The following is a 115343-nucleotide window of genomic DNA, read 5'->3' on the forward strand; positions in this document are numbered from 1 at the left end:
AGCAATTGTCGGTGGATTGGCAATTCTCAACCGCAGATGCTCGCATCCGCCTCAACCGTCTTTACCCACAAATAGAAAACTGACAGACCACTAGAAATTCCCAGCCCTAAATCCTCAGTCCTCTTCAGAGGACTTTCGCTATTAGCCTGGGACTTCGAGTCCCAGGCGTTAGGGTGGGAAGTTGAAGAAATAGCCCTGACAATCTCCTCCGTCACGGGCAAATTAAACACACTCAAGCGTGCGAGAAACTTTTGTTCTTCCAATTCCAAGGCATCCAGCAGAGTTTGTGCCAAAATATCTTCACGGAATTTCTGCTCAGTCGCCTCCAGCCGATTCAATAATTCATCCGCCGCTATTCCTGGTTGCTGAATCACCTCTAACAACCACATCAGCAAGCGGGGATTACCATCAGCAATGTAGATAATCCTCTGAGTTTTTAACTGTTCCCTAACTTCCTTATCTAAGGGAAAGCAGATTTTATCAATATCACTGCGGCTCATCTGTTCCAGGCGTTCCAGGTGTAGGCGATGAGGTGGTAAGGTGTCTGAATTCAAATAGCGACAGGTGATAATCAGCCGACTCTCTGCGCTGTTGTCTACCAATGCCGCACAAATCGCCCCTAAAATTTCATAAGCTTCTGCCGTCATCCGCAGTGAGCCATTTTCAATATTAGCTATGGGGATATTTTGCTCAAAGTCATCCAGCACCAGCAGCAAGGGTTGGTTATGAACATTTTCAATCGCTGTAAAAAAGTTTTGCAACCGTCCTTTAAGAGACACCTTTGGTTCGTTCAAAAGTGCAGGCACATCTGCAAACCGCTCATATTTATTAGAAAGCTTATTCAGCAAACCTATCTCATCCAAAGGCCCAATCAACACGACTCGCGCAAAATTAGAACGCTGCATCTGCACCCGCGTACATAACCGCGCCGCCAGAGTACTTTTGCCCAGTCCCCCCATCCCGGCAATAAACACCCCGATTTGGTCGCTGGTTTCTTGCAAGGCCTTGAGACATCGTTGCAAAGGTCGTCTGCGTCCGACAAATTCAAACCGACTGGCAACTTTAACTTGATTATTCTCATCCAGAAATTCTTGCTCTGGCGCTGTAAACGTCAGCCTTTCACGATTTCTTGTTCTCAGGGCTGTCACTAGTTGGTTAATGGGGCGCGTATCCCGATACATCCGCAACAGATGCCAGTCGGTACATTCTTCATCAATCATCTTTTGCTGCGCCGCTTTGACTGCTGCTTCAACAGTTGCCCCCGTCGCCAAAGCTTGATAAAGTGCCTGTGCCGCTACAATACCCGTGCGGTCATACACCGGACGCGCCCAGCCTAAAACTATACCTGCTCCCGCCTTCACCAACGCTTGCGCCATTGAGGGTACTGTACCCTTGTTAGCAACCTGTCCTGTATGACATCCAGAGAGAAGAGTTACACGCGGCCAGCGTCCCCGAAAGGCTTTTGCTAAATCACTGACAGTAGTAAGTTGCATATTCCCCACCTCATCTTCAGTGATGAAGCAGGGGGTATTGTCTGCCAGCGTTGTACTTTTTGGCACCAAAGAGCCGTAATCTTTTTTGGTATAAATTATCCCGTGTCCCGTGAGGTGAAAGACATCAAAATAGTCTTCTGTGTAGGATTTCACCAAATTAGCTAATTCTGCAACCGAGCCGCTTTCCTCGACAATCAATGCCAAAGGCTGATCCTTAGTTGCTTGCAAAATGTTCGCTTCTTCCCGCTCAAACCCTAGTGGTGGAACTCTGGGATCTTCAGGAGAAGTCGCCATAAACAGCAACCGCAAGGGGCGATTTTGCACGCCAATCACTTGGGTTTGACGCTGCTGCACAGAACGCACTGGTAAAACGGAAAGATTCTGGCGTTCTATTAAAAACCCACTGCCATCATCTAGCAATTCCCAAGGCAAATGTGCCAATCCCAACGCTACACGTTCTGTTTCCGGGTTCAACCCCTGTGCTTCGCTGGTTTGAATCAAATCTAGATTAATCGTTTGCTCATCCGCCTCATTCAGCGCCTTTCTCAGCCATCCCTCATTACCATCCAGCCATTGATAAAGTTTCCGTCCCAACTGGGTGAGATAAGGTAGATGATCTCTTTGTTGAGCATAGTAATTTTGCTCGCACAAATCAATGAGTGCTGCCAACTCTGCTTTATCCAGGCGACGTAAGCCATAATCACAGCGCAGTTCAAAAGTTTGCTGTTGACCGAGGGCGAAGGTAAAGTTTAGGGGCATGGCTGACAGCAGGAGTTTCCAGAGTAACCTTCACCGTATTATCACCTTTTTCCTGAAATTATCGCCGATAAGCTGGTACAAATCGCGTGATTGGCGAGATACTGCATTGATGCGATCGCAGTTCAACTATAAAATCAGGATAGATGGGGGCAAATCTTTGCTGTTGTTAGGGCTGTGGCTATATTAATTGTTATATTTGTTCAGAACACAAGTCCATTCTGTCAGAACACAAATCTATTCTGTCAGAATACAAGTTCATTCTGCCAGAACACAAGTCCATTCTGTTAGAACACAAGTTCATTCTGTTAGAACACAAGTCCATTCTGTTAGAACACAAGTCCATTCTGTTAGAACACAAGTCTATTCTGCCAGAACACAAGTCTATTCTGAACGATTTCTTGTCTAGCATCGTGCAATTACTGAGCTAGCAAGCTAATCTTATTAAAAAAAATACCTATTTTTGTAAGCTTTACTGAACCGCTACATTGTCCCATTGAGACACTCTAGAAAGATAAAGTTTAGTAAAAAGCATAGATTGATGCCACGCAAACAAAGAAGCTCTTCCGTGCTAGAAAAAACCGAAAAGAGAGTAATCGGATTTAAATCGATTGATTCTAGCCTTGACTTTGGTGATTCTATCAGTTTAGACAATTTAATCCAGTTAACCGGACAACTCCGCAACCAGATCAACCAGTATAATATGATGCTAACTGCCCTTGATTCGGCAAAGGCAAAAATAGAAACCCTTGAAAAGAACATTTGCGAAACCTCAGAACGTTTAGTTAGTGGTGTGGTGTCGAAGTATGGCAAAGATAGCCGGGAATACGAGATGACAGGTGGGGTACGCAAAAGCGATGCCTGCGGCGGGCTACGCCTACGCATTCGTAAAGCCACTATTACCCGGTTAAAATCTACCGCAGACTCAAAAGCGGTTGCTACACAGACAATACAATGAGCGATAAGTAGGTATTATTACACCCGATACGGTTCGGATAAGATCCCCCCGCCTGGGTTGACCCCCTTAAAAAGGGGGTAAAGATCAAATTTAAATAGTAATTTTACTGGGGTTGTTAAATATTTACGTAAGTTAGTATACAGCATGATTGATAAGTAAATGCTGACATCTTTTCATTGTCTTAGACGGGATGAACACCGATGACATCTGAGAGCGATCGCCAAAAAGAACTTGAACACCGGGAACGTTTACTACGAGAACGAGAAGTTGAATTGCGACTCCGGGAAATGGAAACGAACCTCCATACTAACGATGCGGCTTTTCATCAAACTGTGAAGCATCAACCAGAAAATTCTCAGAAACCTTGGATGCAAAAAGTGATTCTGGGTGGAAAGCTGTTTGCTCTTGGTGTGGTAGCACTGGTTGCAGTGAGAATAGCCTCAGTGTTGGCTGGGTTTATTATTGTTGGTGCGCTGGGGTGGATGTCTTACAAATTATTTTTGGAATCTAAAAAACCTAATCTTTAATTAAGGTGTAAAATTTATGACAAATCAGGTATCAACTGACAGATTTATCCAAGATTTAGAGCGGGTTGCTCAAGTGCGATCGGAGATTTCTGTATGTTTGAGTAAACTGGCTGAAACAATTAATAAAGCTGAGTTAGCTGGAGATTCTTCATCAGGAAAACTCAGTTTAGAACGAGATATTGAAGATATTACTGTAGCTAGCAAAAACCTCCGTCAAGGTGTATTTCGCCTTTTGGTTTTGGGCGATATGAAACGGGGAAAAAGCACTTTTCTCAATGCCTTAATTGGTGAAAACTTATTACCGAGTGACGTTAATCCTTGTACCGCAGTATTAACAGTTTTACGCTATGGGCCAGAAAAGAAAGTTACCATTCATTTTAACGATGGTAAAAGTCCACAACAGCTAGATTTTCAGAACTTTAAATATAAATATACCATTGATCCGGCTGAAGCTAAAAAACTAGAGCAGGAGAAAAAACAAGCATTTCCCGATGTTGATTATGCAGTAGTAGAGTATCCCTTAACGCTATTAGAAAAGGGAATCGAAATTGTCGATAGCCCAGGATTGAATGATACAGAAGCGCGAAACGAATTATCTTTGGGTTATGTAAATAACTGCCATGCAATTTTGTTCGTGATGAGAGCTTCCCAACCTTGTACCTTGGGTGAGCGTCGCTACCTAGAAAATTATATCAAAGGTCGAGGATTGACGGTTTTCTTTTTAGTTAACGCTTGGGATCAGGTGCGGGAATCATTGATCGATCCTGATGATGTCGAAGAATTACAAGCATCTGAAAATAGATTGCGGCAAGTATTTCACGCGAATTTAGCAGAATATTGTACTGTAGAGGGTCAGAATATTTATGACGAACGTGTGTTTGAGCTTTCGTCAATTCAAGCACTCAGACGACGGCTGAAAAATCCCCAAGCTGATTTAGATGGGACTGGCTTTCCGAAGTTTATGGAAGCCCTTAATACTTTTCTTACCAGAGAACGTGCGATCGCAGAACTCCGTCAAGTCAGAACCTTAGCGAGACTTGCTTGCAATCATACCCGCGAAGCAGTTGCTAGACGTATACCATTACTTGACCAAGATGTAAATGAATTGAAAAAACGGATTGATTCAGTAGAACCAGAGTTTAACAAACTCACAGGTATTCGAGATCAATTCCAAAAAGAAATTATCAATACTAGAGACACTCAAGCAAGAACGATTTCCGAATCTTTTCGCAGCTACGTTTTAAATTTAGGTAACACCTTTGAAACCGACTTCTTACGCTATCAGCCAGAATTAAATCTGTTTGATTTTCTCAGTAGTGGTAAACGAGAAGCATTTAACACCGCACTGCAAAAAGCCTTTGAGCAATATATCACTGACAAATCTGCTGCTTGGACATTAACTGCTGAAAAGGATATTAATGCAGCTTTTAAAGAACTTTCTCGTAGTGCTTCACAATATGGCGCATCTTATAGTCAAATAACAGATCAAATAACAGAAAAGCTCACTGGACAAGACGTAAAGGTACATGCCACTACTACCACTGAAGAAGATAACTCTCCCGGCTGGGCAAAATGGGCAATGGGATTGTTATCACTCTCTAAAGGAAATCTTGCTGGCTTTGCACTAGCGGGGGCCGGATTTGATTGGAAAAATATCTTGTTAAACTACTTCACTGTAATTGGTATAGGTGGGATAATTACCGCAGTGACAGGGGTTTTACTTGGCCCAATCGGGTTTGCATTGCTAGGTTTAGGAGTAGGATTTTTACAAGCAGATCAAGCGCGTAAAGAGTTAGTTAAAACAGCGAAGAAAGAGTTAGTTAAACATTTACCCCAAGTCGCGCATGAGCAATCTCAGGTTGTATACAATGCTGTAAAAGAGTGTTTTGACTCTTACGAAAGAGAAGTGAGTAAGCGGATTAACGATGATATTGTATCTCGCAAATCTGAATTAGATAATTTAGTCAAGCAAAAACAAACCCGCGAAATCAATCGTGAGACTGAGTTTAACCGCTTAAAAAACTTACAAGAAGATGTAATAGCCCAGTTGCAAAAAATTGAGGCGGCGTATAGCAATTTATTAGCTTATTATAGCTAATAATATTTTATTCCACTCATCTTAGATAGAAGCTAAAAATGCTTATAGGGAGGCTATAAACTATGCCTACCCTAACTATAAGTCAATACGATTCACTTAACTGTTTCCTTCTTCTCTTCGCGCTCTTTGCGTCCTTTGCGGTTCGTTAAAATAATTGACTTTGGCAATTACGAACGAACCGCAAAGGCGCAAAGGACACAAAGAAATAAATAAAGTAACTTTGGTGCAACCTAATAAAAAATAATGGTGTCAGAAGTTTAGTCTTAATAAGCTTGCCTATAAACCAATAGGGTTCAGTTAAGCATTTTTTTCTTCTCTCTGTTCCCTCTGCGCCTCTGCGGTTCGTTAAAAAATTTGACCTTGATAAAGAGTTTTAGCCTTAACTAAACCGTATTAGTTAGCCTATAAACAGTAAATTGTTCACGACGATCTAAAATTTTATTATATGTTTAATTATGCCTGGCATAAACATAATAATGTGAGACGTTAGCCTCAACGATATGCATGACTAGCTAGAAGCTGAGAACGAGAACTATGCAACAACAGTATGAAAGTTATAAGGATTTAGCCGATTCTCTAAAATCCGCATCTGCATTACTTAATTTAGAACGCAAATCGCAACGGCATCAAGATATAATTACCATCTGCAATCATTTAGTTAACCCTAGTTTTCGGATTGCGGTATTTGGGCCTTTCAATCATGGCAAATCTACCTTGCTGAATGCCATGCTAGGAAATCGTACCTTACCGATTGATTTAATTCCTACCACAGGTGCTTCGATTACTGTCAAGTATGGCTCTGATGTGCGAACTCGTATTATATTAGTAAATGGTACAGAAATCTATCGCAGTGGCACAGAAGTTTTACAGCAATTTGCAATTCTTGATGGTAATAGGCAGATGCGAAAAGATGTAGCATCTGTAGAAGTTTTTTGTCCCCATCCTTTTCTGGAAACAGGTGTAGAGTTTCTCGATTTACCAGGAACAAATGATCGAGATGAACAAGATAATTTAGTTAGAGAACAACTTTTAAGCGCAGATTTAGTTATCCAATTATTAGATGCACGAAAGTTAATGACTTTGGGGGAGCGGGAAAACTTACGAGATTGGCTATTAGATCGCGGTATTAAAACAGTTATATTTGTTGCTAATTTTCTGAATTTGCTAGAACCCGACGAGCAAAAACAAGTTCAAAATCGCCTATTGTTTGTTGCAGAAAGCTTTCGAGCCGAATTACCTCCAGGTTTTAGTAATTTATATCGTGTTGATGGTTTACCAGCCTTAAGAGCCAGATTAAAAGGCGATGTTGCGGCTGCCAATAGTAGCGGTTTAGCAGCTTTTGAAACAGCTTTGCAAAATATTGTCGGGATTTTGCAACCAAATCGTGGTAGCGTTCGTTTGCCCAGAGTGGAAGCGATCGCTTCTCAAATCCAATTCTCATTAAAAGCTAAAATTGACCCGATTGCTATTGAAATCAAATCTTTTGATGACAAACAAAATACTAAAATTGAAATTAAACAAAAAGCAGCCGACTTAATTTATAAAGGTTTTGTTACTAGCGTAGGAGAATTACGCGATTGGCTAGCATTACCTAAATTACTCACAAAGTATCAAGCCGATGCGGCTGTGGCATTGGCAGAGAATAACTTCAAAAATTGGCAAACAAATATTCTTAAAAAAGACCTAACTCAGTTGCAATTTGCTGTGGTGAAATGGCTTTATCAAGCTTACGACTTTTTTCAAGAAGAACGACCACAAGATTTATTAATTCGTTTTCCTAGTGAACCACAAGTAATACTACCGCCAAAACCAAGTAATACTGATGATTTGAGTGAACCTGGTTCCATCGCTGTTGGTGGTGGTATTGGTTGGTTATTAGGTGGCCCAGTGGGTGCTGCTGTCGTCGGAAGTATTTCTTATTTGTTAAACAAGAATATCCAAAAACAAGACGAACAATTAGCAAAGGAATCTTATCATCAGGAAGTTGCTAAACTTTGTATAACTGCGGTTGAAGATTATTTATCTAATTTTAGCAGTAAAGGGTTATCAATTTTAGATGAATATGAACAAAAGGTTGATAAAGTAATTTGTTTTGAAGTCAGTCAAGAACCATTAGAAGTTACTAATAAACGTGAAAATTTACAGCAGTTACAAAATGGTTTTAATCATTTGCTACGAGAGTTAGAAAAGGTAAAAATCCTCTCAAATTATCAACCTTACAAAGAAATACCCAAATCCAACAACACTAAGAGAAAATATTTGCCACAGCCAAAAAGAGTTCAAACTTCTCCTGAAAAAGATACTGGTGTTAAGCGAGAACAGGAAAACCCTACTAAGAATACTGGGACAAGAGTAGAATCTGTTTCTCCACCACCGCCAAAAGCTTCTCCCTCTCCACGCAAAGAAGAGGTTGAGGCGAAATTTCGTGATTGGGAACTCAATGAGGAAATAGCGCGAATGAAAGCAGAGATGCGTAGCCCTAAGGCTTGTCAGACATCGCCTGGTTCTCAAACTGCTAAACAGCAAGATACAACTCAAAGCAACAAAGCACCAAATAAACCCAAAACCCAGACAGAAAAAGATAAGATTACTCGCGCCTACGGCATTTTAGGATTGCAAACAAATGCTTCTTTGGCTGAGGTAAAACAAGCTTATCGAACTTTAGTAAAAAAATGGCATCCAGATTTGTTTGTAAATCAGCCGCAACTGCTAAAACAAGCACAAGATAAAATGCACTTAGTTAATGAAGCGTATACAATTTTGAGTAATAAATAAACAACTAGATCCCCGACTTATTTGAGAAGTCAGGGATCTTTAGATTTCATCCTAATTTCATTTCTTGCTGCCTAAGAAGTAAATATAGAATTAGGAAACTAATAAATACGCTCAAGATTAATGTGCTGCTGAAAATGAGAAAAGGTGTACTGAGTTTTGTTCAAACATCAAATATGAGTCCTATATTCTTGAGTGAATTTACGGAAGTTACCTTCCCTTCTTCCATCTAAAAAGCATGGATCTCTATCACCACCCAATACCTACTGTGGGATATGCAATATTTAAAAACTTACTAATTTCTTGATAAGCTTTTCCATCATTTATCAACAATAAAATCAGAATCTCTTCTCTTGTATAGGGTTTTTATGCTCTTTTAGCATTTTTGGTAGCCGTTATTTCTGATCTTCAGAAAGATGGTTTTTTGCTGGCATAGGTGGCTGATAATACCATAGTTACTTAATCTACAATTATACAATCAATCTGCGTAACATCTTAAGCAATATTTTTCAAACATACCATAAGGGAAATCCTTAAGCAGATTAAGGATTTCCCTTATGGATTATTTTTGTATTCAAGGTTAATGTTATAAATGCTTGTTAAATTAATTTTTTTACATGTGTTACAACTTAAATCACTCTTAATAAGCTCTTGTCAGGGTGGTTTCTTAATTGCCTGACTCAAATACACTAGCAGAGTAAAATAGGTTATATTGACTCCTGCAAACCTTACTGCGCTTACTTCTTATGCGTTAGAACTAGATGGCTTTATACCAAGAGAAAATTCCTCTTGTCAAAAAATTTGCACTCAAATTTAATAATCTCTTAGTTTTAATAATTATGAAAAAATAACAGTATTTACTCTGATGATACCTGTAAAATAATCAGTCATTATTAGGTTTAAATATATCAATAATTACTCCATAGTATCGAGGAATAACTAGATAAATATGAGAAGGAGTCAGATCAGTTATTGTATTCACTCAAAGTGACACAAAAGGTAAAATTTATTTCAGATGCTTACTGACTCACTAGCGCTACAAAGCATCGCTTATTCAGTCGGACTGAATTCTGATCCAAGGTGGAGCCTCTTTGCGTCCTAATTCCTCTTTTTTGCAAATTTCAAGGAGAAGGGTGCGGTGAAAGAAGTCGTTATAGAAAACTCTATTATTAACCCAGTATCTTATAGACGAAAGATATTATACACTACTCTAAATATTATCTCTGAGCTAAGACCTTTAGCATTTGGGTTTGTTTTAGCAGCAGTGCTATGTAATTATCAGGAGGCCATCGCCCAAACCCCTAATTCTCAAATCTTACCGCCTGGTCGGTTAGAAGAAGTTCCTGTCACTCCCTTACCTATGGATGTGTTGCCGAAACCACCAGACAACAATCAATTGCTTCCTTTACCAACAATACCAGATCAGTTAATTCCGAGACAGGATGACTCTAATGCCAAATTTCGGGTCGATCGCGTTGAAGTAGTTGGTAGTACAGTTTTCAAACCAGAACAGTTTGCGACTGTTACAAAACCCTTTGTGGGAAGAGAACTGACATTTGCAGAATTATTACAAATCAAAGATGCAATCACCAAGCTCTACACCGATAACGGTTATGTCACCACAGGGGCATTGATTACACCGCAGATAGTAGAAGCTGGAACGATTAAAATTCAGGTGATTGAGGGCAGTCTGCAAGAAATCAAAATCATTGGTAACAGACGATTACGTAGTCAATACATTCGCGATCGCATCCAACTTGGTGCTGGCAAACCGTTGAATGTACCACACTTGCTAGAAAAACTACAACTACTCCGCCTCGATCCGCGAATTCAAAACCTGTCAGCTGAGTTGCAGACAGGCGTGCATCCGGGAACTAATGTGTTGCAAGTTGAGGTTAAAGAAGCAGAAACTTTTAAGCTGACAACAAGCCTGGATAATGGGCGATCGCCTAGTGTGGGCAGTTTTCGCCGGGGAATAGATTTGCAAGAAGCGAATTTATTAGGCTTGGGCGATACCCTGAGCGTAGGATACGCCAATACTGATGGTAGTAATAGCATTAATGCCAATTACACACTACCGATTAATGCCCACAATGGCACTATATCCTTTGGCTTTAGCCAGGGATGGAACCACGTAATTGAACAACCATTCAGCATCCTTGATATTCAGTCAAATAGCCGATCTTACGAATTGGGCTATCGGCAACCACTGGTGCAAAAACCAACCCAAGAATTGGCAATTGGATTGTCATTCTCGCGCCAGGAAAGCCAAACTGAGTTGGGTCTTGATAACATCGGGCCGTTTCGACTCTCCCCCGGTGCAGATGCCAATGGAAAAACCAATATTTCGGCTCTGCGCTTTTTTCAAGAATATACCCAGCGAAGTAACCAGTATGTCTTTGCGGCGCGATCGCAATTGAGTTTTGGTGTAGATTGGTTCGGTGCTAATGTTAGTGATACTGAACCAGATAGCCGCTTTTTCGCATGGCGAGGACAAGCGCAGTGGGTACGGCAATTAGCACCAGACACTCTATTTTTAGCCAGGGGCGATTTCCAATTAGCAGCAGATTCCTTAGTGCCTTTAGAGCAATTTGGTCTTGGTGGACAATTAAGTGTCCGGGGTTATCGCCAAGACGCATTACTCACAGATAATGGTCTGTTGTTTTCGGCAGAATTTCGAGTCCCCATTGTCCGCGCGAAGAAGATTGGTGGGGTGCTGCAACTTACACCCTTCATTGATGTGGGCAAAGGCTGGAATGTTAAGGGCGACAATCCATCACCGAGTACCCTTGTTAGTACTGGGTTGGGGCTGTTGTGGAAACAGGGTGATGACTTATCAGCCCGCCTAGATTGGGGCATTCCTTTAATATCAGTGGATGGTGAAAAGCGATCGCTCCAAGAAAATGGGTTGTACTTCTCGCTGCGTTATTCACCGTTTTAAAGCGATCAATAATCCCTCTATAGCAATCCGATAGCGAGTCAGACGCTCCTGCGTCGCTAACGCTGCGCTATCGAGCGTCTCTGATTTCTAAATCACTCTTAGAGGTAAGGGACTGGGGACTGGGGACTGGGAAGAAGGAATAAAGGTGTACTGAGTTTTGTTCAAAAATCAAATATGAGTCCTATATAAATACGAATTGTTCAGAAAGTTTTTAATTCAAAAAGCTCTCAGGGTATTGAGAGTCATGGGTTTAGGCAGTTGGAAATTTTGGTGAACTAAACAATGAAAACAACCTCTATTTGGCTGGGTATTCTAAATAGGATGATGCTTGTATCTTTGGGTACTGTACTCCTCTGGAGCAATTCGAGCAAAGCCCAGGTGACACCTGATAGCACTCTCAAAACCACCGTCTCCCAAAGTGGTAATAACTTCACAATCATCAATGGCAATCAGATCGGGAATAACTTGTTCCATAGCTTCAGCCAGTTCTCCTTGCCTACAGGTGGTTCTGCCTTCTTCAATAATGCCACCGATGTGCAAAACATCTTTGCCCGTGTTACAGGCGGTAGTGTGTCTAATATCGATGGATTAATCCGTGCCAATGGTAGCGCCAATTTATTCCTGCTCAACCCTGCGGGTATTTTGTTTGGGTCTAATGCTCAACTAAATATTGGTGGATCGTTTTTTGGAACAACTGCAACCAGCATCAAGTTCTCTGATGGAGTAGAGTTTAGTGCTACCAACACGACACCAGCCCCTTTGTTGACGATCAATGTGCCAGTTGGCTTGCAATTTGGTAGCAATTCAGGAGCCATTACCGTCCAAGGGTCAGGACACAATGCCCAATTAGGCGACTCACTTCAAGTTTCTGGATTAAGTCTTGGTACGAGAGGATTACAGTTGCAACCTGGAAAAACGCTAGCATTGCTAGGTGGGAATATTGCTTTAGATGGAGGATTGCTCTCCGCACCAGGAGGACAAATAGAACTGGGTAGCATCACTAACGGAAGCGTCGCCATCAATTCCATCCCTGAAGGATTTGCGCTGAGTTATCCTAATGCTTCAAGTTTTGGCGATATTCAGCTCACCCAACGAGCTTTAGCATCTACACGCGACCTCAGTGGGCAAAGGGGAGGAGCCATCCAAATTCAGGGTAAACAGGTCAGCATCCGAGATGGTTCACTGATATTAGTGCAAAATCGCAGCAACCAAACTGCTGGTAATATTGCAATCAATGCTACAGACTCCCTCCAGATTATCGGCAAGTCTCCTGATTTTAAAAGTTCCAGCAGTTTAATTAATGAAACTATATCCTCCGCTGCGGCAGGGAATATTATTGTTACCACCCCAAAATTGAATATTGATGGGGGTGGGTATATCTTCGACCGTACCTTTAGCACAGCGCCAGGTGGCAATATTGCAATCAATACTGATGAAATGCGGGTGAATGGTTTTGCATTTGGCGATCCTTCTCCTTTTCGAGCAGTCAGCCAGATATTAGCCGCTTCCTATGGGACTGGGAAAGGTGGAAATATTGCTATCTCCACTCAAAACCTGTCTATTTTAGCTGGCGGCAATATAGCAGCAAGACCCTACAGTTTGGGTAATGGCGGCGATCTCATCGTGAAGGCAGATACAATTCAGGTGACAAATGAGGGAGCGCCAATGGGTTTATATTTTAGTCTGTTGTCTACTGCCACATTTGGGTCTGGTAATGCAGGGGATTTAAAAATCGATACTCGCACACTGTCGGTTCAAGCTGGCGCTAGAGTGTCAGCTTCTAGCATAATTTTAGGAAATGCGGGTTCACTGACTATCAATGCGTCTGAATCAATCGATGTGAATGGTGTCAAAGATGCACAAAATCCCAGCTATATTGGTACAGCTGTTCGTCCTGTTGCTGGAGTTTCCAGCGCTACTTCAGGTAACACCACGATTAACACCCCAGTTCTTAACATCAGTAATGGTGCAACAGTTTTTGTCCAAAACCTTGGCTCTGGTAAAGCTGGTACCCTAAACATTCAAGCGAACACCTTACGACTCGACAATGGGGCCAGCATTTCAGCATCGACAAAAGCCGGTGGAGGTGGTAACACTAATTTGGAACTACGGGATCTACTACTGATGCGTCATGGCAGCTTGATCAGTGCAGAAGCAGGTAGCAGTGGTAATGGTGGCAATATCACACTTAATGCTCCGAACATTGTGGGTTTAGAAAACAGTGACATTATTGCTAATGCAGTCCAAGGAAAAGGTGGCAATATTCAAATCACTACCCAGGGAATTATTGGGCTGAAATATCGTCCTCAACTGACTCCAGAAAATGACATCACTGCCAGTTCACAGTTTGGGGTTAGCGGTACTGTTCAAGTTAATAATATTGGTGTCGATCCCAATTCTGGGTTAGTTGAACTACCAGCAAATGTCACCGATCCATCGCAGCAAATAGCTAGTGGTTGTTCTGCAAACCAAGGCAGTCGATTTGTCGCCACGGGACGGGGTGGTGTAGCGCAAAATCCCAATCAGCAAGTAACGAGCGATCGCACTTGGTCTGATACCCGTAATCTGACTGCATTCCAGAAAACGAGCAATGTTACCACTCAAACGCCTACATCCCCCGAAACTCTGATTCAAGCTACATCTTGGCATCGTAACGCCCAAGGCAAAATTGAGTTAGTTGGCGATAAATCTTCTACTCAGGTGCAACAGTCGTTAACCTGTGCTGCTGTTAATAAAGGTTAATTATATGATCCACAATGTCATTTATTTAGGGAACTCTAAATATAAATTACGTGAAGGAAGTTTTTAGTGATGAGAGCGATGTCTAACGACAAGCCACAAAGCGCCTACGCTTTTCTAATTATATTAACAACTGGGTTATTCACTCCAGGCATAATGCGACCGGCGATCGCCCAGGTAACTCCCGACAATACCTTGAATACCACCGTATCCCAAAGCGGTAATAACTTCACTATCATCAATGGTAGTGCTGCCAACAGTAACCTATTTCACAGTTTCCAGCAGTTTTCGGTTCCCACTGGCGGTTCGGCTACCTTTGATTTAGTGAACACACCCAACATTTCCACCATCTTTAGCCGTGTTACTGGCGGTAATATCTCTAACATTGATGGCTTAATTCAGACGATTAACAGCAACAACCCCGTTAGTCTGTTCTTGATCAACCCTAGTGGGATAATTTTTGGAGCCAATGCCAAACTGAACATCGGGGGTTCGTTTATTAGTACAACTGCCAACAATATTAAATTTGCCGATGGTATTGAGTTTAGCGCAACTAATTTCCAAGCTACCCCGTTGTTGAGCATCAATGTTCCCCTTGGATTGCAAATGGGTAGCAATCCGGCATCTATAACCGTTCAAGGCACAGGACACTCCTTGGACAATCCCGGTGGATCGATTCTTGTCACTCAAAATCCGAGTGCGACAGAATTGCGGGTACAGCCGGGAAAAACCCTAGCCTTGGTGGGTGGCAATCTGAATCTGAATGGAGCAACTCTGACCGCCAAGCAAGGGCAAGTAGAATTAGGCAGTGTGAGTAGTGCAGGATTGGTTAGTTTGCTCCCAACTGCACAGGGGTATAGTTTGGGATATGAAGATGGGCAAAAGTTTGGTGATATTCAGCTAGCAGAGCGATCGCTATTAGATATCAGCGGGGTAAATGCGGGTTCTGTGCAAATTCAGGGTAGGCAAATTCAATTCACCGATGGCTCTCTGGTGGTGGCACGAAATTTCGGCAATCTCCCTGGTGGTGACATTCGCCTTCAGGCTACAGAGGCGATTGATCTGATTGGCACAACAGCTGATGGCACAATTCGGAGCGGGGTGCGTACTGAAGCTGTGGGTATCGGAGCTAGTGGGAACATCAGTGTCATTACTCCCCGACTTACCCTTCAACAGGGAGGGGGGTTGAATAGCACTTCAGTTGGAGTAGCTCCCAGTGGCAATATCCACATTGATGCAACAGCAATTGAACTGTCTGGCTTCTCACCAATCAATCCAAATAGCGTTAGTACCCTTTCTACTTCTGGCTATGGTTCTGGGAACGTTGGCGATATCTCCGTCAATGCCAATAGTTTACTGCTCTCAAATGGTGCCGCACTAACTTCCGCTACCTTTGGCAGTGGCTCCAGTGGTAAAGTGGCAATTCGCACCAATCACACCACTGTCATAGGAGAAAGCCCCGCTGGACTATATAGCAACATTAGCTCAATCACTTTTGCGACCGGAAACGCCAAAACTTTGACCCTAGATACCGCCACGTTGCAAATTCTGGATGGCGGAGCAGTTGGGGCAACCACATTTTTTGCCGGTAATGGAGGAGATTTGAGCATTAACGCCACAGAATCCATCGAAATCAGCGGTCGCAGCCAGAGCAATAACAGCAGTATCAACTCGTCTAGCATTCTACTACCTCCACTACTGCGGCAGAAATTCCATCTACCGGATAAACTCACGGCAAATGCGGGTAATGTGAGCATTACCACGCCGAACCTGACGGTGACAGATGGCGGAACAGTCAGTGTTACTAGTCAAGGTAGTGGAAATGGAGGCAGTCTTAACATCACAGCCAATACGATCCGATTAGACCGTCAAGGAAGCATCCAGGCACAAACAGAATCAGGTAATGGAGGTAATATCGACTTACAAGTTGGGAACTTATTGCTGCTGCGTCACAATAGCGCGATCACAGCAACAGCAGGTGGTAATGGCGATGGAGGTAATATAAACATTAATGCACCCATCATCGCCGGAGTAGAAAACAGTGACATTATTGCTAATGCGATTAAAGGTCGGGGGGGCAATATTCAAATCACCACTCAAGGCATCTTTGGGCTAAAGTTGCGTGACCAACTCACTCCTGATAGTGACATTACTGCCAGTTCCCAATTTGGGGTAAGTGGCACAGTTCAAGTTAATACTATCGGTATTGATCCAAATTCGGGCTTAGTCGAACTACCTGCAAATGTTACCGATCCATCCCAGCAAATTGCTAGTGGCTGCGCGAGTAATCAAGGTAGTCGATTTGTCGCCACGGGACGGGGTGGCGTACCGCAAAATCCCAATCAGCAAGTGACGAGCGATCGCACTTGGGATGATATGCGCGACATCTCTGCGTACCGAAAAAAGAGTTCCGTCACTGCACAACTTCCAACCACCCCAGAAACTCTTATTCAAGCCACTGGTTGGGGACACAATGCTCAAGGCAAAATCGAGTTAGTTGCAAATCAACCTTCTACTCAGGTGCAACCATCTTTAACCTGTGCCGCACTTCCTAAGAAAAATTTAGGACAGATCCGCGACTTGTTGAAAAAGTCGCGGATCGCACAGCCGTGAATGGTTGCCGATTTATATAGAAGATCGAAATCAGAAGGTTGGGCAATATAAGCCCTTGTACTGTGATGTGAGTGATTTTTCAAAAGCTGTGATAAATCTTGGTAACTATCTATGATTTTCCAAATTAAACAAACTTCTTGGTTATATGTCAGTCTCAGTATTTTAAGTTTGTGTTTAGCATTTACCATTACACCTGTAAAAGCATCTGCACCAGTAACAACCACAGTTCTTTCTTCTCAACCTAGCAATTGGCTAGAGCAAGGACGGAATCTCTACCGTTCAGGACACTTTACAGAAGCAGTAACGATTTGGGAAACGGCAGCACGACAGTATCATAGCCAAGGCGATCGCCTAAACGAAGCCCTAAGCTTGAGCTACCTTTCACTGGTACAACAGGAATTGAATCAATGGGAAGCAGCCAGCCAATCTATTGAGCAAAGCTTGAAATTGTTGCAAACCTCTATTCCCTCTGCTGATGCAATTCTCTGGGCGCAGGCGCTCAATACCCAAGCAAATTTGCAATTGCACAATGGCAAAGCCGAAACTGCCCTTGAAAATTGGCAACAAGCTCAAAAATATTATGAACAAGCAGGCGACAAAATGGGCAGCTTGGGTAGTCAAATTAACCAGGCACAAGCTTTACAAAGTTTGGGATTTTATCGCCGTTCTAAACAGCAGTTGGAGGATCTCAATCAAAAGTTAAAAGCAATGCCAGATTCAGAAATTAAAGTGAGTGGGCTGCGATCGCTTGGTTTAGCTTTGCAAATAATTGGCGACTCTAGCAAGAGTCAACAGGTGTTAGAGGAAGGTTTGGCGATCGCTCGTAAAATTGAAACTACACCTCAGTTGAGTTCCATCTTACTCAGCTTAGGAAAAACCAGCGTTGATTTGCACCAGCCAGAGGTGGCATTAGATTACTTTCAACAAGCAGAACAGCTAACTACAAATCCAAGCGATCGCTTACAGGCGCGTTTAGCTCAGTTTAAGCTTTTCCTCGATTATGATAAGTCTGAGTTGGCTACCACACTCGCACCTCAGCTACTACAACAACTTGGAGAACTACCCCCTAGCCATACCTCTCTTTACGCAGCGATCCATTTTGTTGCCATCCTAAATCGACGGTCAAATCCTGACCAAATCTTACCACTGAAAGACCTGGCACAACTGATGGCAGTTACAGTCAAATCTGCACAAAAAATCCAAGATGCTCAAGCAGAAGCTTATGCACTGCATCAGTGGGGAAAACTCTATCGTCGGACAAAACAGTTATCACAAGCACAGGAATTAACTCAGAAATCCCTCAACATTGCGCGTCAACTCCAAGCTGACGAGATCATTGCTCAATCGGCTTGGCAGGTAGGACAGTTATATAAAGAACAAGGCGATCGCCCAGAAGCAATTAGTGCCTATACTGAAGCGGTCAAAGCTTTAAAGTCAATTCGGGGGGATTTAGTTGCTGTCAACCCCGATGTTCAGTTCTCTTTTCGTGAAAGTGTGGAGCCTGTTTACCGCGAACTGGTCGGTTTACTTTTAGATCGGCAACCAAGTCAGGCAGCACTAATGCAAGCCCGTGATTTAATTGAGGCATTGCAAGTTGCAGAACTCGATAACTTTTTCCGGGAAGCTTGTTTAGATAGAGCGCAGCAGATTGACCAAGTTGACCCCAGTGCAACTGTTATTTATCCGATTATCTTGCCAGATCGCCTCGCAATCATCCTCTCTAAAACCGGACAACCTTTGCGTTATTACGTAACACAAAAATCTCTTGCCGATATCGAACAAACTCTAGAAAAATTATTAGTTAGCTTCAATCCTGTCTCAGATTCGCAAGAGCGCGATCGCTTGTCCCAAGAAGTTTATAATTGGCTAATACGTCCGGCGGAAATGGATCAAGCCTTCAAAGATACCAAAACATTAGTATTTGTTTTAGATGGTCGATTACGTAATATACCTATAGCAGCTCTGTATGACGGTAAGCAATATCTGATCGAGAAGTATGCTATTGCCCTCTCACCAGGAATGCAATTAATGGCTGCGCGATCGCTCCAGCAAAATCATATTGGTGCGATCGTTGGTGGCATCAGTCAATCTCGTAATGGCTTTAGCGCTTTACCTGCCGTCGAATCGGAAGTTAAGCAAATATCAAGGACAATGCCATCTTCAACATTGCTAAATAAGCAATTCACCAGTCAAGCCCTGGCCGATAGCGTCAAATCTAGTAGTGCAGGTATTGTCCATCTAGCAACCCACGGACAGTTTAGCTCCCGCCTTGAAGATACCTTCCTACTAACTTGGGATGGAGAAGTCAACGTCAAGGAATTGTCCGAACTCCTCAAAAATCGGGGTAATGAGCCATCGAAAGCGATTGAGTTGCTAGTACTGAGTGCTTGTGATACAGCAGCAGGAGATGATCGCGCCGTTCTGGGACTAGCAGGACTGGCTGTCAAATCTGGTGCCCGCTCAACCATTGCCACTCTCTGGCCCGTCAAAGATAAAGCAGCCGAAATGCTGATGACGCGCTTCTATGACCAACTGCGACAGCCCAAAATCTCTAAAGCCGAAGCCCTGCGGCAAGCCCAAATTAGTCTGCTCCGCCAAACTGATTTCCACGATCCTTTCTTTTGGTCTGCCTTCGTTTTAGTTGGTAACTGGCTGTGAAGGAGTTAACAATTCAAAAATAAAAAATAAAAAGTAAAGAGGTCTGGACAAGAAAATTGAAATTTATTTTTTGCTCTCAACTCCATTTAAATCCCTCACGAAATCAGGGATTTGGTGAGGGATTTAAAGTGCAAGGTTCACTCTCAATACTGTTTGGTTAAGCCAAGAGATGCGATGAATCGCTATCTCTACAATCATGAATGAGTCTTTCATTTTGATGATAATTTATCGCATCTTTATAATCTCGAACTCTCATCAAAAAACCTTAACCGAACCGTATTGGCTTCACCCTATCTTCTGATATCTTGACCTCTTTTGGATCACGTAAATTTACCCATTAAATATCTAAATAAATGTCAGAATCATTACACCATAACCAGCAAAATTCATTTATTATATTTGTAGTAGGTATTGAAAGCTTTGGCTGTTAGCTGAACTGATTTTCCAAGCTGTTCCCACAATCAGAATAAATGTACTTAAATAGGTCAGCGTAAAGAATTATCGTTGGGATAAGGCAGGGAACAGGGGGCAGGAGGCTTAGGGAAAAAGGGTTTTAGCCTTGTTTACCTTTCTTCACACAGTTTGCTTTTATTAGACCGACTTACTTTGTATTACCATTTCTCGAAGGAAGCGCAACATCATGAAACGTCGATATTTAGCTAGTGCATTAAGCGTCATCGCTCTGCTTGCTAGTGGTACATGGAACAGTGCCTATGCTGTGACATTTACCCCACCAATCACCAATAGTACTCCCAGCCAAGCAACGGGAGGAGCTTCCCGTGGTAATTTTTTTATTCCTACTTCTGGTAAAGGCGCTCCCAGCCAAGCAACGGGAGGAGCTTCTAGAGGCAACCTCTTTACACCTATTGCAGGGAAGGGTACGCCTCAACAAGCAACAGGAGGAGCTTCCCGTGGTAGTTTGTTTACACCTACTTCTGGTAAAGGCACTCCTCAACAGGCTAGTGGGGGAGCTTCCCGCGTTGGTACTTACTACTTAAATCCTGCAACTACAGGATCGGCAGGCCCAGCAGCCCTAATCGCACTCCTACCGCAAAGCTTCTATGGCACAACTGTGTCTGAACGCCCTACAATTCTGGTATATCTCCCGACTTCTAATGCAGAAGAAGCTGTGTTTAGCCTCAAGGATGAAACTGGCAATACGCAGTATCAAATGACCATTCCTATTGCTCTCAAAGCTGGCGTGATCGCTGTAAAATTACCAGCTGATGCACCCACTTTAGCAGTTGGGAAAAACTACCATTGGTTCTTAGCTGTCAAAGTGGATGGACAACTCAGCCCAAGTACGCCTTATGTTGATGGTTGGATTCAACGCATCCAGCCTACAGCTGAACTGGCAACAGCGATGCAGCAGAAAGATGCTTTGAAGCGGGCGGCAGCTTTTGGTAAAAATGGAGTTTGGTATGACTGTGTGGAAACACTTGCAACCCTACATAATGCTCAACCGACAAATGTGACTCTTACCAAACAATGGGAAGAACTCCTTTCTTCAGTTAGCTTGAAGGAGATTATCACAGCCCCGTTATTCGCATCTGCTAACTAACAGCAATTTGGGTATGGGGCATTGAGCTAGGGGTATGGGGTTTAGTTATTTTCCCTAATCCCTGCTCCCCAGTCCCTAATCTCAGCTTCCCAGTCCCTAATCCCCAGTCACCATGTGGCGTAGATTCCAGACCTTTATCCAACGTACTCGTAGCGTTTTGATTATTACTCCCACTGTTGCTTTGACTGTCATTGTCGGGCAGTCATTGGGATTTTTCAATTTGCTTGAATGGAAAATTCGTGATGAATGGGTTCGTCAGCGATCGTTTCCGGCGATCGCAGATGAGATTGTGATTGTCACAATCGATGAGCGCGATATCCAATCAGTGCGTAAGTGGCCAATTCCAGATTCGGCATTAGCAAAATTACTAGAAAAGATTAAGGCGCAGCAACCCAGAGCCATCGGACTGGATCTCTATCGAGATTTACCGGAGGGAAGCGGACATGAAGAACTGGTCAAAATATTCCGTAACACTCCCAATTTAATCGGTGTTGAGAAAATCATCGGGGAGCGTGTCAATCCACCACCAGAATTGAAGAAACTCGATCAAGTTGGATTAGCAGACTTGGTGTTGGATGGCGATCGCTTTGTGCGTCGCGCCCTCCTGACGGCAGTTGATGCCAAAGAGCAAGGTACGCTCAAAGCTGGGCTGGCAACTCAGGTGGCGCTCAAGTATCTGGAAGCCGATAAGATCACCTTAGAAAGTATTGACCCCAAGCGGCAAAAGTTTCAGTTGGGCAAAGCAATTTACCTCCCACTGAACAATCAAGAAGCAGGCTACTCCGATGGTGATTTAGGCGGGTATCAAATTCTGCTCAATTGGCATGGAACAGATGCGGCATTTCGGACAGTTGCCATGCGCGATGTTTTAGCAGGACGAATTCCAGCCAAGATGATGCGCGATCGTATGGTGTTTATTGGCTCAACCGCCGCTAGTACCAATGACTTCTTTAATACACCCTTCAGTTCCTCTTGGATATCTACTCAAAAACCTACGCCTGGGGTTGTTGTCCATGCCAATATTGCCCATCAACTGGTACAAGGGGCAAAAACCGGCAAGGGAACCTTACACGGCGTTTCTAGCATAGCTGCGTCACTCTGGATTATTTTATGGTCTGCGATCGGTTCTAGTGGTAGTTGGCTCTTATCCAGTAGCAGACTACGGATTCCTGGCGGCAAAATTCTTTGGGCAACTATAGGCATCAGTGGCGCATATATCACGGGTGGCTATGGGATATTTTTGTCTGGCATTCTAATTCCAGTCACACCCGCTTTAGCCGCATTCATCAGCAGCGTGATTGCAACAACAAATGCCTATAAACAGAGGCAGTTAGAAAAAGCAAATCAGCAACTAGAAATTGCCAACGCTCAACTATTTGATTATTCCAAAACTCTGGAGTTCAAAGTTGAAGAGCGAACTCATGAACTGTTGGAGGCAAAGCAAGCTGCTGATGCTGCAAATGAAGCAAAGAGTGAGTTTCTGGCAAATATGAGCCACGAGCTACGCACACCGCTTAATGGCATCCTTGGTTTTGCCCAGGTGCTAGAAGTATCACCAAACATGACAGAGAAAAATCTGGAAGGAATCAGCATTATCTACCAATGTGGAACACATCTCCTGATGCTGATCAATGATATTCTCGACCTTTCAAAAATTGAAGCTCGTAAATTAGATTTGGTTGCGACTACTGTAAATTTGTCCACTTTCTTACATGGTGTCACTGAGATTTGCAGTATTCGAGCGAAACAGAAAGGGATTGCATTTAATATTTTAATCAGCGATCGCTTACCAGTTGCCATTGAAGTCGATGAAAAGCGGCTACGGCAAGTTTTGATCAACTTACTAGGCAATGCTATCAAATTCACAGACAACGGTAGCATAACGTTTAAAGTGGAGGTACTGGGGGCAGGGGACTGGGGACTGGGGACTAGGAACAGGGAAAATAACCAATACCCAATCCCCATTACCCCTTATCCCCAGAGGGGACCCCACCTTCCCCAATCCCCAACAATCAAGATTCGCTTCCAGATTGAAGATACAGGTATTGGGATGTCACCAGACCAACTAGAGAAAATCTTTTTGGCCTTTGAGCAAGTAGGTGAAGCTGGACGAAAATCTGAAGGTACTGGGTTGGGATTAGCAATCAGTCAAAGAATTGCGACATTAATGGGAAGCCAAATTCAAGTACAAAGTCACCTGGGTGAAGGTAGTCTTTTTTGGCTAGATTTGATTGTACCAGTACCAGTTTCCCATGACTGGCAGATAGAAGCTATGTTTACGCCGACTGTAGATGCAGCCCCAACTCACCAGAAAATCATCGGTATTCGGGGTAGTGGGCCTCAAATTCTCATTATCGATGATGATATTAACCATTGTTCGATGTTGGCTAATTTACTCCAAGGAATTGGCTGTCGAACCCTGGAAGCAAGTGACGGCAAACATGGGCTACAAATGGTAACTGATCATCACCCAGATGTAATTCTGCTGGATTTAGCCATGCCTAATATGGATGGCTTTGAGTTCATGGTTAACTTACAAGAAAATCCCCAAACCCATACTATTCCGATTATTGTCTCTAGTGCCAGTGTATTTGAAGAAAATCGGCAACGCAGTTTTGAAGCAGGGGCTACAGCATTTTTGCCAAAACCCCTACAAATTGATGAACTATTTAATGCACTGCGATCGCTGCTAAGAGTGCAGTGGATTTATGCTGAATCCACACCTCAAAAGTTATCTTACCAGCCCGAACAGAAAACCAATGCTGAATTGGTTCTGCCATCACAGGATGTTTTACAACAACTTTATCATCTGTCAATGATGGGAGATATTCCGACGATCGAAGGAATAATCAAAGAGTTAATTCAGCAAGATAGTCAGCTAATTCCCTTCGCAACTGAGTTAAGCCAATTTACTGTCAACTTCCAAACCGGAAAAATCCGTAAGTTCCTTAAAAATTTTGTAACAACTGAGTCACATCAATGATGCTTGAATCTTTCTTGAAGCCAATGCATATACTTTTGGTAGACGATAATCCCAACAATCTCAAAGTGCTATCAGAAGCCATTCAGAGATGTGGTTGGAAAACACTCATGGCAACCGATGGAGAATCCGCCATTGAACAAACAGAATACGCCATTCCCGATCTCATTCTCTTGGATGTGATGATGCCAGGTATTGATGGATTTGAAACTTGTCGTAGACTGAAAGCAAATTCCATCACTCAGAATATTCCGGTCATTTTTATGACTGCTTTGGCTGATGCGACAGACAAAGTTAAAGGACTAGAAATTGGTGCAGTTGACTATATTACCAAACCCTTTCAGCACGAAGAAGTCATTGCTCGATTAAAGTTACATCTAAACATCTCCGACCTTACCCGTACTCTAGAACAAAGAGTGCAAGAACGCACTGTAGAATTAAGCCAATCTCTACAACAATTACAACAAACCCAATTACAACTAATCCAGAGTGAGAAAATGTCTACTCTCGGACAACTTGTTGCAGGCATAGGTCATGAGATTAATAACCCAATTAGTTTTATTAGTGGAAATTGCTCTCATATTGAAGAATATGTGAAGGATCTCCTGCGTTTGGTGAATCTCCAACAGCAAAAGCTACCACATCCAGACCCAGAAATTGAAGAACTCGTTGAAGAAATTGACTTAGAGTATCTGGTTGAAGATTTACCAAAAATTCTGGGATCAATGCACCAGGGGATTAGTCGTCTCAAAGACATTAGCCTCTCTCTAAGAACCTTTGCTCGAGCTGATATCTCATCTATGATCGAGTTTCAGATTCACGAAGGCCTTGATAGTACCTTAATGCTCTTAAAACATCGATTACAAGATCAAGGAGAGCGCTCTAAAATCGAGATTGTCAAACAATATGGTGAGTTACCTCCAATTACTTGCTATCCCGGACAACTGAACCAGGTATTTATGAATATTATCGCCAATGCTATTGATGCATTTGATGACCTCCACCAAAACCACTCAGTTCAAGAGATTGTTGCTACTGTCCCTCACATCATTACGATCGCTACATCAGTTGAGCATCAGCAAAAAACTGTTACAATTTGCATCGAAGACAATGCTTTTGGTATGCCTCCTGAAGTGCAAGCTAGAATTTTTGAACCATCTTTTACAACTAAAGCTGTGGGCAAGGGAACTGGGCTAGGATTAGCTATCAGCTACCAAATTATTATTGATAAGCACAATGGACAAATCAACTGCTTGTCAACTTTTGGAAAAGGAACGAAGTTTATCATTACTCTGGGAATTTAAATATACGCTGCTGAAAATGAGAAACAGCCTGAATTAAATCAGCTTGAGATGGATAGCAAGTATGATCAGTTATATGCTCACGTAACCACTGCCAAAGATGTTCAACAGGCATAAAATCAGGACTATAGGCGGAAAGGGGCTTTCAACTTGGATGGGGTTTATATGAGACTTATGCAACTGCTATCTTTGAGGAATGGCTTTTTAGCATTAACCTTTAGTGCGATCGCTTCAGCCAGTGGGTTAATCACAGGTTGTACTAGTACTGCTTCCCAGAACCAAAGCCAAGCACTAAAGGCAACCGCTGCCAATGCTAACGAGAAGCAGATGATGAACCACGGTGGTGGCATGAATCACCGCATGGGAATGGATTTAGGCCCAGCCGATGCTAATTTTGATTTACGATTTATCGACGCGATGATACCGCACCATCAAGGGGCTGTGGAAATGGCGAATGTTGCACAGGTGAAATCAAAACGTCCTGAAATCAAAAAATTAGCAGACAATATCATCAAATCGCAAAAGCAAGAAATTACTCAAATGAAGCAGTGGCGACAAGCTTGGTATCCGAAGGCGGGAGATAAACCAATGGCTTATGACAGTCAAATGGGACATACAATGGAAATGTCATCTGACCAAATGCAAGCTATGATGATGAGTCAAAATTTGGGTGCGGCTGATGCTGAGTTTGATTTGCGCTTTATCAATGCGATGATTCCTCACCACCAAGGGGCTGTAACAATGGGGCAAGATGCCTTGGGTAAGTCTAAGCGCCCTGAAGTCAAGAAATTAGCCCAAGAAATTATTAAAGCCCAAGATATAGAAATTAAAGAAATGCAACAGTGGCGGAAAGCTTGGTACAACAAGTAATTCGTAATTCAGGATAGGTGTTTGGTTATTTCAGGAGAGCTAGGGTCGGGTCAATCTAAAATCCAAAATTGTCTGGCCAGTCTTGGCGCGAAGATTTTTTGAAATATTGTGTAGTACAAAAAGGTCGGCGAAGCAATTTTTTTCTAATGCTGGTTCCATTCTCCTCAAACACTATCAAATGCAATACTTGCTCTAGGAAACGCCGTTTGTCAAAAATACCTTGAATCAGCACCTCTAGTTCAGTTGTACCCTTGGCAGGAAAGTCCTCGCCATCAATGGTACGCCAGGGTAAAAACTCCTGCCAATCTGAGGTTAATGTACTGACTCGTGCCCGATTTCCATAAGTAATAGCTAGGAATATATTGTAGGAAAATAGCTTCGGTATTTGTTCGATGTAGGTCTGAATTCGCTGATAACCTTCTTTGAAAGTAGCCTGTTCATCACTGGGCTGACTTGAGACAATAACTGCCAAAGGTAAACCGTTGATAAAGACAACTACATCAGGATAGTGAGCATAATTCCCCTCAACTACAGTCAAGGGATGAATAGCTAGCCAATCATTGTTTAGTAGATTAGACGTATCAATGAGCGACACTGTGTCATGAACTATTTCTTCGTTACACAGGAATTCAACTTCCGCACCATTGGTCAATAATTTGTGAAAGCGACGGTTATTTTCCAGCAAGTCCGAACTCGGAATGCAAGTAACCTGATGAATAGCTGCGGCGATCGCTTCATCAGGTTTTTTTGGGTTAATTTTCTGCAAAGCCTGATGGAGGCGCTGATACAAAACCACGTCACTATAACCACTCCGCCCGATCTGGTGCTTACCCAAAGCAATATCTGGCTCTAATAAAACTGTATAGCCAATAACCTCGAACCAAGTAAGCAAAGATGGTGCGATCGCTTTGCCTGCCACAGGTATCCCTTCTCTACCCTCGTATCGCTGGCTTTTAAGTAGGGGTATCGCAGACTGTGTAAGGTAAAAACGGCGGCGAAGTTTTCTTGTAACACGACTCGCTTTGACAGTTATTTTTTTTAGCTGTGCTGGATTCATGAAAAAGCTTGTGCCTAGTTTATTGGCATTAGTTGGTATATTTTCGACGGAGTAAGTAAGTCGGCGTAAAAATTTGTCCTTGGGATAAGGCAGGAGGCAGAAGGCACGAAGGAAGAGGGTTTTAGTCTAGTTTATCTTTCTTCATATAGTTTGGTTTTATTGTGCCAGCTTACTCATACGACTTAATACTAACTATCAAAGCTGAACTCGATCGGCAAGATTGTATCCTGCACTACATATTACCAATAATATTGGTAGAAATGTAAATGTAATAGCATCGAGGCATGACAAATAACAAATCCCTCATTACTACCGCATAGTAATTTGAGGGATTTGCATTCTGTTATTTTCTGATAGTGACAAAAAAGGCTATTCTTTCTAGCTAATTGCCTTCTTTTTCTTCAAGCATCCTCCTAACAACCCAGCAGTTAATACTATTCCTCCAAGAGTAGATGGTTCAGGTACAGTAATAGTCACAGGTTTTACACTCACATTATCCAAGTATAAAGAACCATAGCTAGCTCTACCACCCAACTTTAACTCTGTAGATGATGTTGTCGCCACAAAATTTAAGTCATATTGTGTGAAAGGATTTCCAGCAACATTTGTAGTATTTATTCTATCAAAAACTTGATTTCCATTGACAAAGGCCTGAAATATATTATCAACTTGACTGCCATCTTCGTCTGTCCCTAAAAAGAAACTGAGATTATAGTTACTACCGATAGTTGTAGCCAAATTCTGGGATATATAAGCAGGATTTACAAATGAACCAATCGATAAACCTTGATTGCCACTATCATGCTGAGGAAAATTGTTAATTATAATCCCTGATGTATCAAATGGATCGCCAGATTTAATCCAGTCTGTAATATTAGGATTTGGAACATTGGGATTGTTAGGATCTACGAGAGGGTCGAGTTCAAAGCTTCCATTTCTAACAAGTTCTACTGCTTGTGCTGCGGTATTATAAATATTGGTAATCACCACAGTACTAGCTAAGGTAGTGGTAACACCAAAAACAATAATTGAGAGTTTTTTAGTTAACTTCATGAAACTTGACTCCAAATAATTTCAAATTATGATACTTCAAACAAGTTGATACTTACAGCCATTACTTTGTCAATTTGTAAAGCTAGTTTGAGGGTTTGTAGTAAGCACTTTAGGTCTTTTGAAGAAGAATTCAGAAGTCAGAATCAAGACGCGACGCTCGCTCGTTCTCCCTTGGCGTCTCCCCTTAGGAGAAGACTCGCTAACGCTGCGCTATTCAACAGTCATACAGAATTCAGAATGAATTCTGACTCCTGAATTCTGTTCGATAAAATAAAAGACTCAAGGTTCTTACTACCAATTAAACTTGACAGACTTCTGCATCAGGTTTAATCATCCCCATCATCGATTACTTCATCCCCATAGTTTTCTCCTTGATGCTCAGGTGTAGCTTTCACACTCACATCATCCAAATATAAAAACCCATACTTGGCTATAGAACCAAACTTGATCTCCGTTGATGTTGCTTTCGCTTTAAAATCTAAAGTGTATTGCGTGTAGGGTTGGTAAGGAGTATTCTTTTTCACAGAAACTTTTTTTCCACCTATAAAAACCTTAAATTTATTCTTCAGGTTAGGTGCCTCTTCTATGGATGAAAAATAGTAGGTAAGTTGGTAGTGTTGACCACGAACTGTAGGGATAGTCTGTGATATGTAGCTAATACCTGAAAATGAACCAAGCGATAAACCTTGATTACCAGTGTGAGGAAAATTGCTAATCGTAACACCTGATATATCTATCGGCTCACCGGATTTAACCCATCCTGTAAGATTTGAATTCACAATATTGGGATCGTTAGGATCTGCGAGAGGATCGGTTTCAAATCCCCCGTTGATAATCAGTTCTTGTCCTTCTGCTTGTGCCGCCGACTTATAAGTATTGGTAATTACAGCAGTATAAAGGAAGGCAGTGGTCAAACTGCAAACAATAATTGAGAGTTTTTTAGTGAACTTCACAAGACATGACTCCAAATAGTTCAAAATTCACGGCAATGACTACTTAATTGATTTACTTTCTGGTGATTAATTAAGGCGCAAGAAACCCATAATTATTTCTGAAGATATTCTGGGCAGTAGTACCAGTTAAGTAGGTAGAAAAACTTTGTGCTGTCGTTAAAACTGTAGTTCTGGTGAGTATACCCAGTGGATAGACAATCGGATCGCTCTCTGTTGTTAGGGCAGTTTCTACGACTCTTACCTTGTTAGAAATGGCAGCATCAGTCTTGTAAACGGCACCTGCATCGATAGTTTTATTTACGCCTCCAATCGTGACAGAAGCTTTGTTTTCAACAGCAGTTAAAACGTTACGCACATTGCTAGCAAGATATAATTTGGGGGTAAGAGTACTGAAAATACCTCGGCTAGTGAGAACTTGTTTGGTATAATTTCCTGCTGGCACAACTGGAGGAGTACCTGTGTAGTCACCTATGGCAACACCACTAATATTGGCATTGGTCAAACCATTGAAACTAGTGAGAGCAGCACTACCAGCACTAACAGGAGGTGTCGTAGGAGCAATTAAAACTAGACGATTTCTAACAATATTCTTACGGCTACCTGCAACCAATTTACTAGGGGTTGAATTCTGCAAGACATCTATTTGATCGGTGGCAGCAGAAATGAAAATATCTGCTGGCGCTCCTGCTTGTATTTGACTTAGTAAAGTACCAGAAGCACCAAATGTATAAACAATGTTGACGCTTGGGTTAGCAGTTTGGTATTGAGTTTTAATGGCATTCAGGGCGTTTGTTAAGCTGACAGCCGCATATACGTTAAGTGTGGTTACTGAGCTTGCTGGTGATAAGTTGACAAACTGAAAGCCTATTACCAGCATCAGGCTGGTAAATGCCGTAGCAATCCAAGCAATAAGTCTTCTTCTGTTCATGAAAGTTATAGTTGGGGGAAAATATTACCTAAAAGTCTGATTTTTGCCATACTTGACTGACGCACCGGTATGTGAAAAACCAGCCACAGAGATGGCAGAGGATATGGATGAATGGGAGTTAGAGAGGGGTTTAGCGTCAGTTCTACGCATAATAAACTCTTGGAAACAAACGGCCAATCACAATTGCTAAAAGCATTAGCAGTATAATGAGCGGTTTATTATTTCCAAGTAGAATTACACAAACAGCGAGTGAAATGTATTTAGTGATGAAATAATATCAGCTAAATATACTAGTTACCAACTTTTTTGGTTATGAAACCCTGACAAAAAGCTAGGGTAAGTACATATAAATCCTGAAAAAGCCCTGAATTCTTTATAGAGCATCGGTTATAGATAAAATCACCAGATAGCTTCTAAATATCTAAAATTCTCATTTATACCAACAAAATACTTTTAGCTATTGTTTTGTCTAACTTTTTTGGTAAAAGAAGTGGGGAGCATCTCACTTTTATAAAAACACGCCTGCCCTGGCGAATAGAATGAGACTGTTGGTCAATTCACGGTGGGTTAGACCCCCTATTAATTCGCCAACAGTCTCATAGAAATCGCCTGGTATATTTGCTAGTAAGCTAATCGGCATTCAAATTGCATAATCAGGGCGCTCATGTTGTCTACCCTACAAGATATTGAGGAAATTTTGATATGCAAATTAGATGTGTTTTAGCTTAAACAGCGATCGCATCCAGAAGTGCTTATAACTAATCCGCCCATACAATGCACACATAATTCTTTATTTGTATAAAAATATATTTAAACTTTTATAGTATCAATAAAAAAATTGATTTAACATACGCCTAATGATAGATAGATTTTATTAAAAAAACAGTTTAGATTTGTAACAAGTTACACAGAACTAGGTAAAACACATGGCCAACATAATTGACACTGCCACTAACAATGGTTCTTTCAAGACACTAATTACAGCAATCGAAGCGGCTGGTTTGGAAGATACACTGAAAGGCGCTGGCCCATTTACCGTCTTTGCACCTACTGATGCAGCGTTTAATAAGCTTCCAGCAGGTACAGTAGACGCATTACTGAAAGATCCTGCAAAACTCAAGAAAATCTTGACCTATCATGTTGTTTCAGGCAAAGTACTGGCTGCTGATGTCGCTAAATTGAAGACAGCTAAAACAGTTGAAGGTGCAGATGTCAAAATTGACGCTTCTAATGGCGTTAAAATAAATGATGCAAAAGTTACAACAGCAGATGTTGCTGCTGATAACGGTGTCATCCACGTAATTGATACAGTTTTGATTCCTGCATAAGCAAGCGTCAGAATAGCGAATGCTATTTCTGGGGCGGCGACTACCTATAGTCGTTTTTTAATTACAGTCTGGTTGGATGTTTTTTAGTAAATACCAACTACCAACAAATCCATCTAGACAGTATCTAGATGGATTTATTGTTTCATGCATGTAGAGACGTTGCAATTGCTAGTCTCTTTTGAGCTGTTGTACGGGGGCTTTACCCATCACATCGCGTAATCAAATTTTTAGTTTTGCCAAACCTAAGTAACGGATACCTTCGGGGGAAATATCAAAACGGCAAGGTAGTACTTCTAAACCGAGAGCGATCGCATCTCGTAATAATTTACCATATATAGGATCTGTGCGATCGCCAGGAGAGAACTCGATACAATCACCGCGATTGATAAAATAAAGCATCACTGCGCGAGTTAAAGGTAGTAGCGCCATTAGTTCTCGCAAGTGTTTTTGTCCTCTTGTAGTCTCCGTGTCTGGAAATAGGGCTAATCTTCCCTCAGACAAAGTTGTATTTTTCACTTCTAAATAAATCGGGCGTTCCTCATCACTCCCCGTCAAGAAAAAATCCACTCGACTTTTTTTGTCTAGTCCATAAACTACCTCGCCCTTGATTTGGCTATAGTCGCCCAATTCTGGGAAAAGGTGTTTCGCCAAAGCTAGCTTTACCACCCGATTGGGCAAAAACGTATTTATGCCTACCCAAGTTGGCTCGTTGTCATGTACCTGAATTAGTTCTAAAGTGTAAGCCAATTTGCGGTTAAGATTATCACTTTTGGAAAGCTGTACCGCACTTTGAGGAATCGATACTCCAGTCATAGGCCCTGTATTGGGACAATGTGCTGTCACTATCTCGCCAGAAGTCAGTTGAACATCTGCAAAAAATCGCTTGTAACGCTTGAGTAAAATACCAGAATACAAAGGTGGGTAACGGTAAAGCCAATCGATCATTATGGAACCTTGTTGCTGCTAGTAGATATATAGATATAGCAGCGATTGTTTCGGCTGACATTTAATTCTCAAACAATGTTAGCGCCATACCTCCGACGGGCTACGCTTACGCTCTCTTTTTCGGTGCGTTAACGGTAGGATAACGCACCTGATGACGCAAAAGTTACTTAGGTAAAACCTGCCGCAGCGCTGCTAAAAGTTGGTCAACACTTTCTTTACGACTATTAAAGCCCATCAATCCGACGCGCCAAACAAGACCCGCGAGTTCGCCAAGGCCACCGCCAATTTCAATATTATGTTCATTGAGTAACTGTCGTGCGATCGCTTTACCATCTACCCCGGCTGGAATACGGACAGTGGTCAACGTTGGTAGTCTATATTCTTGCTCAACATGCAAACTTAGTCCTAAGTTTTCCAACCCTTCCCAGAGATATTCTACGTTCTTTTGATGTCGCTGCCAGGAATTTGCTAACCCCTCTTCTGCCAGCAAGCGTAATGCTTCCCGCAATGCATAGTATAAATTAATCGGTGCTGTGTGGTGATAGGTGCGTTCAGTACCCCAATACTTGCCCAGTAACGACATATCTAAATACCAGTTTGCAACCTTTGTTTGGCGCTGTTGCAATTTCTCAACTGCACGCGCACTCATCGTAAAGGGAGAAGCACCTGGCGGGCAACCCAACCCTTTTTGACTGCAACTATAGGCTAAGTCAACTCCCCAAGCATCCAAAAATAAGGGGACACCACCCAAACTTGTCACCGTATCCACCAGCAGCAAAGTACCAAATTCACTGCACAAATCAGCTACTCCTTCCAACGGTTGACGTGCGCCGGTGGAAGTTTCAGCATGAACTAGAGCTAAGATAGCTGGACGATGAGTTTTTAAGGCAATTTGCAGTTCATCAAGGTTGAAGACTTGTCCCCAAGGTTTGGTAATAGTTCGCACATCAGCACCATAACGTCCAGCCATATCTACAAGGCGATTACCGAAGTAACCAGTTACACCAATTAAAACTACATCATCGGGTTCTACAGCATTGGCAATGGTTGCTTCCATTGCAGCCGTTCCCGTACCGCTAACTGCAATGGTGAGTGAATTTTCTGTTTGCCATACATAGCGTAGCAACGACTGAATTTCATCCATGAGTGCGAGAAAAGCTGGGTCAAGATGCCCAATAGGTGAGGTATTCATCGCTTGGAGAACTGTAGGATGGGCATTGGATGGTCCAGGCCCTAACAGTAGACGGGATGGGATTTCTAGCGGTGTGAGTTGCAAGCGTCCAGAGTCGTTAATTGAAATTGTTTGCGTCATAATCTGTCTTCGCCTAGACGATACTTACAGGATCATATAGGAATCCGATTTCATTCCTGAACTTACTTGTATAGAGAGGGAACGGGGAACAGGGAAGAGGGAAGAAGGGAATAGAGTGTACTGAGTTTTTTCACGCAATCAAATACAAATTCTATATGAACGAAAGGAATAGACATCTAAAGAATTGGCGTAGGGACAATACCCTGCGGGAAGCCGCTTCTCTACGAGACGCTCCGCGAATGCGTCTACATGAATTGTTCCTACAAAGGGTTTCAGGTAATGCTTATTTAATTTTCACTCCTATGTCTATCTATTAGATGTGTACTGAGTTTTTTATCAAAGATTTCAGGTACTTTCTATGCTCGAAACTTCTCAATCATCCTAAATGAAATTAGTGTATTTACTGAGGGAAAGGATTTATTTTATTCCTAGATTAAATGTAACTACCATGAATTACCTGCAAAAATTTTCATTTCTGCTCAATATCAGGGACTCACTATTAGACAACTATGAGAAAGCACACTGCTGTAAACAAAATATCTATAAATATTACTACTAACCCAAGCATCGACTTGTATCCTAATCGCCTAGTTTTTATTGACTCACAGGTTTATGACTATCAAAGCCTGGTAATGGGTGTATTACCAGATACCTCTGTTATCGTTTTGGATGCTAACCAAGATGGCATTGAGCAAATTAGTCAAGTACTGGAGTCTCATCAGGGAATTAATAGCTTGCATATTGTTTCCCACGGCGCACCTGGGTGCATCTATGTGGGCAATAGTCAACTTAACAACCAAACACTCAATCATTACGCAGCACAACTGATGGGTTGGGCAAATGCTTTGAGTGAAGATGCAGAACTACTGCTGTATGGTTGCAAAGTAGCTCAAACAGAGTCGGGTGTGTTGTTGATCAGATGTTTGAGCGAATTGACAGGTGCAGTAGTAGCGGCCTCTGATGACTTGACAGGGAATGCTGCATTAGGTGGTGACTGGGAACTGGAGGTTTCTACAGCGGCTATTATTCCTCATTTAGCATTTAGGCAAGAAGTAATAACAGCCTACACTTCAGTTCTATCCGTAGTTCTCGATGCCAGTTTTGATAGTGATGGCAAGGTCACTACTGACTTGGGCGGTGCTGATATTGCTAGAAGCATTGCCCTGCAACCTGATGGCAAGATTCTAGTAGCGGGAGTGAGTAGTAATAACTTTGCTGTGGTACGTTACAACAGCAATGGTAGTCTCGACACCAGCTTTGGTAGTGGTGGCAAGGTCACTACTGATATTGGTAATAAGACGAGCGATACCAGCTACAGCATTGCCCTGCAACCTGATGGCAAGATTCTAGTAGCGGGAGTGAGTGGTAATAACTTTGCTGTGGTACGTTACAACAGTGATGGTAGTCTTGATGCCAGCTTTGATACTGATGGCAAGGTCACTACTGACTTGGGCAGTACTGATGTAGCCTACAGTATTGCCCTGCAAGCTGATGGCAAGATTATCCTGGCAGGAAAGCGCGGTAATGACTTTGCTGTGGTGCGTTACAACACTAATGGTAGTCTCGACATCAGCTTTGGTAGTGCTGGCAAAGTTATTACTGATTTGGGCAATACTGATGTAGCCTACAGCGTTACTCTACAAGATGATGACAAAATTATTGTGGGAGGAGTGAGTAATAATAACTTTGCCCTAGTGCGTTACGACAGCGAAGGCGCTCTCGACAGCAGCTTTGGTAGTGCTGGCAAAGTTATTACTGATTTGGGCAATACTGATGTAGCCTATAGCGTTACTCTACAAGGTGATGGCAAGATTATCCTGGCGGGAAAGTGCGGTAATGACTTTGCCTTAACACGTTACAACAGCGATGGCAGCCTCGACACCAGCTTTGGTGGTACTGGCAAAGTTATTACTAATATTGGTAGTAATACTACTGATACCGCCTACAGCGTTAGCGTGCAAGCCAATGGCAAAATTATTGTAGCGGGTTCGAGTAGCGGTAACTTTGCTTTAGTACGTTACAACAGCGATGGTACTCTTGACAATGATTTCAACACTAATGGCATCATCACCACTGATATCGGCACAAAGACTGCTGATAATGCCTATGCTCTCACCCAACACGATGGTACGATAATAGTCGCGGGGGTCAGCGCCAATAACTTTGCTGTGGTACGGTATAGGGTTAATCAAAATCCAGTGCTAGTGAACGAAATAGCAGACAAAGAGACTCCAGAAGACATAAATTTCAACTTCACAATCTCAGATAGTTTCCAAGATCCAGATCAAGGAGACATTCTCACTTACACTGCCACTCTCGAAAACGGCGACTCTTTACCGAGTTGGTTGAGTTTTGATGCTAATACCAAAACCTTCAGTGGCACTCCCTTAAATGAAAATGTCGGTAGCTTAAATATTAAAGTTACCGTCAAGGATATTGCTCAAGCTCAAGCGAGTAATGTCTTTACATTGACAGTTACTAACACCAATGATGCGCCAGAGGTGGCGAATCAAATCACTGCTCAACAAGCAACAGAAGACACAGTTTTTAATTTCACAATCCCAGCCAACACCTTCATTGATGTCGATGCTGGAGACATTCTCACCTACACTGCCACTCTCGAAAACGGCGACTCTTTACCGAGTTGGTTGAGTTTTGATGCTAATACCAAAACCTTCAGTGGCACTCCCTTAAATGAAAATGTCGGTAGCTTAAATATTAAAGTTACTGCCACAGATAATGCTTTTGCCGAAGTCAGTGATGTTTTTACACTGACAGTTGCTAACACCAATGATGCGCCAGAGGTGGCGAATCAAATTGCAGATCCAGAAGCAAGAGAAGACACGGTTTTCAATTTCACTATCCCTGAAGACACATTCATTGATGTTGATGCTGGCGACACTCTCAATTACACTGCCACCTTGGAAAATGGTGACTCTTTACCCAGTTGGTTGAGTTTTGATGCTAATACCAAAACCTTCAGTGGCACTCCTTTAAATGAAAATGTGGGTAGCTTAAATATTAAAGTTACTGCCACAGATACTTCTTTTGCCGAAGCGAGTGATATTTTTAGACTGACAGTTGCTAACGCCAACAATTCGCCAGTCCTAGTGAATGAAATCGTAGACCAAGAAGCAACAGAAGACACGGTTTTCAATTTCACTATCCCTGAAGAAACCTTCATTGATGTTGATACTGGAGACACTCTCACCTATACTGCCACTCTCGAAAATGGTAACTCTCTACCGAGTTGGTTGAGTTTTAATGCTGATACTAAAACCTTCAGTGGCACTCCCTTAAATGCAGATGTGAATAACCTCAACATCAAAGTTACCGCTAGGGATATTTTTGGGGTTGAAGTCAGTGATGACTTTGCACTCACTATTAAGAACGTCAACGATGCCCCAGAGGTTGATTTGGCGATCGCTGACCAGAAAGCTATAGCAGAAACTACCTTTAACTTCACCATCCCTAAAAACACCTTTAGTGATGTGGATTTTGAAGATACCCTAACCTACACTGCTACCTTAGACAATGGCGATCCACTACCGAGTTGGTTAAGCTTCGATGCTAATGAGCTTACCTTCAGCGGCATTCCTACGAATAATAATGTGGGTAACTTGAACATCAAAGTTACCGCCATCGATTCGGCTTTTGCTGAAGTTAGTGATATATTTACACTGACAGTTGCTCAAAAGACTACTTCTAGCATTGAACCAACCAGCCTACTTACAAAAATTACAGGCGATATCTTTAATATTAAAAGTCAAGGTAGCGGTAAAAAAGCCAAACTCTCCGTCAAGATTAAAAGCAACACCTTTAAAGAAGTCAATGAATTGGGCGTATTTTTCGTTGATGATGCCGCAGGTACTATTGACGGTGTAGCTCCTGGTGCAGCAAATTATACCGAGTTAGCTCTGCAACGAGCAACGGTACTTTTCTCATCTCTTGCTAAACTACCCAATGGTTTTAATCCTACTGATCTGACAAGGCTTCTAGAATTAAACTCTGAGAGTAATCTGAGATTTTATTTAATACGTAACAGCACTACTCAGGCGGTGCTATCTGGGCAAACCTCATTTTCTCAGGTGCTTTTTTCCTCAGACACCAATGTAGATAATGAAGGATTCTCTCTCAACTTCCAGAACTTGGTTGTCAAGATTGAAGCAACAGACCAAGATCCACCTTTAGGTACGAGTCTTCAAGGAAAATATGAAGCCGAACTGATTGATTTACGGAATGTGACACAATTGGTGAAAGCCGAATTTATGGTTCATAGAGAAGCAACTTTTAACAACTTTGTCGGCTTTTATCAGGTAACTGATGAGAATGGTGGCATTGATACCAATGGCGATGGTAGAGCAGATGTACTTGTTGGACAGGCGGGTTATACTCAAGCAGCTATTAGTAACCGTGTCGCTGGTATTGACTTAAGTGTCGCTAACCAAGGTACAGGAACTTTTACAGGTGCTTTCCAACCTGGTGCTATTTTCGTACCATTTATCATCGTTAATGCTGGCCCTGATGCAATTCTCGATCGCAATCCCAATAACGATCCGCCAGTTTACTTCTCTTTCTTGGGCGCTAACAGTGACAAAGCAGATCATATTCGCCTGTTAAGCAATAATGTTTTTGGCTTTGAGGATTTGGCAAATGGTGGCGATCGCGATTACAACGATTTGATTGTCCGAGTTAATTTGAGTATTGCATAGATGGATGTATAGCCTGTAACTTTGATTGAGCAATGAATACAGGCTTTATTTTGGGAAAAATCTAGTTATATAGAGCGATCCATCAATATTTTAGTGAATCTGTCATTTGCCAGAAGATAGGATTACCACAAAGTATTACACTGGTTAAGACAAATGTATGACCTGCTCCCTGCTCCCTGCCCCCTTTCCTCTTCGTTGACAGTGTACTTATTCACTTACTCAGAACATAATTATGGTTTTTGCTGGCAAACGACCGAATAATTTAGGTATTAGCAACGGTAAATTAGCATCCTGCCCTAATTCCCCTAATTGCGTTTCTAGTCAGAGTGCAGATGCAGCCCACAAAATTGCACCACTGACTTTCACATCTACCCCAGAACAAGCAATTACTAATCTGAAAAAGATTATTCAGTCCTTACCAAGAACTAAAATCATTACCGAAAGCCAAAATTATTTGTATGCAGAATTTAAAAGTGCTTTACTGGGATTTGTAGATGATGTAGAGTTCTATCTAGACCGGAATGCAAATGTTATCCAAGTGCGTTCAGCTTCACGCTTAGGTCAGAGTGATTTGGGTGTTAATCGTCAACGAATAGAAACTATTAGAGCCAAGTTTAAATAATTCGTAGCTGTATATATAATGATTTGGTGTTGGTATTTCACCGAAAATTACGAATTAGTTCAACTCTGCGATCGCTATATTGTCATATTTGTGAAACTTAATTTATTTAAAAACTTTGATTCCCGCCCCCGACTAATCATTGCTGTCGGACTTGCTGTATTAGTTTCAGTAATCCTTCCCCAGTGGCTACACTTACCCACTCGGATTCTTTGCGCTTGGAACTCTGGTATTGACTTTTTCTTAGCCATAACTTGGTGGAAAATGACCAAGGCGAACCCGGAAAAAATTCGCCGTTATGCTGAGAGTGAATATGAAGGACATTTGGCTATATTCATGCTGGTGATTGCTGCGGCTTGTGCCAGTGTTTTAGCCATTGGTTTTTTACTAACTGATAAAAAAGGGTTGTCAACAATTCTGCTTATCCTACATGTCGTACTTTCAATTATGACCATTGTCGGTTCTTGGCTACTAGTGCATACGATGTTTGCAGTGCAATATGCACATAGCTATTACAAATATGTAAATCGTAATCATAGTCAAGAAATCACCGGAGGTTTAGATTTTCCTAATAACGATTATCCAGACTACTGGGAATTTTTATATTATTCTTTTGTAATTGGTATGACTAGCCAAGTTTCAGATGTGGAGACGAGATCGCGCGAGATGAGGCGCTTGACTCTATTACACAGTATATTATCCTTCTTTTTCAATACCACCATTTTAGCTATGAGTATTAATATCATTGCATCGCTGATTTAAAAATTGCTTGACTCAGCCAAAAATATGATTATTTTGTTCTCTTATTAGAGAAAGAGGAAATTAGATTGCAAGTTTTTTAGCATGAACTTAGATTGAGATAATATAGCAGTCCTATCTCCTTCTTCTCGTTTTGCAACAGTTAGCCAACACAAATTGGCAGGCGGATGTAGAACTCGCTGCCTTGACCTAACTCAGACTGCACCTCTAAACTGCCACCATGCTTATCAACGACGATTTGATGGGCGATCGCCAATCCCAATCCAGTTCCTTTGCCGACTTCTTTAGTGGTGAACAAGCGATCAAAAATTCTGGTTTTGACTGCCTCAGGTATCCCAGTGCCATTATCCTGAATCAGGATTAATACCTGGTTTTCCAAAACCTCTGTACGGATAATGATTTTTTGAGGATTGGCTTTGATCTCGTCAAAGGATCTGACTTGGGCGATTTCATCGAAGGCATCGATCGCATTTGCCAAGATGTTCATAAACACCTGATTTAACTGCCCTGCGTAGCATTCTACAAGTGGTAAATCGCCGTAGTTGGTAATTACTTGAATCTCTGGTCGCAGTTCATTAGCTTTGAGGCGGTGTTTGAGAATCAAAATTGTGCTGTCAATGCCATCGTGAAGGTTGAAAGCGACGGGGCGATCGGTGTCAGCGCGAGAAAAGGTTCTGAGACTAGTGCTAATAGACTTGATTCGCCTCACTCCTTCGGACATCGAGCCAATTAGCTTAGGTAGGTCTTCGCGGATGTAATCGAAATCAATGGTTTTAATCTCGTTTTGAATCGCAGCAGTGGGCTGTGGATATTCCTGTTGATAAAGGTGAACTAATCCAAAGATATCGTTGATATATTCTAGAGCAGGCTCGATATTGCCGCTCAAGAATCCAATGGGATTATTAATTTCATGGGCGACTCCTGCGACTAAGTTGCCGAGGGCAGATAGTTTTTCGCGTTGCACGAGTTGGATTTGTGAGGTCTTGAGTTCTGCCAATGCCTCAGAGAGTTGGTTTGTGCGCTCGACTACTTGCTGTTCTAAATAACGGCTTAAGCGATATAGTTTGGTTTGAGTTTTGACTCGTGCGAGGACTTCTTGCTCGGAAAAGGGTTTGGTAATGTAGTCTACGGCTCCCAATTCTAGAGCGCGGATTTTGTTCGCGGTATCCGAGAGTGCAGTCATAAAAATAATTGGGATATGGGAGGTGGCGGGGTTGCTTTTGAGGCGTTGACAGGTTTCAAAGCCGTCAATTCCCGGCATCATCACATCCAATAAAATCAGATCGAGTTCCTCGTTGAGCTGTGCTTGTTCGATCGCACTGAGTCCATCCAGAGCGATCGCCACTTCAAAGCCAGCGTCTTCTAGGGTTCTAGATATAATTTCCAAATTGGTGGGCGTATCATCCACAATCAAAATTAAGCCATTAGTCATTTACTTACTCCTGCCTCCAAATAGGCTTGGATTAACTGGTCAATCTGCTTTGGCTGGAATTTTTGAGCCAGTTTGATGATCTGTTGCGTAAAGGGTTGGTAAATGCGATCGCGTTGCTCTAACTCTTCCGCCATTTCGATGAGTTTTTTCAACCGTCCTTGTTGCACCAGTTTGAGAAGTTTTTGCAAGTCTTCTAGGGGTGGGACGCGATCGGCGGTCAATTGGGTATCAGCCGCGATCTCCGCAGTTTCTCGATTGCTTGGGATTTCATACTGCCAAACCAAATCTAAAAACTTTTCCAAAGTTGCGAATAACTCATCAGCATGGACGGGTTTGGGCAAGAAATCATTCCCGCCTGCATTAATGCTCATTTGGCGATCGATTTCTGCCACGGATGCGGAAGAGACGATTACCTTGTGATGCTGTAAATCGGCTGAACTGCGGAGTTGTTTCAACATCTCGAAGCCATCCATCACTGGCATAGCGAGATCGGTGACGATCAAATCAGGGTGGTGCTGTTGGGCTTGAACTAACCCCTCTTGGCCATTTTCCGCTTCCAGCAAGTTGAAACCCAAAGGCTCTAGTAGGTTCACAATCACCGACCGATTTTCCCAGCGATCGTCAATAACTAAAATGCTGCGTTTTTGCCCTTCGTAGCCAATGATTTGCTTGCCAGAGCCATGAACGTTTTGTTGCACCCAATCGGTGGCGATCGGTAATGCCACTTCAAAGAAAAACTCACTCCCCGCCCCAAGTTCACTCTTTAACTGAATTTGCCCACCCATAAGTTGGATGATGCTTTGGCTGATTGCTAGCCCTAAGCCAGTGCCTTCTGACTGACGCTTCTGATCCCCGACTTGTTCAAAGGGTTGGAAGAGTTGATGCACCTGATCGGCTGCAATACCAACTCCAGTATCGAGAATTTGAAATTTGATCCGGGAGATGGAAACATCTGTATTTGTCTCCAACACCTCAACTTTGAAAGTGACACAACCCTCGTCAGTAAATTTAATTGCGTTGCCTAGAAGGTTGAGCAAAACTTGGCGCAGACGTTTTTCGTCAGCCTCAATACCTGCGGGAAAGTTATCATCGGGCTGATAAACGAAGTCGATGCCTTTTTGGTCAGCCCGGACGCGACAAATTTCCACAATTCCTTGCAGGAATGAAGGAAAGTGGAGGGCTTTGGGGACGAGTTCGAGTTTGCGGGCTTCGATTTTAGACAAATCTAAAATGTCGTTGATCAGTGTCAGCAGATGAGAGCCGCACTGATGAATAATATTGACCCCATGACGTTCTTTATCGGGTAGAGATTTGGAGCGATTTAGAATTTGGGCATAGCCGAGAATGCCATTGAGCGGTGTACGTAGCTCATGGCTCATGTTGGCTAGGAATTCACTCTTGGCGTGGTTTGCACTGTCGGCTACTTCTTTCGCCTGTTGAAGTTCAACCGTGCGTTCGGCAACGCGATCTTCGAGTTCGGTGAAGGAGGTTTTGAGTTGGGTTGCCATTTGATTAAACGATCGCGCCAATGCTTCTAGTTCATTGATGCCTTTTACTTCTACGCTGCGATCGAGGTTTCCAGTGGCGATCGCTTCACTCGCTTGCTGTAATTTGAGGATGGGATCGGTAATCCAGCGTGAGGTATAGATACCCAACATGGTTGCCAAACCCAACGCACCTAAGCAGAGCAAAATTGTGTTGCGTGTATTGGCATCAATTTGAGCCATAAAGTCCGATTCTGGCACGACAACTACGCTCAACCAGTCAATGCCTCGTCCGTCCCGAATCGCTGAAACTTGCACAAACTGGCGTCCAGTTGGCAGCTTGAAATCAATCTGTTGACTCTGTTGAATGGTATTGAAACTACCTAATCGATCGAGAATAGCTTGTGCGGTGGCGCGAATTACAGGGCTTTCAGACTTGACAGCAGGAATTTGTTGCAAAGTCTTCTCTTTCAGGTTGATGATGTAGGGTTCTTGAAGCTTTGAACTTGCAATCAGGTTGCCTGAGCGATCAATGATAAAGGTTTGTCCCGTGTGTGCGACCTTTAGCGCCTTGAGAAAATCATAGATTTTACTAATCCGAAAAATACTATTTTGAACTCCCAAGAACACGCCATTGTTGTTGTACATGGGTTGGACTAAAGCAATTGAAGGGGTTTTCACAGAACTACCCAAAAACGGCTTTGTCCAGGTTGGTTTTCCGGCTTTCTGGGCAATTTGATACCAGGGTCGAGATCGGGGGTCAAAATTTGCTATAGTTTCTATCAATGCAGCCCGTTCACCTCTCTCATCAAGTCGGTAAATTTTGCGCTGAGGTAGATCCTCTTTTTTGCCAACAAAAGCCAAGATACCTTTATTCGATGAATCCTCTACTTGGATACTTGTACCGTCAGGCATCGCAATTTGGGTGAATTCGACTATATCTTGGCTGACTAACCGCCAAAAAGACCGTTCCAGTTTAGTGACATCGGTTAAGTTAAGCTGCCCTTCTTGAGCCTCTGCGACGATCGCTTGTCCAGCAATATAAGGTCTTTCCAAATAGTTTAGGACTTGCAGGTTGAGGCGATCGCTCATCTCTTGACGTAACTGACTGGAAACATCATTGACTGCTTTCTGCCCATTCCGCAAGGAAATATATCCCGTTAGCCCAACGGCAGCAAAGATTTGCACAACAAAGGGAACAATCAAAAGCGATCGCAATGGTAAACGTTGAATCAAGCGAGGAGCGATGATTTTTTTTGATAAGGAAGACATGACGGCTGATTCCTATGAACTGGCAATGCCAACGTGTGTTGCCGCCCTTATCATTCCCCAATCAATCACAACATAAACAAATCTCAATCTAAGTATGTTACTAAATTAACGTGAGTTCGATAAACCTCTCCCTCCCAACCTCCCTCTCCGAAACGGAAAGGGAGGAGCAACGAAAAATTAAGCTTTTTGCTCCCTTCTCCGTGTCGGAGAGGGGCTGGGGGAGAGGTCAAATAAGACTTGTCGAACTCACGTTAAATTAACTTGCATATTCCCAATCACTGAGTAATTCATGCTGTTGTGATATTTTCTGGCATGGTTAATTGTCCCCAATGAGATTAACGATCGCTGTAGCTAAATCGACTGGATCGACTGGTTTAGGTAGGTGCTTTTGAAATCCGGCGGACATTGCTTGGTTATAATTAATTTCTCCAGCATAAGCTGTCAATGCGATCGCAGGAATTTGCCCGCCTTGTTCTGGTGGTAATTTTCTCACCTCCCGCAGCAACATATAGCCGTCCATTAAGGGCATTCCAATATCGCTTAAGAGGATATCTGGCGATGATTGCACTAATGTTTGCAATGCTTCATCTGCTGATTCAACTGCTGTTACCGTCGCGCCATATTGTTCCAGCACAAAGCTAAAAAACTCTCGCACATCAGCTTGATCGTCCACAAGTAGTATTTGCACTCCAGTAAGTAATGTTTCGTCATTACTGAGTTCTGGTTGAGAAGGCTCACCACTGCTGACTCGCAACTCAGAATTTTTCAGCAAAGGTAGGCTGACTGTAAAGGTAGCCCCTTGTCCTTCTCCCAGACTCTCTGCTTGAACTGTCCCACCATGAAGTTCTACTAGATGGCGCACAATGGCCAGTCCTAATCCCAGTCCACCAAAGACTCTGGTTGTTTTAGCATCTGCTTGTCGAAAGTAGTCAAAGACGTAGGGCAAAAATTCCGGGCTGATTCCTTTACCTGTATCAATTACCTGGATTTGGGCATCTAACCCAACTTGTTTGAGATGTACTTCTACAAGTCCATCTGTGGGTGTGAATTTCACGGCATTGGAAAGGAGATTCCACATCACTTGTTGCAAGCGATCGCTATCACCCAGAACTTTGCCGATATCATTACTTAATACTGTTTGAATTTGAATTGATTTAGCTTCTGCTGCTAAACGCACTGTTTCTAGGGCAGCTGCGATCGCTACTTTCAAATCCACTGCATAAAGATTTAAGCTAACTTTACCTTGTAAAATCCGCGAAACATCAAGTAAATCTCCAATCAATTGGGTTTGTAATTTGGCATTCCGCTCGATTGTTTCCAATGCCTGGATTTTAGTAGCTTCGTCAAACTTGCGGGTTCTAAGTAACTTTGCCCATCCTAAAATCGGATTCAAGGGAGTCCGAAGTTCATGGGAAAGGACAGCCAGAAATTCATCCTTAAGGCGGTTGGCTGTCTCGGCTTGTGCCCTGGCAGTCTTTTCAGCTTCGTAAAGTTGAGCGCGAGCGATCGCTTGGGCACACTGTTGTCCCAGTGTCAACATAAATCCCCGGTCTTCTTCGGTAAATATTTGCACAGTGGTAAAGCTTAATCCCAATGCCCCAATTACTTTGCCTTCTGCAATCAAGGGAATGGAAACCCAAGCATTATTTCCGGTGAGGGTAACAACATCTGTTAAACTCGGATATCTAGCAATCATGGTTGCTAAATTTTCTACAAAAATCGGTTGCCTAGTTCTGACTGTTTCTGCTATTTGGTTAGGTGCAGTGATGGGAAAACTTGCCCAGGTATCGATAAGTGATTGGGGATAGCCAATTGCTTGCACAACTTTTAAATTACTACTGAGTTGGTCAAGTAAGACAACAGAACCACCAGTAGCTTCCAAGGCGGCAATCCCTTGGTTCACCACTACATCAGCCACTTGTTGGGGAGTTAGGGCTTCTGAGAGGGCAGCAGTTATTCTTTGTAAAAGTATGGTGCGATTGACAGACCTTTCAGCCGCCTGTTTTGCCTGTTGAGTTTCTTGGTAGAGTCTAGCATTGTCGATGGCCGTCGCTGCCCGTCGGGCGATATCTTCTGCTAAAGCCAAGTCTGTTTGTTGGTAATACCGGCCTGACTCGGCTGTAAAAAAAGAGATCGATCCAAATAATTGCCCACGAGAACGAACTGGAATCACCATTAGAGAACGCATACCCAGACTTCGCAGCAATTGCAGATTTTCTTCGTCTTCTGACATCTGTACAAGAATCGGGTCAGATAATATGGGATAAAAGACAGATATTCCCAGCTGTAGCTGCTGTACAAGCTCTTTGGCTCTGGTTTTGGGTCGATAACGTAGTCGGATTTCGTCTAAAATATTTAGTTTTGTGAGATCGGCAATTGCGATCGCAATTTGTTTACTTGACCAATCTTCTTGAAAAACATCTACAATACACCAGTCAGCTAAGGTTGGAACTGCCAGATTCGCGACACTTTTTAAGGCAATTTCATAATCTAATGATGCAGCTAGTAAGGTGCTAGCTTCGACTAAAAAGTTTTGGGTGGCTTCAACTCGTTTGCGTTCGCTAATATCCTCAATAATCCCTAATGCATAATTTGGCTGTCCGTTAGCATCCCAAACTACTGATGAAGTCAGGTTTACCCAAACGATAGAACCATCTTTGCGGATGTAGCGTTTTTCTAGGGAATAACCACTAATTTCCTTTGCCAAAACTCGCCGAGCATTTTCCCAATCAACAGCTAAATCGTCAGGGTGGGTAATTTCTTGGAAGTTCATTTGGATTAACTCTTCATGGTTATACCCAGTAATTTCACAGAGGGCAGGATTCACCTGAATAAATCGTCCATCTAAAGCTACTAAAGTAATACCAACAGCTGCCTGGTCGAACATTGCCCGGAACCTTTCATCACCTTCTCGTAAAGCAACTTCTGTTTGTTTTGCTGCCGTTATATCTGCCAAAATAATCCCAATTCCTACGGTTTCACCCATTGCGTTGTTGACTGGGTAATAGTTTCCTAGCCAGTAGCCGTAACGTCCGGGTTGCTCTCTTGTCTCACCACTAATTTCGACATTCAGCAGGGGTTCTCCAGTTTCTAATACGCGTTGTAACTGTTGCTCAAACTCAGCGGCCATCCCAGGTAACACTTCCTGAAATTTGCGCCCTAGATGTTCTTCAATTGTCAAACCGTTAATGTCAGCAAAAACCTGATTAATTCGGATATATTGCAGTTGGCGATCTAAAAAGCATACGGCAACAGGAGCAGCTTCAAGTAGCGCATCTAAAAGAGATAGAGATTCAGCATAATGGACTAAAGCTTGGTTGATATCTTGATAAAGCTGGGAATTTTCTATTGCTAAGGCAGCACGATGGGTAATCTCTGTTGCTAAAGTTAGGTCAGTGCGATCGTAGCGGCGGTCTGATTGAGTGCTGACAAAGCTGATAGTGCCAAGTATTCGCCCTTGTGTGATTAATGGTACTATCATCACAGATTTCATACCCAATTGCCGAACAAGTTCTAAGTGTTCCTGATTTTGAGTACTGGCGACTAATAGCGAGTCAGATAACTCTGAGATTAATTCACTTTGCCCAGTTTGCAATACTCTAGTAATTGCACTTGCACCCTTGTAATCTGTTGCATACTCTTGAAGTTTACGCGCCAACTCCACTTTTGATGGGTCTGTATGGGCAATGGGTAGGCGGCGAATGGAACCATCATCATTTAAAATGTCTACGCTACACCAATCTGCAAGCTGGGGAACTGAGATTTTAGCGATCTGTTCTAAGGTTTGTTCGTAATCTAGTGAAGTAGAGAGTAAACTACTAACTTGGGCGATATAGCGCAGTCTTTCTTCAGCTTGTTTGCGCTCTGTAATATCCAGAACAAAAAAAGCGCCTCGATCTACAGTCCCTTCAAAATGGCTACCACCTACCAAAATTGACAAGCGTGAGCCGTCTTTACGGATATATTCTTTTTGATATGGTGTGCAAAAGGGGCTATCTTGAAATTGAGTTAGTGCTTGTTTATCGAGTGGCACGTACTCTGTAGGAGTTAAGTCTTGCCAACGAAGTGTTCCCGCAACTAATTCTTCACGGGTATAACCCACCATATTCAGCAAGGCATCGTTAGCATCTGTAATCTTACCGTCTCTATCCCAGAAGCCAATACCAATCATATTGGACTCAACTACACTACGAAACTTCGCTTCGCTTTCGCGTAATGCTTGCTCAGTTTGTTTGAGTTGAGTAATATCAATTGAACTAATGCCCACTCCCAACAACTGCCCATCCGCCAAACACACTGGGTAATAGCTGACAAGAGCATAACGATATACCCCAGGCGGATAGGTTTCACCGCTCACTTCTTGGTTGAGTAAGGGCTGCCTAGTTGCCATCACTTGCTCAAAAACAGGCTCAATTTGCGCTACCCATTCCGGTAATACTTCCCTAAAAGTGCGGCCAATATGTTGATTTTGCGGTACACCGTTGATAGCAGCTAGGGCTTCATTAGCATAAATGTAGCGTAGTTCAGTATCGAGAAAAGCTAGCGCCACAGGTGAACTAGTAAGCCAAGCATTGAGTAAGGCCAGAGATTCGTCTTTTTGCTGAATAGCTTGCTGAAGTTCATGGTGCAACCTGGCTTTTTCTAGTTCTGCTTGCTTGCGTTCAGTAATATTCACACCTGCACAGGTAATACCCTGAATGCTATTATCTACATCCCTTAGCGGTTCAACTAGCAAATCATAATAACGGTCTTCTCCACAAGCTGTCAGATAAACTTCTTCACGGGCTGAAACGCCAGTCTCTATTACCTTCAGCTTAATTGCCCTCAATTGTTCTGCTACTATAGCTGGAAATAATTCATCATCAGACTTACCTAGCATTTCTTCAGCTGTGTCTAGACCTTGAGGATTATGAATCCACTGGTATCGTAAATCACGATCCTGCTGAAAGATCGTGATATCTGAACTACTTAACGCTAATCGAAATCGTTCTTCACTAACTCTCAGCTTTTGGAAATTTTCATCAGCCCGTTTTTTAGCAGTCTTTAATGCCTCACAGATGATACTAAAGAGCAATCCTTGTAATGCAAACAAACCAATTCTCACACAATTTGAGAGATCAAAACTTAGCTCAAATACTGGCGGAAGAAAGAAGTAATTGCTCAGTAACGCAGACAAGGAGGTTGCCAATAGCCCTGATTTCAAACCACCATACCAAGCACTGAGCATGACAGCGCTAAAAAATAGCAAAAAAGGAGTTCCACTCATGCTTAACCAGGGGTCTAACATCAACATTATCATTAACGCAGATGTGACAATCAATACAGCAACGCTATAACGCACTAATTGGAAATAATGAATATGGGGCATGAAAATGTCTTGGAACAACCAATACTTATTGCATAGGCTTTATATACCCTAAGCTAGCTTACAAGTTTTAGTAACTTATCTACAGATAGATTTTTATTTATTAAAAAAACTTCTTTCGTTAGAGGTTAATTACTCGGTTATATAGTAAGTAAGAATAGCCAGAACTTATCATTAATCTTCTATATTCATAACATTGGGTTGCTGATGATATAATACTCAATTTAAAAAATGCTGTAACCCAAGTTTATAACAAATACCAAAACAAAGATGATTTTTATCTGATATATCTTCTGGTTTCATCTCCAACGCAAATCTGACTAAAAGATGTGGGTGAATTAAAATGAATCGTAATTACAGCAGTTTTCATGTATTTAAACCACATCTGTCATCAGGGCACAGCAATGCTCATACGTGTCAACTTAAGCTGAAACCTTTTTCAAACTCTCGTTTACAGTCGGAGACTAGGAACGAGACAATCTAGAAGCTGGTTCTAGGCTAGCTAGCTTTCACGTTAAGTTGACACCAATGAGCATTGCTGTACCCCTACCGCTTAGGCAAGATTATTGATAAGCTGTTGCACCTGCAAATTGCATCACAAGCATGATTAGGCAAAACCTGTAAATCCTCTCCCTTGCACCCTGCACCCTGCTCTCCTGCCGCCTCAATGTGCGAACTATAATCACAACAGCTTATCCTTTAGCACTGCTACCAATTTTTCAATATGTGCTGCTTCATGAGTTGCCATTATAGATATTCTGATCCGACTTGTGGGCACTGTGGGAGGACGAATGGCTGGGGCAAAAATGCCAGCATCTCTTAGTTGTTTTCCAGCTTGGAGGGCATCTTTGGCACTAGGCAATTGAAAACATAATATTGGTGATTCTGAAGGCAGTAATTTTAGATTGGGTAACTGTTGTTGCAGCAAATTTTTCAAGTAATGTACATTTTTCCACAATTTGTCCCGGCGTTGCGGTTCTTGTTGCACTATCTTGATTGCGGCTAAGGCTGCCGCCGTATCAGCAGGTGAAAGCCCAGTGGTGTAAATCCAAGTGGGTGCGCGGTTCCGCAAAAAGTCGATTAGGGCGCTACTTCCTGCCACATATCCGCCTAAACTACCCAAAGCTTTACTTAAAGTACCAATTTGAATTAATGGCTTTCCCGTACACCCAAAATGTTCGACACACCCAGCGCCAGTTTTTCCTAGTACACCAGTGGCATGAGCTTCATCGACTAGCACCATACAGCCAAATTCATCAGCAAGATCCAAGAGTGCAGTCATTGGACATAAATCGCCATCCATGCTAAAGACGCTATCAGTAAGAATCAAACAGCGTCGGTAGTTTTGCCGCTGTTGACTCAACTGAGTTTTTAATACTGCCATATCACAGTGCGGGTATTCTACAAATGCTGCACCACTGAGAATTGCTCCATTTTTCAGACTGGAATGATTGTACTGGTCAGAGAGAATTAAATCACGCTTGCCTACAAGAGCGGTAATTGCACCCAGATTGGCTAGATACCCAGAACTAAATACCAAGGCATCTTCTGTTTGTTTGGTAAATGCGATCGCCTCTTCTAACTCCCTGTGTAATTCCCGATGCCCACTGAGTAATCTAGAACCAGTACTACTAGTGCCAAATTGGGCGATCGCAGCCGTCGCCGCTGCCATCAACCGCTCATCCCCAGCCAATCCCAAATAGTCATTGCTGGCAAAATTAATTACCTCTTGCCCAGCTAAAACCACCGTTGCACCCGGACGACCATCGATAGGTTGTACTAAACGATACCAGTCTGCCCGATGAATTGTTGCTAAGGACTGTTCTAGCCAGGCATAAGGGTCGCGTCGCTTCGCTCCGAATTCAAAAGTCAAAATTCAAAATTCAAAATTAATGATCCCTATAAATAATAAATAAATTTAGGGACTTGTATCATGAGTTGTTTTCGGTCAGTGGGCATAAGGGGGGCAGGGGGAGAATAACCAATGACAAATGACAATTAAACTTGTTCGCTGCTGAGATGAGCGATCGCTTGTTTAATCCAATCTTCGACGTAGGCATCTTTCGGTAGTCCGATGTCTTCGCTGACTACGTGCAGGGCGTGACTGACCTCATGGGCAGTATATCCCAAGGCGAAGAGGGTCATTTGCACCTCTTCGAGAATTCCTGGTGCAGGCCCGCCTGTGGCGACGAAGAACCCGGCTGATTTGCGCCACTCGACCAATTTGCTTTTCAGTTCCAAACAGATGCGTTCAGCGATTTTTTTGCCCACACCTGGAGCCTGAATGAGGATTTGTGTGTTGCCAGCGATAATTGCTTGGACTAAATCTGGTAGTTCCAGAGTATCCAGGAGGGCGATCGCTAAGGCTGCACCAATACCTGTGACAGTCAGCAAGTGGCGAAATAAGTCGCGTTCGGATGGCGAAGCAAAGCCATAGAGAAAGGGCACTTCTTCCCGAATTTGCAAATGGGTAAAAATTTGCGCCACTCCTCCTGACTCTGGTAACTGGTTTGCTAGCCGTTGGGGAACTTGCAAATCATACCCTAAGCCATTCACTTCCAGAGTCAGAATCACGCGATTAGCGCCAATTGTTTGGATACCAGCGACTATACCTTTTAGATAACTAATCATTACAAGAGACCAAAATAATGTAAGCCTTCGATAATTCCACCTGCACAAAAACCTTTTGCCAGGTAGCGGTAGTCTGCGGGATACTCATTGTGCCATTGGAGTAACTCTTTGCGGGCATTCCCCACAATGATTCCCCGTTCATTGCCTACAGCAAATAAAGCAATATCATTACCTGAATCACCACAGACAACTGTTTGTTCTGCTGCAAATTTCCACTTCTGGCGTAAAAATTGCATTGCTTGACCTTTATCGCTGGTGCGGGGTACAATGTCAAGGTCTATATCGCTACTGTAGATTAACTTTACATTTAATTTATATTTTTGCAACTCCGCTTCAAGTTGTGGTAGAACATTTGCAGATGCTTTTTGTTTTAAAAAGAAGCTGACTTTAAAAGGACGCTGTTCTGAATCTGGTTGCCGTACTAAGTCATGGTATTTGTCTGTAACAGATAATATTGCTTCGCGTTCCCATCCCGGAGATAAGATTTCTGCCCAATCTGAGTCTTGTGTGTCAGTACCATTGAGGTAAATTTCAGTACCCACAGAAAGTACGAGGGCATCTGGTTGCAAAAGATTTTTTTGAGCTTGGAGTTCTTTGTAAAGTAGAGGCGATCGCCCGGTAGAATAAACTATTTTAGTCCCGTATTCTTGGCGATGTTGACTCAGCAGTTGATTCAGTTCTGGTAAAGCGCTATCATCGCCGACGGTGCGATATACGAGGGTGTCATCTAAGTCTGTTACAAACAGAAATGGTTTCATAATTAAGACCTCTTGCAAAATTTCGTTATTCTAACGCGTGAAGATACTTTTACAAGAGGCTTGCTTGTTGAAAACAAAATATGCCAGAGATTCAATTCGGGGTTAAAGGTAGTTGCAATGATTGTCAGCATTCATTGAGTCAGAGACTCAATGAATGCATTTTCAGGCGCAGCATGGGAACGAGTCAATGCTCATCAAACTAGGTTTTTAGGAATTGTGTGTACACAGTAGCTTCTTAGAATGGCTGTTAAACCTCATCTATGTTGAAACCTAGAGTTTTTTATATTTCACGTAATAAATAGATTTATAAGTTCATTACAATGATTGTTGCAAATACTTAAGCCTTTCTTATACATGGAGGAGCATTTGTTGCAAAGTATTAAACATTTGCAATAACTAATTATACATTTGCTGCAAATGCTTAAGCGTTTCTTATACATGGAAGAACATTAGCTGCAAAGCATTAAGCATTTGCAACAACTAATTATACATTTGCTGCAAATGCTTAAGCGTTTCTTATACATGGAAGAACATTAGCTGCAAACGCTCAAATTTTGACAACTAATGTTTAGATTTGAGGGATGTCGAAAGAAATATAGCACCAAAAAATAATGTAGAGACTTAGTGCTACGTCTCTTTTGCTTAATGCACTACGATACAATCAATTAAACCACCTACCTCTACTGCCTGCGATCGTGGTCAACACGTCTCCACAACATCCAACTCCAACTGATTCTACCTCCGACATTCCGCCTCTTGAGAGTGGCGATCGCCTCATTCGTCTAAATATTTAAAAAGAGTTAAACCGAATCATTTTGAGGAATGGTATTGTTTAGTTGAGTCTGCGCCAGTGCCACCACAGCTTGAACTAACTCTTCTGGATCGAGAGGCTTGGTAACGTGTCGTTGATAACCACTGGTTATAGCTCGTTCGTAATCATCAATTCTGGCATAAGCAGTCAAAGCGATCGCGGGAATTTCTCCGCCTTTTTCGGGGGTTAAAGTGCGGATCTGTTGAATTAGGGAATAACCATCAACTTCGGGCATCCCAATATCACTGACTAAAACATCGGGTTTAAAGGACTCCAGATTTGCTAAAACTTCTGCCGCAGAGGCAACAGTCAAGACTTCTGCTCCGTATTCAGCAAGCAATACTGTTAATAACTCACGGGCATCGGCATCATCATCAACTGTGAGAACTCGAATCCCTGTAAGTTCGAGTGCTGGTTGTGGCAACTCATCTGGCTGCTTGATTTCCGGTTCAATATTCAGCAGTGGTAACTGGACTGTAAAGGTGGCTCCAAAGCCAACACCTGGACTATCAGCTGTGATCGTGCCGCCGTGAGCCTCAACCAACTGCCGGACGATCGCTAACCCCAATCCTAACCCCCCATACTTGCGAGTAATTGAGACATCTTCCTGACGGAATGACTCAAAAATATGCGGGAGAAACTCAAGGTTAATACCAATGCCCGTATCACTGACGGTAATCTCTGCCTGATTATCGACTGGCTGTAGTCGGATTTCTACCCGTCCTCCGTTAGGGGTAAATTTGATCGCGTTAGAAAGTAAATTCCAAACGATCTGTTGCAGGCGGTTAGGATCTCCAGAGACTTGCCCAATGTTCGGCAGTACCGGATGCAACAGAATTGATTTAGCAACAGCTGCGGTTCTTACCGTGTCGATCGCAGATTCAATGACAGATGCCAGATTCACAGGAGTAGCCTCGATGCTGAGTTTGCCGCGCAGAATCTTGGCGACATCGAGTAAGTCATCAATCAGTTGAGTTTGCAATTTGGCGTTGCGTTCAATGGTGGCTAAGGCTTCGGCTGTTTTGGCTTCACTAAATTTTCGGGTTTGTAGCAGTTTTGTCCAGCCGAGAATTGGGTTGAGAGGCGATCGCAATTCGTGTGAAAGAACAGCCAAAAACTCATCTTTGATCCGATTGGTGCGTTCGGCTTCGACTCTGGCTGCTTGCTCTTGGGCAAGTAGGCGATTGCGTTGGACTTCCAGTTGCTTTTGATCGTGAATATCTGTGCAGGTGCCAAACCATTTCATTACGTGCCCCTGTTGGTCTTTTAGCGGCATTCCCAGTACCAAATGCCAACGGTAGCTGCTATCAGCAACTCTTTTAAAGCGGTATTCGTGACGATAGCTACTGCCACGATCCACAGCATTATTCCACATAGATTGAGCCGCTTGTCTATCGTCTGGATGAACGGCTGATAACCAACCCTGCCCTAAAATCTGTTCAAAGGTCAATCCGGTATAGTCACACAATCGTTGATTCGCGTAATCGCACCAACCACTGGCATTACAAGTCCAAACAAGTTGCGGAATCGCCTCTGCTAGGTAGCGGTAGCGTTCTTCACTTTGTCGTAATTCTTCCTCTACCTGTTTGCGATCGGTGATATCTTGCACATTGCCCAGCATCCTTACCCCATTACCCACAGCATCATAGAAAACCTTAGCTCTAGCTGCTAACCAGCGAATGCCATCAGGGTGTAAAATGCGGTAATAAGTTTCATAATACTCTTGCTGTTGCTGAATAGTATGATTCACTATTTCATTGGCTGAGGTGCGATCGTCTGGATGCAGGCGGTTTAACCACTCTTCAAAGCTGACTTCCTGTGTAGTTGGGTCAAACCCTAACAGATTGCAGTACTCTTCAGATACATGAGCTATGTTGCGGCTAATGTCCCAATCCCATACTCCCGATCGCGTAGCTTTGTATGCTAGTTTCAATCGGGCTTCGCTCTCCTGCAATAGGAGTTCTGTCTTTTTGCGCTCGGTGATGTCTCGTGAAATCAATAAGATTCGTTCCATCTGCCCAAAAGCATCCAGAATCGGGCTAACGACCACTTCCCACCATTTGGAAGTACCTTTTACAGTTGGGCAGTATCCGCGAAAAATTCTGACTTCGCCTGTTTTAGCGGCAGCGAGTGCCTCCTCTGCCTGTTGTCGATAGCTGCCTTCCCAGAAACAGAGCCATTCAGTATTGAGATGGGAATTTAAGTCGTCAATTTCCATTAAGCAAAGCCCGCCTGTATTCATGTACAGGAGCCGCCCATCAAGGCTTAATACTTTGATGCAGTCAGAACTGCTTTCTAAAATGCGGTTCTTAAATTCTTCACTCTGGCGCAGGGCTTCTTCGGTTTGTTGGCGAACGGTGATATCTCGCCAAGTGGCAACAAATCCATCTCCAAATTTAGCCACGCGGATATCAAAGGCTCTAACTAAGCGTTGTTTTCCGTACTCATCTTCATAAACTAGGCTGTCTTTAATCAGCGGTTGTCCTGTTTCTACTACCTGGCAATATTCATCAAACAATCCACTTTCACGATGCCCTGGTAGTAATTCACACAACCCCCGCCCAATCTGCTGCTCATAAGTCATTTGATTGTTGAAACAAGCCGCATCATTGACATATTCAGTCACAAAATCGACAATCTGTCCCTGCTGATTCCGCACAGCACGGTATACACCAAAGCAGTCCAGCATATTTTCAACCGATGTGCGGAAGCGTTCTTCACTGTCTCGCAGCGCTTGCTCTATCTGCTTGCGATCGCTGATGTCTTCAGCAATCCCGGCAAACCGATAAATTTCTCCTGTTTCATCTTGTAGGGGAAAGCAGCGATCGTGAACCCAGCGAATACTGCCATCGGGTAAAATAATCCGATATTCCTCATCAAAGTTACCTGCGACAGCTTTTTCATGAAACGCTCTGTCTGTCGCTTCTCGATCCTCTGGGTGAATACGATCGACCCATGCTTGTTGTCCTTGATACAATTCCTGCGGGTTCAATCCCCACAGTTTTTTATATGCAGGACTGACATAGCTAACTCGATTTTCCAACACTTCTTTGATCCAGAACACCACATCAATATTTTCTGCAAGCTGCCGAAAACGTTCCTCACTCTCGCGCAGAGTTTCGGTTGACTGTTTGCGTTCGGTGATATCGAGATCGATACCTGCCATCTGAATCGGTTGCCCGTGTTGGTCGTATAGCACCTTGCCCTGGCTCAGTGCCCACCGAATTTTACCATTGGGATATACTACCCGAAATTCAATGTCATAATCTTCTCCAGTGGCGACAGCACGATCGACGGCTGCCAGCACGCGATCGCGATCGTCAGGGTGAACTCGCGCGGCAAACATCTCAAATGAGCCGTCAAACTCTCCTGGCTCCAGTCCAAATAAGGCTTCCAGGTTATCCGACCAGGAAATTTTTCCCGTCTGGATGTTCCAGTTCCATGTTCCCATTCGAGAGGCTGACAGTGACAATCGCAGCCATTCTTCGCTCTCCCGTAATTCTGCTTCTACCCGTTTGCGATCGGTCAGTTCATTCTGTACCTGCTGATAGAGTTCCGCCTGTCGAATTGCAATGCCAACTTGAATCGCCAGTTCTTTGAGCAAGTCGATCTCTAAGGGTTGCCACCTTCGAGGATTTGCACAGTTATGAGCAATTAGCAACCCCCAAAAGTGGTCATCGTAAATAATCGGCACAACCAGATTAGCTTTTACTTGAAACTGAGCCAACAATTCAACATGGCAGGGATCAATACTGCTATCCTGAATATCAAATATTGCCGTTACGTAACCCTGACGATAGCGTTGGATATAATTTTCGACAAAGGCGGTATCGTAGCTGACAGTTTCCGACGGATTCCATGCAAGGTAGTTCTCCGCGAGGCAGGGATCATACATAGTGCGGGAGAGCAGCGATCGCCACTGTGCCCCAACTGATTCTGATATTACTGTGCCATCGCCATCAGGTTTTAACTGAAAAACCAAGACGCGATCGGTGTGTAGAAATTCTCTGACTTCGCCTACAGTTGTTTGAAGAATCTCATCCAGATTCAGCGATTGGTGAATTTTCTGGGTAATATGAGAGACTACGCGCTCTCGTTCAATCCGCTGTTGTAGTTGGTTGCGTAGCCGCACTGTTTCAATTGCCCCATTGACTGCTATTTGCAGCCCTTCTGAGGTGATTTGCTCTTTGACAATATAATCTTGTGCACCCGCTTTGATCGCCTTAACTGCGATCGCCTCATTGCCCTGCCCGGTGACGACAATCACAGGTAGGCAAGGCTGTTGGGTCGAGGGTTGCAATCGTACCAGAAATTCCAGTCCGTCCATGTCGGGCAGTCGATAATCAAGCAACACAGCATCGGGCTGATGTTGCTGCCAAAGTTCTAGCCCTTGTTGTCCCAACGTCGCTTCTAGGATAGTGTAAGAAGATTCGCGATCGCGCAGCAAATACCGCCGATAGAGTTCTCGATCTTCTGGGGAATCATCGACAATTAAAAGAGTGCGCTGTTGCTGAGACATTGTGAATTAATTAATCAGGTAGATGTTAACCCACATTCCGCAGGTTGGCATATAAAAATTGACATTTTTCACTAAATCCTAAAAACCTCATAATGCCAGGATTTTACCATATTTGATAGATTTATTGGATCGCTATTTACATCTGCTTTGCATTAACTTGTTTGATAATTTTAATGTATAATTTTATTTCTGCTTACTTGTGAAATTTATATCACTTTTCCCAGAGAATAATTATAAATATTTACTCATTAATACAAATTATCGATGAAGATCGTCATAGTAATTTTAAATCATCTAGGAGAAATTAAATTGCTGGGAAGCTTATCAATAGGTGATTATAATCTCACGTTTGAATTCGGATTTCTATATCTGATTTATTAGTTATGATTGTGGGCATCTATGTAAAAATCTTAAAACCCTCTTTTTCTTTACTCCCTAAGCTTTGCAGTCTGAAGGATCGTTTTTTTACTCAGCATGAGATTAGAGCAATGGCAGGATATATAAACCGAATGCGATCGCTGTTATCACAATTGCAAATATGCTCAATAAGTAAAATAGATATAAGTCAACACAGTTTAGTTAAGCCTAAAACTCAACTTTTACGTAGGTTAGGTTTCTGTTTGATCTTCAACAATGGCACGATAACGGACTTCACTCTGCTGCTCTAGTTGGGCATAAGCATTAGCTTGCTGGAGGGCAATTCCCAGGTGAACTGCAAGTTGTTGCAGTAATTCAATTTCCATCAACTGCCACGATCGCGGGGCGGCCCTTTGACTAAATAATCTTGTGCGCCGACTTTCATCGCCTGAACTGCGATCGCTTCATTGCCCTGTCCTGTTACCATAATCACAGGCAAGCAAGGCTGTTGCAGACAGGATTGTAACCGAGCCAGAAATTCCAGTCCGTCCAGATCGGGCAGTCGATAATCCAGTAAAACCACATCTGGCTGATGTTGCTGCCAAAGTTCCAGACCTTGTTTAACAAGTGTCGCCTCTAAAATGGTGTGTGAATATCCTGGTCACCCAGTAAATAGCGCCGATAGAGTTCTCGATCTTCTGGCGAATCATCAACAATTAAGACAATGCGCGATCTCTGACTCATGACTAATCCTTGGGATAATCAGGCAGCGTCGTCACTTCAAACCAATACTCCACAAGCATCTGAATATCTCTTTTCAGTTGAGCAAAATTGATTGGCTTAACGATGTAGCTGTTGACACCGTATTGATAGCATACTTCAATATCTTTGGGATTGTTAGAGGTCGTAAACACCACCACCGGAATCATCTTTAAGTTGTCATCTTGTTTAATCCGGCGTAACACTTCTCGTCCATCGGTTCCGGGCAGGTTCAAGTCAAGCACAATCAAGCCAGGACGGGGCGCACTTTCGCGTTCCACATAGCTGCCAGTGCGATAAAGGAATGCTAACGCTTGTTCTCCATTCACACACCTCTGAATAGCGATCGCAATGGTAGAACGCCCTAGAAATCTTTGCAGTGCCTCAAAGTCTTCGTTGCTATCCTCGACAATTAAAAGTAGTGGCGTTTCCTGCATAAGGGAGGCTGAAATTCGACTCATGTATTTGCCTCCGCCGACAGAGTGAAGTAAAACGTACTACCTTCAGTAGGTGTAGATTCCACCCAAATTCTACCACCGTGACGTTCCACAATTTTGCGGGCAATGGTTAACCCTACTCCAGTCCCACCGCCAAAGTCATCCCGTCCATGTAAGCGGCGGAAGATTTGAAAGATTTTGTCGAGATGCTCTTGGGGGATGCCAATGCCGTTATCACGAACGTAGAAGCACTGGGGACTGGGGACTGGGGATGGTGGGGTCCCCTCTGGGGATAAGGGGTAATGGGGACTGGGGACTGGGGACTGGGGAAGAAACTCTTTTGAGATTTGCTTGGTTTGCCCCGATTCGATGAAACCAATTTCTACCCACTTCTGGGGTTTATCATTGTACTTAATGGCGTTACTAATCAGGTTGCTGAAGAGTTCGTTAATCTGAGCGCGATCGCCTTGAACGCTCTTCAGGGGTTGAGGAATCCGAAACTCAACTTCGCTCTGCGGTCGGGAAATGGTCAAGGTAGTGATTATCTGGGGCACTAACTCATTCAGATTCACTGGTTGCCGGATCAGTTCGGCGCGTCCCAACCGCGAGAAATGCAGGAGGGAATTGATCAAGTCTTCCATTCGCTGCGTCAGCCGCACCAAGGTTTGCAGTTTTGCCATTCCATCGCTATCTAGTACGTCTGCATAGTCTTCCATTAAGAAGTTAGCGTAGTTGTGAATACCCCGTAGCGGTTCTTTCAGGTCATGGGAGGCAACATAAGCGAAAGAATCAAGTTCTTCGTTACTCCGTTGTAATTCAAAATTCATCGATGCTAGTTTATCTGCCTGCCGTAACACAACGCCCACAATCAGGCTTCGTAGTTCAGTAACCACTTCAACTTCACAGGGTTTCCAGGGTAGGGCAGATCCTTGCACCGTTTCTTCCCATAATTCAAAGGATTTGCGAGGAGACATTCTTAAGCTGCCATCTGAGAAAACTTCCACAGGCTTGTTGGGGTTGCCGCCCCAATTCACAGTTTGAATTACCTCTGGGCGAAACCAGAGAATGTAATTGTGGTGAACTTTGGAAATTTCCAGGGTTAACACGCCACTAGCGATCGCTTTAAATGACTCGGCAGCAGGGTAATTTTTCGTGAGCGATCGCGTCTCAAACAAGTTATGATGCAGTTGAGGTTTAATCCAATCAAGTAAGGCGTGTATCTCTGACTCAGATGGCGTTTTACCCACTTTAATATACTGCTCGCCACTACATATCACCGCTCCCGTGGCGCTGACCAGATTCAGTAATTGAGATTTCATTTGCACCATGCCATCCAGGAAATACTCAGCCTGAGACAACCCTTCCACAAATTGAGTTTGTAATGACTTTAATTGACTTTTGTAATCAATATCTTCACTTGCTTCTTTATTTGCCAGTTCCACAGACATCACCTGTCCAATGAACTCACAGATGGTGCGGATATTGTAAGAAATATATTTGGGTGACGAATGGTGACAGGCAATCAATCCCCAAAGCTTTTGTTCGTGCATCAGGGAAATAGACATGGAAGCGGTCACGCCCATATTTTGCAGGTACTCTAGATGAATCGGAGAAACACTCCGCAACACCGAGAGACTGAGATCCAACGGTTGATTTGTTAAAGGATTGTTCGCTGGAATTAAGGTGACAGGCTGGTAGCTGGCATTTGGAATCAGCCGCAGCCAGTTAAGGGTGTATAGCTGTCGGGCTTGCTTAGGAATATCAGAGGGCGGATAGTGTAAATCCAAATAGAGCGTTTCCTGATTGGTGTCTTCAGCGATGACACTACCTGCCCCTTCGCGATCGAATCTATAGACCATAACGCGATCAAAGCCAGTGATTCGCCGGACTTCTTTCACCACAACCTGGCACATTTCTAGCAACGTTGGTGCTTTCTGAATACGGGTAATGGTTCCTCTTACCTGTTGATAGAAGTCAAAAAAGCCTGTTTTATATTTCGCTTTTTTCGGCTCTAATTCTAGAATAATAATATTATTTAAATGATGTATAATACCATCAAAATAAATTGATTTGTTTTGATATTTGATAGACAAATTGAGGGGATTAACGCTCTCAAAATTCTCTGCCAGACATTGTTGAATTAGTTTAATCTGCTTGACATTGAGTAAATCTGATAGCGGCTTGCCCAGCAAGTCATCAGGTTGATGACCAACAACTTCCTGGGTGTTGCTGCTCACCTGAAGGATTTCCAGGGTAGGATCTTGCAAAACCAGTAAAACCCCGTGAGGCTGGATCAAACTGGGAATGTGGATAGGTTCGCGATCGCAGTTTGTCAAATCAATGATCTCATCAGTCATTCTCTGTTTATCCAACTCCTCATTAGAACTCTGATTTCAAGGAGGCAGTAGGCAGAAACTCTTTATATCTGAGATTTTGAGTCCTGCATTTTGTACCTCACTTAAAAGCAAACTCCTCTATTCACACTACTAGCCTAGACTCAAACTGAGGCTTTGGCTTCTACTCTTGGCTTAATGTTTCAATCAACAAATCTACCTGCTGTTGTCGCTGCTGCAAAAAACCTTCGCACTGACGCAAATATTCCACAGCAGTGGCAAATTGGTCAAATACAGCTTCCAATTCCAACTCACCCGCCTCAATGCGAGTAATAATTCCCTCTATCTCAGCAACCTTCGCCTCGTAATTCCAACCTTCCTCAGAACTAGAAGCACCCTTACGTTTAACCATTCAACTCTCTGCGTCCTCTGCGTCTTGGCGGTTCGTTTACTTCCATAACCTTCACTTTAACCCCACCCTGCCCCAACTGAATCACTAACTCTTCTCCCGCTTCCAACTCCGCCGCCGAACGAGCGATCGCCCCATCTTCCCTTCTCACCACCGCATAACCACGCTGTAACACCGCTTTCGGGTCAAGACTAGCCAACTTCTGCCGCAATAACTCTAAATGCTGCCTTGCTTGCTGCGATCGCCCCGTCGTAATTTGCACCAAATGCTGACGCTTCCAAGCTAGCTTTTCCACCTCCTGCTGCACTTGCCGATCTAGCCGCAAACGTCGCAAACGATTCCGTAATACTTGCAGTTTATTCTCAGCATTTTCTTTAAAGTCATGCACCGCCTCATGTAAAGCCACAACTCGCTGGCGATGTTCAATATACAACTCTGAAAGTGATGGCACTACCATTTCCGCCGCCGCAGTTGGTGTATGCACACATACATCTGCGACTAAATCTGCTAAAGATTCATCTCGTTGATGGCCGATCCCAGTAATTACAGGAATAGAACAACTAGCAAGCGATCGCACCACTCGTTCATCATTAAAGCAAGCCAACTCTTCCACCGCGCCACCACCCCGCGATAAAATTAGCACTTCGGCGCGTCCATCTCTTTCCACCCGCTCAATTGCTTTGACGATAGATTCCGGTGCTTGCTCACCTTGTACTGTAGCTGGAGAAAATAAAACGTGTAAACCTGGATACCTTTGCTTGAGAGTTTTTTGAATATCACCCCAAGCAGCAGCCGTTGGGGAAGTGACAACAGCGATCGTTTGGGGGTGAGTGGGGAGCGATCGCTTTCTTTGCGCGTCGAACAACCCCTCAGCTAGCAAACGATTTTTGAGTTGTTGATAGCGTAGCGCCTGCAAACCAACACCAGCAGGTAGAGTCTGCCAAACTGATAACTGATACTCTCCCCGTTGCGGATAGACGCGAATACTACCCAAAATGATTATTTGCTCACCAGGAACAGGCATTTGGGCGAGTTTTGGCAATTGGCTATTCCATACTACACACTTAATTCCGGCGGTGCGATCGGGATCTTGCAGCGTAAAAAATAACCCACTGCGATGGTTGTTAGCGCTGGAAACTTCGCCAGTTACCCAAACTTGCCGCAATTGTTCATCTTGCTCTAACAGCAAGCGGATATAGTCAGTTAATCCAGATACCGAAAGCGCTGTATCGAGTATCAAAGAGTCGGGAAGGTCGGAAGTCATCAAAGATGCCTGAAAGCATTTGTGCTGGAGAGATTCTAGCATTTTAATGAAAACCAAAGCTTAACCGAGTAAACGCTTTAATCTTTTGTAGACATCATCATCATTGCGCTTACCGACTAAAATCACTTCTATTAAATCGCGATCGGGAAAATACCTGTAAATAATTCGATATTCACCACTATCAACTCGATATAAACCCTGATAACCAGATAGCTGCTCACTATCAGCCGGTAAAGGCTCAACATTCAAAGCCAAAACCTTTTTTGCAATTTGGGCTGCTATTTTAGGCTGTAAACCGTTCAGAAAATCAAGAACAGTTGCTAGACCATCAAGCTTCGCCATTAGCTAAATGCTCTAATGCAGATGTAAAAGCCTCTGTACCAATCATTTTGGACTGACTCAGAGCAACTTCAGCAGCTTGACCGAAAACCATATCCTCTAATTCTTCCAACCGATTCATTAATTTTTGGTAGCTCTCTGCTGAGATAATCACATGGCTAGGCCGTGATTGCTTAGTTAGTAGAACTGGCTCAGTAGCAGCCTTATCAAAAACCTCACCATGTTTGTTACGAGCATCTGTGAGAGTGTAGGTCTGCATAGACATTTTGGCTATTTTAGACATTTTGACTATATTCTAGCAGATAACTCTTCTCAGTTCAATTCTGGCTTCACAGAACTTGCCAGCTTGTTTATGTAAATAGAGTAGAGAAGAATTCAGCAGTGAACATAACTTACCCTAGAAGCTTTCTACATCAATCCCGACCTAATGAAGTCGCTGTAGATGATATGCTGATTGGCATGGCGATCGCTCCTAATTTAGCAACCTCCGCAAATGCTCACGAGTCCGGTTCTACTGACAGTGTTGTTTAGGTAATTTATTTTTTCTTTGAAAACCCTTGCTTACCCAGCCAAAAAAAGCTATCTCTGAATGCAAGTTGGTATCATTGTGCAAAACTACCCTAATCTGGTAGCGATCGAGTTACGATCTTGTCACACCCCTTTTTTGATTTGAGAAGTCCTATTCCAGAATTTTCTGGTTAAAATAGTATATCTGTTCTACTCAAACTCCGACACCAACACTCCTTAAAACCATATATTAAGAGGCATTAGAGGCAGGAATGGCTATCAACACCGATACTTCTGGCAAGCAAAAAGCACTGACTATGGTGCTAAACCAGATTGAGCGCAGCTTTGGTAAAGGGGCAATCATGCGCCTGGGCGACGCTACCCGAATGCGGGTGGAAACAATTTCCAGTGGGGCGCTTACCCTAGATTTAGCATTGGGTGGTGGTTTACCCAAGGGTCGGGTAATAGAAATTTATGGCCCGGAAAGTTCCGGTAAGACTACAGTCGCGCTACACGCCCTCGCCGAAGTGCAAAGAAATGGCGGTATTGCTGCCTTCGTTGATGCTGAACACGCCCTTGATCCTACTTATGCTGCGGCATTGGGTGTAGATATTGACAATTTGCTGATTTCTCAACCTGACACTGGCGAATCAGCTTTGGAAATTGTCGATCAGCTGGTTCGCTCTGCTGCGGTTGATATTGTAGTCATAGACTCAGTAGCAGCGCTGGTTCCCCGTGCTGAAATTGAAGGCGATATGGGTGATGCCCACGTTGGTCTGCAAGCGCGGTTAATGAGCCAAGCCCTACGTAAAATTACAGGCAACATTGGTAAATCTGGTTGTACAGTAATTTTCATCAACCAGTTGCGGCAAAAAATTGGTGTTACTTACGGTAGTCCAGAAACTACTACTGGTGGTAACGCATTGAAATTTTACGCTTCGGTGCGTTTGGATATTCGTCGGATTCAAACCTTGAAAAAAGGTACAGATGAATATGGTAATCGCGTTAAGGTGAAAGTCGCCAAAAATAAAGTAGCGCCGCCTTTTAGAATAGCGGAATTTGACATTATTTTTGGTAAAGGTATTTCTACCTTGGGTTGTGTTGTTGACCTAGCAGAAGAAACTGGCATTATTATCCGTAAAGGTGCTTGGTATAGTTACAACGGCGATAATATCTCCCAAGGACGAGACAACGCTATTAAGTATCTAGAAGAAAAGCCTGAATTTGCTGAAGAGATTAAGAAACTGGTGCGTGAAAAGTTAGATAAAGGCGCTGTTGTTTCTGCTAACTCTGTAGCTAAAGCCAGTGAAGAAGATGAAGAGGAAGAAGTCGATTTAGAGCCAGAAGAATAAAAAATGTGGATTTATTAATCTGCAATTGCTAATAGATGGTGCGTTACCAAGATAGATAACGCACCTTATTTTTTCTAAAAATCTCGATTTTGGTTGAATGCAAGCCTAAATCCAGACAGTGAATAGCTTTGGACTGATAAACACATCCTACTTAATATTTTGGCGTAGTGGCGTGGCAAGGCTAAAATGTTGCAAAAAAATTGTAGGTTGGGGAGCCACTGCGTTGCGCGGGTTCCCCGCGTTGTAGCAAGTGGCGTTGGAGGCTTTGCGTAATCCAACATCCTGATATGTGTTTGGTTACGCTCCGCTCCACTTAACCTAACGTGAGTTCGACGAATCATGTAGTGTCCATCTAATTAGCCGTAAAAAAGACCTCTAAGAAGGTTTTACTATGCAAAACCGTCCCTCTCCGACTCGGAGCTACGGTGTACACACAAGTCTTGAAATTACACCTTACACTTGGTTTCGTCGTCTATCCCTAAGCTGTTGGATCGCTCCGAAAGCTTGTCATTGCGAACGCGAGTGCGTCTCGTAGAGAGGAGGAACGACGAACGCAAGAGCGTGTCGCAGACAAGCAATCGCAAAAACTACGGGATTATGCGATTACTTCGCTCCGCTCGTAATGACAATTTATTGGGTCTAGCAAGCTTGAAACCCTTGTAGATACCACTTGTGTTTACACCGTAGCCGACTCGACTTGAACTTTAGTTCAAGGCAGGGAGAGGTTTATCGAACTCACGTTAACCTACGTCTAATGCACAATTTTTTTGCTTGCCATATCACTAGAAGCAGAGAAGGAGGAAAAATGTTAATTAGGGTTTCAGCCTGAAGTTGACACTAATGACCAGCTATATGGTAATATTTCATGGCATTATGCTCAAAAACTTTGTCTAAAATCAAAGAGTAGCCAACCCATGAGTTTAGCTGTAATTAAGTTCTCTTCAGAAGAGTGCGGCATCTGCCACAAAATGTCTTTTTATGACAAAAAGGTGGCTGAAGAACTGGGTTTAGAGTTTATCGATGTCAAGATGCAAGATACGACTGCTTACCGCAAGTATCGCAAGATTTTATTAACTCAGTATCCCGATAAATCAGAAATGGGATGGCCTACTTACATCCTCTGCAATTCTCCAGAAGGGGAATTTCAGATTGTGGGTGAGGTAAAAGGAGGTCATCCCAAAGGGGAGTTTAGAAGCCGTCTGCAAGAGGTTCTGAATTCCACAACAGCTAATCAGAACTAGTTATCTCAAAAGATTTGACCTCTAGGACGGGGCCAATCATGGCAATAGTCATGACATCTTCACGTACTTGTCCTTTTACTTTTGCTTTTTGTCCGGCTTTGAGTAAGTCTTTGTCAGCCCCTCTGAGGATTTCGTAAGTAACACCCTCTTCTGTGACTAACGCCCATGCGCCTGTACCAATATCACGGCGTTCGATTGTACCTGTAAGTGTGATGCTCATAAGAGTGCTGAGTGCTGAGTGGGGGAGGGCAGGGGAGGCAGGGGAGAATAGATTAATAACCAATGTCCAATGCCCCATTCCCTACTTATTTATGCAATTTTTTCTTCGTTTTGCAATGCTAAACGAGCAAGTCCATAACAGATTAGGGCGTTGGCGATGAGGAAGAGGCGTGCTATGTTACCACTTCCCAAACCCCAAACAGCTGGATCTAAAAATGCACTTACTGTCAAGCAGGCCGCTACACCTAATGTTGAACCAATGGCAAACAATTTCCAACTAGGATGTCCCAGCAGCAATGCCATTAATACAATGGGAATCAATACACTGGCAAATAGGGGATTCAACGCATCAGTTCCCTGGAGGGTATTACCTAGTTCGGGAATTGAACTGCCCAAAACCCGGAAAGGCCATTGGGGAAGATCAAAAATATAGATTCCCTTCAGGAAGAATAACCCAGAACTACCGGCAATTAGTCCACTAGATAAAGACCAACTCCAAGTGAAGGGGAAGTAAACGCGTAAAAACCAAGCTAGCAGATAGGAACCAACTACCATTAAAATCTTGGGTAAGAGCGCGATCGCACCACCATCAATCCAAAAGCCGGGGTTAAGATAGCCGCTATCCCTTAACCACCGAAAGAAATCTGGAAAACTGATTTGTCCGCTAAAGGCTAGTTTGACTGCTGCTTCTGCATTGAGTTGTCCAGCGCCATAATAGTTCAAACCATCATCCTGAATCACTCGTGCTGACTGCTTGAGGACTTTTAAAACTTCATCTGGTTCTTTGATGCCAGCAGCTTTAATTAATGCTGCAACCCCAGCAACGTGGGGAGCAGCCATGCTTGTACCCTGGAAGCCTAGAAAGACCCCTTCGCCCTTTTCATCAATAGTTTCTTGGAGAATCTTACCAGCTTCACTACCACCAGGAGCCGAGATATCTACCCCAGCACCAAAATTAGAATAGGGCGCTCTTTCGCCATCTGGGCCAATTGCCGAAACGCCGATTACATAAGGATAGCGGGCTGGATAGCTTGCCCCATTGGTGTTTTCATTTCCGGCTGCGGCGATGATAACTACACCTTTTCTATGGGCATACTCGATCGCTTGTTTCATCAACTGGCTTTCACCGCCACCGCCTAAGCTCATATTAATCACATCTGCGCCTTTATCAGCAGCAAATTTAATCGCTTCGGCAATATCGGCGACAGTACCACCGCCATAAGAACTGAGTACCTTCAGCGGCATCAGGCTGGCTTCGTAGGCAATTCCCGCGACGCCATATTTGTTATTTGTAGCTTGGGCAATAGTTCCGGCAACATGAGTACCGTGGCCGTTATCGTCTGTGGCTTCTTCTCGGTCGTTTACAAAATCGTAGCCCTTGACGAATTTTGTCTCATACAAGTCGCGAACCTTGGTAATTCCAGTGTCAATAACTGCGACTGTGATGCCACTACCTTTAGTTTGACTCCATGCGCCTTCAATACCGATTTTGTGCAAGTTCCACTGCTTGCTGTAATATTGGTCATTGGGGCCAGTTAATGAATGACTTGCTTCTTCATCTTCTTGGGGTGTTAAAAATTCACCTAGCCAAGCGGTTTTACCTGGTTGTGGAATGCTGCTGTAGATATAGTTTGGTTCAATGAATTCTGTCGCTTGGGCAAACTGAGATTTTTTCAGTTCTTGCAGCCGTTGGCGATCGCCCTTGATAATATAAACATGATCTTTTTGTGAAAACTTGTTGTCTAATTGGGGTGTAACGTTGTATTGTTTGGCGATCGCTTGCAAATCCTGTTCCACTACAAGTGATGGAATATCTTCCCGAAAATCAAGCAAAATCGTCTCAAACTCTCCTCTGGCTGCCAATCCCTGGAAATTCAGGAAACCAAATATGGCAGCTCCCAGCCCAATGACAAACAAGCACAATAATATAAGTTTTCTCATATTAACTCATCACCGCTTTTTGCCAGTTTGTTCACTACCATAACTTATCTGCATCACTTGTTGGTAGATTTCGCACTTTTAGTTACAAGTCTCACTTCATGACTCAGGATTTTTTTAACGATGGAACGTGGTCTTTTGTGGTTGCCCCTGTTAGTAATGTTTTTCTGGTTAGCTTGGCAAGGCTCGAAGGAGTATCAAAAAGTCGAAGCTTATCGCGTCTGGGCAGAGCAATTTGAACGGGCTAAGTATGATATTTATGCTGTATTAGGTCAAAAAGGCAACAATATAACTTGGGGAAAACCCACGCCTCAAGGGCCGATTAAATTAGAAACATTCTCTTTGCTTGATATCAAACAAATCCAAGTTTTAGTAGATGAAAAATCAGTAGATGTAAACAATCCACCTGAGAAAGGTCATTCTATAGAATTAGAATTTCTATTTTCCGAATCTACTAACTCAGTGCGGGTTCCGTTTACAGAAATCCCTTTGGCGGCGGAATGGGGTAAGTTTTTGCAGGGAGTATTACAAGAATTGCGATCGGAAATACAGCAGTTTCCAAATGATTGAAGAAGAATTCAGAAGTCAGAATTCAGGAGTCAGAATGAAGAGGCGACTCGAAAATACTCGCTTTGCGCGTCGCTATCAGTCGGGGATTCAGACCCGCGACTGAATTTTTGCACCACCAAATTTTCAATTTGGTGGGGGTCTTAAACCCAATTATTCAGACGCGACTCGAAAACACTCGCTACCGCTGCGCTATCCGCTAGTCGCACAGAATTCAGAATGAATTCTGACTCCTGACTCCTGACTCCTAAATTCTGTTTGATAAAATACTTATGCTGTATTCATTTTTAATCTTTAATTTTTAATTTTGCCTTGCAGTACTAGGAGATTTTCATCGCCAGAATCTTCAAAGCTACTGCTTCAGGGACAGGCATTACCGATAACCGATTTCCTTGTCTCACTACCATTAGCTCTTCGGCGGTAAACTTCTCTTTAAGTGTTGATAGCAAGATAGGGTTAGAAAAAGTTTCAACAAATTCTACTACAACTGTTTGCCAGCGAGGGAATTCGGGACTTGACTTCGGGTCATAGTATTTACTTTTTGGCTCAAATTGAGTCGGGTCAACAATATCTTTTTTCACCACACGCATTAACCCCACAATACCGAGAGAATTAGTATTGGAATGATAGAAAAAAGCTAAGTCTCCTTCATCCATTTGGCGCAAAAAGTTGCGAGCTTGATAATTGCGAATGCCGTCCCAGATAGTCTCACTTTGCTGTTGAAGGTCAGCAATGCTATAGACTTCTGGTTCTGATTTCATTAGCCAATAATTCATCTATACAATTTTATGGATACATTACAAAAATATTTCAAGAGTCAGGGCGAATACAAGTAACGGCTATACAAACTCTCGTCCGCCTCAGCTGACTAAGGAAAATAAACCCACCTCTGTGGGTTTGCCCTTTTAACTGCGGTAAGCTATGACGGCATAAAATGGATCTCCTCCAGCTGCACCCAACCACTGTAAGAAATTTGGTAATGTTGACTTATGAGCTATCACTTCTGCCGTTGTAAATCCGGGCATTGAGGCGAAGTACTCTTTGACTAATTCCACTCGAGCGGCTTCAGAAGCCTCTCGCCAAGCCTGAATCGCCTTTTCAAAAAACATCCGGTTAGAAAAGCTGATAATTGCGACACCACCGGGTTTCAAGATACGGTAAATTTCGGAAAATACGGCTTCTGGATATTGGACATACTGCACAGATACGCAGTTGAGAACAGCATCAAAATCTTCATCTGGTAATGGTAGCTGCGGATTGTCGTTAAGATTTTGCACAAAGTAATGATTTAAGCGGGGATTACGTGCCAGTTCCTCGGCGTTGAGTCCATGTCCCTCTACATGGGAAAACGGCATCTCTTCTGGCAGATGAGATACCCAGCTGCTCATCATATCAAAAATGCGGGTGTTGGGTTTCAGGCGATCGCGATATAAATCCGTTAGCTGTTGAATAAATCCTTCATCGACATGGGTGACGAAGCGCGGATAGGCATAGAATAGCTTATCGTCTGTGTCGTCTAATTTCAGGCGTTGATTCGGTCTTAACTGCATAAATCTCTGTTTTGGAGAACTTTTCGGAAAATTACGGCAATCTCAGGTATTTTTCAAAAATCACTATGTAAGATATTTTAATAACAGCAGGACACTTAAGAATTTAAAATGACGCTCTCTACGAGACGCTAAAAGCGAACGCGGACTCGCTAACGCTTTGCTAACAAAATTCAAAATTAAAGACATTTCAGATGGGGATTTAAACTCCTACTGAGACTGATACTACATATAAATGTAGGGGTCTTAAACCCTTGATTTGACCATAAACGAGTCTAAATAGCAGCATTCAATTTTATCAATTCAATGTTCTATCAACTACACTTCTTGCAGTATCTTTGGCGACAAATCCGCCTAGTCGGATTACTACCCTATTTGAGTTTGTTCACTTGGATACTGCCCTTATTATTATTTACTTCTGGTAACAATAGTCTGATGGCACATGATGAAGCACTTTACGCCTCACGTGCCCGTCTGATGTTTGACTCTGGTAATTGGATGACTCCTTGGGAAAATGCACATCATAAAACCCCTGGCCCTTATTGGTTAATTGCCAGTTTCTACAAGCTGTTTGGGATGAGTGATACTAGTGCGCGTATTCCTAGTATGGTCGCTGGCATTTTTAGCTTATGGCTGGTGTATGAAATCGGCAGAATTATGCTAGGCAAAAAAATAGCTTGGTTAGCTGCTGCAATTTTAAGTGTGGAATTTCTCTGGCTACAATACTGCCGTTTAAGCACACCTGATGTACCAATGATTTTCTTGGTACTTTTAGCTATTTATTCTTTAATAAAAACGGAATTATACCCCAAATCTCGCTATTTTTGGAGTTTTATCGCTGGCTCTAGTTTAGGTTTAGGCTTCTTAGTCAGAAGCTTTATGATTTTTTTACCAATTATCGCTTTATTGCCTTATTTAATTTGGGAACATCACCGTCATCGTCATCTTGCTAACCCAATTTTATATCTAGGCTTTTTAGTAGGTTTAATCCCTACTTTTGTTTGGCTGTGGTTAAGCTGGCTTCACTACGGCAACAATAGTTTTGAGGAGTTACTCAAATTTGTTGTACAGCTAGGTTCTGATGATTCTTATAATCATGGGCCACTATTTTATGTATGGAATATTCTTTTAAAAGCATTTCCCTGGGCTTTTTTGGGAATTTTAGGTTTGTTTTTGACTCTGCATCGTCCAATAAATCGTTACCAGTTAATATTAGTTGGCTTTCCACTTACCCTATTTGTAGAACTTAGTCTTTTTAACACTCGTTATCCTCACTATGGTCTTTGTCTTTATCCCTTTGTAGCTTTGTTTGCATCTGTGGGTTTAAGGTGGTTAGGCAATATTTACCAGACAGAGATTTACTCACAATTTCTTCTTCAAAAAAGTAAAAATAAGATATTAAACATTTTTGCAAAGCATAATCTTCCTCGAAATCTCAGTTATGGCTTTGGTGGATTCGGTGTTTTACTTGTAATAGCAAGTACTATTATTCTGACTTGGGGTAGTTCTGATATCCGCAAGTATGCAGCTATTGGCTTGGCTATGGGCTTGGGTTGGTTAATTTTACCTGTAGTCTGGATTAGTCGTTACCACTTTGGTAAAAAGTTTCTCACTGCACCTTATTGGATTGCAGGATGGTTAATTCCCTGTTGGTTGGCTTTGGCGACGATGGGTAGCATTGGGATGTTCAGTGACTATAACCCGGTTTTCAGAACTTTTTTACAACAAAGTGCGATCGCCTCTATTGTCCAATCTTATCCTACCTACTATGTGCAAATAGACCAGAAAACCCAAGTACTGTTTGAGTTTTATCTTCCTATTCATGCTAAACAAGTAGCCTCTATTTCCCAAATACCAGCTTTGAGCTATGCTTGGATATATACTGACCAGTCCCCTAAATTGTCTCGGCCTCACCGTATTATCAGTACAGTTAAAGAGTATCAGTTAATTCAATTTCTTTCCTAAGATAGATGCAATGCATCTGTTGCTAAAAAAGACTAAATTTAGTTATAATAGTACGTACACTAACTATTTTACTAAATGGTTTCTACATCTAATCACTCCCCAACTTTAGAGTCGTGGCAGCATAATCTTGCACCATACAACTTGGGCTATAGAATCAAATTAGTCTCACAACTGCTCAGTCGCAAGTTTACTGAGAGGTTAGAACCCTTTGGATTGACGCCATTTCACTGGCTGGTGTTGTGCTGTCTTTGGCAAGAAGATGGTTTACCTACTTCTAGTATTGGGGATAAACTCAAACAAGTGGGAGGCACTTTAACAGGCGTACTAGATCGGATGGAAGAACGCGGTTTGGTGCGTCGAGAACGCGACACCCACGATCGCCGCATCTGGCGAATCTGGCTCACGGATGCAGGTAAGGAACTAGAAGCTGTGTTACCGCCAATCGCCGCAGCTGTGCGTGATGAAGCGATGGAAGGTATTTCCTTTGCCGATCGAGAACTGTTTTCCCAAATGTTGAATCGGGCGATCGCTAACCTCTCCTAAAGATGATCCCACAATCACCCGACTGGGGGAGGCAGTGTAAACATTTATTTTGAGATAATATTACGCATACTAAGGAAATAAATTTTTTTCAGGAAATACTACGCATTCTAAATAAACGATTATCAATCAAATTATCGAACGAGCAAGGGAGTTAAGAATCATGGGTACTAATACTTTGAACGGACGCAACGGACACAAAACCCCAATTTTAGAAAAAGAAGTGATTCCTGATTCAGAGACTTTAGAAACTGTTACGGCAGAGACATCTGCAACAGCAGAAGCACCTGTTGTTGTAACTCCTGAGATCGAAAAAGAAGTTCCACCGAAGCGCAAAAGACCGACTGGTTTAATTTTGGCAGGATTAGGCGTGGGTGCGATCGCCGCAGGTGCTTTTGGTTATCACTACTGGCAATATGCCTCCACCCACCAGGAAACAGATAACGCCACCGTTGCGGGAAACATTCACCAAGTTAGTAGCCGCATTCCCGGAACTGTAAGTCAGGTGCTAGTGAATGATAACCAACTGGTGCAACCAGGACAATTGTTAGTCGAGTTAGATCCACGAGACTATCAAAGTCAGGTACAACAAGCACAAGCCGCCCTAGAAAATGCTCGTGGTCAGGCACAAGCGGCTCAAGCAAATATTGCTTTAACTTCACAAACCACTACTGGTAAGACAACTCAAGCGCAAGGTGATGTCAGTGGTGCAGTGGCAGCAATTTCTACAGCCCAAGCAGCAGTACAAGAAGCCCAAGCGGGGATACCAGCAGCCCAAGCTGAAGTCAGACTAGCCCAAGCGGGGATTCCCGCCGCCCAAGCGCAGGTAGCGCAAGCTAATGCCAATTTGGAAAAAGCTAAAACAGATTACAATCGTTACAACGAGTTGTATAAATCAGGTGCGATCGCTCGTCAGCAATTAGATACAGCCAAGGCCGCTTATGATGTAGCGACGGCACAAAAAAACGCCGCAATTCAAGGAGTAGAACAAGCCCAAGCTAAATTAGCCTCTGCGAAAGTTGGTGTTGCCAAAGCCCAATCTCAATTAGCACAGGCGCAAGAGAATGTCACCAACGCCCAAGCTAAATTGGCAGCATCCAAGGGAGGATTGCAACAAGCTACCGCAGGCGGACAAGATACAACAGTCAAACGTAGTCAATACGAAGCGGCAAAAGCGGCGATCGCGCAATCAGAAGCATCGCTTAAAGACGCACAGTTGCAACTATCTTATGCCAATGTTACCGCGCCCAGTGCTGGACGCATCGGTAGGAAAAACGTGGAAGTTGGCAACCGAGTTGCAGCAGGAACACCATTAATGGCGATCGTGGATAACAACTATTGGGTAGTTGCGAACTTCAAAGAAACTCAATTAGAAAAGATGCGCCCAGGAGAGGCAGTAGAAATTAAGCTCGATAGTTTCCCTCATCACACCTTTATTGGTCGTGTTGACAGTATTTCGCCAGCTTCCGGCGCTCAATTTGCCTTATTACCACCGGATAATGCTACGGGTAACTTTACCAAAGTTGTCCAACGCATCCCAGTTAAAGTAGTTTTCGACCAAAAGAGTATTCAAGGGTATGAATCGCGAATTACTCCGGGGATGTCTGCGGAAGTTGCTGTGGAAGTCAAGTAATACCAAATTATACAGAGATGAGCTAGACTGTACTACAAAATTAGGCGATCGCCTCCGATGAAAGATAAGACGCGATCGCTCATTCAGGAACAGACTCAGCACTGAGTATGATGGAGATTGCTGAATTGCGAGTTTGGTAAATCTAAGCTCCGAGGGTTGGAAACTGACCCTCGGAATTTTTGTAAGTATACAAAAAATGATGGTATCAAAAATATCAATCTTACTCAAACAACTCTGATAGTATGATAAGTTTTAATAAAATCTTGCTGATATTGATAATTTTCAACCTGGCTTTGGGCAAAAGACCTTGTAAGTATCTAAATACTCAGGGAATTTGCACAGTGGTTAGGGTGACATGAACAACAGAGCAAACCAAAGGCATGAAGAAGATCATGTAATACAATATTTCTGTATATTCAACCGAGTGTTGATTTTCGTTGCAGAGATGTTTATGTCACGTAGCCTTGCTGCTGAAGGGGTAATACTGCGGTTGTTGCAAAATTTCCAGCCTTCCAGACTTTCCTGGTTAAGACTCAGACACTCATTGGTGAAAACCCAAGCTGTTCCTCTACCTGATAATGAAGCAGAAAGACTCAAAGCCCTGGCGGACTACAATATCCTAGATACCCAACCCGAACAAGCATTTGATGATATAACTGCTCTTGCTGCCTACATTTGTAAGACTCCAATTGCTCTAATTAGCTTAGTTGATGCTGATCGCCAATGGTTTAAATCTAAGGTTGGACTACAAGGTAGTGAAACACCCAGAGATTGGGCTTTTTGCTCCCATGCCATTCTTGAACCAGAGGATATATTGGTGATTCCCAACGCCATCAAAGACGATCGCTTTCATAACAATCCCTTAGTCCAGGGTAATCTCAAAATTCGTTTTTATGCTGGTGCCCCTTTAATTACACCCGATGGTCTTCCCATTGGGACGTTGTGTGTTCTGGATAGCATTCCTCATCATCTAAGTTACCAGCAGTTAGATGCACTGCGCCGCCTAAGTCGTCAAGCGATCGCTCAGATGGAACTCATTCAGGAAGTTCGCAACCGCAAACAAGCGTCACTGACTGATGAATTAACCGGTCTGCATAACCGACGCGGTTTCTTCCTGATGGCCGAACAAGAGTTAAAAATTGCTCACCGCATGAAAGCATTGTGCTGGGTGATCTTCATTGATTTAGATGGGCTAAAACAGGTTAACGACACCCTTGGTCACGATATGGGAGATGCCTTGATTATTGATGCTGGTCGATTACTCAAGCAAAGTTTTCGCAGTTCTGATATTGTTGCTCGCTTGGGTGGAGATGAGTTCATTGTTTTCATCTCCAGCTACTTTAAGGACGCTGATAGTATCCAAGAGTATCTGCAAGCAAATATCGCCAACTTTAATCAACAGCAAAACCGTAATTATGAACTTTCGATGAGTATGGGGATAGAGTGTTACTCACCAGAAAGTGATATGTCACTAGAAGAAGTAATCGCCAGGTCTGACAAATTAATGTACGCTCAGAAGCGTCTGAAGCGGCAATCTCTTACATAATTTATTTCTTGGAAGTCCCTTATAACTCAATACAGTTCAGTTAAGCATTTCTTTCTTCTCTTTGCGTCTTTGGCGTCCTTGGCGGTAGCCTGCGGCAAGCCGCTTTGCGTCTACGTTAAAAAAATTGAATTTGACAAAGAGTTTTAGCCTTAACTGAACCGTATTGCCTTATAACTAGTTTTTAGATCAAGAAATCCCATTAAATAACAGTCTTTAATTACGAATTACGTAGCTTGCTTCTCGCCAGAAGCGAGTATTACAAATTACGAATTATTTTCATTTACCACCTGGCTGCCATGACTGCGGGGATCATCTTGACTAGCCGTTGGTGCTACTGGGGCTGAAAACTTGGAAACTTTCCCACTAGCTTGAGCATAGGGGAGAGACGAACCAGTAACCAAAGCCTCTAAGTTGCTAGCCATAATCGTCCGGGGTTGATCGCCGATGGCTTGGGCTATGGTTTCTCCCTGCTGACTCAAAAATACAAAATGGGGAATCCCATCTACCCGATATCTCAGCATTTCCGGTAGCCACTTGGTATTATCCACATTCAGCATGACAAAATTCATCTTGTCAGCATACTCTGTTTCTAGTTGAGTGATATCTGGTGCCATTTTCTGGCAGACAGTACACCAATCAGCATAAAACTCTACTAGAGATGGTTTGCCGTTACTGATTGCTACTTCTAACGGTGTGGAGTTATCGCTTAACTTGGCGAGGGTAGCCGAGGTTGTTTCAGTTCGCAATCCTAAGACGAGGGAAACGCTAAGTGCGATCGCTACTATTACAATTAAGAAGTTTCTCAAACGCTTTCCGAACGTGGATTCAGGTTTTTCGGGAGAATTAACAGGTGAGTCAGTACTCATAACAGCATTATTAAAACTTATTAGGCAATTTCCTCTTTAGTTTAGCTGACTCCAACTACTGTTTAACGTTTCGCAAAAGTCCCCACCCTCTCTGCGAGACGCTACACGAACAACTCTTAGTCCCAGATTTCTCACGCATAGTGTAGGCTTCAGGGGAAGAGGAGTGTGAGGAGTGTGGGGAGTATGGGGGGTAAGACTTCTTTCCCATCCTCCCACACCTCCCATACCTCCCACACCCCTTGGATTTCTCTCTTGTGAGAAATCCAGGTTAGTAGGGTGGAGATAGGGAGCATTGGTGTCAACTTAAGCTGAAACTCCTTTAAAACCTCGTTTCTAGCCTCCGGCTAGAAACGAGGTAAAACCGTATTGCGACCAATATTAGCCGTTAGTGGGGCGTTTAGCCCTTAATTTTGAATTTTGAATTTTGAATTGATTCATAAATGTGCCCCCTACATCCTTCACAGTTGATTTAGTAATGGGTTTGAGATCGCTGGGCAATGCTTTTTATACTCAAAATTCAGCATCCCCAATCCTAAAACAACTATCAATGCCCAACTTAACGCGCCTAGAAAAAATAATCTTTGAAATCTAGCTACTTTTTGCTCTTGAACTAGTCTCGCTTTAACTTCTTTAGCTCGTTCTGCTTCTAGCCAAGTCTCAACTTGTCGCCGATCAAATTCTTGGCTAGCAGCTAAAAACTGATAATCCAAATCACTCAAGCTTTTACCTTGTGACCAAGCTAGAGCCTCAAGTAAGGCTTTCCCGCGCAACAGTCGCGAATTATCATGATGTTCTGAGGCTACCCAAGCATTTAATGTTTGAGAGTAGGGTCGTAATTTTGCTAATTGTTTTTCTACCCAAGTTTGGTTGAAAACCTCTTCATAAATACGGTTCTTGACTTTTAGTTGCCCTTGCTGCTTGGTTACTAACCCCGACAACAGCAGTTCTATTTCCTCTTCTCCATCATCACAAGCTATCTGAATCCCTTGTAAGACTTGCTGGTACAATCCCAGCAAACCTCCAGCACATTGCTCATTTCTCAGCAAGCGATCGCGGATTGTTTTTAAATGCTCTGGATCATCTTTTGCTTCCCATTTATCTATAATATGTGTTTGCACTAATTTTTCTAAAATTAACAATGGAAATTGGTAATAAAAGTTGATAAGATGTTGATTAATAATTGGTAAATGGTTATCTAATTTATAACGATCGTCACCTTCTAGGCTTCTTTGATCCTGAACATCCTTACTTCCGGAGTTTCTTTCTTGTACCACTATCTGACAGAGTTTCTGAGTGAGAAATGGCTGACCATTTGTCCAAGATAAAATTTCTTTGAGAACTGCCATCGGATTAGCTACTTTACTACCTAAACCTGCTGCTAATGGCTGAACTTCTGATAAATTAAACCCGTGCAGTTCAATAGATTTACCTATATTAAATGGGGTACAGTTTCGATCAATAATCAAATCTGAAGGTGTTGCCACTCCAAATAGTGCCCAAGTTAGGCGGTTATATTCTGAATTTTCTGCTCGTTGATTATAGCATGAGCGAATCAGGGTAAAAAAATCGACTACAGGGAAATTCAAACCTAAAACACTATCAATTTCATCAACAAAAATAAATATTTTTTCAGTCTGGATTTGCACTAATAAAATATCTTCAATAAATTGGCTCAATCGCTGTAATACAGGTAAATCTTCTCGCTCTGACCACCAGGCTTTTAAATTAACTTTGTTAAATAAATTAAAGCTCCTTAATAAATCAACTACTATGCCTTTATACCACTGAGCAGGAGTAATATTGCCATTGCCGATCCGAGTCATGTCGATAGAAGCACAACTGAAGCCGGCTTGTTCTAATCGATGTCTCATTTGTAATCGCAAGCTAGACTTTCCCATCTGCCGGGAACTAAATACATAACAAAATTCACCTTTAATTAGATAATTATAAAGTTCAATATCAGCCTGCCGTTCTACATAACTAGGAGCATCAATTTTGAGACTACCACCAATTTGATATTCGTACTTATTCATAGCATTTAGATTAATTGCTCTCGGAAATATAGCCGATATAATTCACAGCTAGGCATTGCCTGATTTCCTTCCAGTTTTACCAGACCCATACTTTCTAATTTATAGGCTGCGATCGCTTCTAATTGCACACTGCTTGGAGATGTAACTACTCGTTTGAGCGCTGTCGCTAGTTCAAGATGTTCTTGGAGATTAGTTAGATGATGCCGTAAATAGTTGCTATAGATACCCGCTATTGTGGGAGCTTCTTCTAGTAGTTGTTCTAGGGTTACTGCTTGATGTCCCAGGTTGTAAAGAGCCAGACGAGCTAGGTAGGGATGACCACCAATCATTGCTAGTAGAGGAGCCAGCTTTTGCAATCCTTTCTCACCTTTAGCCCAATCCAATTCATGACGCACTGCCAATTCTTGCATTTGCTCTAAACTAAATTCTGGTAACTTAATCGGTAGTCCTACATTGAAAGGGGATTGATTAATATCTAACGGGATATAAGCTTCAGTCGCATGAACTACTACTAATCGAAGTTTTTGCCAGATTTCTAATTCGGAGGCATCTTCATACCAAGAGCGCAGTAGTGGGAGAAAGTCGCGAGAGATTTCTGGATACTCAAAAATTCGATTTACTTCATCTAGAGCTAAGACTATCGGAGCGTCAATTTTCTCCAGCAAATACTCCTGTAAATATAATGTGCAGCTAACTTTGCTGCCAATATCATCATCCCAATAATCATCTAGTCTGATTTCTAGGTTCAATTGTCGACTGACGTTAGCACAAAACCATCGTAAGAATTTTTCTAAGCTAGTGAAAACTTGACTATCTGCCCTCTGTAAACTGATCTGTACAGTGTGTACTCCAGTCTGTTTAGCATGAGTCAGAATTCTGTGCATTAGAGACGTTTTTCCCATTTTACTGGAGGCTTTGATTCTGGTTAGGCTACCAGGTTTCTTGATTTCGGTATATGTGCGTTCTTCAATTGGCGGACGCTTGATGTAGAAAGAGGAATTGAGCGGCACTGAGCCACCAGGAAGTTCTAAGGAGTCGGGATTAAGAACTGAAGTTTTCCTTTTGTCTTGCTTTCCCATAACCAAAAAAGACCCTGATATCCCACCATTATTAGAGAGAATCTCCAGTGGTTTTTTCCCTCTGCTTATTTGCTGAGACTGCCTCAAGACTGCTGGCACACTTTGTAGCTTTTTTAACAACATTTTGCTTTGCGATCGCCGTCTTAAAACTGACCGAAAATTACTTTTTGTTACCTCCTCCCCAAAAGCTTGTGAAAGTAACTTCCATAACTTAGAACCCACATCTTTGATGTAATTTGCATCATAACCACAGCTTTCGGCGATATCTGGATAAGTTTGTCCTTCCCAAGCTTTACGAAAGACTATTTCCTGAACATCACTTAAGCCATGTTCAAGAAATGTGTCTAAAATTGCTAGTGCTTCTTCTATATTCATTAGTAAAAATCATAAAGTTTCTTTTAAATAAGACTTTAGCGGAATTATTCATATTTTTTTCATTATTTACTTAAATTTAAACAGTCATAGAAATTTACAGTAGTTTTAATTTGTCCCATAGTGCGTAGTTTATTGACCTAAAAATAGCTATAATTGGTATTAACTTGATTTCAACCCGATATTCTCAGGTGTTAAGAACTGGGGACTGGGTAAAAAATCTCTTTAAAGCCTCTCTCCAAGACTCTACACCTAGCATTCTGTAGCGAAGTCGTAATCCTTCGCTAATCCACATATTTATCGAAAAAGTGAAGGTTCAAAACCTCGCTCCTTGTGGGCGAAACGGTCCTTGTATCTCAAGGTAGGTAAAAACCCCTCTTCTCGTTGTGTCTGGCTTGATTTTGAAGTATAGCGTTTCCTAGTCTAATGAGGTACAGTAACAACAATGAGTAAACCAGCCTTGAATATCTTTTAAAGACACTTTATTAAAAGCTTCTTCAATTGCTTTCGCTAAAGAAGGATAATTTCTGGCACCAATAAAACGTAGTATACTCTTGATTTTTGACCAGCAGTTTTCAAGCTTGTGAAAAATCGGGAGAGTAAGGCGGTAAGTAAATAAGATTTGCTCCTGCCGCTTGAATCATTGCTTCAATTTCTTTACCTTTATGAATCGAGTAATTATCCATGACTACAAAGGCTCCTTTCCATAGTTTGGGAACTAACTTCTGGGAGATAAATGCCTCAAAGGTAAGTCCATCTGTTGCACTAAGAAGACTGATTTGAGTAATTACACCTTGGAAACCAATTGCACCAATTAAAGAGACGTTTTTTCCTCGTTTAATAGGACGCTCGCCTCGCGCTCTTTTTCCTTTTGGGGCACGCGCGAACAATCGTACTAAAGATAAATTAATACCAGATTCGTCAATAAAGATAAGGTTTTCAGCTAGAATTCCCTGAACCTTTTTCCAAAATTCCACCCTTAGTAATTGAACTCTTTCAGTCTCTTTTTCGGTGGGGTGTAGTGTTTTTTTTAAGTTTTAAGTCTAGAAGATGCAACATTCTATCTAGGGTTGATCGACCTATTAAAACTCCGGTTTTTTGTTCTAAAAGTATACGCAGTTCATCCAACGTTGCATCATTATTATCAGAGACAATTGAAGATCAAATATTTAATTGTTCTTGTGAAAGTTTTGTTGGTGTTTGTTTAATCCGTGCCTTGGGAGCAATACTTCCTATTTCTCGATATTGTTTCAGCAATTTTTCCACAAAACTTAGGGCTACTTGAAACCGTTTTGCAATCTGACGCTGAGATATTTTACCTTCAAAGTAGGCATCGATAATTTTCTGACGTAAGTCGAGTGAGTATGCCTTCATTTCTATTGGATAAAATGCACAACCTATTTATTAAGTGTACCTCACCAGACCAGGAAACGCTATAATAAGTAATAAGTAATAAGTAATAAGTAATAAGTAATGGGTATTACTCATTACTCATTTTATCTTCCTAGTCGTTAGTCCCCAGTCCCCAATTCAATTTTTTCTCGTTGTATAAAACAGCCTTAGATTTTAGCCTGATAGTTCCTACAACGACTCCGCAGGAGTTAGAAAATTGATAAAGTCAAGCTAGGAAATTGAGAATCTTGTTAGTAATATTGCTACCCCAGATTATGCAGGTGTTCGTGATATACTTCCAGTGTATTAATGTCTAATAGCACAGCCGGATTATCAAATTTAACTTGATGAATTACTGGATAAAATTCTTTGATAATTTGGCGTAAACCTAAGCTTTCTTCACGGATATTTTGTAAATGCGATCGCATCCCATTACTAAATAACAATGGATGTCCTATTTTACCTTGATATGTCGGTGCAGTAATCACTGCTGAATTGTCTTGGTGTGCTAATAGTAATCTCTGGTAAATCTCTAATTTTCTGGGTTGATCAACTGCTGAAATTGCTAAGACTTCAAAGTTTTGGGGAATATATTGCAACCCTGTGAGCAGAGAAGTTGTTTTACCGAAATTGGTATGAAAGTTAATTACAGATAAACTATTATCAGGCAAATCTTTTTGTTTATTGCTATTGTGTGAACCTAAAACTACTACAGGGGTAAAATCTACACTTAACCACTGTTCTATTTGATAAGTTAATAATGTTTTACCTTCATGCCAAGGGAGTGAAGTTTTGCAAGTACCCATACGAGTAGATTTACCTGCTGCGAGAACAATTGCAAAGTTACTACTCAGGTATCTAGCTTCTTCAAGAAGTCGAGTATCTAAATCCAGCTTCGGGAAATTCTCATAAATCAAGAGCGTAACCTCGTCCGACATAAATTTTAATATATTTAGTCATGCTTTCGTCACAATTTTGCAATAACTTTGTCAATATGACATGTGATGCTATAGCTCTGGCTTCGGAAGTAGTCTTATGCTAAACCCACACGCCAGAGTCTACCGAGGAGAATCACTTCAGGCACAGGCCCTTATGAAGATGACTCTTCAAATCAAAATTGCAAAATTTCATATAGTTTAGAAGGAACAAGAAGATGAATTGGAAAGTACTTGCTTTACTCCCTGCTCTAACTCTAGCTACTGCTTTGCCTGCTTTCTCTTTAAGCAATCATAAAAGTCAAAATCCGGCTACTGCTACCTACGTCGCCCAAAATACTCCGCAAAAAAACACGATTAAAAAAACTAATGCTGTTGCCAAGCAAAAGCCCAGGAGTCTAGCAAAGCGTAGTAATGTACTGACAGTAGGCAGCCGGGGAGAGACAGTAAAAACTGCTCAAAATTCTTTAAAGCAGCAAGGATTCTATACAGCAAATGTGAATGGTGTGTTTGATAACAGGACTCGTGCAGCAGTAATCAAATTTCAGAAGTCTAAAGGATTAAGAGCAGACGGAATAATTGGACGCCGGACTTTAGCAGCTCTTAAATAGAATGGTTTACTCAATATCCTCATTACTGAAATGCCTTAAACGCAAAAGGCTAGAATTTATTTTCTAGCCTTAAACTAGTAACCCAGCTTTTTCTATCTTAATATTGCCTGCGGCCATGTCGCAGGCATTTTAATATTGTGCTAACTACGGTGGGCTACACCAACGTGAATCCTCGACTCAGTGAAGCGGTTTCAAGGCAATAATAACTGAATAACAAAGCTGTAAAATCTTCTGTAATTTACCAACCTTGGCTTTAAGGATGAGAGGGATATGCTCAAATGTATGCAATCTCGTTTAACGAATTATGACAATACTATCTTTGGCAACTTGAGATCAGCGATACACTGAGGAAAATTCCTTGAGGAAGCGTTGATGGCACGAGCAAACGGGGTTACAAGTGAAACGTCTGTAGAGGAATTGCCTACAGTTGCAGACAAAGACACGGCAATAATTGAAAATTCGCCGGAACCAGTAGAGGATGCCCAGGATATTGACGATATATTAAACTCACTAAAAACTTTACTGAGTACCCTAGAAAAACTCCAAAAAGTCCGGCAGGAAGTGGGTGATATCAAACCATTGATTGGACGGATGCTGGATGGAGAACTGGTAGCTGGTGAAGAACTTGAGCAACTCAAGGCAGGTGTGAGCAGTCTTTCTCGCCTTGTTCGTGCTTATAATGACCATCAAGTAGCGTTGGCGAAAGCACAACCTGCTAGAAACTTGTTAGATCAAGTCTTGAAAGAGCGTAAAGTGAGTTGAGTTGGATTGGGGATTGGGGAAAAAATCCTTTGGGTATTTGCTTGGAATCCCAATCTCCATTCAAATTTTAGGAGTTTACAGTCCCCAATTTAAGAAGCGATCGCACTTTTTTGAGAGAAGGCGATCGCTAGACATCTCCGAAAATGAATGTAGAGACGTAGCAGTGCTACGTCTCTACAAGGATTCTGGGTAACGCATATTTAATTTCTGGAGATGTCTACTGTAAACTGAAGGTTTAACTCAAACTTGCGGCTATACCTATGAATTCTTTACAAGACTACACAATTCCTATGCATTTTATGAAATTCTAAAGCAGTTGGGTATTACAGAGGAACATTTTAACCAACTGCGATAATTACTGTGTACTAGTATTGCAAAGCCGCATTTTACCTATTTATTTTCCAGCGATCGCTTCATAAATAATAATAACTATCCACATGAATCTACAATTAGAATTGCCATTTCAGGAATTTTCTTCTTGCACTTCCCAATCCTTGGACAGTTCATCTACATTCATTAATAACATGAAACTGCCAGTTCATCGCTGGTTTAGATTTAGTGCAGGTTTCTCTGCACAATGGGTAGAAACTATAATTACCCAAGCTAAAGAACGAGGAGAAACTACTGTCTTAGATCCATTCTCTGGTTCTGGTACAACTTTACTTGCATCTGAAAAGCTTGGAGTTGAATGTTTGGGAATTGAGGCTCATCCCTTTGTTGTGCGTATAGCAAGAGCTAAACTTTTATATCAAACTGACGCTGATGCTTATCTTGAACATATACAAAAAGTTATAAAATGTGCCGAAAATGTTCAGCCCTGTGTAGATACATACCCGAAACTGATTCATGAATGCTTTAGTATATCTTCACTTGAGTCTTTAGATAGATTGCGCCAGTCTTGGGAAAAATTTGCCGATGATTCATCTGAATCTCAGTTAGTTTGGTTAACACTTGTATCAATTCTTCGTCATGTTTCTCATGCTGGAACTGCACCTTGGCAGTACATTTTACCAAATAAAAAGAAACAATATTCTTTAGATACAATGTCTGCTTTTGGGCTAATGGCAGAGAGTATAGCTACAGATATGAGAATTGCCGGAAAAATGGCGGCTTCTATTGCTACACTTATTCAATCTGATGCTCGGACTTGCCAGGGTGTACCTGATAATTTTGCCAACTTGGTAATCACCTCACCACCGTATGCTAACAACTATGACTATGCAGATGCGACACGTCTAGAAATGTGTTTTATGAAAGAAATTTCCGGTTGGAGTGATTTACAAAGTGCGGTGAGGCAATACTTAATTCGTTCATGTTCGCAGCACGTAACCAATAAGAATGTAAACATTGATGAAGTTCTAGCATCTCATGAGCTATATCCAATCAAGACTAGTATTATTGAAATTTGTCACAAATTGTCCCAAGAACGACATTTACATGGAGGTAAAAAGAATTATCATTTGATGATTGCCTGCTATTTTTTGGATATGGCTAGAGTTTGGATAGCACTTCGCAGAGTATGCAAAAGTCCTGCAACAGTTTGCTTTATGATTGGCGATTCTGCTCCCTATGGTGTTTATATTCCGGTGATTGAATGGATGGGTTTATTAGCAGAAGCCGCAGGGTTTGAATCTTTTAATTTTGAAAAAGTTCGTGACCGAAATGTGAAGTGGAAAAATCGCAAGCATAGAGTTCCTCTTTGCGAAGGTTGTTTGTGGGTTTACGGATAGGGTAATCACAACCCAAATTATTTTTGCACAAATGTAATGGCAGAATCATTTTCACATAAATGGGGTCAGATTTTAGGGCATTTCATCCAAGAATTTATTCGTGAGACACTTCAACAAGTGGCTGATGAGCATGGTTTTTACTTAGACTCTCAGAGAAAGCGCAAGGCACGAATCACTAAAAAGGTATCATGGCAAGATCGCTACGGTAACTATCATGATCTTGACTATGTACTGGAACGAGGAGGTACAGAAGATACTCTTGGTCTTCCAGTAGCATTTATTGAGACTGCATGGCGGCGTTACACCAAGCATTCTAGAAACAAGGTTCAAGAAATTGAAGGAGCGCTTATTCCTTTGGCAGACACCTATAGTCACCTTAACCCATTTTTAGGAGCTATTCTAGCAGGTGTGTTTACTCAAGGAGCGCTTGATCAATTAGAATCTAAGGGCTTTAAAATTCTTTATCTTAAGTATGAAAACATCGTTAAATCATTTACATCTGTTGGTATAAATGCATCTTTCAATGAAAGTACGTTAGAAGCAGACTTTCAAAATAGGATTGAGCAATGGAAAAAATTATCAGCGCCGGATATTACTAACATCAAAAATCAAATGCTAAGTCTTGAAAAATTCCAAATAGATAAATTTATCAATACTTTAGAGCAGTCATTTGCTAGACTAGTCCAACAGGTAAATATCATTGTCCTACATGGGCTATGTCAACAAACTGCCACTGTCGAAAATGCTATTGAATATATTCATAACTATCCAGATAATCAACCTACATTAGCCCCACCATTAAAATACGAGATTGATATTCGTTATAATAATGGTGACTTAATTCATGCCATATTTAACAATAAAATTGAAGCGCTCAAATTTCTAAGAACATTTATTTAAAGTGCTAATTAAATAATTCGTAATGGGCTACGCTAACGTAATACTCGCCTCCGGCGAGAAGCAAGCTACGTAATTCGTAATTAAGTAATGATGAACGTTGCACCCGCCATTGTAATATTAGGTCAAAATAGCGTGACAGTAGCACGCAAAATAATCAGTGTTCTACCAGGGGCGACGCTATACGGTCTAGAGGGTCGCACATCTGGAGTTGATGTCAGCTTCACAAATTTTGGCGAGACGTTGCGTGAGTTATTTACCCAGGGAAGGCCGCTGATTGGCATTTGTGCCGCCGGCATTTTAATTAGGACTCTAGCTCCGCTACTTTCAGAAAAACGACAGGAACCACCAGTGCTAGCTGTAGCTGAAGATGGTAGTGCTGTTGTCCCCCTATTGGGCGGACTTGGTGGGGTAAACGATTTGGCACGCCGCATTGCTGAAGCCCTGGATGTCAAACCTGCAATTACCACCACAGGCGATTTACGTTTGGGTACAACGTTGTTATCTCCTCCCTCTGGATACCATTTAGCGAACCCAGACGACGCTAAGAAATTTATCTCAGATGTCCTAGCCGGGGCGCAAGTCAAGCTAGAAGGAATAGCCCCTTGGTTGAGCAATAGTAAACTGCCCATAGATCCACAGGGAGATTTGACCATTCAAGTTACAGAACGTTTGGTGACTCCCACAGCCAACAGTCTTGTCTACCACCCAGCAACGATCGCGATCGCAATTAGTGACATCATTGATGATGCAGTAGCTTTAGTCCAACAGCTACTAGCTGATGCCAAACTAGAAAAAACATCAGTTGCTGGCATATTTGCACCCATCGCTACCGCCGCCGATCCCGCAATTCACGCCGTCGCTAGAGCCTTGGGAGTACCTGCCCGCTTCTTTACCCCAAATCAGCTAGAAAGTCTACTTTCACAAGGCTATAGCCCCGCCCAAGCCGCAGCGATCGCCGCTACAGGCACATCTCCCTTATCTTCCCCTTCTCCTAACATTGCGATCGCTATTGCCCCCCAACCAATAGACCCCAACACCATCGGTCAGCCACGCGGACGGTTAGCGATTATTGGCACTGGCCCTGGTGGATCGCAATGGATGTCTCCCGAAGTCAAGGAGATACTCAAGTCGGCAACTGACCTTGTGGGTTATAAAACGTATTTAGATTTAGTTGGTTCTCTGGCTGATGGCAAAGAACGGCATGAATCCGACAACCGTGAAGAAGAAGCACGGGCAAAGATGGCTCTTGATTTGGCCGCATCTGGGCGATATGTAGCTGTAGTTTCATCTGGTGATCCTGGTATCTATGCAATGGCAACAGCAGTTTTTGAGGTATGCGATCGCGATCGTAAACCCGAATGGGAAAGTATCGACATTCATGTAGCCCCAGGCATCTCTGCAATGCAGGCAGCAGCAGCAGCCATTGGTGCGCCCTTGGGGCATGACTTCTGTGCTATTTCCCTCTCGGATATCTTGAAACCTTGGTCTGCGATCGCACAACGAATTACCGCTGCTGCTGAGGCTGATTTTGTGATTGCTTTCTACAATCCTGTTTCCAAAGAGCGCACCTGGCAACTAGCAGAAGCAAGAAATATTTTGCTGCAACATCGCACACGAGATACACCAGTAGTATTAGCACGGAATCTCGGTAGACCAGGACAGACGGTAAAAGCGATCGCACTTGACCAGTTAACACCAGCAAGCGCTGATATGCGGACAATTATTCTCGTTGGTTCCACAAAAACTAGAACCATCAAGCGCAGCGATGGTAGCATCTGGGTTTATACACCGCGTCGCTATACCTAACAGCCAGTAGGGAACAGGGTTGAAACTCTCTTGATCAGCTAAAAAACTCTAATTTGCATAATCGAATTAAACATAACTCTTGTGGGGTGGGCATCTTGCCCGCCCAGTTTATGCGATTTAAATATTAGGACATCCTATATGGCTTTGTGCTTAAAATTTGTACCTCACTTACCTGCAATCTGCTGTAATAACCGTGCAAGACACTTCTCTTAATCTGAAATATTTTTAATTTTTAATATTGACAAGTCTAGTAAACTCCTGCAAAGTTTGACGATACTTTTCTTCAGCTACCCAGAATAAATCATTATGATTTGCCTTTTCAACCCACAAATAAAGTTTTGGGGATATTGCAGCATCAAATAACCTTTCTCCATGAGTAAAAGGAATTATATCATCTGCTTTTCCATGAATCACCAATATCGGGCATTTGACTTTTTTAATATTGTCTAGATTGGGAAATTTATCAAAAGGTAAAATCCGAAAAGGTACTATTACTCGAAAAGCAGAAGTAAACGAACTTTCAATAATTAAACCAGCTATTGGTTTTCGCATTGCTAAATTTAACGCAGAACCACCGCCAACCGAACGACCCAAAACTATAATTCTTTCGGGTGGTGTTTTTAAATTTTGGGTCAAATAATTGTAAGCACTATTGATATCTTCGTATGCGTTACTTTCTGTTGGCCTTCCTTCACTCGTACCATAACCGCGATAATCATAAGCAAAGACACTAAAACCCCAGGCGTGTAATTTTTCTAATATCTGTTTGATTTCTCCTAAATCTTCGGAATTACCATGAGAATAAAGAATCGTATATTTAGCTTGATTGTTCAATAAATATGTAGCTGATATCTTCGTATTTTCACCACTTGTCAACTTCAAAATTTTTGGATCATCCTCATAGCTAGAAGGTTTAGATTGAAAAATCATGCTATCTGCCCGAAAATATACAAATACTCCAAAAAATATATAGATAAAGATTAAAGATTTAACCAGCCGTTGCCAAGTAAAATCACCAATTAGTAGTTTTCTAAGTTTTTGTTTATCCATTACTTTTTATTTATTGGGTAAAGCTTTATTTCCAGGTTTCCCAATTTCTGATGTTTCCTAACTACAACAAATACAACTTCACCAAACTTAATACTAGCTTGATCAGAAAAACTATTGAGTCTTCTGCAATTGAACGACTGAGTAATTGCTTGACCCAGATTATTGAACTGATATCAAGAACCGCTATATTTCCTGATGCTAGACAGAAATGCTTAGTTTTGTATCAATCACAGTTACCAAAACTGCAACGGTTATAAAATCTCAGGCTGCTCAAGACTATTCTAAATAAGTAGAAACTTCAAATGTGACAAAACAAATTTAGTGTGAGGATTTAGCCATGTCTTACCCGATTCCGTCCAAAATGTGGCAACGAGTCAGTATTGTTGCACTGTTATTATTAATACCATCAATAGGAATTGCGCTTTTACGTCAGTCTGCTACGGTTGCGATTCCAGCCAATCAGACTCCTCCCAGTTCTAGCATTCTACCCAATCACCCTGACTACCAAGCACTCCAGGGATTGGTAAAACAGTATAGTTGTGTCGTTTCCGTCCAAAACTTTGGCACTCTTCCCATAACTCGAACTGAGTTTGCCACAGTCTTGAATGACTGTCTAAATCGCATCAATGAGCTAGCAGCGAATGATCCCAAGATAGTTACCCAAGCAGATATGAAAACTCTGCAACGCTTGCAGTCCGAATTCGCGCCGGAGTTAGCAATCCTCAGAAATTCGATAGATGAATTGGATGCTCGTAATCTCACCACTCCAACTCAGACTACCAGAGAACGTACTCTACCTGAGTCTACCCGAAAGACTCAACCCTTACCCACAGTTCTACCCCCTAGTATTCCGTCTAGGGCATCTGTGCAGGATCAACTTGTTAACCGCCCTACAAGCCCTAAACTCCAAGCTGGTAGTAGTATTGGAAGAGTTGCCCCCCAAGCAGAAACAGATAGCAGATTTAATACAGAAAACTACAACAGAATTGAGGATAATCCCTTTCATCGCGTCGGGAATGACCCACTTTCCACCTTTTCTATTGATGTCGATACAGCATCCTACAGCAACATGCGACGGTTTATTACTCAAGGGGAATTACCACCCAAGGATGCAGTGCGAATTGAGGAATTGATCAATTATTTTACCTACAATTATCCTCAACCAAAAGGCGATCGCCCTTTTTCTGTAACCACTGAAGTTGCTGCTACTCCCTGGAATCCTCAACATAAGATGGTACTAGTGGGTTTGCAAGGTAAACGCTTAGAGAGCGAAACCTTAGCACCCAGCAACCTAGTATTTCTGATTGATGTCTCCGGTTCTATGGATGACCCCAACAAATTGCCTTTGGTGCAACAATCCTTGAAATTACTAGTGAATAAACTGCGCCCTGAAGATCGGGTAAGTTTGGTAGTTTATGCTGGGAATGCTGGATTAGTCTTACCTGCAACTCCTGGTAGTCAGAAATCAAAAATTCTGGCGGCTATTGACCGCTTGGAGGCTGGAGGTTCCACTGCTGGCGGACAGGGTATTGAACTAGCTTACAAGATAGCCAAACAAAACTTCCTCAAATCTGGTAATAACAGAGTAATTTTAGCTACCGATGGAGATTTTAATGTCGGCGTTTCCAGTGATGCCGACTTGACGCGATTAATTGAACAGAAGCGAGACCAGGGAATTTTCCTGACGGTGTTGGGATTTGGTACTGGCAACTATAAGGACGGGAAAATGGAGCAATTGGCTGATAAAGGTAATGGCAATTACGCTTACATCGATACCCTATTGGAAGCCAAAAAGGTTTTAGTTAACGATTTGAGGGGAACTCTATTTACCATTGCCAAGGATGTGAAAATTCAGGTGGAATTTAATCCGGCGAAAGTTCAGGCATATCGGTTGATTGGCTACGAAAACCGCTTGCTGCAAAACCAAGATTTCAATGACGATAAGAAAGATGCAGGGGATATTGGGGCTGGTCATTCTGTGACAGCACTTTATGAAATCATTCCCACCGGTACAAAGAGTGATGTGAAGCTGCCAGAGGTAGACCCCTTGCGATATCAGCGTTCTGGTGAAACTGCCTCGAATGCTATCGGCAATGAGTTGATGCAAGTAAAACTTCGCTATAAGTTGCCCCAGGATAGCACCAGTCAATTAATTACCCAAACCATCCAAGATGATGATTTGAGAACTGACCAGATACCCTCTACAAACCTGAGATTTGCTGCTGCGGTCGCTACCTTTGGGATGGTTTTGCGTGACTCTGAGTATAAGGGGAATGCTAATTATGATTTGGTGATGAAATTAGCAACCCAAGGGAAGGGGGAAGATCAGGAGGGTTATCGGGATGAGTTTATTCGTCTGGTGGAGCAATCTAGGGGGTTGATTACCAGGACGGGAAGTAGGGAGTAGAGAGTAAATATACCAGGCGATTAGAAATCGCGGCTACACAAACGAAGTCCGCCTACGCGGACTTAAAGAATTTGAAACCCACGCAGGTGGGTAAAGTCTCGTATAGCCGCGTTCGCCTTTGGCGTGCCGGAGGCATCATTCCTTTCGCCAGAGCAGGTGTGTTTTTACCATACTAAGTACTGAGTGCCTCGGCTTGTAGTGTGAGTCAGAATAATACTCAGTACTTTTTCACTATGGTAAAAGCCCTGCCCGATGTTAAGCGGAATCTTCTTATCTAGAGGAGGTTGATGCCCCGCATATTGTGGGCAGTCTTTCATCTCAGCACGGGCTAAACGCCCCGCTACCGCTAACGGAACTCAGCACTTTTCATGACGATTGTTTTAGCGCTTACAATCGAAGCGATCGCTATTCATGCTAATTGTTCATAAGTTGATGATGTCTATAACCCAATGATGAAAAGGTTTGTAAAGTGGTGTGTTGAGTTTCCTTTTTGGTGGAATATTCGCCAAACCAGAAAGTCTCTTTTGTTTGTCGTTATGCTTACCTTGAGTGTGGTAAGTACGGTGATGCTATCGTTCCCCTTGAAGGCTCAAATTAATCTGCCGCAAACGCCCGCATCAGAATTAAGGGGAGTATGGTTAACAAATATTGATAGTGATGTGTTATTCGAGCGCGATCGCCTCAAGGGATCTTTGCAACGCCTTGATGAACTCAATTTTAACACGATATATCCAGCGGTTTGGAATTGGGGATATACGTTGTATCCTAGTAAAGTAGCAGCCAAAGTTATCGGGCGATCGCTCGATCCCACACCCGGACTACAAGGGCGAGATATCCTCAAAGAAATTGTCGATGTGGGACATCAAAAAGGGTTAACAGTGATTCCCTGGTTTGAATTTGGCTTTATGGCACCAGCAGATTCTCTACTAGCTAAAAATCGTCCCCAATGGCTCACCAGTCGCCGCGATGGAACTCGGATTGTCAAAGATGGGAATGATAATCGCGTTTGGCTAAATCCCTTTCGCCCAGAAGTACAACAGTTTATTCAAGATTTAATCGTTGAAATTGTTAGAAATTACAATATTGATGGTATTCAACTTGATGACCATTTTGGCTTACCATCAGAATTAGGATACGATGCTTATACAGTAGCACTTTATAAAAAAGAACACCGTGGTAAAGCTCCCCCCAAAAACTTTAAAGATCCAGAATGGGTAAGTTGGAGAGCTAATAAAATCACTGAATTTATGAAACGGGTTTTCACAACCATCAAAGCTACTAAAAAAAATTGCCTCGTTTCTGTTGCTCCTAATCCTCAACGTTTTTCCTACAACTTCTTTTTAGCAGACTGGCAAAAATGGGAACGGCTAGGAATTATTGAAGACTTAGTTTTGCAGATATATCGTGATGATTTGAATGTTTTTGTTAGTGAATTAGAGTATCCAGAAGTGAAAACAGCCAAGAGCCATATTCCCGTAAGTGTGGGTATTTTAGCTGGATTGAAAAACAAATCCGTACCGATACAGCAGATTCAGACACAAGTGCAAAAAATCCGCGATCGCAATTTTGCCGGAGTCTCTTTCTTTTTCTATGAATCCCTCTGGAACATCAGCAAAGAAAAGCCACAAGATCGTCAAGCTGCCTTACAAAAAATCTTCCCTACACCAACAATTTACCCGAATTTACTAGCAGGCTGGAAGCCGCTCAGTTAATTTTCCTCATCAGTTGTCTGTGAACACATCGCTTAATTTAAGTGAAGTGTTCACCGACAATTACTTAAGAATCTTTTATGGTAATTTAACTAGCTTGCTGTCCAAACCGTCTCTGTAAATCAGCTTCGGCTTCCTCAATTGTCATCGGCATTTGTTTTGGAGATTGGGCACGTCTCCTGTCGATGTAGATATGGAATGCTTCATCGTCGTTGCGATGCTCCAAAATATAAGTTCTTAGCTGCTCTAAAGGCATTTGTTGAAAGTTAGGTTTTGTCATAACCAAAGAATTTCTCCAGTTGGTGTTACCTCAGCTTCGATTGAATTATTTGCCAAGATATAAACATTTTTGGTGCGCTCGTCTAACCTTACAAGGTCTATTCCTTTATAAACTCTAGTAAGTTGAGCGCACACCCGAATTGCGGATATTGCTTGTTTGGGTGTAGGCTCCATAAAAACTATCCTATTCCCAAACGCCCAGCCAAGCCCGGAGTTAGGGGTAAAAGGGTAGTAATCATCAAGAATAGAGCTAAAAGACCCAAAGCGGCTCTAGCGTCATCTGGTTCAGTGACTTCATTCAAGCTGGGGCGTTCTTGATCCCGTTGCAAAAAGAAAATCACGATCGCCCAGTACATGGCAAGAGTATTACCGAGAGACACTAGTGCTAGTAAAATTAAAGTTGCGATCGTTGCTCTTCCTGCGGTTTTGCGCCCATAAATCGCCTGAATAATGCGGCCACCATCTAGTTGTCCTGCGGGCATTAAGTTCAAAGCAGTAATGACTAACCCCAACCAACCAATCACCACTAGGGGATGAACGCTTACCAGGGGTGACTGCAACGCCGAACCAAGGACAACTCGCGCCAAGCTTCCCACCAAAATCGACCCTTGGAAAAACTGATTGGGCAATTGAAATAAACTACCTGGGTGGGAAAGCAGCAAGCCTGTCACCAGCATTAACAAAGAGACAATACCACCTGCGGCTGGCCCTGCCAAGGCAATATCAAATAATACCTTGCGGTTGGGCAACAGAGACTCAAAGCGGGTAATTGCACCAAAAGAGCCAATTTGCACTGCGGGTAGAAAGAATGGCCAGCTAAGGCGAATTTGGTGACGCTGGGCAAGTAACCAATGACCAATTTCGTGAGCTACTAAAATCGCAAATATCCCAGCGCCTATGGGTAAAGCTTCTTGAAACCGCCCTGGATTGCCAAAGAAATCAAAATTCAGCAATAAGCCTGCTGCTTCTAAATTTGTGGCAATAGTTGCTAATAGTAGAACGCCCGCAAAGACTTTTTGTGATAACTGAAGCGGACGGGGATCATTACGACTGGGTAGGACAATCACCACTGGTCTACCATCTGTATTTTCCACTAAAAACAGGCGATATTGATCGCCAAGGCGTTGCCGTAAACTTGCAGTTAGACGGTTGTGAGTCTCTTCTGGTTCTCCCCGCAAATTGCCTTTAAAAATGGCTCCATCTTGGTAAGCGATGGTTTCTGTGGCAAAAAATGTATCGATACCAAAAATGCCTTTAATTGCATTCAAGTCATCTTCAGCTATTGGCGGGATCTCCACTTTCAGTTGTGCGACTGCTAGCTGTGGAGAATTTGCTTCAAGTGAGGAAGCCGCAGCGAGTCTTTCGGTTGCGCGTTGCTTGAGGATGGCATCTTGCCCAGCTGCGCGTAACTGTCTGCCCAAATAGACGTACAAGCCGGCAGATGTCACCACTAAGAACAATATACCCGCTATATTAATGTAAATCCCTGCGGCAAACAATCCAAAAAACAGGAGCCAGGGAGTCATCAACACCACCGACTGTAACCAGGCTAAGATTCCCAGCTTACCAAAAGGTCTAGCACGATAAAAGCCCCAGCCCAAAATGCCTAAAGCTACCAGTAGGATTGCCGCCAGGATAGAAGTTTCTGATAAAGTAAACATCTCCAAACCTTTGCTATTGAAACTAAGCCAGAACAAGTCCGGTATTGCAGATACACTATTAATTTATAACGTTGCCTGCCCTCTGCTCAAATTATCCGGTTTGGCGTCGGCTAGTCAAAAACGTAGGCATTGCAATTTTGGTAGATTATTAATCTAGCTCTGCTTCAGTTTCCTCATCTGCGATCGCAAATTCACTAATGTAGTCCCGTATAACACGCTCAAAAAATAGGGGAGCAGGCAAACCTGTCCAATCGCTGTAGTGACCAAAGCCATAGCGCAGTGACTCCACAAGGGCAGCTAAATCATCAGGATTATCTTCTGGTTGTCTCAAGGTAATAACAATCTCAAGGGGATTGGGAGTAGGCCAGCGACCCACAAATGCAGGTTTTTTAGAGAGTTGATATACGTTTAACCCAGCTTTGTTAAAAATTGGCTCTTTAGAAACATCAGTTTTTTTAACGAGGGTCTGGGTTGAGCGATAACAACTTTGACCACGTGAATATTGATGTGGTGCTTCACGTGCCACAGATAGATAAGCCACACATCCAGTGTGGTTAGTAGCGCTGAGTCGAAATAACCCAGTCGAACTAGATGCTGAATCTATTTTAAGTGTAGGCGACAGTTTCTTGAGTTCTTCTTTAGTCCTGGTATCTTCTAAAGAAGTCTCTATTAAATGTCTGGCTTTTTTCTCAATAATTCCAGGGGCGAGTTCTTGGCGAATGCGAATTATACGTGCGCCTTGCCATTCATCCTGCATATTCTCAGACTGCTGACCAAGGTCAATTTGATTAGTATTTATTTCCTCATCTTTGAGCCAAGACCACAATTGGACGCAGTTGGAAGAATCAATCATAACCAATGGTTGCATCCCATCTTCCACAGAGTTAGAGACAATCTGTTTCACAAATTTCATGAATCGAGTCTTGCGTACAGCTTTCTCATTAGCTAGTTTGATGGGAGTAAGTTGGGCAATAAAAGCTAGTGCATCAGAAAAGCTAAACCACGGGCTGATTACTAAATTTCCTTTCTCGTAAGCACAGCAAAGTTCACATTTTCCTGTATCTACGTTGAGGCGCATTACCACTGCTAAAAATGTATTCTCAATAACACCACGAAGGCGACCCCTTTGTTTACGGACGATTGTGAACCCTAAAATTTCTTTTGGTCTAGCTTCTGGTGGGATATTTTGCAAGTACTTGTCAACCTTTTCTTTTACACCATCAATCCGACCAGAATGAGCCGAGAACAAATCTTTCAGAGCCGACTGCATCCGATGGAAGAAGTCTGCGAGTTTGAGATGCTTTGTTTTACGCGTCTTTGCAATGGGTAGAAGAAATTGCACGCCACTACCAACCTTTGCAAGTGCTTGGCGGGTTGAAGGTTTATTAACTTTATCGTCATGTTTAGGAGATTTTTGACCAGTAGGATCTGGGTAAAACTGCCGTGCCATTATCAAGGAGAAAGTTGGCTTATTGGGGTCTTCAATTTGTTTTGCAGTGGATTCCCATGCTTCAATTCGCTGGCGCGATCGCTCCTTATTTTTCAAGTCTTTTCCAGGTAAAACCTCTCGTGGTCCGTGAGTATTTGCTGGCAAGCGATTAATAAAAATTTCGAGTGTGTTTCCCCACAAAACTTTAGTAATTTTCTGCAATAGCTTTGCTTCTATCTCCAAATCATCTTCATAAAATATCAACAGTCTCGGTTGCTCATTAGGATATAGTCGCTGCATCGCTGCTTGGTTTGCCTGAATGATATTTTGGAGATCATTCGTTTGATTCGGCGTAAATCTATTAAATTGAAGAGCTTTTCTTCCCCACTCAATCTCTTCTAAACGGATATCAAAGTGTTTACGTAGCAAGCTATCGATTTGACTTTCGTCGAGTTTATCGAGGTATTTCGCGGTAAACTCCAAGTCAGAATTTGTTTCAAGAGCTTCCAAAACCCCACCAAGCAGTGTAGGAAGATTAATCATGCGTGATACTTTCTTTGCCTCATCCAGATTATGGCTGGATTTTACAAGAGAGTATTTATCGAATACTTCTATTCCTAATGGGTTAAGAATTTTAGCGATCGCTTCCAAGGCATCTAATTTATCAATTTCTGGTACGCCTGTTTCAATACCATATCCTTCTGAACTATTTTCGTCTTCTTCTGAATTATCTTGAAGTCCATTACGGTAAGTTAAAACAACCTCACAGCTATCAGTAGAGGCTTTGCCCAAGGCGATTTGTTGCCCATCAAAAGATTCCAGAGGTAGTTTCAATTCTCTTCGCAGAATTTCAAAATCTGTATCTGTCACCCAACTCCAATTCTTCTTCTCTTGTTCATTATTTTTATCTTGTTTGCATTTTACTTTATAGGTAAAGGCGCGATCGGGATAGTCTTGAGAAAATATGAACCCGCTAATATTCCTACGGTCATATTTAGGAGCTTTTAACTGAGTAAACCAGCGACGTTTGGAAACCTCAACTTTCACCAAAGGTTGAGGCAAAGATGGATAAGTCACAACTTCCAAGCTGACCACAAAGCTGAATTTACCTTTTGTGTCAGATAAGGTTATCGGATCGGTCATCAATTCTACAATCCCAGAATTGCTGGAAATAATACGTTTTATCGGCCCTAAGTCTGGAAAAATCTCTTGTCCAGCAATTTGACGAGCTACGTAATCTACTATCGCACGATAGGCATATTTATCTGTTAAATCTTTTGGCTGAGTTGTACCTGTCTGTTTAGACCAATTCCAAGGCAATACTTGAGATTTAAATGGATAAATTTTCAGAAGTTCTCCTCTTTCCTGCAAATCTTGCAAGCGGTCAATAATATCCGTTGATATGTCTTCTTTTATTACAAAGGGTCTGAGATAATTTGCAAACCAGTCGTTAATAATTGGGCGAAGTATTTGATTGATATCTTCTTCATTACCACCATTTAGGTAAACAAAAGGTTCTGGCTCGCTTCCCCTTTTAGCATTATTCAATGCAAACTTTGTAAGACCTACGTCTGGTTCAATTCGCGCTGCATTTTTTAGTACTACTTCTAGAAATCCTCGAAATGAGGCATAGGGGAGATTTTTGACATTAGTTCCTTTTTGAATATCTGCAAAATCTAAGGAAGCAGCCTTTGTCCAAGCAAGAGTAAAACCCTCTACTATGATTGGAGGCAGATTATCCGGTACAGTGAAAGCTTGGGTAAATCTCTTGACAAGCTTGATTTGTCCTTGCTGAATATAAAAGGTATCTGAAACTAAATTATCATCAGTTTCTTCTTCTTCAAATAAATCTTCTTCCAATTCCATGTCATTATCAAAATTGTCGGTCATTTTTACATCTCCAATAGTGTTGAAAAACCATTGAAACCGTCTTCTTCATCCGTAAAATCTTGTGAATTAGCTAATTCATCAGGGTATTTTACTCCTTTAATGCGCTGTAAAGGTGTTAGAAATGCGCCGTAAAGTTCTTGATAAATTTCCCGAATTACAGGATCGGGGTGGTTGACACATTCTTCTAAAATGATTCGCATCTGAACCAGCATACTATCTCGCCCAGAGTCGGGTTTATCTTCTGCTGAATTTTTAGCCCAAGCTGCATCCACAAAGTAAACTGACACTGGGCATCCATTCCGCATCCCGCGCCCAATTGTTTGCAAAATAGCCACCATTTGATTAGCTGTAAACGATTTGAATAGTTCAGGGCCTAAACGGCTAGCCATTAAGGGTTCGCGTAATAATCTATTGGCAGTTCGCCAAAGGTCTTTTCTTGATTGCTGCCAAGAAGTTGCGATCGCATTTAAATCTTCTATTTCACTAAAAACTCGACTATCAAATTCTTGTGTTGCCCGTCCTGCCAAGCTGTACAACAGCCGCATATCATCTTTGGTAGGATGGGGACGAGTCAGGAAGTAAATCGAGCCAATTGCCGCATCTAGTTTTCTGTCTCCTTTGGTGAAAACGATGTTTACACCTCGACCAATTGCCAACATGGGAAAAATTAAAATATCACAGTTTTCATCGTCTCCTAATGCCTCACACTGAGCAGAGGTGATAAAATCCGTCGATTGTTCTCCATCTCTGAGGGATTGAACAATTGCCTTTGTATGCCGCCCAACTTCAGGATGATAGTCATTGATATACTTTTTGATTGTGCGAGCCTGTTCATAACTATTGACAACTAAAGCAGCTTTGCGACGAATACCAGACTTGACATCAAATCTATCCATAGACTTGTAAATTTCAGGTTTACTTCCTCCTACAAGAGCATTCACCATCCGCAGAAGATTACGCTTTTGAAGGTCGCCAGCACCGCTATATTTTAGGGGTTCATCACCACGTTCACTATCTGGAAACCATTTGAAACGATAAACGCTCTGCTCTGCTTTATTTTCTGACTGACGCGGTTTTAGTAAATAATGCGGGCCAGCGTTAATGTGGTAGGCGGGACTAGCTTCTAAAAATGAAGTTGCTGAAGTAATTAAAACGGCTGGGCTTTGATGTCCATCATCTGCGTCTAACAACCGATGAAAGCGGTGCATTAACATTCGAGGCGCACCAACAAATGTAATGTAGGACAATTGCACATTTTTGGCGGCTGTACGTGTTGTTTGTGCTTTGGAAAAACTGTATTGCACTCCAGAAAATGAACCTAAAATGCTTTCTGGAATAAATTTTCGCAATTCTGGTGATGCAGTTGACTCTCCAATGGTTTCACGAATGAATCCCTCTGCAACCATCGTTCTAGTTCCTGGTACAATTCGCTGGTAGCCCACAATTACGAAAGTAACAGTTATCAGTAATTTAGCCAAATCTTCTGCTTCTATTGTTGGTGAATGATCTGGAAAACACAGCTTGAGAAATAATTCGGCAATTTCTTCTACGATCGCATCACGTCGCTTAATCAGATTTTCAGCTAGGTAACGGCGAAAATGATTAATGAGAGTTTTCCATTGCTTTTCAAGGGTTTCACTGTTATAGCCTAAAATCCGAGGCCACAAATCTGCTTTAAAGTCTTGAGGGTTCTCAACGCCTGTGCGATCGTAGAAGGCGTTATATGCTGCCGCTTCCCAAAATTCAGTCAGCGCCCGACTTTTACTAAAGCCTAGTTTGGCTTCTTGTTCATCAAGGTCATTCTGCTGTGAGGATTTTTTTAAAGTATTCAATAGTTCGCTAACAATCCGTAATACAGTCAGCAATTGATTTTCGTAGCGTTCTCCCACCCGCGACTTAGACATATTCTGAAGGGTGGTAATTAAGGAAGTATTATGGTTGCCAAATTCTGACAAGTCACGACTGTAAAGTTCTACATCCCGATCGAATAATCGATAGTTCTCGCCACGAGCAAAGCGGTTATGGATTTGTTCTAGAATTACCCGATGAATGGATCGCTCTGAGCCTGAAATACTTAAGGTTGCTGCCCCATAACCATCTAACACTGATTGCACCATATCGCCTTCGTCGAAAACAACTACGTCGAAGGTACGGGCAATTAATTCAAAATATCGTACTTGTTCTTGAATCGCGTGAGGTGATATTTGAGTATCAAGCGATCGCACATGACCAACCCAAATATTAGCATCCAACAAATCTCGCGGTGCTTTGTTTCGACCGCACATTGTCCATAAGGGACACAAGCATTTCTTCATCTTTCCTTGTTTCCCCCCACCTTGCAATATCTCGTTGCAAGGTGCGTAACCAAAACCCCACAGGGACATATCGGCAGTTGAAAAGGCTGGTAGGACGCAGTTCATACCAAAAACTTCTGCCTGTTCTAAGGTATGAGCAAAGCCACCATTACCTCGTGTTGCTATAGCCTCAGCAATATTATCTGCATGGCGACGGCGAGTTTCATCACTTTGTCCTACCAGCATTCCCACCTTAACTTGATGAAATGCGAGTTCAGCCATGTACTGCCTAGCAACTTCAATGGAGGGAAAGACAAACATAGCTTTATAGTCATTTAGTCCCAGCCAGATAGCTATCAATACGAGAATGGTTGTTTTACCTGACCCTGGTAAACCAATTAAGTGCTTGATGTCTTCTAATTCCAACACATCATCTTCTTTCCGCAGACCTTTTCCAGCCTCCGATACCATGAGGTCAAAGCGTTCAAAACGATCTGCCCAACTACCAGATCGTCGCTCAGGATCTTGCTTTTCACGCTCGTCCATCTCAATAGCCAGATCGCGCAGTTCACTTAGGGGAATGCGAATTTTTCCTCTTGGTTGGCGGTTGAGAGAATGTGTACGACGTGCAGCAATCGGGGCGGTAATCGGAGCGATCGGCATCCTTGCTGCTGTTGACTCTTCACCTAAAGCAACCGCCATCTGCTGACGAGGATCGGCAAATGTAAAACCATAGGAATCGTATGGCAGAGGGGTACTAAGAATTTGACGCGCTTGTGTAATTAAAGAATCTTCTAAAGGGTCTGTTCTTTTAAAGTGAAGTGTTTCAATATCAATCTCATACGTCCCTTTAGTGTGGTTGCAGTAATGATGATTGTTATAGAGAGCAATAGCGTGTTTAACTGACTGCTGTGTAACAAAAGTTAGCGACATCTGCCGCATATTGAAAAGGGCTTGACGGGCAGGCTCTAATGCAGGTGCATTTAAAATGCTTGCCATACCTGACATCACTAGTGGCGCGTATTCCAGTGAATCAGTATTAATAAACTCCTTCATTAAGACGCAATACCAGCAAATTCGGTCTGCACCTTTCCAGAAATTAGGTTTGGTTCGCATAAGGCATCTTCTTTAAAAAATCAATTACAGAGGAAACCGACATAATTTCTAAACTGGCAGGATCACCCTTTTTATCTAGTGTTGAAATGAGGGTAGAAATGTAGCTTGGGTTGTCCTCGATTAAGCGATCGCTCACCGCAAGAATGCGGCGGCGATAGTGAATCAGCCCGCCAATACTACGATTGAGACGCAAAGCCAGAGTCACGGGACTTGTGTAAGATTTGGCATCAATTCCAATTGCTCGTTCGTTAATTGCCACATCGCATAAATCCGACTCCGGGTAAAGTTCAGCATTGAGCTTATTTTGTCGGGCTGTATCAAAAATGGCTAATTCGTCAATTGCTGGGCCTGTCCAGTAGGTAAGAATTCGTGGCTCGGCAATTCGTAAAATGTCTTTGGGATCTAGTTTTTCAGATACTTTTGGCGAGTTGTGGCCAATGCACTGGCGAATCGGACAACGCCCTTGTGAAAAAAGTTTTTTGTTGGGATGCGATCGCATCAGTGTGCCACAGTTGGCGCAGCGATGTGCTAGTCCATCAACTAGCCAGATATCTGGCACTAAGTTGAAGAAATTTTCAATGATCATTCGCTGTAAAGGGGTCAAGTCATTTTCAACCAAGTAATCTAATAGTTGCCGTTCTCCTATCAGAGAGTACCTGCCAAATAACTCCCGTAGCGCGGTGTAAGCTTTGTGCTGGCGACGGCCGCCCAATCGTTCAGTTGCTTCGCATAACTGAGTATATAAGCGATGCTCAATTACATTGTCTTCGCCAAAAGCCCCGCTCAGGTTGGCAATCTCTGCACAGTCTGAGGTAGGTACTCGTAAATCTGGATCGATTAAGGTGACGCTAGAAAAGCGAAAGTCTGATTGGTTAAAAACTCCTAACTGCCAGCGATCGCCACCAAGAGGGTATCGAGCGTTATCTAAAACAGTATGCACACAAGCAGCGCGATCGCTTAATCCTTCTTCAATATATAGACGACCCAATTTGCACATTGCTTGATAGAGTTCTGGTGGCAGCATACTATCCTCTTGGCGCACAATTTCTCGACCTGGGAGAACCCGGTCATATTGGCGAAGAATTCCCTGAGCAAGTAACACCACAGCATCTTCAGCCAGATCCCTCGCTGGGCGATGTCCTGTAGGTAAAGGCAAAGAAGTTGCTGAAATTGCAGGTAGCCATGTTGGATCGTGTCCTTGAGCCTCTGCGATAATTTGCCTCTCTAAAACATCTTCACCAAAGGAAGGTAAAACTTGAGCGATCGCCGCAAGTGTCCAACCCTTCTTCAATAGGAGAGCAGTTGCCAAACCCTCCAAAACCTGACGAAATCCAAATTCTTGCCCTTTGGGTTGTGATAAAAGTTGTTTTGCTCTCCACGACCGAACAGTACGGAGGGCAGGTGATTCTATAGACAGTTCAAGGTGTTTAATCTGGCGTTTTAGCTCCTTTGTCAGCGCCTCCGCAGTTCCCTCCCACTCACGCACGTCCTCAAAGTACATGGCTACAATTTAATTTACATTTTAATTAGTTTACACTAAATGATGTAAATGAAAATGTCAACCTTTTATTCGGGCTGCAAAACTACGCTGTATAGCGATTTAACTTACAAAAAACTTTGGCTTTCTACGTATTTCCTAGATAATCTAAAGTTTTGGAACAGGTGATACTTACGGTGAGATACGCTAACGCACTTCATAAAGCGATCGCAATTTGAGGATATCTTGCCATTCGAGATCAGTGAATGGTTGGGTAACTAGTTCTATACCAAAGTACTGTTTTGCCGTCTCTGTCAACGTATCCACAATCTTGACAATCCAGCCATCCTCTTCCTGCGTGTTACAAAGCGAGGTATTCCACGGTGCAGGTTGTTCAAAGATTTCCTCAAATAAACCTTTGTCTGTAGACAAAATCATCGAGCCGTGTTGAAGAATGGTATTTTTCCCCTTGCGTTGGGCGCTACCAATAAATTTACTTCCATCGGCAGTAACTAAGTCAGCTGCGGTTGCTGTATTGAAACAACTGGGATTATGAATGTAACCTCGTCCAGCAGAACCATAATTTAACTCACTACCCAAGCTTTGCCAGCCTTGGATTAAAAAGTTACAAATTTTTTCATAAGTACCCCAGCTTTTTCCAGTACTAGCTGAGGTAATTAGGGTGTAGCTTAAGTCTCCTTGGTGGAGAACAGCTCTACCTCCTGTTGGACGACGAACTAGATCGAGTGCCTGTCCTTGGTAAATCAGATTATGCCACTGGGTAGGCCATTGTTTTTGCAGATGTCCCAAAGAGAGAGTGTATGGACACCAGGTATAAAAACGCAGAGTAGGCGGATGCTGCCCCTTTTCATATTGGTTGAACAACCAAGCATCGATCGCCATTTGCACTGCTCCTGATGTCTGAAGCATTGGGATGAAACGCCAGGTGGATGGTGATTCGGTTGCTAGTTGTTTCATCTGTTTCGGACTCTGGAAAGATATTGAAGAAGAATTCAGGAGCGGAGCCGAAGGCGTTTCCGTTAGCTCCGGATCAAACCCTTTCTCCCCCTGCTCCCTGCCCCCTGCCTTTTTCCAACGATAATTATTTACGCCCACCTACTTATCACGGCACATAGTTCACGTTTCCCCACCAACCACTACATCTCGAATTCGGAGACTAGGGCCACCACAACCTACTGACAAGCCGTTTTGTCCTCCTTTACCACAACCGCCGGATTCATCCCAGTAGAAATCATCACCAAGAGCCTCAATATCCGCTAATGTTTGGAATACATTTCCCGAAAGCGTTACATCCCGCACTGGTTCAGCAATTTTGCCGTTCCGAATCATCCATGCTTCCCCAGCGCTAAAGGTGAACATTTCTCCATTGGTCATCCCACCTAACCAATTACGGGCATACACTCCTTCTTTGATATCAGTAAATAAATCTGCAACTGGTGTTTTACCCCTTTCAATCCAGGTATTTGTCATCCGCACAATGGGAGTAAAGTGATAGTTGAGACAACGAGCGTTACCCGTAGGCGCTTCCTCCAATTTGCCAGCAGTTTCACGAGAATGTAAACGTCCAACTAAAACCCCATCTTTAATTAGTTGAGTAGTAGTAGCAGGTGTACCCTCATCGTCATAAAAATAGCTACCGCGATGTCCCTCTGGAGCCGCGCCATCAAAAATTTGAAGTTCTTCTGGGCCAAACCGCCGTCCAATGGTCATAACTTCCAGCAGATCGGGGTTTTCGTAAGCCATATCAGCCTCAGAAAGATGTCCGAAGGCTTCGTGGACGAATAAACCCGTGAGAATTGGGTCAATGACTACAGTGTAAGTATTGCCTTTTACTGATGGCAGAGATAAAGCAGCGATCGCTCTTTGAGCAGCACCTTTTACCTGTTCATCCAAATCAGTTAAATCTTCGTAAGCTTTGCGAGAGCCAGTAGTTTCTCGTCCAGTTTGGACAGTTTCGCCATTTCTGGCGGTGGCGGCAAAGCGCATTTCCATATCCACCCAAGATTGCTCGATCAAAGTACCTTCAGAGGTAGCAATGATCACTTTTTGGGCGCTGTCACCGTAACGTACCGAAGTAGTTGTAATCCGCCGATCAACACTTTTGAGCAATTGGGCATAGCGATCGCACAACTGTTTTTTCTGTGAAAGTGGGATATTTCGGGGATCTGAACCTTTTAGGGGGAGAATGCACACTGCTTGCACCGGGTCAATGGGCGCAAGTAAAGTTTCTTCATCACCAACCATCCGCGCAGCTGCGATCGCTTCTTCAATACGATCTTTGATTGTCGCCAGTTGGTTAAAGCAGCTTAACCCCCATCCGCCTTTATAACAAGCGCGAATATGACCACCAATGGAGATGCCTTCACTGAGAGTTTCTACCTTGTCGCCACGCAACAAGATATCAGTCCCTTCTGCTTCTTCAAGGCGAATCATTAGATAATCTACACGCCCACTGTAGCGGGCGATGAGGTCAGAAAGTAAATTTTGAGCGTCAGCAAGTGTAGTCGGCATTTCCAGGTAGTCACATGACGAACTGCATTTATTTTGCAATTATTTGGGGAATTTCTGCTAATTAATATTATGAGGGATTGGGGAATGGGGACTAGGGACTAGGGACGCAGAGTGAAAATTCCTCTTCTCTGAACCCTTTCCTCCTCTACACCTGTAACTCTTCAGACCCCGTACCCAGCCCCCAAATCCCAAATCCCCAGTCCCCAGTACCCAATCCCCAATCTTTAGTTACGGTGGGTAAGAACTGAATGATGTGCTAAGGTAATCATGTGAGAATAAAATTCGGTTGCAGTGTTTGTTTTTAGTATTGACAGGCTTTTCCCTTTTGGTCTTAACAAGCTTGTCTCCGAAATCTAAATCTCTACACACCTATGATTTTGGAGATAACGCATGTCAATTTATGTAGGTAATCTATCCTACGAGGTCACACAAGAAGACCTCAATTCTGTTTTTGCCGAACATGGTACTGTAAAACGGGTTCAGTTACCTACTGACCGTGAAACAGGTCGTCCACGCGGCTTTGCTTTCGTAGAGATGGGCACAGAAGCAGAAGAAACAGCTGCCATTGATGCTCTTGATGGTGCTGAGTGGATGGGACGTGACCTTAAAGTGAATAAGGCTAAACCCAAGGAAGATAGAGGTGGTTCTTTTGGTGGTGGAAACCGCGGCAACAGTGGTGGTGGCGGTGGATACAACAGAAATAGTCGCTACTAAACTTTAAAGATCGCTTTAAGATCAAAAATTAAGTTTTAACGTCTTAAGGGCAGAATCATTATCTGCCCTTTTTGCACTCTGGTCTATTTGATGGCGTGGAGGAGGCAGAAGGCAGTCCATTAGTGTCAACTTAACGTGAAACCGCTTGTCCGCCGGGAATTGAAATTCCCGTCTCATAGCTAAAGTCATCTGAAGATGACTAAATATCACCAAAAATCTCCAGTCTACTTCAGTAGACTTTAGCTAAAAGCCCGGGAATTTATTCCCTGGCGGGCATGGAAGCCAACAGATAAGCTATTTCCAGCTTAAGTTGACACCAATGGAGGCAGTCCCTATGAAACAAGTTTCAAAAGCCTTGAATGAAAGAATAACTGGGGACTGGTATTTTTACTCAGCACGGGCTAAACGCCCCGCTACCGCTAACAGCACTCAGCACTTTCAAGGCCTCCTGCCTTTCTTATTATGCCCAGTACCAATTAAGTAGGAGATGAAAATGACACAAGTATTTGTGGGTGAAAATGAAGGAATTGAGTCAGCCTTGCGTCGATTTAAGAGGGAAGTTTCCAAAGCAGGTATTTTTCCAGACATGAGAAAGCATCGTCACTTTGAAACGCCTTTGGAAAAACACAAGCGCAAAGAAGTCGCAAGGCACAAACAACGCAAAAGAAATTTCCGTCGTAATTGATTTGATCGTTAGCGATAGATACGCTACGCTAACGCACTTTCTCATTAGATTCTTAGCTGTCGAAAAGGCGATCGCTGGAACCCATTCGTCACGAATTTTCCATTCCGGTAAATTGAAAAGTCCCAACGATAGAGTGCAGCAAAGAAACCGAGATGTTTTTAGCTTTGTTTAACCAACATCGAGCTGCTCAGGCAAGTGTTGACGCACAAGAGATGCTCCGCTGTTGAGCTAGCTCAAATTCACAGGTATTTTTCCATTACATAGTTTTGAAACCAAACTCCCCGCAGTTCTACTTGCTGTTCCCTGACTACGCTAAATCCTTTGTTTTCAAAAAATGGCTTCGCAGTAATACTCGCTTCTGTATATAGCCGTTTAATTCCTTCTAATTTTGCAGTATCTTCTATATGAATTAAGAGTTTTGAGCCAATACCCTTTCTTTGGTATTTGCTATGGCAATAAAAACAATCAATGTGACCATCTGGTTCTAATTCTGCAAATCCAACTATCTCACCATTATTGTCAGCAATATAGGGAAGCTTGGCTTGTAATCTTTTGTGCCAAACTTCATAATCCATATTTTCGGGTGCCCAAGTATTGACTTGTTCTTGAGTGTAATCGCAAATATTGATTTCATGAATTGTATCATAAAACAGTTTCATGATTGCCTTGGTATCAGACAGTCTATATCCTCTGACTAACATATTGAAGCCTAATTTTCATAAATCTCTAATGGCAAATTATCAGGGTCTTTAAAGAAAGTAAATTTCTTACCTGTAATTTCATCAACTCTGATATTCTCTGTTTCTACACCTTGCGAGTGTAAGTAAAAAACAGTTTCCTCGATATCATCAACTTTAAAAGCAAGATGTCTTAAACCACAAGCCTCTGGACTACTAAATCTTTGCGGAGGATTTGGGAAAGAAAATAACTCTATTTGAGCATTTTCTCCAACTCGTAAATCTAGTTTATAAGAATTTCTCTCGGCGCGAAAAGTCTCTTGAATAATCGAAAATCCTAAAATTTCAACATAGAATTTTTTGGAGCGATTATAGTCAGAGCAAATAATAGCTACATGATGAATGCCAGTGGTTTTCATGTGTAATTCTCAAGCTATTGGCGTGGCAATTAAAAAGGCTTATAGCTTTCTTAAAACTTTATATTTAATAAGCTTTATATTGAAATAATCTGGATTTCCGTTACTCGGTGCATTGGTTTGGTTGGCTTTTCAGTGGTGATCAGTTGATCAGCTTTAATCTGCACAGCAGCAGCCACATGAAGTGCATCCATCGCAGCTAAACCGTAAGTACAAGCAATTTGATCAGCATTCTGTAAAATTTGCTCTAAGTCAGTTGGCCAGTGGATGACAGCACTAAAAAATGTTTCGTAAAATTCTGCTTCGTCTTGTTGCTTATTAAAAGTTGCTTTAGGCAAGACTTCTAACTGAAACGTTGCTACTTGAGGCAAACTCCAGATTTTCATCGTTAAGAATTTGATTCGCTCTGATGCTGATTGACTGAATGCCACAGAAAGCGCTGATCAGTACACCAGAGTCTATGTAAGTTTTCTTAAGACTCACGGAATCCACCGCGACGTGCAGCAAGTTCAAGTTCAATTTCGTCTTCGTTGAGAAGTTGCAATCCAGCAGCGATCGCTCGTTGTTGGATCGACCATAATTTTTTGGCTAAGGGTGTTTGTGGCACAAAATCAGATTCGGGGGGTGTTGTTTCTGACTCCGATTTAAGTAGTTCAACAAACTCCAAAACTTTTTGTTGCTTTTGGGGTGTGAGTTCTCGCCAGTGTTCAAGTAGTTCAACTTCATTACCCATAATTACAACGCTCGTGAATGATTTTTCTATTTTAGTGGCAGAAACCTTATTTCCTGTTCTCTGCTATAAAATTTTGCTTGGAGTAGAATCGTCTTTTATCAACTTGGCATGAAACAATATACATTGACGATGATTTTCGCAAGGAGCTAGAGTTACTTCCATGAAATTAGATCGCATTACCAGCAATCTCAATCGCATGAATGGACAACCCTCTATTCGTAATCTTCGGCTTACCGTTCGTCGGGTGATTGAGTTATTAGCTACCTACCCTAATAGTGAAGAATTGCTTCAGGAGTTTCCCGAATTAGAAGATGAAGATATTCAGCAAGCCTTAATTTTTGCATCGTCCTACTTGAGCGATCGCTATTCCTGTGAGTCGTGATAGGCGATCGCCTCAATTATCTATCTGCTAAAGGCTTTGCGGTATGCGATCGCATCAACAATCTATCTTTTAAAGGCGATCGCTATTCCTGTGAATCGTGATTTTTAGGTGATCGCTCTTTTGCTCTTATATATATCGTATATTATGTATTGGAGCCTAGATCAAATGTCTAGACTTTTAAACTTCATGTAATTACTACAAGAATTTAACCGTGATTACAAATGCTAGTAGCCTTACCCTTGGCGCTCTCCGTCAAACTTTTGGCTTGAGACTCGACTCTAGCGATCGCTTTTTTGATGAATGGTTAAATAATGCGCCGACTCTAACCGAAGCGGAACTACAAGGACTAGATCGCCTCACTCGAAACTATAACTATCTCAGTCAAGAAGAACCACCTCTCGAAGAAATTGTTAAGCTTGTAGTTATATCACCATTGCTAGATTTAGCAGGTTTCTATCAGTTTCCTTTTTTGGTAAAAGCAGAAGTAAGTACCAATATCGAAGTTGCAGACGAAGCTAATGCTATTGCAGTTCAAGGCAGGATTGATATTTTGGTGATTCAAGATAGTTTTTGGATTTTGGTAATCGAGTCAAAGCCTGCAAGACTAGACGTTACGGCGGGAATTCCCCAAGCACTTACTTATTTGTTGAGCGCTCCCAACTTACAGTCAAGTTGTTATGCAATGGTTACAAACGGAAGAGAAGTATTGTTTTTGAAATGCGATCGCCACCAAAATGTCCCTCAATATACTAGATCCAATACTTATCGGTTACTTGAAAATACATCAGAACGTATCCAAGTTTTGCAGGGACTTAAACAAATTGGGGCTTATATTGGCGATTTGAGGAGTTAGGCGATCGCTATTCCTGTGAGTCATGATTTTTAGGCGATCGCATTAATAAAAAACCTAAAAATCAGATAATTACGGTGAATAACAATCAATTTGGTGCGTTACATTGCATTAACAAACCCTACAAGATCGGCTACTCAGGGGAGTAATGATTGCGATCGCAAATGGTTTACTCGTCTGGTTGTGGCGGGTATCATTTACACTCAGCTACAGGAACTGAACCTCAAGTATCCTACGGTCAGTAAAGAGCAACATCAGGAACTTTTAAATGCGAAGGAAATTCTGGAAAGCCAGAAAGAAGGATGAGAATTGGTTGATTTTAGCCTCAAGATTCACAGTTCTGTGATTTCACAGTCTAACCATCCGCCGCAGGTAAGCTTTGATTTATAACCGATCATTTTTCGGCGATCGGCGTGCATGGGCGTTGTTGTACTGCAACAAGCTCAGGAAAGCTCAATTCCAACAATAGCATTTTTACCTGGCTGGGTCTTTGCGAGCTTTAATGCCAAATATACCTCTTGAAATGATCGCCCATAGCCAATTGAACACGTTAGTCCAGGTGTTAATTGTGAATACATAGCTTGCATTTCCAAAAGCATATCTTCTTGAAGATTTCCCTTGAACAGAAGATCGTCACCTGCCTCAAATACAACTGCATTCTTACCAAGCTTATCAGTAACAAATTTAGAGATTTTTGAAATTGCATTCGCTACATCTTTACTCAATTTCCGAAAGCTAGATTCATCGCTACAGGAAAGAAAAAGTTCTTCTAATATCTTTCCTGTATCGTCTCCATCCAATCCATAATATAAGGTGTCTCCTGGTGCTATATCAGCATACGTTAACTTTTTTATATGCATCGGTTCTCTAGAAAGCTCACCACTTGATAACAAAGGATGCACAATATCCGTATAAAATTCAATAAAAGGAAAAGCCATTTTGACAGAAAGCTCCGCCTTGAACTTCTCCAAGTCAGTTAAAAGCTTACCTTTATGCGTGGAACTATTTCTCAAGTACAAAATAAAATCATTGAACTTGCTAAAAAACTCTATATCAAAGTCAGACGGCGCATCTTTTTCAATTTTGGCTTGAATAATTTTGAGCTTTTGTCCAAAAGTTTTGCGATCTACTCCATCAGGAGTATCAGCCAAGATAAATTTGCTCACCAGAAGGCGAATTAGATCCTCCACACTTGCTGAAATTGACGAAGCGGCTATTCGATATATAGCATTATCTTTGCTTTGATCTCCTTGTAACTTTAACTGAATAGAATGACCCAAGTTATCCTTGAAAAACTCTCTATCAGAGGAACTTGAATCTATTGCTACATACTTATTAGTATGAGATTCTATAATTTTCCTGTAGCGTACCATTTCTGACAGATTTAGATAGGCTATGCTATCAAGTCTAGTGCTATCAGGGACTGGAGTATAGCAGGATAGCAAAATATCAGTTGGCAGAAAGCCTCTTTCTTCAGTTAGTGCAAACAACTTGGCAACATCGATCGTGTATTGATTTTTTACGTCAAGAATATAAGAAGCTATTGAGAGTAAGTTTTTCTGCAATGAAGTTCCATTTGTGATGTCAACAATAAGGTTTGATCCATTTGGAATACCCTTTAAAATAAACTCAATATAATCAACGAATCTTTTAATCGAGTCATCTTCTGCTGTGATCTCAACAATTTTATCGACAAATAATTCTCGGCTTACACCATTTCCCTCTGCATGATCTACCCAATTTTCATTACTCTTTAGTTTGGCATAGGATTCTCTTGAATGGACAACAAATATATTTGTTAGACCCTGCTCAAATATTTCCTCAGCCTTAGCGTTAGCTGCGATTACAGAGTTTGCAAATGTAAACTGATTAGTGTTGCCGAGAATGAGCAGGGTTGTCATATTTATTTAATTACTTATGAAGTACTTGTTAATAAAATAACTCAACTAAATAGAGAATGTAGAAGATTTTTAAGCTTGCTAAATAAGAAATTACAGTCATTATCCTTAACATTTTATGCTTGGTTATGAAATTTAGGATACAAGTGTCTGCAAGCCTTAATTTTAAAGGAAAAATCCGGTTTTTAATTGAAATAATAGCATAACAACTACCGAAGAGCCATACTTATACAAGATGAATATTACATAAATTGTCAAATAAAGAAACCAATAAGTGTAATAACAAAGTTTTTGCACGGTAACATCCCTGAATAGAGCTTTATTTGGCAAAATACAACCTTGTAGAGTGTCCTAGCGGAGATTAACGCACAAATAATTAGCATTAAGTAAAGTTTGGGTGCGTTACATCGCATTAACAAACCCCACAAGATCGGCGATCGCAGGGGAGTAATGTATTGCGATCGCTATTATTATGAGTCGTGATTTTTAGGCGATCGCTTCAATTATGTAACTGCTAGAGGTTTTGCTGATAACTTAAGAACAAGGAAATAGGCGATCGCGTAACATAGAATTATAACTGACTTCAAAACAGCAAATTATATGCTAGAAGCAAATATACGCGACAACCAAGAGCTTTCTCAGCTAATCCAACAAGCCAACTCTAAGAGGTTGTTTGAAAAGTGTCAGCTTGAGCCTTAAATGCAACTCAGAGAAGCGATCGCAAGTTCCACAACCCTCATTCTCTCGTTCAACTTCTCGATAGCTAGAGTAGTCAAACATACGTTAGATGACTTTTCAAACATCCTCTAAGCGAGAAGCGATCGCCTTAGTCCAAGAAGGGCAACCAAAAGCAGTGCTGTTAAGTTTCATCAGAGGTTTGACTTACTAAATTGGCTTGTTTATTTAAGTAATTCACGCATTTATTTTGGTGTATCGTTTATTTGTAGTTAATTAATTCTGCTTAATTTTTGCATCGTCCTACTTGTGCGAATTCAAAAAAGTTACTATTCCTGTAAAACAGTCTTTGATACAATCCTAGTTTTCTTGAGGTCTGCTTCCGAAAGTTCTTCTCCAGCTTGCAAGCGGGTGGCGGAAGTTTGCAACACTGTCGCTGCACCTTTATCTCCAATTTGTAAAGCAGTTTTAGCAGCCGTTTGCAACATCGTGGCTGCACCAGTGCGATCGCCTTGTTGCAATTTCGCCTCAGCTAATTGGGTTTGACGATACTTTGCTAATGCTAAAATAGACTTCTGTACCTGGGAATTAGATGTCGGTTGATACGCCCGCACTACATCTGCATACACTGGCATCAAGGGCGAAAGTAAGCCTTCTTCGTTAACCAACGGGTCATCATAACGAATTTGTAGATGAGCGATCGCTTGTTTCCCTTCTGGAAATTGTCCCAGATAAATGTTTGCCAAAACTACCCGTTCTACATCCTGCATCAAATCTCCTAAACGCACAGCAAAGCTACCATCAGCTTCGGGTTCCACTGGTAAC

General features: G+C 42.4%; 86 protein-coding genes and 1 pseudogene (1 of these 87 running past the window's edge). 40 read left to right on the plus strand and 47 right to left on the minus strand.

The window, feature by feature from the left end; genetic code table 11:
- Positions 1-26: 26 nt before the first annotated feature.
- Positions 27-2252 carry a CHAT domain-containing protein gene (locus V7L07_RS29540; protein ID WP_335062793.1) on the minus strand — a complete coding sequence of 742 codons (2226 nt, stop codon included), beginning with the start codon at positions 2250-2252 and terminating at the stop codon, positions 27-29.
- Between V7L07_RS29540 and V7L07_RS29545 the strand changes: the two genes are divergently transcribed.
- The 13 genes from V7L07_RS29545 (at position 2251) to V7L07_RS29605 (ending at position 26267) form a co-directional block, all read left to right on the plus strand.
- Positions 2251-2439 carry a hypothetical protein gene (locus tag V7L07_RS29545; protein WP_335062795.1) on the plus strand — a complete coding sequence of 63 codons (189 nt, stop codon included), beginning with the start codon at positions 2251-2253 and terminating at the stop codon, positions 2437-2439. The genes V7L07_RS29540 and V7L07_RS29545 overlap by 2 nt on opposite strands.
- A gap of 351 nt (positions 2440-2790) precedes the next feature.
- Complete coding sequence (locus V7L07_RS29550) at positions 2791-3207, plus strand: hypothetical protein (RefSeq protein WP_335062797.1); 417 nt, start codon at positions 2791-2793, stop codon at positions 3205-3207.
- A gap of 200 nt (positions 3208-3407) precedes the next feature.
- Entirely contained in the window at positions 3408-3734 is a 327-nt protein-coding gene (locus V7L07_RS29555) for a DUF3040 domain-containing protein (RefSeq protein WP_335062799.1), read from the plus strand.
- A 16-nt stretch (positions 3735-3750) separates the two neighbouring features.
- Entirely contained in the window at positions 3751-5832 is a 2082-nt protein-coding gene (locus tag V7L07_RS29560; protein ID WP_335062801.1) for a dynamin family protein, read from the plus strand.
- A 534-nt stretch (positions 5833-6366) separates the two neighbouring features.
- The gene (locus tag V7L07_RS29565) at positions 6367-8607 is read left to right on the plus strand and encodes a dynamin family protein (RefSeq protein ID WP_335062803.1); all 2241 of its coding nucleotides are present in this window, start codon (positions 6367-6369) and stop codon (positions 8605-8607) included.
- Positions 8608-9868: 1261 nt separating this feature from the next.
- Positions 9869-11545, plus strand: a complete 1677-nt coding sequence (locus tag V7L07_RS29570; protein ID WP_442936097.1) for a ShlB/FhaC/HecB family hemolysin secretion/activation protein — start codon at positions 9869-9871, stop codon at positions 11543-11545.
- 282 nt (positions 11546-11827) lie between these two features.
- A complete protein-coding gene (locus V7L07_RS29575; RefSeq protein WP_335062806.1) occupies positions 11828-14287 on the plus strand; it encodes an S-layer family protein in 2460 nt (819 codons plus the stop codon).
- A gap of 78 nt (positions 14288-14365) precedes the next feature.
- Positions 14366-16897, plus strand: a complete 2532-nt coding sequence (locus V7L07_RS29580) for a two-partner secretion domain-containing protein (protein WP_442936094.1) — start codon at positions 14366-14368, stop codon at positions 16895-16897.
- A gap of 111 nt (positions 16898-17008) precedes the next feature.
- On the plus strand, positions 17009-19555 hold the full coding sequence (locus tag V7L07_RS29585; RefSeq protein ID WP_335062808.1) for a CHAT domain-containing protein: 2547 nt from the start codon (positions 17009-17011) through the stop codon (positions 19553-19555).
- A 640-nt stretch (positions 19556-20195) separates the two neighbouring features.
- Positions 20196-21116 (plus strand): DUF928 domain-containing protein, encoded by a 921-nt coding sequence (locus V7L07_RS29590; RefSeq protein ID WP_335062810.1) that lies wholly within the window; start codon positions 20196-20198, stop codon positions 21114-21116.
- Positions 21117-21228: 112 nt separating this feature from the next.
- Positions 21229-24099, plus strand: a complete 2871-nt coding sequence (locus V7L07_RS29595) for a CHASE2 domain-containing protein (protein WP_335062812.1) — start codon at positions 21229-21231, stop codon at positions 24097-24099.
- A complete protein-coding gene (locus V7L07_RS29600) occupies positions 24099-25400 on the plus strand; it encodes a hybrid sensor histidine kinase/response regulator (RefSeq protein WP_442936098.1) in 1302 nt (433 codons plus the stop codon). The genes V7L07_RS29595 and V7L07_RS29600 overlap by 1 nt, the downstream gene beginning before the upstream one ends.
- 171 nt (positions 25401-25571) lie before the next feature.
- Positions 25572-26267 carry a DUF305 domain-containing protein gene (locus tag V7L07_RS29605; protein ID WP_335062816.1) on the plus strand — a complete coding sequence of 232 codons (696 nt, stop codon included), beginning with the start codon at positions 25572-25574 and terminating at the stop codon, positions 26265-26267.
- Positions 26268-26322: 55 nt separating this feature from the next.
- Here V7L07_RS29605 and V7L07_RS29610 read toward each other — a convergent pair whose 3' ends face one another.
- The 4 genes from V7L07_RS29610 to modA form a co-directional block, all read right to left on the minus strand.
- Positions 26323-27324: a type I restriction endonuclease gene (locus tag V7L07_RS29610; RefSeq protein ID WP_335062818.1), complete on the minus strand. Its 1002-nt coding sequence runs from the start codon at positions 27322-27324 to the stop codon at positions 26323-26325.
- 378 nt (positions 27325-27702) lie between these two features.
- The gene (locus tag V7L07_RS29615; protein WP_335062819.1) at positions 27703-28377 is read right to left on the minus strand and encodes a PEP-CTERM sorting domain-containing protein; all 675 of its coding nucleotides are present in this window, start codon (positions 28375-28377) and stop codon (positions 27703-27705) included.
- Positions 28378-28703: 326 nt separating this feature from the next.
- Positions 28704-29330, minus strand: coding sequence for a DUF642 domain-containing protein (locus V7L07_RS29620; RefSeq protein WP_335062821.1), 627 nt, complete (start codon positions 29328-29330; stop codon positions 28704-28706).
- A gap of 70 nt (positions 29331-29400) precedes the next feature.
- Positions 29401-30258, minus strand: a complete 858-nt coding sequence (modA, locus tag V7L07_RS29625; RefSeq protein WP_335062823.1) for a molybdate ABC transporter substrate-binding protein — start codon at positions 30256-30258, stop codon at positions 29401-29403.
- Between the two features lie 926 nt (positions 30259-31184).
- On the opposite strand from modA, the gene V7L07_RS29630 reads away from it, so the two are divergent.
- Positions 31185-31586, plus strand: coding sequence for a fasciclin domain-containing protein (locus tag V7L07_RS29630; protein ID WP_335062824.1), 402 nt, complete (start codon positions 31185-31187; stop codon positions 31584-31586).
- Positions 31587-31805: 219 nt separating this feature from the next.
- Here V7L07_RS29630 and sfsA read toward each other — a convergent pair whose 3' ends face one another.
- Together sfsA and V7L07_RS29640 are read right to left on the minus strand one after the other, a co-directional pair.
- A complete protein-coding gene (sfsA, locus tag V7L07_RS29635; protein WP_335062826.1) occupies positions 31806-32531 on the minus strand; it encodes a DNA/RNA nuclease SfsA in 726 nt (241 codons plus the stop codon).
- A 163-nt stretch (positions 32532-32694) separates the two neighbouring features.
- Positions 32695-33843 carry an alanine--glyoxylate aminotransferase family protein gene (locus V7L07_RS29640; RefSeq protein ID WP_335062828.1) on the minus strand — a complete coding sequence of 383 codons (1149 nt, stop codon included), beginning with the start codon at positions 33841-33843 and terminating at the stop codon, positions 32695-32697.
- 509 nt (positions 33844-34352) lie between these two features.
- Between V7L07_RS29640 and V7L07_RS29645 the strand changes: the two genes are divergently transcribed.
- The 3 genes from V7L07_RS29645 to V7L07_RS29655 all read left to right on the plus strand — a co-directional run bounded on the left by V7L07_RS29645 (position 34353) and on the right by V7L07_RS29655 (position 39936).
- Positions 34353-38555 (plus strand): putative Ig domain-containing protein, encoded by a 4203-nt coding sequence (locus V7L07_RS29645; protein WP_335062829.1) that lies wholly within the window; start codon positions 34353-34355, stop codon positions 38553-38555.
- Between the two features lie 232 nt (positions 38556-38787).
- Positions 38788-39177 carry a DUF1499 domain-containing protein gene (locus tag V7L07_RS29650; protein ID WP_335062831.1) on the plus strand — a complete coding sequence of 130 codons (390 nt, stop codon included), beginning with the start codon at positions 38788-38790 and terminating at the stop codon, positions 39175-39177.
- Between the two features lie 18 nt (positions 39178-39195).
- Positions 39196-39936 (plus strand): DUF1345 domain-containing protein, encoded by a 741-nt coding sequence (locus V7L07_RS29655; protein WP_335062833.1) that lies wholly within the window; start codon positions 39196-39198, stop codon positions 39934-39936.
- A 139-nt stretch (positions 39937-40075) separates the two neighbouring features.
- Here V7L07_RS29655 and V7L07_RS29660 read toward each other — a convergent pair whose 3' ends face one another.
- From V7L07_RS29660 to V7L07_RS29685, 6 genes are all read right to left on the minus strand, one after another.
- On the minus strand, positions 40076-41365 hold the full coding sequence (locus V7L07_RS29660) for a sensor histidine kinase (RefSeq protein WP_335062835.1): 1290 nt from the start codon (positions 41363-41365) through the stop codon (positions 40076-40078).
- A complete protein-coding gene (locus V7L07_RS29665; protein WP_335062837.1) occupies positions 41362-44121 on the minus strand; it encodes a hybrid sensor histidine kinase/response regulator in 2760 nt (919 codons plus the stop codon). Before V7L07_RS29665 ends, V7L07_RS29660 begins: the two co-directional genes overlap by 4 nt.
- Positions 44122-44437: 316 nt before the next feature.
- On the minus strand, positions 44438-49489 hold the full coding sequence (locus V7L07_RS29670; protein WP_335062838.1) for a PAS domain S-box protein: 5052 nt from the start codon (positions 49487-49489) through the stop codon (positions 44438-44440).
- A 679-nt stretch (positions 49490-50168) separates the two neighbouring features.
- Entirely contained in the window at positions 50169-51359 is a 1191-nt protein-coding gene (gene bioF / locus V7L07_RS29675) for an 8-amino-7-oxononanoate synthase (RefSeq protein WP_335062840.1), read from the minus strand.
- Positions 51360-51484: 125 nt separating this feature from the next.
- Positions 51485-52117, minus strand: coding sequence for a Holliday junction branch migration protein RuvA (gene ruvA, locus V7L07_RS29680; RefSeq protein WP_069069384.1), 633 nt, complete (start codon positions 52115-52117; stop codon positions 51485-51487).
- Entirely contained in the window at positions 52117-52875 is a 759-nt protein-coding gene (locus tag V7L07_RS29685) for a sucrose-phosphate phosphatase (RefSeq protein WP_335062842.1), read from the minus strand. Before V7L07_RS29685 ends, ruvA begins: the two co-directional genes overlap by 1 nt.
- A 638-nt stretch (positions 52876-53513) precedes the next feature.
- Here V7L07_RS29685 and V7L07_RS29690 point away from each other — a divergent pair.
- Positions 53514-53669 carry a hypothetical protein gene (locus tag V7L07_RS29690; protein ID WP_335062844.1) on the plus strand — a complete coding sequence of 52 codons (156 nt, stop codon included), beginning with the start codon at positions 53514-53516 and terminating at the stop codon, positions 53667-53669.
- A gap of 6 nt (positions 53670-53675) precedes the next feature.
- Here the strand turns inward: V7L07_RS29690 and V7L07_RS29695 are convergent, their stop codons facing one another.
- The 9 genes from V7L07_RS29695 to V7L07_RS29735 all read right to left on the minus strand — a co-directional run bounded on the left by V7L07_RS29695 (position 53676) and on the right by V7L07_RS29735 (position 64386).
- The gene (locus V7L07_RS29695; protein WP_335062846.1) at positions 53676-58205 is read right to left on the minus strand and encodes a PAS domain-containing protein; all 4530 of its coding nucleotides are present in this window, start codon (positions 58203-58205) and stop codon (positions 53676-53678) included.
- 608 nt (positions 58206-58813) lie between these two features.
- Positions 58814-58948, minus strand: a complete 135-nt coding sequence (locus V7L07_RS29700; RefSeq protein ID WP_335062848.1) for a hypothetical protein — start codon at positions 58946-58948, stop codon at positions 58814-58816.
- Entirely contained in the window at positions 58948-59205 is a 258-nt protein-coding gene (locus tag V7L07_RS29705) for a response regulator (RefSeq protein WP_335062980.1), read from the minus strand. The genes V7L07_RS29700 and V7L07_RS29705 overlap by 1 nt, the downstream gene beginning before the upstream one ends.
- Before the next feature lie 103 nt (positions 59206-59308).
- Positions 59309-59782 (minus strand): response regulator, encoded by a 474-nt coding sequence (locus V7L07_RS29710; RefSeq protein WP_335062850.1) that lies wholly within the window; start codon positions 59780-59782, stop codon positions 59309-59311.
- On the minus strand, positions 59779-62115 hold the full coding sequence (locus V7L07_RS29715; RefSeq protein WP_335062852.1) for an ATP-binding protein: 2337 nt from the start codon (positions 62113-62115) through the stop codon (positions 59779-59781). The genes V7L07_RS29710 and V7L07_RS29715 overlap by 4 nt, the downstream gene beginning before the upstream one ends.
- A gap of 160 nt (positions 62116-62275) precedes the next feature.
- Positions 62276-62503, minus strand: coding sequence for an exodeoxyribonuclease VII small subunit (gene xseB / locus V7L07_RS29720; RefSeq protein WP_099102361.1), 228 nt, complete (start codon positions 62501-62503; stop codon positions 62276-62278).
- Positions 62496-63764, minus strand: coding sequence for an exodeoxyribonuclease VII large subunit (xseA, locus tag V7L07_RS29725; RefSeq protein ID WP_335062854.1), 1269 nt, complete (start codon positions 63762-63764; stop codon positions 62496-62498). Before xseA ends, xseB begins: the two co-directional genes overlap by 8 nt.
- A gap of 60 nt (positions 63765-63824) precedes the next feature.
- Positions 63825-64106 (minus strand): type II toxin-antitoxin system RelE family toxin, encoded by a 282-nt coding sequence (locus V7L07_RS29730; protein WP_289796253.1) that lies wholly within the window; start codon positions 64104-64106, stop codon positions 63825-63827.
- Entirely contained in the window at positions 64093-64386 is a 294-nt protein-coding gene (locus tag V7L07_RS29735) for a type II toxin-antitoxin system Phd/YefM family antitoxin (RefSeq protein ID WP_335062856.1), read from the minus strand. Before V7L07_RS29735 ends, V7L07_RS29730 begins: the two co-directional genes overlap by 14 nt.
- Positions 64387-64484: 98 nt before the next feature.
- Between V7L07_RS29735 and V7L07_RS29740 the strand changes: the two genes are divergently transcribed.
- From V7L07_RS29740 to V7L07_RS29750, 3 genes are all read left to right on the plus strand, one after another.
- Entirely contained in the window at positions 64485-64634 is a 150-nt protein-coding gene (locus tag V7L07_RS29740; protein ID WP_335062858.1) for a hypothetical protein, read from the plus strand.
- 248 nt (positions 64635-64882) lie between these two features.
- A complete protein-coding gene (gene recA, locus V7L07_RS29745) occupies positions 64883-65962 on the plus strand; it encodes a recombinase RecA (RefSeq protein ID WP_012409437.1) in 1080 nt (359 codons plus the stop codon).
- 914 nt (positions 65963-66876) lie between these two features.
- Positions 66877-67203: a thioredoxin family protein gene (locus V7L07_RS29750; protein WP_334778218.1), complete on the plus strand. Its 327-nt coding sequence runs from the start codon at positions 66877-66879 to the stop codon at positions 67201-67203.
- Here V7L07_RS29750 and V7L07_RS29755 read toward each other — a convergent pair.
- Both V7L07_RS29755 and V7L07_RS29760 read right to left on the minus strand, forming a co-directional pair.
- The gene (locus V7L07_RS29755) at positions 67190-67423 is read right to left on the minus strand and encodes a hypothetical protein (protein WP_335062860.1); all 234 of its coding nucleotides are present in this window, start codon (positions 67421-67423) and stop codon (positions 67190-67192) included. The genes V7L07_RS29750 and V7L07_RS29755 overlap by 14 nt on opposite strands.
- 89 nt (positions 67424-67512) lie before the next feature.
- Positions 67513-69363, minus strand: coding sequence for a S8 family peptidase (locus V7L07_RS29760; protein ID WP_335062863.1), 1851 nt, complete (start codon positions 69361-69363; stop codon positions 67513-67515).
- Positions 69364-69483: 120 nt separating this feature from the next.
- Here V7L07_RS29760 and V7L07_RS29765 point away from each other — a divergent pair, with 120 nt between their 5' ends.
- Entirely contained in the window at positions 69484-69930 is a 447-nt protein-coding gene (locus V7L07_RS29765; RefSeq protein WP_335062865.1) for a hypothetical protein, read from the plus strand.
- 317 nt (positions 69931-70247) lie between these two features.
- Here V7L07_RS29765 and V7L07_RS29770 read toward each other — a convergent pair whose 3' ends face one another.
- Together V7L07_RS29770 and V7L07_RS29775 are read right to left on the minus strand one after the other, a co-directional pair.
- Positions 70248-70703 (minus strand): EVE domain-containing protein, encoded by a 456-nt coding sequence (locus tag V7L07_RS29770; protein WP_442936095.1) that lies wholly within the window; start codon positions 70701-70703, stop codon positions 70248-70250.
- A 129-nt stretch (positions 70704-70832) separates the two neighbouring features.
- On the minus strand, positions 70833-71477 hold the full coding sequence (locus V7L07_RS29775; protein WP_335062868.1) for a class I SAM-dependent methyltransferase: 645 nt from the start codon (positions 71475-71477) through the stop codon (positions 70833-70835).
- Positions 71478-71780: 303 nt separating this feature from the next.
- On the opposite strand from V7L07_RS29775, the gene V7L07_RS29780 reads away from it, so the two are divergent.
- The 4 genes from V7L07_RS29780 (at position 71781) to V7L07_RS29795 (ending at position 77158) form a co-directional block, all read left to right on the plus strand.
- Positions 71781-73439 carry an ArnT family glycosyltransferase gene (locus tag V7L07_RS29780; RefSeq protein WP_335062870.1) on the plus strand — a complete coding sequence of 553 codons (1659 nt, stop codon included), beginning with the start codon at positions 71781-71783 and terminating at the stop codon, positions 73437-73439.
- 75 nt (positions 73440-73514) lie between these two features.
- Positions 73515-73982: a MarR family winged helix-turn-helix transcriptional regulator gene (locus tag V7L07_RS29785; RefSeq protein WP_292846236.1), complete on the plus strand. Its 468-nt coding sequence runs from the start codon at positions 73515-73517 to the stop codon at positions 73980-73982.
- Positions 73983-74142: 160 nt separating this feature from the next.
- Positions 74143-75612 carry an HlyD family secretion protein gene (locus tag V7L07_RS29790; protein ID WP_335062871.1) on the plus strand — a complete coding sequence of 490 codons (1470 nt, stop codon included), beginning with the start codon at positions 74143-74145 and terminating at the stop codon, positions 75610-75612.
- A 451-nt stretch (positions 75613-76063) separates the two neighbouring features.
- Positions 76064-77158 carry a sensor domain-containing diguanylate cyclase gene (locus V7L07_RS29795; protein WP_335062873.1) on the plus strand — a complete coding sequence of 365 codons (1095 nt, stop codon included), beginning with the start codon at positions 76064-76066 and terminating at the stop codon, positions 77156-77158.
- A 263-nt stretch (positions 77159-77421) separates the two neighbouring features.
- On the opposite strand, the gene V7L07_RS29800 is transcribed toward V7L07_RS29795, so the two are convergent.
- The 5 genes and pseudogenes from V7L07_RS29800 to V7L07_RS29820 all read right to left on the minus strand — a co-directional run bounded on the left by V7L07_RS29800 (position 77422) and on the right by V7L07_RS29820 (position 83838).
- A complete protein-coding gene (locus tag V7L07_RS29800; RefSeq protein ID WP_335062874.1) occupies positions 77422-78024 on the minus strand; it encodes a thioredoxin family protein in 603 nt (200 codons plus the stop codon).
- Between the two features lie 458 nt (positions 78025-78482).
- Positions 78483-80057: an AAA-like domain-containing protein gene (locus V7L07_RS29805; RefSeq protein WP_335062876.1), complete on the minus strand. Its 1575-nt coding sequence runs from the start codon at positions 80055-80057 to the stop codon at positions 78483-78485.
- Between the two features lie 5 nt (positions 80058-80062).
- Positions 80063-81511 carry an AAA-like domain-containing protein gene (locus V7L07_RS29810; RefSeq protein ID WP_335062878.1) on the minus strand — a complete coding sequence of 483 codons (1449 nt, stop codon included), beginning with the start codon at positions 81509-81511 and terminating at the stop codon, positions 80063-80065.
- 415 nt (positions 81512-81926) lie between these two features.
- Positions 81927-82882, minus strand: a pseudogene (locus V7L07_RS29815) (IS630 family transposase).
- Between the two features lie 281 nt (positions 82883-83163).
- A complete protein-coding gene (locus tag V7L07_RS29820; RefSeq protein ID WP_335062880.1) occupies positions 83164-83838 on the minus strand; it encodes a nucleotidyltransferase family protein in 675 nt (224 codons plus the stop codon).
- Between the two features lie 215 nt (positions 83839-84053).
- On the opposite strand from V7L07_RS29820, the gene V7L07_RS29825 reads away from it, so the two are divergent.
- The 6 genes from V7L07_RS29825 (at position 84054) to cobJ (ending at position 89644) form a co-directional block, all read left to right on the plus strand.
- Positions 84054-84446 (plus strand): peptidoglycan-binding domain-containing protein, encoded by a 393-nt coding sequence (locus tag V7L07_RS29825; protein ID WP_335062882.1) that lies wholly within the window; start codon positions 84054-84056, stop codon positions 84444-84446.
- 372 nt (positions 84447-84818) lie between these two features.
- Positions 84819-85208 (plus strand): hypothetical protein, encoded by a 390-nt coding sequence (locus V7L07_RS29830; RefSeq protein WP_335062884.1) that lies wholly within the window; start codon positions 84819-84821, stop codon positions 85206-85208.
- 37 nt (positions 85209-85245) lie between these two features.
- Complete coding sequence (locus tag V7L07_RS29835; protein ID WP_335062886.1) at positions 85246-85401, plus strand: hypothetical protein; 156 nt, start codon at positions 85246-85248, stop codon at positions 85399-85401.
- 331 nt (positions 85402-85732) lie between these two features.
- The gene (locus tag V7L07_RS29840; RefSeq protein ID WP_335062887.1) at positions 85733-86938 is read left to right on the plus strand and encodes a DNA methyltransferase; all 1206 of its coding nucleotides are present in this window, start codon (positions 85733-85735) and stop codon (positions 86936-86938) included.
- Positions 86939-86974: 36 nt separating this feature from the next.
- Complete coding sequence (locus V7L07_RS29845) at positions 86975-87838, plus strand: DNA methylase (RefSeq protein WP_179068868.1); 864 nt, start codon at positions 86975-86977, stop codon at positions 87836-87838.
- Between the two features lie 87 nt (positions 87839-87925).
- A complete protein-coding gene (gene cobJ / locus V7L07_RS29850; RefSeq protein WP_335062888.1) occupies positions 87926-89644 on the plus strand; it encodes a precorrin-3B C(17)-methyltransferase in 1719 nt (572 codons plus the stop codon).
- Positions 89645-89869: 225 nt separating this feature from the next.
- Here the strand turns inward: cobJ and V7L07_RS29855 are convergent, their stop codons facing one another.
- A complete protein-coding gene (locus V7L07_RS29855; protein ID WP_335062889.1) occupies positions 89870-90694 on the minus strand; it encodes an alpha/beta hydrolase in 825 nt (274 codons plus the stop codon).
- A gap of 337 nt (positions 90695-91031) precedes the next feature.
- On the opposite strand from V7L07_RS29855, the gene V7L07_RS29860 reads away from it, so the two are divergent.
- Positions 91032-93101 (plus strand): vWA domain-containing protein, encoded by a 2070-nt coding sequence (locus tag V7L07_RS29860; RefSeq protein WP_335062891.1) that lies wholly within the window; start codon positions 91032-91034, stop codon positions 93099-93101.
- A 452-nt stretch (positions 93102-93553) separates the two neighbouring features.
- Positions 93554-94813, plus strand: coding sequence for a glycoside hydrolase family 10 protein (locus V7L07_RS29865; RefSeq protein ID WP_335062981.1), 1260 nt, complete (start codon positions 93554-93556; stop codon positions 94811-94813).
- Positions 94814-94898: 85 nt separating this feature from the next.
- On the opposite strand, the gene V7L07_RS29870 is transcribed toward V7L07_RS29865, so the two are convergent.
- From V7L07_RS29870 to V7L07_RS29905, 8 genes are all read right to left on the minus strand, one after another.
- Complete coding sequence (locus tag V7L07_RS29870) at positions 94899-95090, minus strand: DUF6887 family protein (protein ID WP_190942379.1); 192 nt, start codon at positions 95088-95090, stop codon at positions 94899-94901.
- Positions 95087-95263 (minus strand): DUF6888 family protein, encoded by a 177-nt coding sequence (locus V7L07_RS29875; RefSeq protein ID WP_335005063.1) that lies wholly within the window; start codon positions 95261-95263, stop codon positions 95087-95089. The genes V7L07_RS29870 and V7L07_RS29875 overlap by 4 nt, the downstream gene beginning before the upstream one ends.
- Positions 95264-95268: 5 nt before the next feature.
- Positions 95269-96750 (minus strand): site-2 protease family protein, encoded by a 1482-nt coding sequence (locus V7L07_RS29880; protein WP_179064323.1) that lies wholly within the window; start codon positions 96748-96750, stop codon positions 95269-95271.
- A 148-nt stretch (positions 96751-96898) separates the two neighbouring features.
- Complete coding sequence (locus V7L07_RS29885; RefSeq protein ID WP_335062893.1) at positions 96899-100069, minus strand: RNaseH domain-containing protein; 3171 nt, start codon at positions 100067-100069, stop codon at positions 96899-96901.
- Between the two features lie 2 nt (positions 100070-100071).
- Positions 100072-103479 carry a hypothetical protein gene (locus tag V7L07_RS29890; protein ID WP_335062895.1) on the minus strand — a complete coding sequence of 1136 codons (3408 nt, stop codon included), beginning with the start codon at positions 103477-103479 and terminating at the stop codon, positions 100072-100074.
- Positions 103463-104980, minus strand: coding sequence for a restriction endonuclease-related protein (locus tag V7L07_RS29895; protein WP_335062897.1), 1518 nt, complete (start codon positions 104978-104980; stop codon positions 103463-103465). The genes V7L07_RS29890 and V7L07_RS29895 overlap by 17 nt, the downstream gene beginning before the upstream one ends.
- Before the next feature lie 183 nt (positions 104981-105163).
- The gene (locus tag V7L07_RS29900; protein WP_335062899.1) at positions 105164-105934 is read right to left on the minus strand and encodes a lipoate--protein ligase family protein; all 771 of its coding nucleotides are present in this window, start codon (positions 105932-105934) and stop codon (positions 105164-105166) included.
- Between the two features lie 159 nt (positions 105935-106093).
- Complete coding sequence (locus V7L07_RS29905; protein WP_335062901.1) at positions 106094-107488, minus strand: TldD/PmbA family protein; 1395 nt, start codon at positions 107486-107488, stop codon at positions 106094-106096.
- A 390-nt stretch (positions 107489-107878) separates the two neighbouring features.
- Here V7L07_RS29905 and V7L07_RS29910 point away from each other — a divergent pair, with 390 nt between their 5' ends.
- The 3 genes from V7L07_RS29910 (at position 107879) to rpsU (ending at position 108887) form a co-directional block, all read left to right on the plus strand.
- The gene (locus V7L07_RS29910; RefSeq protein ID WP_179064326.1) at positions 107879-108202 is read left to right on the plus strand and encodes an RNA recognition motif domain-containing protein; all 324 of its coding nucleotides are present in this window, start codon (positions 107879-107881) and stop codon (positions 108200-108202) included.
- 334 nt (positions 108203-108536) lie between these two features.
- Entirely contained in the window at positions 108537-108686 is a 150-nt protein-coding gene (locus V7L07_RS29915) for a hypothetical protein (protein ID WP_335062903.1), read from the plus strand.
- A 9-nt stretch (positions 108687-108695) separates the two neighbouring features.
- Entirely contained in the window at positions 108696-108887 is a 192-nt protein-coding gene (gene rpsU / locus V7L07_RS29920) for a 30S ribosomal protein S21 (protein ID WP_094333031.1), read from the plus strand.
- Between the two features lie 239 nt (positions 108888-109126).
- On the opposite strand, the gene V7L07_RS29925 is transcribed toward rpsU, so the two are convergent.
- The 4 genes from V7L07_RS29925 to V7L07_RS29940 all read right to left on the minus strand — a co-directional run bounded on the left by V7L07_RS29925 (position 109127) and on the right by V7L07_RS29940 (position 110713).
- Positions 109127-109546: a GNAT family N-acetyltransferase gene (locus V7L07_RS29925; RefSeq protein ID WP_335062905.1), complete on the minus strand. Its 420-nt coding sequence runs from the start codon at positions 109544-109546 to the stop codon at positions 109127-109129.
- A 50-nt stretch (positions 109547-109596) separates the two neighbouring features.
- Positions 109597-109983: an SMU1112c/YaeR family gloxylase I-like metalloprotein gene (gene gloA2, locus V7L07_RS29930; RefSeq protein ID WP_335062907.1), complete on the minus strand. Its 387-nt coding sequence runs from the start codon at positions 109981-109983 to the stop codon at positions 109597-109599.
- 74 nt (positions 109984-110057) lie between these two features.
- On the minus strand, positions 110058-110366 hold the full coding sequence (locus V7L07_RS29935; protein WP_335062908.1) for a nuclease: 309 nt from the start codon (positions 110364-110366) through the stop codon (positions 110058-110060).
- 86 nt (positions 110367-110452) lie between these two features.
- Positions 110453-110713, minus strand: coding sequence for a hypothetical protein (locus tag V7L07_RS29940; RefSeq protein WP_335062910.1), 261 nt, complete (start codon positions 110711-110713; stop codon positions 110453-110455).
- A 160-nt stretch (positions 110714-110873) separates the two neighbouring features.
- On the opposite strand from V7L07_RS29940, the gene V7L07_RS29945 reads away from it, so the two are divergent.
- From V7L07_RS29945 to V7L07_RS29955, 3 genes are all read left to right on the plus strand, one after another.
- Positions 110874-111095 carry a DUF433 domain-containing protein gene (locus tag V7L07_RS29945; protein ID WP_335062911.1) on the plus strand — a complete coding sequence of 74 codons (222 nt, stop codon included), beginning with the start codon at positions 110874-110876 and terminating at the stop codon, positions 111093-111095.
- Between the two features lie 211 nt (positions 111096-111306).
- Entirely contained in the window at positions 111307-111948 is a 642-nt protein-coding gene (locus V7L07_RS29950; protein ID WP_335062913.1) for a type I restriction endonuclease subunit R, read from the plus strand.
- Positions 111949-112041: 93 nt separating this feature from the next.
- Positions 112042-112251 (plus strand): hypothetical protein, encoded by a 210-nt coding sequence (locus V7L07_RS29955; protein ID WP_335062986.1) that lies wholly within the window; start codon positions 112042-112044, stop codon positions 112249-112251.
- Between the two features lie 137 nt (positions 112252-112388).
- Here the strand turns inward: V7L07_RS29955 and V7L07_RS29960 are convergent, their stop codons facing one another.
- From V7L07_RS29960 to V7L07_RS29970, 3 genes are all read right to left on the minus strand, one after another.
- On the minus strand, positions 112389-113846 hold the full coding sequence (locus V7L07_RS29960; protein WP_335062915.1) for a mCpol domain-containing protein: 1458 nt from the start codon (positions 113844-113846) through the stop codon (positions 112389-112391).
- Positions 113847-114485: 639 nt separating this feature from the next.
- Positions 114486-114623: a hypothetical protein gene (locus V7L07_RS29965; RefSeq protein ID WP_334764441.1), complete on the minus strand. Its 138-nt coding sequence runs from the start codon at positions 114621-114623 to the stop codon at positions 114486-114488.
- Positions 114624-114847: 224 nt separating this feature from the next.
- On the minus strand, positions 114848-115343 hold the end of the coding sequence (locus V7L07_RS29970; RefSeq protein WP_335062917.1) for a vWA domain-containing protein. Its footprint extends 785 nt past the window's final position; the window shows 496 of its 1281 coding nt (coding positions 786-1281); the start codon falls outside the window, past its right edge — the gene reads right to left on this strand; its stop codon occupies positions 114848-114850.

It is taken from the genome of Nostoc sp. (genome assembly GCF_036916985.1).
Taxonomy (GTDB): Bacteria; Cyanobacteriota; Cyanobacteriia; order Cyanobacteriales; family Nostocaceae; genus Nostoc.

Bases quoted from the DNA above. Each gene is read 5' to 3' on its own strand.
- V7L07_RS29545 (WP_335062795.1), top strand. From the start codon at position 2,251: ATGGCTGACAGCAGGAGTTTCCAGAGTAACCTTCACCGTATTATCACC.
- V7L07_RS29540 (WP_335062793.1), bottom strand. From the start codon at position 2,252: ATGCCCCTAAACTTTACCTTCGCCCTCGGTCAACAGCAAACTTTTGAA.
- V7L07_RS29550 (WP_335062797.1), top strand. From the start codon at position 2,791: ATGCCACGCAAACAAAGAAGCTCTTCCGTGCTAGAAAAAACCGAAAAG.
- V7L07_RS29555 (WP_335062799.1), top strand. From the start codon at position 3,408: ATGACATCTGAGAGCGATCGCCAAAAAGAACTTGAACACCGGGAACGT.
- V7L07_RS29560 (WP_335062801.1), top strand. From the start codon at position 3,751: ATGACAAATCAGGTATCAACTGACAGATTTATCCAAGATTTAGAGCGG.
- V7L07_RS29565 (WP_335062803.1), top strand. From the start codon at position 6,367: ATGCAACAACAGTATGAAAGTTATAAGGATTTAGCCGATTCTCTAAAA.
- V7L07_RS29575 (WP_335062806.1), top strand. From the start codon at position 11,828: ATGAAAACAACCTCTATTTGGCTGGGTATTCTAAATAGGATGATGCTT.
- V7L07_RS29580 (WP_442936094.1), top strand. From the start codon at position 14,366: ATGTCTAACGACAAGCCACAAAGCGCCTACGCTTTTCTAATTATATTA.
- V7L07_RS29585 (WP_335062808.1), top strand. From the start codon at position 17,009: ATGATTTTCCAAATTAAACAAACTTCTTGGTTATATGTCAGTCTCAGT.
- V7L07_RS29590 (WP_335062810.1), top strand. From the start codon at position 20,196: ATGAAACGTCGATATTTAGCTAGTGCATTAAGCGTCATCGCTCTGCTT.
- V7L07_RS29595 (WP_335062812.1), top strand. From the start codon at position 21,229: ATGTGGCGTAGATTCCAGACCTTTATCCAACGTACTCGTAGCGTTTTG.
- V7L07_RS29600 (WP_442936098.1), top strand. From the start codon at position 24,099: ATGCTTGAATCTTTCTTGAAGCCAATGCATATACTTTTGGTAGACGAT.
- V7L07_RS29605 (WP_335062816.1), top strand. From the start codon at position 25,572: ATGCAACTGCTATCTTTGAGGAATGGCTTTTTAGCATTAACCTTTAGT.
- V7L07_RS29610 (WP_335062818.1), bottom strand. From the start codon at position 27,324: ATGAATCCAGCACAGCTAAAAAAAATAACTGTCAAAGCGAGTCGTGTT.
- V7L07_RS29615 (WP_335062819.1), bottom strand. From the start codon at position 28,377: ATGAAGTTAACTAAAAAACTCTCAATTATTGTTTTTGGTGTTACCACT.
- modA (WP_335062823.1), bottom strand. From the start codon at position 30,258: ATGAACAGAAGAAGACTTATTGCTTGGATTGCTACGGCATTTACCAGC.
- V7L07_RS29630 (WP_335062824.1), top strand. From the start codon at position 31,185: ATGGCCAACATAATTGACACTGCCACTAACAATGGTTCTTTCAAGACA.
- sfsA (WP_335062826.1), bottom strand. From the start codon at position 32,531: ATGATCGATTGGCTTTACCGTTACCCACCTTTGTATTCTGGTATTTTA.
- V7L07_RS29640 (WP_335062828.1), bottom strand. From the start codon at position 33,843: ATGACGCAAACAATTTCAATTAACGACTCTGGACGCTTGCAACTCACA.
- V7L07_RS29645 (WP_335062829.1), top strand. From the start codon at position 34,353: ATGAGAAAGCACACTGCTGTAAACAAAATATCTATAAATATTACTACT.
- V7L07_RS29650 (WP_335062831.1), top strand. From the start codon at position 38,788: ATGGTTTTTGCTGGCAAACGACCGAATAATTTAGGTATTAGCAACGGT.
- V7L07_RS29655 (WP_335062833.1), top strand. From the start codon at position 39,196: ATGATTTGGTGTTGGTATTTCACCGAAAATTACGAATTAGTTCAACTC.
- V7L07_RS29660 (WP_335062835.1), bottom strand. From the start codon at position 41,365: ATGACTAATGGCTTAATTTTGATTGTGGATGATACGCCCACCAATTTG.
- V7L07_RS29665 (WP_335062837.1), bottom strand. From the start codon at position 44,121: ATGTCTTCCTTATCAAAAAAAATCATCGCTCCTCGCTTGATTCAACGT.
- V7L07_RS29670 (WP_335062838.1), bottom strand. From the start codon at position 49,489: ATGCCCCATATTCATTATTTCCAATTAGTGCGTTATAGCGTTGCTGTA.
- ruvA (WP_069069384.1), bottom strand. From the start codon at position 52,117: ATGATTAGTTATCTAAAAGGTATAGTCGCTGGTATCCAAACAATTGGC.
- V7L07_RS29685 (WP_335062842.1), bottom strand. From the start codon at position 52,875: ATGAAACCATTTCTGTTTGTAACAGACTTAGATGACACCCTCGTATAT.
- V7L07_RS29695 (WP_335062846.1), bottom strand. From the start codon at position 58,205: ATGTCTCAGCAACAGCGCACTCTTTTAATTGTCGATGATTCCCCAGAA.
- V7L07_RS29700 (WP_335062848.1), bottom strand. From the start codon at position 58,948: ATGGAAATTGAATTACTGCAACAACTTGCAGTTCACCTGGGAATTGCC.
- V7L07_RS29710 (WP_335062850.1), bottom strand. From the start codon at position 59,782: ATGAGTCGAATTTCAGCCTCCCTTATGCAGGAAACGCCACTACTTTTA.
- V7L07_RS29715 (WP_335062852.1), bottom strand. From the start codon at position 62,115: ATGACTGATGAGATCATTGATTTGACAAACTGCGATCGCGAACCTATC.
- xseB (WP_099102361.1), bottom strand. From the start codon at position 62,503: ATGGTTAAACGTAAGGGTGCTTCTAGTTCTGAGGAAGGTTGGAATTAC.
- xseA (WP_335062854.1), bottom strand. From the start codon at position 63,764: ATGACTTCCGACCTTCCCGACTCTTTGATACTCGATACAGCGCTTTCG.
- V7L07_RS29730 (WP_289796253.1), bottom strand. From the start codon at position 64,106: ATGGCGAAGCTTGATGGTCTAGCAACTGTTCTTGATTTTCTGAACGGT.
- V7L07_RS29735 (WP_335062856.1), bottom strand. From the start codon at position 64,386: ATGTCTAAAATAGCCAAAATGTCTATGCAGACCTACACTCTCACAGAT.
- recA (WP_012409437.1), top strand. From the start codon at position 64,883: ATGGCTATCAACACCGATACTTCTGGCAAGCAAAAAGCACTGACTATG.
- V7L07_RS29750 (WP_334778218.1), top strand. From the start codon at position 66,877: ATGAGTTTAGCTGTAATTAAGTTCTCTTCAGAAGAGTGCGGCATCTGC.
- V7L07_RS29755 (WP_335062860.1), bottom strand. From the start codon at position 67,423: ATGAGCATCACACTTACAGGTACAATCGAACGCCGTGATATTGGTACA.
- V7L07_RS29760 (WP_335062863.1), bottom strand. From the start codon at position 69,363: ATGAGAAAACTTATATTATTGTGCTTGTTTGTCATTGGGCTGGGAGCT.
- V7L07_RS29765 (WP_335062865.1), top strand. From the start codon at position 69,484: ATGGAACGTGGTCTTTTGTGGTTGCCCCTGTTAGTAATGTTTTTCTGG.
- V7L07_RS29770 (WP_442936095.1), bottom strand. From the start codon at position 70,703: ATGAATTATTGGCTAATGAAATCAGAACCAGAAGTCTATAGCATTGCT.
- V7L07_RS29775 (WP_335062868.1), bottom strand. From the start codon at position 71,477: ATGCAGTTAAGACCGAATCAACGCCTGAAATTAGACGACACAGACGAT.
- V7L07_RS29780 (WP_335062870.1), top strand. From the start codon at position 71,781: ATGTTCTATCAACTACACTTCTTGCAGTATCTTTGGCGACAAATCCGC.
- V7L07_RS29785 (WP_292846236.1), top strand. From the start codon at position 73,515: ATGGTTTCTACATCTAATCACTCCCCAACTTTAGAGTCGTGGCAGCAT.
- V7L07_RS29790 (WP_335062871.1), top strand. From the start codon at position 74,143: ATGGGTACTAATACTTTGAACGGACGCAACGGACACAAAACCCCAATT.
- V7L07_RS29795 (WP_335062873.1), top strand. From the start codon at position 76,064: ATGTCACGTAGCCTTGCTGCTGAAGGGGTAATACTGCGGTTGTTGCAA.
- V7L07_RS29800 (WP_335062874.1), bottom strand. From the start codon at position 78,024: ATGAGTACTGACTCACCTGTTAATTCTCCCGAAAAACCTGAATCCACG.
- V7L07_RS29805 (WP_335062876.1), bottom strand. From the start codon at position 80,057: ATGAATAAGTACGAATATCAAATTGGTGGTAGTCTCAAAATTGATGCT.
- V7L07_RS29810 (WP_335062878.1), bottom strand. From the start codon at position 81,511: ATGAATATAGAAGAAGCACTAGCAATTTTAGACACATTTCTTGAACAT.
- V7L07_RS29820 (WP_335062880.1), bottom strand. From the start codon at position 83,838: ATGTCGGACGAGGTTACGCTCTTGATTTATGAGAATTTCCCGAAGCTG.
- V7L07_RS29825 (WP_335062882.1), top strand. From the start codon at position 84,054: ATGAATTGGAAAGTACTTGCTTTACTCCCTGCTCTAACTCTAGCTACT.
- V7L07_RS29830 (WP_335062884.1), top strand. From the start codon at position 84,819: ATGGCACGAGCAAACGGGGTTACAAGTGAAACGTCTGTAGAGGAATTG.
- V7L07_RS29840 (WP_335062887.1), top strand. From the start codon at position 85,733: ATGAAACTGCCAGTTCATCGCTGGTTTAGATTTAGTGCAGGTTTCTCT.
- V7L07_RS29845 (WP_179068868.1), top strand. From the start codon at position 86,975: ATGGCAGAATCATTTTCACATAAATGGGGTCAGATTTTAGGGCATTTC.
- cobJ (WP_335062888.1), top strand. From the start codon at position 87,926: ATGATGAACGTTGCACCCGCCATTGTAATATTAGGTCAAAATAGCGTG.
- V7L07_RS29855 (WP_335062889.1), bottom strand. From the start codon at position 90,694: ATGGATAAACAAAAACTTAGAAAACTACTAATTGGTGATTTTACTTGG.
- V7L07_RS29860 (WP_335062891.1), top strand. From the start codon at position 91,032: ATGTCTTACCCGATTCCGTCCAAAATGTGGCAACGAGTCAGTATTGTT.
- V7L07_RS29865 (WP_335062981.1), top strand. From the start codon at position 93,554: ATGAAAAGGTTTGTAAAGTGGTGTGTTGAGTTTCCTTTTTGGTGGAAT.
- V7L07_RS29870 (WP_190942379.1), bottom strand. From the start codon at position 95,090: ATGACAAAACCTAACTTTCAACAAATGCCTTTAGAGCAGCTAAGAACT.
- V7L07_RS29875 (WP_335005063.1), bottom strand. From the start codon at position 95,263: ATGGAGCCTACACCCAAACAAGCAATATCCGCAATTCGGGTGTGCGCT.
- V7L07_RS29880 (WP_179064323.1), bottom strand. From the start codon at position 96,750: ATGTTTACTTTATCAGAAACTTCTATCCTGGCGGCAATCCTACTGGTA.
- V7L07_RS29885 (WP_335062893.1), bottom strand. From the start codon at position 100,069: ATGACCGACAATTTTGATAATGACATGGAATTGGAAGAAGATTTATTT.
- V7L07_RS29890 (WP_335062895.1), bottom strand. From the start codon at position 103,479: ATGCGAACCAAACCTAATTTCTGGAAAGGTGCAGACCGAATTTGCTGG.
- V7L07_RS29895 (WP_335062897.1), bottom strand. From the start codon at position 104,980: ATGTACTTTGAGGACGTGCGTGAGTGGGAGGGAACTGCGGAGGCGCTG.
- V7L07_RS29900 (WP_335062899.1), bottom strand. From the start codon at position 105,934: ATGAAACAACTAGCAACCGAATCACCATCCACCTGGCGTTTCATCCCA.
- V7L07_RS29905 (WP_335062901.1), bottom strand. From the start codon at position 107,488: ATGCCGACTACACTTGCTGACGCTCAAAATTTACTTTCTGACCTCATC.
- V7L07_RS29910 (WP_179064326.1), top strand. From the start codon at position 107,879: ATGTCAATTTATGTAGGTAATCTATCCTACGAGGTCACACAAGAAGAC.
- V7L07_RS29915 (WP_335062903.1), top strand. From the start codon at position 108,537: ATGAAACAAGTTTCAAAAGCCTTGAATGAAAGAATAACTGGGGACTGG.
- rpsU (WP_094333031.1), top strand. From the start codon at position 108,696: ATGACACAAGTATTTGTGGGTGAAAATGAAGGAATTGAGTCAGCCTTG.
- V7L07_RS29925 (WP_335062905.1), bottom strand. From the start codon at position 109,546: ATGAAACTGTTTTATGATACAATTCATGAAATCAATATTTGCGATTAC.
- gloA2 (WP_335062907.1), bottom strand. From the start codon at position 109,983: ATGAAAACCACTGGCATTCATCATGTAGCTATTATTTGCTCTGACTAT.
- V7L07_RS29935 (WP_335062908.1), bottom strand. From the start codon at position 110,366: ATGAAAATCTGGAGTTTGCCTCAAGTAGCAACGTTTCAGTTAGAAGTC.
- V7L07_RS29940 (WP_335062910.1), bottom strand. From the start codon at position 110,713: ATGGGTAATGAAGTTGAACTACTTGAACACTGGCGAGAACTCACACCC.
- V7L07_RS29945 (WP_335062911.1), top strand. From the start codon at position 110,874: ATGAAATTAGATCGCATTACCAGCAATCTCAATCGCATGAATGGACAA.
- V7L07_RS29960 (WP_335062915.1), bottom strand. From the start codon at position 113,846: ATGACAACCCTGCTCATTCTCGGCAACACTAATCAGTTTACATTTGCA.
- V7L07_RS29965 (WP_334764441.1), bottom strand. From the start codon at position 114,623: ATGTTTGACTACTCTAGCTATCGAGAAGTTGAACGAGAGAATGAGGGT.